Here is a 111,418-nt window from a genome sequence, read left to right as displayed (position 1 = left end):
AGCAGCTTGAGCGGCACGTCCTGGCGGACGCCGCCGACGCGGAACCAGTTCGAGTGCATGCGCGCACCGGAGGCACGCTCCAGGAAGTTCATGCAGTCTTCGCGGATCTCGAACATCCACAGGTTCGGCGTCATCGCGCCGACGTCCATCACGTGCGAACCGAGGTTCAGCATGTGATTGCAGATGCGGGTCAGCTCGGCGAAGAACACGCGGAGATACTGGCCGCGCAGCGGAACCTCGAGGTCGAGCAGCTTCTCGACCGCCAGCACATAGCTGTATTCCATGCCCAGCGGCGAGCAATAGTCGAGCCGGTCGAAGTACGGCAGCGCCTGGGTGTAGGTCTTGTACTCGATCAGCTTCTCGGTGCCGCGGTGGAGCAGGCCGATGTGCGGATCGATACGTTCGATGATCTCGCCGTCCAGCTCGGTCACCAGACGCAGCACGCCGTGCGCCGCCGGGTGCTGCGGGCCGAAGTTGATCGTGTAGTTCGCAATCTCGGTGTCACCCTTTTCCGGCTTGCCGCCGTCGATGACGCCTTCGATCTCGTCGAGATATTCAGCCATTACGCTTCACCCTCCGGCGCCTTCTTGGCGCGCGGCTTGCGGGGTTTCTTGACCACGTCCGGATCGGCGGGCGCCGGGCCGGCCTCGGGACCGGACTTGCCCGCGCCGGTGTCGGCGGTGCTGTCGCTGGTCTTGGGCTTGGTCACCTTCGCCTTGGCCGGCTTGGCATCGGGCGCAGGCTTCAGCGTCTCGTCCGCGGTCAGCGGAGTCGGCGCACCCTTGGCCTCGGGCTGCGGCGCGGGGGCCGGAGCCGGTGCGGGCGCAGGGGCCGGTGCAGGCGCGGGAGCCGCCGGAGCAGCCGCCTTCTCGTCGCCTGGCAGCACGTACTTCGCGCCTTCCCAAGGGCTCATGAAGTCGAAGTTGCGGAAGTCCTGGGCCAGCGTGACGGGCTCATAGACCACGCGCTTCGCTTCTTCCGAATAGCGCAGCTCGACATAGCCCGTCAGCGGGAAGTCCTTGCGCTGCGGATGGCCGACGAAGCCATAGTCCGTCAGGATGCGGCGCAGGTCGGTGTTGCCCTCGAACAGCACGCCGTACATGTCGTACACTTCGCGCTCGAGCCAGCCCGCGACCGGCCAGACGCCGGTGACGCTGGGGACGGGCTTCTCCTCGTCGGTGGTCACCTTCACCTTGATGCGGTGGTTCCGCGTCAGGCTGAGCAGGCAATAGACCACCTCGAACCGCTCCTCGCGGTCGAGATAGTCGACACCGGCGATCTCCATGAGCTGCTGGTACTCGAGGCCCGGCGTGTCGCGCAGAAGCTTGAGCCCCTCGACCACGCGGGCGCGGTCGAGCACCAGGTTCACTTCGCCGACGCTGTCCTCCGAGAAGAGCAGGATGCCGCCGAGCGCGGCCTTGGCTGCGTCGATCACGCCTTCGTTCGAAGCGAAACGGGGCGCAGAGGTCTTCACCGCGCTCATCGCTCGATCGTCCCGACGCGGCGGATCTTACGCTGGAGCTGCATCACGCCGTAGAGCAGCGCCTCGGCGGTCGGCGGGCAGCCCGGGACATAGATGTCGACCGGCACGATCCGGTCGCAGCCGCGCACGACGCTGTAGCTGTAATGGTAATAGCCGCCGCCATTGGCGCAGCTGCCCATCGAGATGACGTATTTCGGCTCCGACATCTGGTCATAGACCTTGCGGAGCGCGGGGGCCATCTTGTTGCACAGCGTGCCGGCGACGATCATCACGTCCGACTGGCGCGGAGACGCGCGCGGCGCGGCGCCGAAACGCTCCATGTCGTAGCGCGGCATGTTGACGTGGATCATCTCGACCGCGCAGCACGCCAGGCCGAAGGTCATCCACCACAGCGAGCCGGTGCGGGCCCACTGGAACAGCTCCTCGGTCGAGGTGACCAGGAAGCCCTTGTCGCCGATCTCGGCATTGATGTCGTTCAGGAAGCCGACGTCGGGCAGGGTTCCCGGCGGCGGCGCACCGATCAGGCCGCTGCCCGGCAAGGGCGACGACTGGGTGAGTTCTACTCCCATTCGAGCGCTCCCTTCTTCCAGGCGTAAACAAGGCCGAGCAACAGCTCGCCGATAAAGACCATCATCGAGATCCAGGCGGTCCAGCTGGCGGCAGCGGTGCCCATCTTGAACACCGAGACGGCCCAGGGGTACAGGAACGCCGCTTCGAGATCGAAGACGATGAACAGGATGGCGACGAGGTAGAAACGCACGTCGAACTGGCTGCGCGAATCCTCGAACGCGGGGAAGCCGCACTCATATTCGCTGAGCTTGGCTTCCGTCGGCTTGTGCGATCCCGTCAGCCGGCTGACCAGCATGGGCAGGAACACGAAGGCGCTGGAAAGCGCGAGGGCGACCCCGAGGAACAACAGGATCGGCAGATATTGTGACAGGTCGACCAATGGCCTTCTCTTCTCGCGGATGCGGAATCTGACGGGGGCTTTAGGACGATGAAAGGAGTGCGGCAAGGGCGGAAACCCTTGAGAATCATTCGCAATAATTTGGCGTTTACCGCGCCGGGATCGCAACGATCGGCGTGGGCCGCTGCGCGCCGGAAATACGTCCCGCCTTGTCAGGCAGATGGGCGCCCCATTGGGAGTCGCCGACGATCAGGATCCGCTTGCCGGCACGGGCGATCTGGGTGGAATCGACGATCGCCCCGCCCTGCGCCGCAACCTCCGGCTCCGCGATCTTCCCGTCCAGGATCCGGAATCGCCAGACCTTGCCCGGCACATTGGCATTGCGCACGCCGAGGAAAGAGTCGCCGTCCGCGACGAGCCCGTCGACTCCGCGCAGCCGGTTGCCGTCGGCAAGCAGGACCGGCGTCTCGGCGCCGCTGGCCAGGTCGATGCTGATCAGCCCGAGTCCATAGTCCGCGACGAGCAGCTTCCTGCCCTGGTCGTAGACTGCGCTGCCCTGCGCACTCCCCTTCTCGCGCGGCGCGATCACCGGCGTAAGAGCGGCACACTTGCCCTGGCAGCGATAGACTGCGCCGTTCTTGCTGTCGCTGACGAAGACCCGGTCCTGCCACACCGAGACATCGCCCGGCGTGAAGGCACTCCCGGGCGCGAGCCGGGCACGCACCCTGCCCTTGCGGTCCATCGCGAGCAGCGCGGCGCCGCTGCAGTCGGGAATCCTAAGATCGGCGGGGCAATTGGCCGCGACCCACAGCCATTTGCGGCCCGGATCCCAGGCGATGCCGAGCGGCGCGCCATCTCCCTTGGGGAGCGTGTGTGCGGTAAACCGCCCATTCCGGTGCGCGACGATGCTGCGATTCAGCACGCTGCTCACCCAGATCGTCTCGCCATCCGAGGCGACGCCCTCGATCAGGCGGTATTCGGCGGGGATGGTGAGGAAGGCGGCGGGCGGCGCGTCCTGGGCAAGCAGCCCGATCAGCGCCGCCGCGATCACCGCAGCGAGTTCGCGACGAGCTTGTGCAGCTTGGAGTGCAGCACGTCGTTGGCCGCGAGATACTGGTTGCGCTCGCGCGCCAGGTCCTGGCCGCGATAGTCGGTCACGAAGCCACCCGCTTCCTTGACCAGCAGCATGCCGGCGGCGACGTCCCAGGGCTTCAGGTCGCTTTCCCAGAAGCCGTCGAAGCGGCCCGCGGCGACCCAGGCGAGGTCGAGCGCGGCCGAGCCGAGGCGGCGGATGCCGGCGACTTCAGGCGCGACGGCGCCGAAGATGCGGCTCCACTCGGCGAAATTGCCATGGCCCATGAAGGGGATGCCCGTCGCGATCAGCGCCTCGTCGAGGTGCCGGCGCGCCGAGACGCGCAGGCGCTGGTCCTGCAGCCAGGCGCCGCGGCCCTTTTCCGACCAGAAGCTCTCGTCGGTCAGCGGCTGGTAGATATAGGCGTGCGTCACCTCGGGCTTGCCCTGGGCGCCGCGCGGATCCTCGACGGCGATCGAGATGCAGAAATGCGGGATGCCGTGGAGGAAGTTGCTGGTGCCGTCGAGCGGATCGATGATCCAGCGCGGCTTGTCGGGATCGCCGGCGATCTCACCGCGCTCCTCGACCAGGAAACCCCAGTCCGGACGCGCCTTCTGGAGCTCCTCGATCAGCGTGTCCTCGGCGCGCTTGTCGGCCAGGCTGACAAAGTCCGCCGGCCCCTTGCGGCTGACCTGGAGGTGCGAGACCTCGTTGAAGTCGCGACGCAGGCGCGGGCCGGCCTTGCGGCAGGCGCGCTCCATGACGGTGATGAGGCCGGAATGCGAAACCATATCTATACCTTCTAGCCCCCCTTCAGGGGAGGGGTTGGGGTGGGGCCCGTCCCCAATCCATGCCGCCGCGGGCAAAGCCCGCGCCGTCGGTCGAGCTGCGCTCGCCGGCCGGGCTGGCGGATCGGACGGATAGCGACGCTATCCGTCTCGTCCGCTCAGCCTCAGTCCGCGCGGCGGACGTAGGTCTGCTCGTACACGTCGACGACGATGCGGGTGCCCGAGGCGATGTGCGGCGGCACCAGGATGCGCACGCCATTGTCGAGCACGGCCGGCTTGTACGACGACGAGGCCGTCTGGCCCTTCACCACCGCGTCGGCCTCGACGATCGTCGCTTCGATCGTGTCGGGCAGCTGCACGCTGATCGGCTCTTCGTCATAGAGCTCCATCACCACGTCCATGCCGTCCTGCAGGAAGGCTGCCGCATCGCCGAGCAGGTCGCGCGGCAGCGTGGTCTGGTCGTAGGTTTCCTTGTCCATGAAGGTGAGCACGTCACCCTCGGCGAACAGGAACTGGAAGTCCTTGGTGTCGAGGCGCACGCGCTCGACCGTCTCCGCCGAGCGGAAACGGACGTTGTTCTTGCGGCCGTCGCGCAGGTTCTTGAGCTCGACCTGCATGTACGCACCGCCCTTGCCGGGCTGCGTGTGCTGGATCTTCACGGCACGCCAGATGCCGTTTTCATATTCGATGATGTTGCCGGGACGGATGTCCACGCCGCTGATCTTCATGGTCGAGACCTATGGAACTGAGAAAGAGCTGAGCCGGCGCCTTTAGCCGGGCGCGCCGAGTTGGGCAAGCCATGCTCCGCAGTGGAAGCCGGGGTCTCGTGCCGCACGCTGTCCCTTTGCGGTGCGAGATCCCGGCTTCCACCAGGATGACGGACTATCGCTCGGTATCCCGCAGCAGCGGATAGGGATTGATGTTCTGGCCCTGCCACCAGCCCTCGCCCGGCTGCATCAGCTTGATCTCGAAATGGAGATGCGGCGCGCCGCCCGAGGCGCTGCCGGTATTCCCCACCGTGGCGATCGGCTCGCCCTGGCGCACCACCGCCTTCTCCGCGACCAGATAGCTGTCGAGATGGGCATAATAGTGGATCGTGGCGCCGTCCCGGGTTCGGACATAGATGGTGTGCCCGCCATTCACGCTCTCGAATATCTTCTCGACCGTCCCCGACGCGGCCGCGAGCACCGGCGTGCCCTTGGCGGCCATGATGTCGATCGCGTGATGCTCGCGCGCGCCGTTGCCCCTGCTCTGCCCCCATGTATCGCTGAGCTGGCGGGCGCCGACGCCCTCCACGGGGATGATCAGCGGCACCGGGTCGCTGGTGCCGGCAAGCGGCGCGGCCTGGGGTTCGATCGCCGCCTGCTGGGGAAGCGCCGGCGCGGCGGGCTGCACCGTGATCCGCACCAGCGAGAGGAACCCCGCCGCAAGCAGCACCAGCAGCAGGCCCAGCCCCCAGCCGATTCGCTTCGCCCAGACCGGCATACGCCCTACTCCTGGAACACCGCCTCGGTGCCCGGCTTCACCATCAGCGCGAGCCGCGCGGCGTCCCAGTTGGTGAGGCGGATGCAGCCATGGCTCTCGGTGCGCCCGATCGTCTGCGGCTCGGGCGTGCCATGGATGCCGTAATGCTCCTTGGAGAGATCGAGCCACACCACCCCCACCGGGCCGTTCGGCCCCGGCGGCAGCATCGCCGGGTCACTGCCCTTCTTCGCGTCCCAGAACAGCTTGGGGTTATAGTGGAACTTCGGGTTGGTGTCCGCCCCGTTGATCTTCCAGGTGCCGATCGGCAGCGGATCATGCTCGCTGCCCATGGTCGCGCTGAACTGGGCGACCAGGCGGTTCTGCTTGTCGAACACCTTGAGCACCTTCTCGCTCTTGTCGACGACGACATGATCCGCCTCGGGCACCTTGGCCTCGACGTTCAGGTCGTTCAGCGTCTGGCGCCATTCGGGCTTGATGTCCGCCGGATAGTCGCGCGAGGCGGGCAGCGCATTGGGGAAGACGAACTCCGCGCCCGGCCGGATAGCGCCGCCGCCGGGATTGAGCTCCACCAGCACCTCGGGCGTGGTGTGGAACATCTCGGCCAGCTTCTCGAGCGGCCTGGTATAGGCGAGCGAAGGCAGCTTCGCCTGTTTCTCTGGATCCCTGGGGATCGGATTGACGTACGGCCCCTTCAGCGTGTCCGCGTCGAGGGTGAGCTTCCGCACCGGACGCAACGAGGCATAGGGCGCCAGCGCGCGCAGCGTGGCGGGGTCGAGCTTGCCGCTGGCCGGCATGCCGCGCGAAGTCTGGAACCCCTTGAGCGCCGCAGTCAGCGACTGGCCCTCGCGCCCGTCGAGGATGCCGGGCGAGAAACCCAGATGGTCGAGGATCACCTGCGCATGCAGGATCGAATAGTCGATCGGCGGCCTGGCGGAAGTTCCCCCCTGCCCGCTGGCAGCGGGACCGAGCGAGGCACAGGCGAGACAAGCCGCAAAACCGAGAAATTTCCGCACCGAATCAAGCTCCTGCAGATCATGTTCCGCAAGAACAACGGGTGGAACTCAGGGTTGGTTTCGCGCACACCAAATCCGTCATCCCGACGACAGTCGGGATCTCATGCGGCTCATTCCTGCCATCGCCTGAGATCCCGACTTTCGTCGGGATGACGCTTGGGTCAGGCCAACAGCTCGGTAAACGCCTTCACCGCCGCTTCCTCGTCCCCGCCCCACACGGCGCTGGACACCGCGAGGAAGTCCGCCCCCGCCTTGACCAGCGGCGCGGCGTTGTCCGGCGTGATCCCGCCGATCGCGACGCAGGGCAGTTCGAACAGCGCCGACCACCAGCTGAGGATCACCGGCTCGGGCCGATGGCGGGTTTCCTTGGTCGCGGTCGGGTAGAAGGCGCCGAACGCGACATAGTCCGCTCCCGCCTCGCCGGCTTCCATCGCCAGGTGGCGGCTGTCATGGCAGGTCACGCCGATCTGCACCTGCGGTCCCAGCACCGAGCGCGCCTCGCGCGGGTCGCCATCGTCCTGGCCCAGATGCACGCCATCGGCACCGAGCCGCTTGGCGAGACTCACATCGTCATTGACGATGAACGCCACATCCGCATCCGCGCAGATCTTCTGCAGCGGCTCGGCCAGACGCGCCGCCTCGTGCTGGTCCACGCCCTTCACGCGGAACTGAAAGGCAGCCACCGGCCCGGCGCCCAGCGCCCGCTTCAGCCGCTCCGGGAAGGCGCCGCTTACGTTGAGCGGCGAGATCAGGTAGAGCTGGCACGGCGGCCGGCGCATGTCGCGCACGAACTGGTCGGCGAAATTCGAGTCGAGCGGCGGCAGGCCATCATCATCAAGGTCGGTCATCCGGGCCGCCTTAGCCCAAGCCTCAGCCGCGCACCACTGCCAGCAGAAACCCGTCCCAGCCTTTGTCGCCGACGGTCTGGATCGCGGTGGCATCGAGGCGCAGCTCGGCCGCGACCGCATCGAACAGCGCCTGCGTGCCGATCACCCGCGGATCGGGATCGTCCGGATCGGTCACCGCGCCCTCGCGCACGACATTGTCGACGACGATCACGCTGCCGGGCCGGGTGAGCTTCAGCGCGCCCTCCAGATAAGCGACATTGCTCGGCTTGTCGGCGTCGATGAAGACGAGGTCGAACGGCCCCTCGCCCGCCGCGATCATCGCCACCAGGCTATCCACCGCCGGCCCGGTGCGCACTTCGCAGCGATCCGCCACGCCGGCATTGGCCAGGTTCGCCCGCGCCACCTCGGCGTGATGCGGCTCGAGCTCCAGCGTCACCAGCTGGCCATCCCTGGGCAGCGCCCGGGCGAGCCAAATGGTCGAATAACCACCCAGCGTGCCTACTTCGAGGATGCGCCGCGCGCCACACATCCGCGCGAACAGCTCGAGCATCCTGCCCTGCGCCGCCGATACGTCGATCGCCGGCAGCCCGCCCGCCGCATTGGCCGCCAGCGCGCCGTCAAGCGCAGGATCGGCGCCGATCAGCTTGCCGGTGATGTAGCCGTCCACCGCTGTCCAGCCCCGCGTCATGTCCGCTTCCTTCTGCCGATTGCCACGCGATCCTGGATGACCCAAAGTCACCCCGATGGGGAGAGGCATGCGCAAATTCGGCCGACGGTACGCTCTGGCGGGATCGCTGGTACTTGCCGCCTGCAGTGCTCCGGCATCACCGCCGAAGAAATATCCAATCCCAGTGCCCGCCGCCGAGCTGCGCCGGCTCTTGCTTGGACATTTTATCGATGAGCGCCCCAATTATCCTTGCGATGCAGGGCCGCTTACCTTCCCCACCGCCGACCGGTTCATCCAATATAGCCAGTTCGGCGCGTCAAGCAGCACAGGCACCTATCGGGTTCTCGATGGCGCGGTCGAACTACTCTACGAGAGCTCGGACGGCCCTGAAAGGGATCGCATCGAGGTCGTCCGGGACGCCAATGGTACGCTCCTCAGCACGAATTGGAGCGCCCTGCATCCGCTGACGCTTACACCAATCGATGCCGATACCTCCGCAATCAGTTGCGGGCCGATCCGACACAAGGACAAGCCCTAGCCGCCCAGCCCCACGCCCGTAACCGGCCGCGTCTCGACATGCGTCTCGAACCCGGCGATCAGCGGCCGCCCCTTGGCGATCGCCGCCTGCACGACGGGCAGCTTGAGCGAGTCGGCATGGTGCTGCTTCGTCTGCCAAATCTCGGTGATCCAGATGCCGTCGGCATCCTTCACGTCCTCGGCGATCAGATAGGCGATGCAGCCCGGCATGTCGCCGGTACCGCCGGAAAGCAGCGCGATCAGCTCGGCGCGCTTGCCCGGCTGGGCCTTGATCTTGCCGATCATGCCGTAGAGCTCGGCGTCTTCCATGCGGAATTCCTTGGCAAGGGCCGGCCCGCCCAGCATCGCGAGCGCGAGCCCTGCCAGTACGGGCCGGCGACCGGTCATTCTTCGTTCTTGTAGATGCGCACCAGCTTGTCGAGCATCGCCAGCGCCTCGTCGCGCGGGCGCTGGAAGGTGTTGCGGCCGATGATCGAGCCGTTGCCGCCGCCGTCGCGGATGTCGCGCGCATCCTGGTAGACCGCATCGGCACCCTTGGCCGCGCCGCCCGAGAAGACGACGATGCGGCGGCCGTTGAAGCAGCTCTTCACGACATGGCCGACGCGGGTCGACTGGGCCGACCAGTCGGTGCCCTCGTAAGCCTTCTTGGCCTCTTCCTGCTCGATATGGTCGCTGGGAAGCTTGACCTTGATGATGTGCGCGCCGAGCAGCGCCGCCATGTGTGCGGCATAGGCGCCGACGTCGAGGGCGAGTTCACCCGACTTGGGCAACTTGCCGCCGCGCGGATACGACCAGAGCACGGTGGCGATGCCGACAGACTTGGCCTCGGCCGACAGCTCCTTGATCTCCTCCATCATCTCGAACACGTCGTCCGAGCCCGGATAGATGGTGAAGCCGATCGCGGCGCAGCCCAGGCGCAGCGCGTCGTCCACGCCCGCGGTCACTGCCTGGTTGGCGCTGGTCGCCCAGCTGTTCGAGCTGTTGCACTTCAGGATGGTCGGGATCTGGCCGGCAAAGGTGTCGGCGCCCGCCTCGAGCATGCCAAGCGGCGCGGCATAGGCGCTCAGGCCCGCGTCGATCGCCAGCTGGTAGTGGTAATGGGGATCATAGGCGTCCGGGTTCACCGCGAAGCTGCGCGCCGGGCCATGCTCGAAGCCCTGGTCGACCGGAAGGATGATCAGCTTGCCCGTGCCGCCCAGCTTGCCCTGCATCAGGATGCGGGCGAGGTTGGCCTTCACGCCGGGATTGTCGGATTCATAGTTCGCGAGAATGGCTTTTACGGCCGGCGTGATCGACATCTTGTTCCCCTTGATCATCTGGTCTCGGGGAGCCCCTATCGTCCGGATTTGCAGGGGAAAAGCCTGACAACGCTGCCACCGGAGTCGCTTTTCTGCATGCGGCGACGAGCGGTTCCGATCCCGCGCTTGACGGCTGGCCGAAGCGGGGACAGCATCGCTGCGGCCGGAGGGGGAAAGTCATGGGGATTTCTGCGCTTTATCGGCGGCTTGCGCTTGTCGTGCTGCCGCTTTCGCTGCTCGGCGCCGCGCCGGCGCCCGTGCTCGCCCCAATGTTCGCCCAGATCAAGGTCGGCCAGCCCGCGCCGCCGTTCGTGCTGCGCCTGATCAAGGGCGGCAAGGTCTCGCTCGACGAGTTGCGCGGCAACGTCATCGTGCTCAACTTCTGGGCGACCTGGTGCGTGCCGTGCCGCACGGAGCTGCCGGCGCTCGACGCCTATTATGTGTTGCGCAAGGACGCCGGGCTGCGCGTGTTCGCCGTCACCACCGAGGATTCGCTCCAGCCCTTCCGGCTCAAGAAGCTGTTCGAGGCGATGCACATCGATCCGGTCCGCTCGATCAAGGGGCCCTATGACGTGCTCGACAACGGCGTGCCGACCAACATCGTGATCGATCGCAACGGCGTGGTGCGCTACGCCAAGGCCGGCGCCTTCGACACCCAGGCCCTCGACCAGCTGCTCGTGCCGCTGCTCAACGAGAAAGTGAAATAGCCCTGGGCGGGGGCGCCGCACGGCACCCCCGAAATCGGATCAGCGCGCCAGCGCCGCGACGCCGGGCAGTTCCTTGCCTTCCATCCACTCCAGAAAGGCGCCGCCCGCGGTCGAGACGAAGGTGAAGTCGCCCGAAACGCCGGCCTGGTTGAGCGCCGCCACCGTGTCGCCACCACCGGCGACCGAGACGAGCTGGCCTTCCTTGGTCAGCGCCGCCGCGGTCTTGGCGAGCGAAACCGTCGCCGTGTCGAACGGCGGCGTCTCGAACGCGCCGAGCGGACCGTTCCACACCAGGGTGCGGCAGGTCTTGAGCACGTCAGCCAGCGCTTCGGTCGCCGCCGGACCGATGTCGAGGATCATCTCGTCGGCCGCGACTTCGTGGACGTTGACGGTGCGCAGGCTCGGCGGATTGGCCGCGAATTCCTTCGCCACCACCACGTCGTACGGCAGGTGGACGGTGCAGTTCGCCTTGTCGGCCGCATCGAGGATCTCCTCGGCGGTGCCGGTCAGGTCATGCTCGCACAGCGACTTGCCCACATCGACGCCGCGCGCGGCGAGGAAGGTGTTGGCCATGCCGCCACCGATGATCAGGTGATCGACCTTGTCGACCAGGTGCTTGAGCACGTCGAGCTTGGTCGAGACCTTGGCGCCGCCGACCACCGCCGCGACCGGCTGCTGCGGCGTGCCCAGCGCCTTTTCCAGCGCATCGAGCTCGGCTTCCATCTGGCGTCCGGCGAATGCCGGCAGCTTGTGCGCCAGGCCCTCGGTCGAGGCATGGGCGCGGTGCGCGGCCGAGAAGGCGTCGTTGACATAGAGATCGCCCAGCGCGGCGAGCGCGGCGACGGTCTCGGGTGCGTTCTTCTCCTCGCCGGCGTCGAAGCGGGTGTTCTCGAGCAGGGCGATGTCGCCCTCGCCCATCGCGTCGATCGCTTCCGCCGCACCATCGGTGTCGATGAAGCGCACTTCGCGGCCGAGCACATGGCTGAACGGCTGCGTGACCAGCGACAGGCTCATCTCGGGGTTACGCTGCCCCTTGGGCCGCCCGAAATGCGCGAGGACCACGACCCTGGCGCCCTTGTCCGCCAGCTCGGCGACAGTCTGCACCGCGGCGCGCAGCCGGGTGTCGTCGGTCACGGCACCGTCGGCCATCGGCACGTTCAGGTCCTCGCGGACCAGCACGCGCTTGCCGGCGATGTCGCCCATGTCGTCGAGCGTCTTGAAGGGGCGGGTCATGTGGAACTCCTAAACAAATTCAACAGGCCACCCCTCCACCGATCATCCTGAGTAGCCATTGAGCTTGTCGAAATGGCGTATCGAAGGAGCCCTTCGATACGGGCTTCGACAAGCTCAGCCCTACTCAGGATAGTCGGATCAAGGTGGTCAGGGGCGTCAGCCCAGCTTCGCCATCGCGGTGGCCGTGTCCACCATGCGGTTCGAGAAGCCCCACTCATTGTCGTACCAGCTGACGACGCGCACCAGCTTGCCGTCGATCACCGCGGTCTCCAGGCTGTCGACGGTCGACGAGGCCGAGGTGTGGACGATGTCGATCGAGACCAGCGGCTCGTCCGAATACCAGAGGATGCCCTTGAGCGGACCGCTCTCCGACGCCGCCTTCAGCACCGAATTGACTTCCTCGACGGTCGTGTCGCGCTTCGGGGTGAAGGTCAGATCGACAAGGCTGCCGTCCGGAACCGGAACGCGGATCGCCGAGCCGTCCAGCTTGCCCTTCAGCTCGGGCAGCACCTCGGCCACGGCGCGGGCGGCACCGGTGGTGGTCGGGATGATGCTCATCGCCGCGGCGCGCGCACGACGCAGGTCCGGGTGGATCTGGTCGAGGATCTTCTGGTCGTTGGTATAGGCGTGGACCGTGGTCATCAGGCCGCGCTCGATGCCGATCGCGTCGTTGAGGACCTTGGCGACCGGCGCCAGGCAGTTGGTGGTGCACGACGCGTTCGAGACGATCGTGTGGCCGGCCTCGAGCTTGTCGTTGTTGACGCCGAACACGACGGTCAGGTCGACATTCTTGCCCGGAGCCGAGATCAGCACCTTCTTGGCGCCGGCATCGATGTGCTTCTGGGCCGAGGCACGGTCGGTGAAGAAGCCGGTGCACTCCAGCACCAGCTCCACGCCATTGGCGGCGTGCGGCAGGTTGGCGGGATCACGCTCCTTGGTCACCTTGATGCGCTTGCCGTCGATGACCAGGTCATCGCCCTCAGCGGTGACGGTGCCCGGATATTTGCCGTGCACGCTGTCGCGTGAGAACAGCCAGGCGTTCGACTTGGCGTCCGCGAGATCGTTGATCGTGACCAGCTCGAGCCCGCTGTCGGGGCGCTCGAGGATCGCGCGCGCCACCAGTCGACCGATGCGCCCGAACCCGTTGATCGCAACCTTCGTCATGCCTGTTCTCCGTTCAACTTCTCGATGATCTGCGGAACGATGGCTCCCGCAGTGAGCCCGAAATGCTCGTAGAGCTTCAAATAGGGACCCGAGGCGCCAAATCCATCGACGCCAAAGTTTAGTCCATCCAAGCCAGTGTATCGCTCCCAGCCGAGCGTGGTGCCGGCCTCGATCGAGACCTTGAGCGCATGCGCCGGCAGCAGGTCGCGCTTGTACTGCGCGTCCTGCGCGTCGAAGCGCTCCCAGCACGGCATCGAGACGACGTCGGCGCCGATGCCCTGGGCTTCCAGCTCGTCGCGCACCGCAACGGCGATCTCGACTTCCGAGCCGCTGGCGAGCAGCACCACCTGGCGCGGCGCCTCGGCTTCGCGAATGGCGTAGCCGCCGCGCGCCGAGCGGTTCTCGCCCGCTTCGAGGCGCAGCTGCGGCAGGTTCTGGCGGCTGAGCGCGAGCAGGCCGGGGCCGTCCGCCTTCTGCAGCGCCAGTTCCCAGCACTCCGCGGTCTCGACCACGTCGCACGGGCGATAGACGTCGAGATTGGGGATCAGGCGCAGGCTGGTCAGATGCTCCACCGGCTGGTGGGTCGGGCCGTCTTCGCCCAGGCCGATCGAGTCGTGCGTCATCACATAGATCACGCGCGCCTGCTGCAGCGCCGAGAGGCGGATCGCCGCGCGGGCATAGTCCGCGAACACCAGGAAGGTGCCGCCATAGGGGATCACGCCGCCATGCAGCGCCATGCCGTTCATCGCCGCCGACATGCCGAACTCGCGGATGCCGTAATAGACGTAGCGGCTGGCGTAATTGTCGGCGGTGAACGCACCCAGACCCTTGGTCAGGGTGTTGTTCGAACCGGTCAGGTCGGCCGAGCCGCCGACGGTGTCGGGGATCTGCGCGTTGATCGCCTCGAGCGCCATCTCGCTCGCCTTGCGGGTCGCGACCTTCTGCGGCGCCTCGATCAGGCCCTGGATATGGTCCTGCATCGAGAACCAGGCCGGCAGCTCGCCGCGCATCCGGCGCTCGAACTCGGCGCGGTCCTCATGCGCCTCCAGGCGCTTCTTCCATTCGGCATGCGGCGCGGCACCACGCTTGCCGGCCTCGAGCCAGGTCTCGCGGATGTCGCCCGGGATCTCGAAGGCCGGGTGGTTCCAGCCCAGCGCGGCGCGGGCGGCGGCGACTTCGTCGGCACCCAGCGGCGAACCATGGACCTTGGACGAGCCCTGCTTGTTCGGCGCACCCTTGCCGATGATCGTGTGGCACTGAACGAGCGACGGCAGATCGCTGGCGAGCGCCTCGTCGATCGCGCGGGCGATGTCGGCCTGGTCATGGCCGTCGCACGCGACGACCTGCCAGCCCGAGGCGCGGTAGCGCGCGGGGATGTCCTCGCTCGACGAGAGCGAGACGGCGCCGTCGATCGTGATCTTGTTGTCGTCCCACAGCACGATCAGCTTGCCGAGCTTCAGATGCCCGGCCAGGCCGACCGCCTCGTGGTTGATGCCTTCCATCAGGCAGCCGTCGCCGGCGATCACCCAGGTGCGGTGGTCGACCAGGTCGTCGCCATAGACGGCGTTCAGGTGACGCTCGGCAGCGGCGAAGCCCACCGCCATCGCGAAGCCCTGGCCGAGCGGGCCGGTGGTGCACTCGACACCCGCCAGCTCGAAATTCTCGGGGTGGCCGGCGCAGGGGCTGCCGATCTGGCGGAAGTCCTGGATGTCCTTCAGCGTCGGGCGGGCATAGCCGGTCAGATGCAGCAGCGAATATTGCAGCATCGAACCATGGCCGGCCGACAGGATGAAGCGATCGCGGTCCGCCCATTTGGGATCGGTGGGATCGAACTTCAGATAGTTCTGGAACAGCACGGTGGCGACGTCGGCCATGCCCATCGGCATGCCCGGATGCCCCGAATTGGCCGCCTCCACGGCGTCCATCGACAATGCCCGGATGGCATTGGCGCAGTCGGTGAAGCTTGCGGTCACTTGAGAGTCCCCATGATGCTGGCGCGGACGCCTTTGGTGCCCTTGCGGGCCCACGTCAACCGGCTCGCGCCCGGACTCGAACCGGCGCTGCAATGATCCGCTCTGTCGAAGCCGCCATGAAACCGGTGCCATTCGGGGGTTGATAGCTTCGGTGGGGGTGCGTAACGCTTGGATATGGCAAGTACGCCCGCCGATCGTATCGAACTGGCCCTCGTCCGCATCGAGAAGGCCGCAGCCGCGCGGGCCTATGCCCATGACCGCATCACCCAGCGCCACGCCAAGCTGCGCGCGCGCATCGAGGGCGCGGTGTCGTCGCTCGACGCGCTGATCGCCCGCGAAGCCAAGGGTGAGGAAGACTGATGGCCGATATCGATATCAGCGTCGCCGGCCGCAGCTATTCGGTCGCCGCGCGCGAAGGCGACGAGACGCACATCCGCCACCTGGAATCGATCCTCCAGAGGCATGCGGACACCGCCCTGCGCGCCTCGGGCGGGCTCAATGCCGAGCGCACCCTGGTCTATCTCGCGCTGATCCTCGCCGACCTGCTCGACGAGACCGAGCGCAACCCGCCGGAAGGCGTCTCGCCGGTCCTGCTGGAACGCATCGCCGACCGGCTGGAAGCCGTGGCCGCTGCGCTCGAAGAGGATGCCGCGGAGGCTTGAGCCAAGCCGTCATCCCGGCGAAAGCCGGGATCTCAGGCGAAGGCGCAGGAAAGGAGCCGCACGAGATCCCGGCGTTCGCCGGGATGACGGAGTGGTTGCGAACCTCCGCCCAACCTCCTACATCCACCAACGGCGGGCACTGCCCGGTACGAGCCATAGCAATTATCCCTGAGGCTATTCATCATCCATGGGGGCTGTCCCTGTGCGGATCCTGGTCCGCGGCACATGGTCCCCACCTGACGTAACGGGCGTCAGAGGATATTTCTGGCAAACGGCCATGGCGGTCCCGCCACCGCTCCCCTAAAAGCATCGCATGATCGACAAGCTTGCCCTCCGGGCGCAGCTCCGTGCCGAGCGCGACGCCTTCGCCATCGAAGCGAGCGAGGCGATCCTCGCGCCCGAAGCGTTCGTCGAGCGGCTGCGGCCCGAGATGATCGTCGCCACCTATGTCGCGATCGGCAGCGAGGCCGATCCCACCCAGCTCGCCGCCGCCGCGGCCGAGAAGGGCTGCGCCCTCGCCCTCCCCTTCGTCGTCGATCGCGCCGCGCCGATCCGCTTCCTCGCCTGGCAGATGGGCGAGCCGCTGGTCGATGGGCCGTTCAGCCTGCGCCAGCCGCACGAGAACAGCCCAGAGGTGGCGCCCGACGTGATCCTCACCCCGCTGGTCGGCTTCGACGCGCGGCTCAACCGGCTCGGCCAGGGCGCCGCCCATTACGACCGCGCCTTTGCCCGCTATCCCGATGCCTGGCGCGTCGGCGTCGCCTGGGCGATGCAGCAAGTGCCGGCGATCCCGTCGGAAATCTGGGACGTGCCGCTCCAGGCGGTGATCACCGAGGAGGGCATGACATGGCACGCGGAAGCGTAGCGCCGAGCTGGCGCAAGCCGGCGGGCGCGCTGGCCATCGTCGCCTGGATCTTCGTCTGGATCGTCCTGGTCGCCAGCTTCTCGCGCTGGATCGGGCAGCTGCACGTCCTCGCCCAGCTGCCGATCTATGTCGTCACCGGCATCGTCTGGATCCTGCCCCTGGGCGGCGCCCTGCGCTGGATGGAAACCGGCCGCTGGCGCCGCGCCTGAGGGGCGCTGCTCAATAGGTCATGCCGTAATAGCCATAGAGGCGCTCGCCATATTCGCGGTCATAGGCCGGCCGGTCGCTGCCTTCCTCGTCATAGCTCGGCGCGCCTTCCAGCTGCTCCTTGGTCAGGTCGACCACATAGCCGCCCTTGTCGGTGTCGTAGGTGAGTTTCTGCCAGGGCAGCGGATAGTGCCGGTTGCCCAGCCCGAACAGACCGCCGAACGACAGCACCGCATATTCGGCCTGGCCCGATACCTTGTCGACCATGAAGCGGTGGACCGTGCCCAGCCGCTCGCCTTCCCGGTTGTAGACTGCCGTGCCCTCGACTCGATCGGAGGCAATCATGTCATGCGTTTCGCGCGTCTCGAGTTCCATCGCCGTCGCTCCTCAAATGCCCCGGGGGATCAACGAGCCGGGCACCGGCGATGTCCTTGGATTTGCGGCGAAGCGAGGCCGGCAAGGGCCGCCGCTTTTTGACTGCGTAGGAAAGATAGGATGCCGTCGACGCAACAAAGTTGCGAGATGCGGCGCGCCTCCGGCAGGCATGCTGGATCCGGCACCGCGAAAACCCGCCTTTGGCGTGTACTTCGTGTCCTTTGCCGCGTCGGTACGGCCAGCGATGTAGGAGATGCCCACGCAGTGCGTGGCGCGAGTGACGGGGCTCGAACCCGCGACCTCCGGCGTGACAGGCCGGCGCTCTAACCAACTGAGCTACACCCGCATTACGCGTTTCGAGAACCAACCAGCCCCGGATGACATCCTCCGGTCGGGCCGCCCATGGGGCGCCTTCCCGTGCGATGATCTGGGGAATGGCGCGAGTGACGGGGCTCGAACCCGCGACCTCCGGCGTGACAGGCCGGCGCTCTAACCAACTGAGCTACACCCGCTCTCTCGAAGCGAGGAGGCGGGCACTAGACGCGACTTTTGGGGGTGTCAACCGGATTGGTCGCGACTTTTTCGCCGGAGCGGTCGATTATCCACAGGATCGTTCACCAAGGTCCCGTGTTCGAACAGGAAACCGGCGATGTCCGGCTTGCCCGCGGCGTTGACCACGGTCTGGATGATGATCAGCAGCGGCACCGCCAGCAGCGCGCCGGTGGTGCCCCACACCCAGCCCCAGAAGCTCAGCGAGATCAGGATCATGATCGGGCTGATCGTCAGCCGGTGTCCGACCACCAGCGGCGTGACGACGTTGGCCTCCACCAGGTGGCAGGCGATCATCACGATCGGCGGCACGAAGGCCCAGCCCAGGTCCGGAAAGGTCATCAGCCCGCCCATGGCGAGCAGCAGCGCGGCGAAGACCGGCCCGAAATAGGGGATGTAGTTGAGCAGCGTGACGATGCCGCCCCACATCAGCGGGGTCGGCATGCCGATCGCCCAGAGCACACCCGCGACGATCAGTCCCAAGGTCAGGTTGATCAGCGTGATCGTGCCCAGGTAGGCCGAGGTGTCGTCCACCACGTCCTGGATCACCCGCGCGGTCGCCATCGCCCCGCCGAAGCTCGACCGGCTGGTGATCGCGTTGCGCCGCAGCCGGGTCCAGCCCGAGAGGAAGAAATAGATGACCAGGATGGCGAAGAACATCTCGAGCAGCGCCGACGGTGCCGAGGTAGCGAACAGGTCGATCAGCGAGCGCGGCGGCGTCGCGGCCATCACCTCGGGCTGCTTCATCGGCGCCGAGGCGAAGTTCATCACCGTCTTGTTCACGAAGCTGTCGAGGTTCGCGTAGAACTCGATCAGCGGCTTCAGATTTTCCTGGATCTGCGGGATCTTGGCGGGAAGGTCGCGGATCCACTGCCAGGCCGGCACCACGATCGAGGCCAGCGCGACGTTCGCCGCGATCAGGAACAGCAGCACGCAGATGAACGCCGCAATCGGCGCCGGCAGCCGGTGCCGCTCCAGCCATTCGAGCAGCGGCACCAGGGCAATGGCGATCACCAGCGCGGTGGTCAGCGGCAGGAAGAAAACCGCCCCCGCCTGCAGCGCGAAGGGCAGCGCGAGCAGCAGGCCCACACCTGCGATCAGCGTCGTCGCGGCCATCAGCCGGTCGCGCTTCTGGCCGTCGCCCATATTCTCCTGGCCGACCAGAGGCCCCCGCGCCGCGCCCGAGGGCACGCCGTCGTCCATGGGTTCGCCACCGATGCTGTCGGGTCGATCGTTCACTTCTGCCCTTCCCTTGCGCTTCGGTAACCCTAGCGTGGATTGCAACGGATGTAATCCCGGCTAGCTTGGGATTATGGGCGAGAACATCCTAGTCCTCGACGAGGGCACCACTTCCACCCGCGCGATGCTCTTCGCGCCCTCGGGCAAATGCCTGGGCAGCCACAGCGCCGAGCTCACCCAGCATTATCCCGGCCCCGGCCTGGTCGAGCATGATGCGAACGAGATCTGGCGCCGCACCCTGGAATGCGCCCATGCCATGGTCCGCGAGGCTGGCGGGCCCGAGCATATCGCCGCGATCGGCATCACCAACCAGCGCGAGACGATCGTCTTCTGGGACAAGACGACAGGGGAGCCCCTCGCCCCCGCCATCGTCTGGCAGGACCGGCGCAGCGCCGCCCTGTGCCGCGCCTGGCGCGACGCCGGCGAGGAGCCGGGCGTCCAGGCCCGCACCGGCCTGCTGCTCGATCCCTATTTCTCGGGCACCAAGATCGCCTGGGCGATGCGCAACTGGCCGCAGCTCAAGGGCGTCGGCGACCGGCTGGCGATCGGCACGGTGGAGAGCTGGCTGGTGTGGAAGCTCACCGGCGGCCTCCATGTCACCGACGCCACCAACGCCTCGCGCACCCTGCTGATGGGCCTCGGCTCAGGCGGCTGGAGCGACGGGCTGCTCGACATGTTCTCCGCGCCTCGCGAAGCCCTGCCCGAGATCGTCGACTGCGCGGGGAAGTTCGGCACGACGAAGCTGTTCGGCGGCGAGATCCCGATCTGCGGCCTCGCCGGCGACCAGCAGGCCGCAACGATCGGCCAGGCCTGCCTGGAGAAGGGTGACACCAAGGCGACCTATGGCACCGGCGCCTTCGTCCTCACCAATGCCGGCAGCGCCCCGCCCTCGTCCAAGAACCGCCTGCTCGCCACCGTGTTGTGGCAGCTGAACGGCCGGCGCACCTATGCGATCGAAGGCTCGGTGTTCGTCGCCGGCAGCCTCGTCCAGTGGCTGCGCGACTCCGTGAAGCTGATCGAGACCGCGCAGGAGACCGAGGGCCTGGCCCGCTCCGTGAAGGACAATGGCGGCGTCTACCTCGTCCCCGCTTTGTCCGGCCTCGGCGCGCCCTGGTGGGAACCCGAGGCGCGCGCCGCGATCTCCGGCCTCAGCTTCGCCGCCACCCGCGCCCATATCGTCCGCGCCGCGCTGGAGGCGATGGCGCACCAGAGCCATGACCTGAAGACTGCCTTCGCCGCCGACGGCGCCGACTGGTCGCGCCTCCGCGTGGACGGCGGCATGGTCACCAACGACTGGATCGCCCAGGACCTCGCCGACATCCTCGCCATCCCCGTCGACCGCCCCGACTTCGCCGAGACGACGGCACTCGGCGCCGCGATGCTGGCCGGAATCGGCTGCGGCATGTTCAACGGGTTGGAGGAAGCATCCAGGATGCGCGGCGCGGGGCTGACGTTCGAACCGAAGCTGGAAGCCGAAAAACGCGAGTCACGCCTCACCGGCTGGCAACACGCCATCACGGGCGTGCGAGCGCATTGAGACGCGCCCGGCTCAGCTAGAAATCATAACTGAAGCTGGGCCCTACCTGCACATCGGTGAACCGGTTGTCCGCCCGGTTCGAGAAGCGGCGGATCAGGGTCGCGCTGATATCGAAGGTAAATCCGTCCGGCAGCGAAAGCTCCGGGACAAACGTCACCTTGGTCTGCGAGAGCAGGTCCTCGCGACCGCTGTTTCCGCCCTTCCGGAATTCGGAGAGCGAGAATTGCTGCGCGAAGGTCAGCGTCCCGTCCTTGGTCGCGAGCGCAGTCCATTTCATGTTGAGGTCCGCAAACCAGCGCCGCTGCTTCGATTGGGTCGATGTACGGAACTCACCCGTCAGCGCGAGCGAGAAATTGTCCGATATCTTCGGCTTGAAACTCATCACATAGCGCTGAAGCGCATAGTTGAACGTCTCGAAGCCGGCGCCCGAGAACACAACGCGCTCCTTGAAACCCAGCGAGAACTTGCCGACACCGGCGAAGTCCCTGCTCAGGATTACCCCGCCATCGAGGCGGGTTTCGTCCAGTTCGTCCGGATCGTACGAATACAGGTCGGCGTCCGCGGCGCCACTGACCGTCAGGTCCCAACGCGGGAATATCCCCGGACGCGAATATTCGGCGGAGAAGGACGGATCGCCATAAAGCGCATCTGCCGAGCCTCCGGGCGCCCCGGCGGGATTGACGTCGAGCAGGACCGGACTGCCAACGTTGAAGGCCCAGCTTGGCTTTGCCGGCTCCTCCTCCCCTTCCTCCGCCAGGAGGGCTGCGAACAGCTGTTCCCGCGGAAGCGGAGACGGCGCCGGCGTCCGTTGAGGCGGGCGCGTGGCGCGGCGCGATTCCGACAGGTCTCCGCGATCAGTCCGGTCGGCGCGTTGCGCAAGGGCGGGCTGCGTCAGCAGCACGCACAAGACCGACATTGCCAGACAATTTCTTCTCATCCGCGCTCCCCCTTTGCGCATCCGATCCGGTTTCCGGAGAAGAATTTGCCACCCGCTGCTCGCGCTCGAAACGCTTGCACGCCGCTATGCGCGCGGCATGCTTCGAACTTGAGCTACGGAACTCGGAAATATCCCCCCGATCGCTGCGCCCGCCGGCCTGTGCCCAGGCAGGAACTGCGGTCCCCACCATTATCAGGGTCAAAATGGTTCGTTTCAACATCTATTCTGTCCAATTCGGTGATGGATTCTCGACTCCGGGATCAACGTATAAAGGGCCAGGAATGAACCAGTACTGACCGGATTTCAGGGGCAACATGGCAGCGCGGAGCCATTCGCATTTCGGGTGGTGCTGAATTCTTGATTTCACCCGGTTACCCAAGAAACATCTTCGTCTATTCCTCCACCGACCTGCGCAGCAGCGTCTCATTGACCTAAAATGGGATCACCCCTTTCTCCCATTGCGCCACCCCCCTGCCGCGCGACCGCGCGCGAAAGCCGCGTCGGCAAGCGATTGCAACATCTCCAGGCGGGGGATGTTGGAAGCGAAGGGGTCGAACCGCCAATTCACCGATCTGCTGCCAGCCAGTTCGGCCAGCCGCACCGACATCGCTGCGGGATCGGGCGGAGCGGAATCGCCGACCCGCTACATGCAGCGCGCGTCGACCGGCGGAAAAGCAGGCGCCGATTGGGTCCGCACCAGCTCCGGCGGGACCAGGGAAGCAGCCGTTACGCCAGGGAACGCCCCGCGATCGATATCCCATGGTCTCCCTTTCGGATGCGGAGCCTAGCGCAGCCCGCTTCCCCGGCCAGCGAAAATGCGGCTCAGGCCGCCGTCGCCCCCACGAACAGCGCGCGCAGGTCCTTCTTCAGGATCTTGCCATTGGCGTTCCTCGGCAGCGTATCCGCGGCGAAGCGCACCTGCACCGGTACCTTGAACCCCGCCAGCCGCTCGCGGACGAAGTCCTGCAGTTCCGCCTCGGTCGCGCTCGTGCCCTGCGCCAGGTGGACCACCGCCACCGGCTCCTCGCCCAGCGTCTTGTGCGGCACCCCGATCAGCGCCGCGTCCATCACCCCGGGGAAGGCGTAGAGCACGTCCTCGACTTCGCTCGAATAGATGTTCTCGCCGCCGCGGATGATGATGTCCTTGGCGCGATCGACGATGTAGAGGAACCCTTCCTCGTCGAGCCTGGCCAGGTCGCCGGTGCGCACCCAGCCCTCGACGAAGGTCTCCGCCGTCGCCTCGGGCTTGTTCCAATAGCCCTTCACGATCATCGGCCCCTTGGCCCAGAGCTCACCCACCTCGCCGACGGGCAACTCGCGATCACCCTCGACGGTCATGATCTTGAGGTCCGCGGTCGCCACGGGCTGGCCGGCGCTGGTCGGCCGGGTCAGGTAATCCTCGCCGCTATGCTGGGTCACCGTCGCCATCGTCTCGGTCATCCCCCAGCCATTGCCGGGCAGCGCGCCGAACTCCTCATGGATGCGCTTGACCAGCTCGGGCGCCGAGGGGGCGCCACCATAGGAGACCACTTCCAGGCTGGAGAGGTCGTAGTTGCCGCGCTCGGGATGCTCGAGCAGCTGCCAGGCAATGGTCGGCACGCCGCCGGTGGCGTTGACCTTCTCGCGCTGGATGATCTCCATCGCCTTCACCGGGTCCCAGCGGCGCATGAACACGATCGTCTGGCCGCTGGCGATCCCGCCCATCAGCGCGGCGCTGCACGCCGTGACGTGGAACAGCGGGATGACCAGCAGGCCCACCTTGTGCGGGATCGCCGCCGGCGGGATCTCGCCCCGGCGCAGCATCGCCCGCCCGGCGCTATAGCCGCTCGACAGGATGTTGGTGCAGATGTTGCGGTGCGTGCCCAGCGCGCCCTTGGGATTGCCGGTGGTGCCGCTGGTGTAGAAGATCGTCGCGTCGTCCTCGGGCGCCACCGCCACCTGCGGGAAGGGAATGTCGGGCAGGCTCGCCCAGTCGCTCCGCATGCCGATCAGCACCTCGAGCCGGCTGACCTTGCCGCCCAGCTCCTCGTCGCAGCGGCTCACCACCACGCGCTCCAGGTCGGGCAACGCGTCATAGCATTGCTTCAGCCGTGCATGCCGCTCGGCATCGACGAACAGCACCTTGGAGCCCGAATCCTTCAGCCCATATTCGAGCTCGCCGCCGGTCCACCAGGCATTGAGCGGCACGATGATCGCGCCCAGGCTCGTCGCGGCGAAGAAGATCGTCGGCCATTCGGGCAGGTTGCGCATCGCCAGCGCGACGCGGTCGCCCTTCTGCACCCCCATCTCCGCCAGCTTCTGCGCCAGATGGACGACGGCACGGTAATTCGCGTCATAGGTGACGCGCTCGTCCTCATAGATGGTGAAGACGCGGTCGCCATAAAGCCGGGCAAGCTGCGCCAGCACGCCCAGCGTCGGCGGGGCGTTCTTCCACACCCGGGTCGGCACCCCGCGAATTTCGATCTCCTCCATCTCGAAACGCGATCCGGGCGCGGTGAGCGCCCCCTTCACCTGCTCCAGCGACATGGCGGGCCATTTGGGGTCGAGCGGCACGATGGGTTCGGGGGCCAAGGCGATTCTCTCCAGCTTGTGCGGTTTATGTTTCTAGAATGTTGGGTTTGGCATCGGATGCCGTACCGTAAACAACGTTAGTGTTGATTCATCGCGCGCTCAAGGCAATAGGGGGAGCGCGTCCCGTAGAAGATGCGAGTCACCGGTTTCGAATGAGAGGTATGCCAGCCGCATGAAGATTGCCAAGCCCGAAAGTCAGGGTTTCGATGCGGCGCGGCTGGCCCGGATCGATCCGTATCTGAAGACCCGCTACCTCGACTCGGGCAAGCTGCCCCATGCCCAGCTGCTGATCGCCCGGAATGGCGAGATCGTGCATTTCTCGCACCAGGGTGCCGCCCGCGAGGGCGGCGCGCCGGTCGACGAGACCACGATCTTCCGCATCGCCTCCATGACCAAGCCGGTCACCAGCCTCGCCTTCATGATGCTGCTCGAAGAGGGCAAGCTCGCGCTCGACACCCCGGTCCACCACATCCTGCCCGAGCTGAAGGGGCTCGGCGTGTTCAAGGCCGGCGGCGTGGGCGTGCCGTTCCAGACCATTCCTACCGACGAGCCGATGCGGATGGTGGACCTGCTCCGCCACACTTCGGGCCTGACCTACAGCTTCCAGAACCGCACCAACATCGATGCCGCCTATCGCGAGGGCAGGATCGAGAACTGGCACGGCAACCTCACCCTCGACGAATTCGTCGCCGCGCTCGGCAAGATCCCGCTCGAATTCTCGCCGGGCACCGAATGGAACTACTCGGTCTCCACCGACGTGCTCGGCGCCGTGGTCGAGCGCGTCTCGGGCCAGGGCCTCGGCGACTTTTTCGAGCAGCGCATCTTCATGCCCCTCGGCATGCACGACACCGGCTTCACCGTCCCCGCCGACAAGACCGATCGCCTCGCCGATTGCTGGTCGCTGGTCCAGGGCAAGGGCCGGGTGATGTACGATCGCGGCGCCGAGAGCGCCTGGTCGCGCGAGCCGCGCCTCGTCTCGGGCGGCGGCGGCCTGGTGTCGACCGCGCTCGACTATCACCGCTTCTGCACCTTCTTCCTGAACAAGGGCGAGCTGGGCGGCACCCGGCTGGTCAGTCGCAAGACGGTCGACCTGATGACCGCCAACCACCTGCCCGGCGGCTCGGACCTCGCAACCATGTCCCAGTCGCTGTTCAGCGAGACCACCAATGCCGGCACCGGCTTCGGCCTTGGATTCGCGATCACCATGGATCCCGCCCGCTCGATGATGCCGGGCTCCCCGGGCGAATATTATTGGGGCGGCATGTTCTCGACCGCCTTCTTCATCGATCCCGTCGAGCGCATCTCGATGGTCTTTATGACGCAATTCTCGCCGTCCATGCTCTACCCGATCCGGCGCGAGTTGAAGACGCTGATCTATTCGGCATTGGCGGACTGATGAGGCTGGGGGACATGAATTGGTTCGCGCAGAGGCGCAGAGGACGCAGAGCAGGTTGTACGCCGCGCAAGCGGCAGGCCATCTGCGCGCGCTCCGCTTTTGCTGCCGCTGACGCGACGCAATTCTGTGGCCTCCTCACCCTCTCTGCGTCCTCCGCGCCTCTGCGCGAACCAAATCTTCTTCGTGTCTTCGCGCCTTCGCGTGAATCAAACTCACTCGCTCCACGCCCACGCGTGAACCGATAAACTGGAGACAAACATGACCTCCCCCATCACCACCACCCGCCAGGGCGACGTCCTGGTCATCACCTCGGACAATCCGCCGGTGAATGCGCTCGGCGCCGCGGTCCGCCAGGGAATCCAGGCGGGCATCGAGGAAGCCAAGAACGACGACAGCATCAAGGCCGTCGTGATCACCTGCGCGGGCAAGACCTTCTTCGCCGGCGCCGACATCACCGAGTTCGGCAAGCCGATGCAGGAGCCCTCGCTCCCCGTGCTGGTCGACGCGATCGAAGCGCTCGACAAGCCTGTGATCTCGGCCGTCCACGGCACCGCGCTCGGCGGCGGCTGCGAAGTCGCGCTCGCCTCGCACTATCGCATCGCGGTTCCCTCGGCGAAGTTCGGCCTGCCCGAAGTCAAGCTCGGCATCCTGCCCGGCGCCGGCGGTACCCAGCGCATGCCGCGCGTCGCGGGCATCGAAGTCGCGCTTGAAATGGCGACCAAAGGCGATCCGATCTCGGCCGAGCAGGCCAAGGCCGCCGGCCTGGTCGATCGCCTCGCGACCGAGGGCAACCTCGTCGCCGACGCCGTCGCCTTCGCGAACGAAGTGATCGGCCAGCCGGTCTCGCGCTCGTCCGAGCGTCCGGTCACCGTCGACCCTGCGGTGTTCGAATCCTTCCGCGCCAAGAACGCCAAGCGTTTCCGCGGCATGGACGCACCGAACACGATCCTCGACCTGATCGAGCAGACCGCCGGCAAGCCCTATGCCGAGGGTGTCCAGGCCGAGCGCATGGGCTTCATGAAGCTGATCATGGGCACCCAGTCCGCCGCGCTCCGCCACATCTTCTTCGCCGAGCGCAAGGCCGCGAAGATCGACGGCATCGCCGAGGACATTGCGCTGCGCGACATCAAGCGCGTCGGCGTGATCGGCGCCGGCACGATGGGTGGCGGCATCTCGATGAACTTCCTGTCGGCCGGCGTGCCGGTGACCATCGTCGAGATGGCACAGGAAGCACTCGATCGCGGCACCGGCGTGATCCGCAAGAATTACGAGGCGACCGCCGCCAAGGGCCGCATGACCGCCGAGCAGGTGGAAGGCGCGATGGGCCTGCTCAACACGACGCTCGATTTCGACGCGCTCGGCGAGTGCGACCTGATCATCGAGGCGGTCTATGAGAATATGGACGTCAAGAAGGACATCTTCGGCAAGCTGGACAAGATCGCCAAGCCGGGCGCCATCCTCGCCTCGAACACCAGCTATCTGAACATCGACGAGATCGCCGCAGCCACCTCGCGTCCGCAGGACGTGCTCGGCCTGCACTTCTTCTCGCCGGCCAACGTGATGAAGCTGCTCGAGATCGTCCGCGGCGCCAAGACCGCCGACGACGTGCTCGCCACCGCCATGGCAATCTCGAAGAAGATCAAGAAGGTCGCCGTCATCGCCGGCGTCTGCTACGGCTTCATCGGCAACCGCATGCTGATGCCGCGCCAGGTCGAGGCCAACAAGATGCTGCTCGAAGGCGCCACGCCCGAGCAGATCGACAAGGTCCATGTCGCCTTCGGCATGCCGATGGGTCCGTTCCAGATGGCCGATCTCGCCGGTGTCGACATCGGCTGGCACCGCGACCCGAACCGGATCGAGAACATCCGCGACGCGCTCGCCGCCGAGGGCCGCTGGGGCCAGAAGAAGAGCGCAGGCTTCTACGACTATGACGAGAAGCGTCAGCCCTCGAACAGCCCGCGCGTCGCCGAGCTGATCGCCGAATGGCGCGAAAAGCTGAACGTGCCGAGCCACGAGATCACCGAGGAGGAGATCGTCGTCCGCACGCTCTACACCATGGTCAACGAAGGCGCGCTGATCCTCGCCGAGAAGATGGCGCAGCGTGCCTCCGACATCGATGTTGTCTGGGTGTACGGCTATGGCTGGCCCCCGTACCGCGGCGGCCCGATGTTCTGGGCCGACACCGAGGGCCTGGCGAAGATCGTCGCCGGCCTCGAGAAGTACGGCTTCGAAGTCGCCCCCCTGCTCCGCGAAAAGGCGGAAAAGGGCGAGAAGTTCAACAAGTAAGCCAACCTCCCTCTCCCCGCTCGCGGGGAGAGGGTCGGGGAGAGGGGCAGTCGCAACGCACGACGTCCCATCCCTTCCTTGGAAGAGGAGCCAGAAATGGTTCACGCGAAGACGCGAAGACGCGAAGATTTTCATTCGCGCGGAGGCGCAGAGGGCGCGGAGAAGGTTGCCCACCGCGCACGCGGTGGCTCAACTCTGAGCCTTGCCAAAATGCCTGCCGCTAGCGCGGCATACCGCCCTCACCGCTGGCGATCCTCCTCTGCGTCCTCCGCGCCTCTGCGCGAACAATCTCACCCTCTTCGCGTCTTAGCGCCTTTGCGTGCACCCAATCTCCTCCGCGCCTCCGCGCCTCCGCGTGAGAAAATCCAATGACCGAAGCACTTGACCAATTCCGCGCCGAAACCCGCGCCTGGCTGGAGGAAAACTGCCCGACCGAGATGCGCACCCCGCCCAAGTCGGAAAAGGAAACCACCTGGGGCGGCCGCAACCCGGAATATGCGCATCCCGACCAGAAGCTCTGGATGGACCGGATGGGCGCGCGCGGCTGGACGGTGCCCGACTGGCCCAAGGAGTATGGAGGAGGAGGTCTCTCCCCCGCGGAGACCAAGATCCTCCGCGAGGAGCTGAAGCGCATCAAGGCGCGCAACCCGCTCAACAGCTTCGGCATCTCGATGCTCGGCCCGGCGCTGCTCAAATACGGCACCGAGGAACAGAAGCTCGACCATCTCCCGAAGATTGCACGCGGCGAGATCCGCTGGTGCCAGGGCTATAGCGAGCCCAATGCCGGCTCCGATCTGGCGGGACTGCAAACTTCCGCGGATGATGCGGGCGATCATTTTGTCGTCAACGGCCAGAAGGTCTGGACCAGCTATGCCGACAAGGCCGACTGGATTTTCTGCCTCGTCCGCACCGACAAGACCGTCAAGCAGGCCGGCATCAGCTTCCTGCTGTTCGACATGGCCTCGCCGGGCGTCAGCACCAAGCCGATCCTGCTGATCAGCGGCAATTCGCCCTTCTGCGAAACCTTCTTCGACAATGTCGAGGTACCCAAGGCCAACCTGCTCGGCACGCTCAACAAGGGCTGGGATGTCGCCAAATACCTGCTCGGCCATGAGCGGGAGATGATCTCGGGCTTCGGCCTCGGCGGCGCCGGCAAGGACCCGCTGGTCGAAGCCGCCCGCGCCGGGGTCGATCCGATCCTGCGCGCCCAGATCGCGCTGTTCCAGGTGCGCTCCAAGGCGTTCGCGGCGATGTCCGAGAAGTTCATCGACGAATTGAAGGCCGGCCAGGCGCACCCTGCCCAGCCCTCGATGATGAAATATTACGGCACCGAGCTGAACAAGACCCGCCACGAGCTCCAGATGGCCGCCGGCGGCAGCGACGCGCTCGAATGGGAAAGCGAGGACTCGCACCAGGGCGCCGCAGCCCGGTCATGGCTCCGCACCAAGGCCAATTCGATCGAGGGCGGCACCAGCGAGATCCAGCTCAACATCATCGCCAAGCGGATTTTGGATTTGCCCTCCTGATCGTCATCCCGGCGAAAGCCGGGATCTCAGGCGGCAAGCAAACGACATTTGGCACGAGATCCCGGCTTTCGCCGGGATGACGGAGTGAGAAATGCCCCTCTACCTCAACGACGACCAGACCATGCTCCGCGACACCGCGAAGGACTTCGTCGCCGCGGAAGCCCCCGTCGCCCATATACGCGCCCTGCGCGACGCGAACGATCCCACCGGCTTCAGCCTTGAACTCTGGAAGCAGTTCGCTGAAATGGGCTTCACCGGCATCCTGATCCCGGAAGCCGACGGCGGCCTGGGTCTCGGCCATGTCGAGGCGGGCGTGGTGCTCGAGGAGATCGGCCGCAACCTGTCGCCCTCCCCCTTCCTCGCCACGGCGGTGGCGGCGGTCGAGGCATTGAAGGGCACCGGCCATGCCGCGCGCTGGTACCCCGGCATCCTCGCCGGCGACACCGTCGCAGCGCTGGCGATCGATGAGACGCCGAAGTTCACAGGCCAGGTTTCGCTCGCCGCCGAGCGCGCGGGCAACGGTTTTCGGCTCTCCGGCGCCAAGCGTTTCGTCGCGCACGCCCATGTCGCCGACCTGATGATCGTCGCCGCGCGAACTTCCGCGGCCGGAGCGTCCAGTTCGGGACTGACGCTCTTCGTAATCGATCCGAAAACCCCCGGAATCGAGGTACGTACCGAACGTCTGGCCGACTCCAGTTTGGCCTCGCATGTCACCTTTGCGGATGTCAGTGTCGATTCCGATACAGTTCTGGGCGAAGTCGATCAGGGTGACGGCCCCCTCGCCCGCCTGCTGGCGGCAGGCCGCACCGGTGCCTCGGCCGAGCTGGTCGGCGTAGGCGGCGGCGCGATGGACATGACGGTCAATTACCTCAAGGATCGCAAGCAGTTCGGCGTCGCGATCGGCAGCTTCCAGGCCCTGCAGCACCGCGCCGCGCACCTCTACAGCGAGATGGAGGTCGCACGCGCCGCCGTGCTCAAGGCGCAGCAGCTGCTCGACGCCGGGCAGGATGCGACCGAGGCCGTCGCCGTCGCCAAGGCGATGACCGGCCTTGCCACCACGCTCGCCGTGCAGGAAGGTGTCCAGATGCATGGCGGCATCGGCATGACCGACGAGTTCGACATCGGCTTCTTCATGAAGCGCGCCCGGGTGCTGGCGGAGATGTTCGGAGACACCAACTTCCACGCCAACGCCCTGGCGGAAGCGGCGGGTTATTGATGCGAACCGCGCGCACCTCTCTTTTCGTCATACCCGCGAAGGCGGGGATCCAGAGTCGCAAAGCGCGTCGCTCCGTTACCCTGGATCCCCGCCTTCGCGGGGATGACGGTGAGAATAATGGCTGACAACACCCCCCAGCGCGCCACCGAACCCCAGGCCCTGGTCGACCAGCTCACCGCCCTGCTCGACGTCGAATGCATCGACACCGATCTCTATCGCGGCCCCCGCCAGCCCGGCGGCGTCGGCCGCGTGTTCGGCGGCCAAGTCGTCGCCCAGGCGCTACAGGCCGCCCAACGCTCGGTCGAGGACGATAAGGTCGCCCACTCCCTCCACGCCTATTTCATGCGCCCCGGGGACGAGAACCACCCGATCATCTACCGGGTCGTGCGCGATTTCGACGGGCGCAGCTTCGCCAATCGCCGGGTCATCGCGATGCAGGGCGGCCAGCCGATCCTCAACATGACCGCAAGCTTCCAGCTCCCTGCCGAGGGCCTGCACCACCAGTTCGACATGCCCGAGGTGCCCGATCCCGACAGCCTGGTGTCGGAGCGCGACCTGCGCGAGGCGATCCGCGACGAGGTGCCGGAGAAGTTCCGCCGCTTCTTCCTGCGCGCGCGCCCGATCGAGATCCGCCCGGTCAACCCGCGCAACTGGTTCAAGCCGGTCGCCCAGGAGCCAGTCCAACACAGCTGGTTCCGCGTTGTGGCACCGCTGCCCGACGATCCCTCGCTCCACCGCGCGATGCTCACCTACGCCACCGACATGACCCTGCTCGGCACCTGCATGCTCCCGCACGGGGTCAGCTGGATGACCGGCGGCGTGCAGACCGCCAGCCTCGATCACGCGGTCTGGCTGCATGAGCCCTTCCGCTTCGACGAATGGCTGCTCTACACCACGGACAGCCCCTGGGCCGGCCATAGCCGCGGCTTCAACCGCGGCCGCATCTACAGCCGCGACGGCCGGCTGGTCGCCAGTGTCGCCCAGGAGGGGCTGGTCCGGGTCAAGGGCTAGGGCGCCTCGCTCTTCACCCGGCATGCCGGCGCATCGAACAGGAAATCGCCGCACGCGGTCAGGTCGGTGTTGGCCCTCCACCATTGTGCGGCGTCCGCCCGATGCTCGGCGAGCAGCCGGATCGCCTCCGCGCTCGGCACGCGATATCCGCTGATGCGGCGGCGCGCCCTGCCGAGCAGCAGCCTTCCGAGCAGGCTCGGCCGGCGCCCAAGGCTGAGCACGCCCACCACTTCGTGCATGCCGCCATTCGGTCCCGGCGACAGCGGCAGCGCCATGCCGATCCAAGCCTCGCGCACCCAGAGCGGTGCCTCGCCGGCGGGCGTGGCGACAATCTCGACGGTCCCGGAGCTCAACGCTTGCGGACCACATAGCTGGCGGGGAGGAACAGGAAGACGTTGGTCTCTTCGGCGCGCGCCCATTCCACCGGCCGGTCGAGCCCGCTCACGTCCACGCCGCTGGTCCCGCCGAACTTGCCCGAAGCCATCGCCGCATCGGCTGCGATCAGCTCGATGATCGCGGCGCGGTACTGGTCCGGATTGACCACGCTCAGCGTGAGCCTGCCGTCCGCCCGGATCACCGTTCGCCCTGCCTTGGGCACCGACTTGAAGAAGGCCGCGATCCGATCCGCCGCCACCTTCTCCGGCGTCCCCGGTGCAAGCTTCAGCTTGACCAGGAACTCGGCGCGATCGGTATCGGGGCGCCCGTCCCCGCTGAAATAGAGATTCTCGTAATTGGCGAGCGTCAGCGGCTGCAGCACATAGTCGCCCGTCGCAAGCTCGAAGCCTTGCTTCGCGGCAGCAGCGATCATCGCGCGGATCGTCTCCTTCAGGTCCGCCCGGCGCTTCTCCCTGTCACGCTCGTCGCCCGCGACGTGGACCGATTGCACGCCGTAATCGGCGGTGCGCTTCAGCGCGACGACCGGCCGCGAGGTGGCGACGATGCCGCCATAATAGCCTGCGTCGCCGCCCCGCCGCGACCCGGTCACGATCACTTCCTGCGCCAGCGCCGGCGCGGCGATGCCGAGCAGTCCCGCTCCAATCGCCAGGATCTTGAGGATCTTGTTCATCGCTCTCTTCCGATCAGTTGCGCGGCTGCACGGTGGCGGCGGAGGGCAGGAACAGTTGCACCTCGGTCAGCCCGGCCCGCTTCCACTGCACCGGCCGATCGAGCCCGGTGACCTCAACGCCATAGCCTGCCCCGAAGCGCGCGCTGGTCGCCGCCGTGTCCTTCGCCACCAGGTCGATGATCGCGCCGCGATATTGCTCGGGGTTCACCACGCTCAGCGTCAGCTCGCTATAGGGCTTGATCTCCGCTCGTCCCACGGCGGGCACCGACTTCATGAACCGCTCGATCTTGGCCAGCGCCGCCTTGGCATCGATGCCCGGCGCCAGCGGCACCTTGACCAGGAACTTGACCAGTTCGCCGTCGAACTCGTCGTCATCGTCGATGAACACCAGTTCCTTGTAGTTGCCGGTAGTCAGCGGCTCGACCACCAGCTCACCGGTCGCCAGCAAGGTGCCCGCGCCGGCGGAAAGATCGATCGCCTTGCGCGTCATCGCCAGCACTTCCTCGCGGGCGGCCTCCTCACCGACCGTATCGCTGACGATGACGACCTGCTGCACGGCAAAGTCCGCGGTGCGCCGCAATGTCTGCACCGCCGCCGGCACAGGGATGGGCTTCACCGTCTTGTTGTCATCATCGTCATCGGGATTGAGCCTGCGCAGGCCGGTGACGATGATCTCGCCGGCCCCGCCGCCATCGTCCTCCTGGGCCATCGCCGGCGTCGCCACAGCGACGAGCAGCCCGGCCAGGATCGCGCCACGCACTATGCCCCGCATGCAGTTCCCCTCTCCTGCTTTGCATGGAAGCTGGCCTGCGTGCAGACTCGAGTCAATCGCGCTTCGATCCGCTTCGGGAGGGTCGCCGCGTCCTAGAAGGCCGGCTTGCCGAATTCCTGCCGCGTCACCGGATGGCTGGACGACAGCCCGCCATCCACCACCCAGGCCTGGCCGTTGACATAGCTCGCCGCGTCGGAAGCGAGGAACAATGCCACCCGGGCGATCTCCTCGGGCTGGCCGGCACGGCGCAGCGGGTTGAGCCGGCCGAGCTTGTCCTCCTTGCCGTTCTCACGGGCATAGGTGAAGGCACGCTCGGTCATGCCGGTCTCGATCAGCCCCGGGCAGATCGCGTTCACCCGCACACCCGATCCCGCGAACTGCTGCGCCGCGGTCTGGACGAGATTGATCACCCCCGCCTTGCTCGCCGAATAGGCCGGCCCGCCAGCGCCCGAGCGCAGCCCCGCCACGCTCGCGGTGCAGATAATGGCCCCGCCACCCCGCTCGACGATCCGCGGCCCCGCATGCTTGATCGCCAGCGCCGGCCCGATCAGGTTCACGCGCAGCACCTCCGCCCAGAGCTCGGTCGGCGTATCGAAGATGCCCGTGGCACCGCCCGAGATGCCGGCATTGGCGTAGAAGATGTCGAGCCCGCCGAAGCGCTCGACTGCGGTGGCGACCAGCCGCTCGACACCGCCCTCATCGCCCGCATCCATCCGCACCGCGAGCATGGCCTCATAGCCGGCGACGGTCTCCTCCACCGCCTCGCTCAGGTCCGCCGCGACCACCATCGCGCCGGCTTCCGCGAACGCCCGCGCCGTCGCCCGCCCGATCCCCGAACCGGCGCCGGTGACGATTGCTGTCTTGCCTGCGAACTGCATCGAAATCCCTTCCACGTGCTCCTGCGAAAGCAGGAGCTCAGGGCCACAAACGTCGCCCCCTCCACAACTCTGGGCTCCTGCTTTCGCAGGAGCACCAGCTAGATCGTCACCCCGCCATCGATCACCATCGCCTGCCCGGTCATGAACGCGCTCGCCCGGCTGGCGAGATACACCACCGCGCCCGCAATCTCCTCCGGCTCGCCGATCCGACGCAGCGGTGTGGTCGAATTGGTCGCCTTGGCACGCTCGGGATCCTCCCACAGCGCCCGCGCGAAATCAGTCCTGATCAGACCCGGCGCGATGCAGTTGACCCGCACATTGTCGGGCCCGAACTCCACCGCATAGTTGCGCGCGAGCTGCAGGTCGGCCGCCTTGGAGACGTTGTACGCCCCGATCACCGGTGATCCGCGCAAGCCTCCGATCGAAGAGATGATCACGATCGAGCCCTCGCGGCGCTCGCGCATCTCGGGTGCGACCATCTGGATCAGCCAGTGGTTGGACAGGATGTTGTTGTCGAGGATCTTGCGGAACTGGTCGTCGGCGATCCCCTCGAGCGGCCCGTAATAGGGATTGGAGGCGGCGTTGCAGATCAGCACGTCCACCCGGCTAAACACCCGCCGCGTTTCCTCGACCAGATGCCGCAGCGCTTCCTTGTCCGAGATGCTCGCCGCCACCGCCAGCGCGGTACCCGCCCCATGCTTCGCGTTGATCTCGGCCGCGACCTCGTCGCACGCGTCCTGCTTGCGGCTGGAGATCACCACCTTGGCGCCCGCATCCGCCAGCGCCTCGGCCGAAGCCTTGCCAATCCCCCGCGAGGAACCGGTGACGATCGCCACCTTGCCGGTCAGGTCGAATGGTCCCGTCATATCCGTCATCCCTAATCAGTTCTCCGGCGAAAGCCGGAGCCCAGGGTTTCTCCGCCGTCTCGCTTGTGACCCTGGGCCCCGGCTTGCCCCGGGGAACAGGAGGCCTAAGCCCCCGCCTCCCGCGCGAAGTGCCAAGCCTGCGCGACCAGCCCAGGCAGCCGCTCCACCGTCGCCGCGGCGTTGGCGGACGACGCATTGCCGTCGAGCATCCGCTTCTTGATCCCCTGCACGATCCCCGCCAGCCGGAAGAGATTATAGGCGAAGTACCAGTTGAGATCGGGCACTCCGTCCCGCTCGGTCGCCGCGCAGTAGCGCGCCACGACATCCTCGATCGTCGGGATGCCCGTCTCCGGCCCGGTGAGCCCCTTGACCCCCGAACGCCCTTCCGGCTCGGTCGCCCAGCTCATCAGGAAATAGGAGAAGTCGGCCAGCGGATCGCCGAGCGTCGACAGCTCCCAGTCGAGCACCGCCAGCACGCGCGGCTCGGCGGGCGCGAAGATCATGTTGTCGATGCGGAAATCGCCGTGCACGATGCTGGTCCGCGTCTGCTCGGGCACGGTGCGCGGCAGGAATTCGATCAGCCGCTCCATCTCGGGCAGCGGGTCGGTCTCGCTCATCCGATACTGCTTGGTCCAGCGCTCGACCTGGCGGGCGAAATAATTGCCCGGCTTACCATAACTGCCCAGCCCCACCGCCTCATAATCCACCGCATGCAGCGCCGCGAGCGTATCGACGATCGCATGATAATGCGCCGTCCGCTCGGCCGCGCTGAGGTCCGGCAGCGATCCGTCCCAAAGCGTCCGCCCCTTGACCATCTCCATGATGTAGAAGGGCGAGCCCAGCACTTCGGCGTCTTCGCAAAGCCCATAGGGCCTGGCGACCGGGAAGCCGGTCGGGTGCAACGCCGCGATCAGCGCATATTCGCGCTCCACCGCATGCGCCGAAGGCAGGATCGGCCCGAACGGCTTGCGACGCAGCACGTATGATCCCGATCCCGCATCGATCCGATAGGTCGGGTTGCTCTGCCCGCCCGGGAACTTGGTCACCGCGATCGGCCCGGCAAAGCCCGCCACATTCGCCGCTAGCCAGTCCGCCAGCTTCGCTTCGTCCAGGTCGCTCATGCGAATTCGATCACCGAGCGCACGCTGTCGCCCTTGCGCAGCTTGTCGAGTGCATCGTTCACATCCTCCAGCCTGATCCGCTCGGCGACCATCGTGTCGAGGTCGAGCAGCCCGTCGAGATACATCTGCACCAGCCGCGGCATGTCGATCGGGAAACGGGTGCTGCCCAGCAGCGAGCCCTGGATCTTCTTGCCGGTCAGGAAGGTCGGCCCCGGCAGGCTGACATTGCCGCCCGGCGCGATCATCCCCAGGATTGTCGCGGTGCCGCCGCGGCGGAGGATGTTCCAGGCGAGCTCGGCGGTGTTCGGCCGCCCGACCGCCTCGATCGCATAATGGACGCCGCCGCCGGTCAGCTTGAGCACGTCCTTGGCCAGCCCCTCGGCCATCGCATCCAGCGCATGGGTGGCACCGAGCTTCAGCGCCAGCTCGCGCTTCTCCGGCACCGGGTCGATCGCCAGGATCGTCCCCGCCCCCGCAATCTCGGCGGCATTGATCGCGGCGAGCCCGATCCCGCCCGCACCGATCACCGCAACGCTCTCCCCGGGGCGCACCCGGCTGTCGTTGAAGATCGCCCCGGCGCCGGTGATCACCGCACAACCGAGCAAGGCGGCACGGTCGAGCGGCATCTCCTTCGAGATCGCCACACAGGCGTTCTCGTGCACCAGCATCTGCTCGGCAAAGGCGGAGAGGTTGAGGAACGGCGCCAGCCCCGTCCCGTCCTCCAGCGACAGCCGCGGCTCGGCACCATTGGGACGTCGGGTCGAGGGATCGATGCACAGCGACGGCCGCCCGGTCACGCACATCTCGCAGCTGCCGCAGAACACGGTGAAGAAGGTGATGACATGGTCGCCCACCTTCAGATGGGCGACGTCCGATCCCACCGCCTCGATCACCCCCGCCGCCTCATGCCCCGGCACCGTCGGCACCGGATGCGGGAAGGCGCCGTCGACGAAATGCAGGTCCGACCGGCACACCCCCACCGCCGCGGTGCGGATCAGCACCTCGCGCGGCCCGGGCTTCGATACGCGAACCTCGGTGATCTCGAGCGGCTTGCCCGCTTCGTAGAGAACGGCTGCTTTCATCACTCTCCCCTCCTAGTGCTCCTGCGAAAGCAGGAGCCCAGAGTTACAGACGACACACCACGCGGCCCTGGGCTCCTGCTTTCGCAGGAGCAGGGGGTCAGCGCGAAACCCCGACACCCCCGCTGCTCGTCCGGTCCGCCTTGAAGTCCGCGTACTTCCCGAACTCGTTCCGCGCGATCGCCCGGGCATGCACCTCGTCCGGACCGTCCGCGAGCCGCAGCGTGCGGATGCCCGCCCAGTCATGCGCCAGGTGGAAATCACCCGACACGCCCGCGCCGCCATGCGCCTGGATCGCGTCGTCGATGATCTGCAGCGCCATTTGCGGCGCCTGCACCTTGATCATGGCGATTTCGAGCTGGGCGGCCTTGTTGCCCGCCTTGTCCATCATGTCCGCCGCCTTCAGGCAGAGCAGCCGCGTCATCTCGATATCGATGCGCGCGCGGGCGATGCGCTGCTCCCACACCGAATGGTCCGAAAGCCGCTTGCCGAACGCCACGCGCGACACAAGCCGCTTCGACATCGCCTCGATCGCCTCTTCGGCAACCCCAATCGTCCGCATGCAATGGTGGATGCGGCCCGGCCCGAGCCGACCCTGCGCGATCTCGAACCCCCGGCCTTCGCCAAGCAGCATGTTCTCGACCGGCACGCGGACATTCTCGAGTACCACTTCGCCGTGACCGTGCGGCGCATGATCATACCCGAAAACCGAAAGCATCCGCTCGATCTTCACGCCAGGCGCGTCCATCGGCACCAGGATCATGCTCTGCTGTGCATGTTTCGCAGCGCCCGTATCGGTCTTGCCCATCACAATCGAGACCGCGCAACGCGGGTCGCCCACGCCACTGCTCCACCATTTCCGCCCGTTGATCACATAATGATCGCCGTCGCGCACCATGCTGGTCTGGATATTGGTCGCATCGGACGAGGCCACCGCCGGCTCGGTCATAAGGAACGCCGAGCGGATCTCGCCCTGCATCAGCGGCCTGAGCCACTGGTCCTTCTGCGCTCGCGTGCCGTAGCGGTGGAGCACTTCCATGTTGCCTGTGTCGGGCGCCGAGCAGTTGAAGCACTCCGACGCCCAGCCGAGCCGTCCCATCTCCTCGGCGCACAGCGCATATTCTAGATTGGTGAGCTGGGTGCCCTGGAACTCGAAACTGTCGTCGACATAGGCCTGGCCCGAATGGGGCGGCATGAAGAAGTTCCACAGCCCCGCAGCCTTGGCCTCGGCCTTCACTTCCTCGATCACCGGCAGCACCTTCCAGCGATCGCCCTGCTTCTGCTGGGCGTGATAGTCGCCGTCGCGGGGCCGGATCCTGGTGTCGATAAAGGCCTTCACGCGGTCGCGGAAATAGGTCTCGCGCTCGCTCAGCGTGAAATCCATGGCGCATCCTCTCCGTTTTCTGCTTCACGGATCGGCGTAGAGCATACCGGATATTCGGTAAAGTCGGGCCGGCGCGAAAATCGGCACAACCTCGATTCAAAAAACCGCTTTGGCTAGCCGTCAAATCCGCTAGACTGGTTGCAATGAATGCACCGGGGAAACTAGAAACCGCAAGCGCGACGAAACGCTTCCAGGCCAAGCGGGATGCGATCCTCGCCGCGGCTGCCGACGCGATCAACGAACAGAGCGCCAAGGGGATGACCTTTGCCGACGTGGCGCGCCGCGTCGGCCTCAACACCACGTCGGTCACCTATTATTTCAAGCGCAAGGAAGACCTTGCCGCCGCCGCCTTCGAGCAGACGCTCGACCGGCTGGAGGCGATGCTGGACGATGCCGGCAACGAGCCGACGCCCGAGGCCCGGGTCGGGCGCTATCTCAACATCAACATGGAGCGGCTCGCCCGCATCCGCCGCGGCGAGGAGCGCGACTTCGCGATCCTGTCGGACCTGCGCGCCATGGAAGACCCGATCAAGCGCGAGCTGCTCGATCGCTGGCGCGGCGTGTTCCGCAAGACCCGTGCGCTCTGGGGCACCCCGGCCAGCCGCGCCGAGACCGATCTCCACGGCGCGCGCGCGCACGTGCTGCTCGAGAACACCTTCTGGCTCACCGCCTGGCTGCCCCGCTACGAGGTGGACGAATATCCCCGCGTCGAGGCGCGCCTCATGGACGTGTTCCGCACCGGCATCGCCGCGCCCGGCCAGGCCTGGACCCCGCACATGCTCGACCTCGAGCATGACGAGCCCGAGCCCGGCCGCGAGGCCTTCCTCCTCGCCGCCACGCGGCTGATCAACGAGCTCGGCTATCGCGGCGCCTCGGTCCAGAAGATCGCCAGCGAGCTCAACGTCACCAAGGGCAGCTTCTACCACCATCTCGATGCCAAGGACGACCTGGTCATCGCCTGCTACAAGCGCAGCTTCGACATCATCGCCGATGCCCAGCGCCTGGCCGAGACTGCCGGCGGAACCCATTGGGAGCAGCTCGAGAGCACGATCGCGACGCTGCTCGACTATCAGTTCAGCGAACGCGGCCCCTTGCTGCGCACCACCGCGCTGTCCGGCCTGCCGCCCCAGGTCCGCTCGACGATGATCGACCGCTCGAACCGCATCGCCCGCCGCTTCGCCGGCCTGCTGTCCGACGGCATCGCCCAGGGCTCGATCCGCGCGATCGACCCGCTGGTCGCCTCGCAGACGCTGATGGCGCTGCAGAACGCCGCCTTCGACATGCGCAAATGGGCCAGCACCATGCCGCGCGACAAGGCCGTGGCCTATTACGCCTCGACGATCGCCTTCGGCCTGTTCGACGATCGGGTGCTGGCAGGCTAGAGCGCCTCCGCCAGCTCCCCCGCCGCCTGCAACCGCTCGATATCCTGCCGCGGCGGCGCACCGAACAGGCGGCGATATTCGCGGCTGAACTGCGACGGGCTGTCATAGCCGACCGCGAACCCCGCCGAGCCCGCGCTCGCTCCCTCGGCCATCATCAGCCGGCGCGCTTCCTGCAGGCGGAGCTGCTTCTGATATTCGAGCGGCGTCATCCGGGTCACCGCCTTGAAATGCGCGTGCAGCGACGAGGGGCTCATCCCCGCCGCATCGGCGATGTCCTCGATCCGCAGCTGCCGGTCGAACCCGCTCCGGATCCGCGCGATCGCCCGGCTGATCTGGCCGAGATGGCTGTCGCCCTTCGCCATCCGCCGCAGCGTCCCGCCATGCGGCCCGGTAAGCAATCGGTACAATATCTCCCGCTCGACCAGCGGCGCCAGCGCGGCGATGCTCTCGGGCCTGTCGAGCAGCTTGACCAGCCGGCAGGCGGCATCGATCAGGTCGGCATCCCCCGGATAGACCGCCAGCGCGGGCAAGTCGCGCTGCGGCCCGGCCTCGCCTTCCGCGATCATCAGGTCGGCCAGCGCCGGCAGGTCGAGATCGATCTTGCAGCACAGATAGGGCGCGTCCGGACTCGCCTCGAGTACAAGCCCGACCAGCGGCAGGTCCACCGACACCAGCAGATAGCGCGACGCATCATACACCACGTCATGATCGCCGAGCGACACGCGCTTCGATCCCTGGGCGATCAGGCAAAGCGACGCCTCATAGACCGAAGGGATAGGCAGGCTCGGCTGGTCTGCCCGGATCAGCGACAGCCGACGGATCGCGGTCCCCGAAATCCCGGTTTCCGGCGTATGCCGTTCGATCAGCGTGGCGAGTGCGGCAATGTCGTGCATGCTGCCTGCTTCCATCATGCGAGAGAAGCACGCAAGCGCCTCCATCCACATTTGGAGGATCGTGCAATCCCTTCGGCCAATCGCTCTACCGCCCGAACCCTTTGCCGCCCCAAATCCTGTCTCGTCATTCCAGACGAGAAGGAACGAACCATGACGGGACTTAGCGACAAGGTCATCCTCATCACCGGCGCCTCCAGCGGCATCGGCGAAGCCACGGTCCGCGAGCTGGCGGCCACCGGTGCGAAGCTGTTCATCGGCGCCCGCCGCGGCGACCGACTCCAGACGCTGGCCGAGGAACTCGGCCCCAACATCGCCTGGCGCGAGCTCGACGTCACCGATGCAGCAAACTTCAAGGCCTTTGCCGACGCAGCCGAAGCGAAGTTCGGCCGGGTCGACGTGCTGATCAACAATGCCGGCGTGATGCCGCTCTCCCCGCTCGCCGCGCTCAAGACCGACGAGTGGAAGCGGATGATCGACGTCAACATCCACGGCGTGCTCAACGGCATCGCCACGGTGCTGCCGCGCTTCGTCGCCCAGCAGAACGGCCATGTCGTCAACGTCGCTTCGGTCGGCGCGCACCTCGTCCTGCCGACCGCAGCGGTCTATTGCGGCACCAAATACGCGGTCTGGGCGATCACCGAGGGCCTGCGCCAGGAGCATGACGACATCCGCGCGACGATCATCTCGCCGGGCGTCACCGCCACCGAGCTGGGCGACGACATCAGCGATCCCCAGGTCGCCGCCGCGCTCAAGGACTGGCGCCAGAAGTCGCTGACCCCGGACGCGATCGCCCGCGCGATCCGCTATGCGCTGGAGCAGCCCGACGGCGTGGACGTCAACGAAGTGATCGTCCGCCCCACCGCGGCCAACATGTAGGCCGCAATGCCGGGTCTTCGCGCGGCGAAGGCCCGGCATCGGCACACCATTGATCTCCCGGAACAATTCCGCTACTGGCGCCCGCCGGTAACCCCAAGCTCAGAAAAGGAGTGAGCCCATGCAGACCATTACCGCTCTCATCGCCACTTCCATTTTCCGAGTTCGGGAACATCGTACATGGGCAAGCCCCTTGCAGGTGACTTTGGTCGCCTGACCCTTATTCGCGGCCATCGCGCCGCGGCATCTTTCAATAGCTGCATCCGCCGCCTGCCGTCTTTCCTCGTCACCGGGGAGGTCGCGCCATGACCACGGCAAGCATCCACATCATCGCCTCGCCCGAAAGCTGGATCGAGCAGCTTGCGATCGACCAACTCCACCAGACCGCTGCGCTGCCCGGCATCGAAGCGGTCGTCGGCCTGCCCGATCTCCATGCGGGACGCGGCATCGCGGTCGGCGCGGCCTTCTGGTCGCGCACCCTGGTCTATCCGCATCTGGTCGGCAGCGACATCGGTTGCGGCATGAGCCTGTGGCGCACCAGCGTCACGCTGCGCAAATTCCGTCCGGACAATGCGGTACGCAAGCTTCACGGCCTGGAAGAGCCCTGGGAAGGCGACGCTCCCACGCGCCTTGGCGAGATGGGCCTCCCGCCCCTGGCCGGTGAAGCGCTGGGCACGATCGGCGGCGGCAACCACTTCGCGGAGCTGCTGCGCTTCGAGCAGGTGTTCGACGCCGACCTGTTCGAGGAACTCGGCCTCGACGCGCAGAGGGTTCACCTGATGGTCCATAGCGGCTCGCGCGGGCTCGGCCAGGCGATCCTCGACAGGCACCGCGCCCGGCACAATGTCGATGGTCTCGCCGCTGGCACCGCCGATTGTGCCACCTATCTCGCCGAGCATGACGATGCGGTGCGCTGGGCGGAGCTCAATCGCGCGGTGATCGCGGAACGCTTCCTCGATCGCCTGGGCGGAGACGGCGAGCGTCTGCTCGACATCTGCCACAACAGCGTCACGCCGCATCGCGGTGGCTGGCTGCACCGCAAGAGCGCAGCTCCGGCGGACAAGGGACTGGTCGTCATCCCCGGATCGCGCGGCGACATGACCTATCTCGTGCGGCCTCGCCCCGGCGCGCCGGCCGACACCGCGCTCCATTCGCTGGCGCACGGTGCAGGCCGCAAATGGAGCCGGAGCGAGGCGCGCGACAAGCTCGCCCGCCGCTTCCGCATCCCCGATCTCGAACGCACCGCCCTCGGCGGCCGGGTGATCTGCGAGGATCGCGACCTGATCTTCGAGGAGGCGCCACAGGCTTACAAGGACATCCACCAGGTCGTGCACGACCTGGAGCAGCACGGCCTGGTCGATCTTGTCGCCACGCTCCGCCCCCTGGTCACCTACAAGACGAGGCGCGCATGACCGATATCCTTCTCCATTTGTCCTCGGGCCAGGGACCCCGCGAATGCGAATGGGTGGTTGAGCGGCTCGTCCACGCCTGGGCACAGGAAGGCCGGGCGGCGGGCCTCGCCTGCGAACCAGTCGAGCCTGTGGATGGCCCCACGGCATCGGTGCTGCTGCGGGTCTCCGGCAAAGGTGCGCAAGCCTTTGTCGATGCCCGCACCGGCACGATCCGGTGGATCGGCACCAGCCCGTTCCGTCCGCTGCACAAGCGCCGCAACTGGTTCGTCGGCGCCTCGCGCGCACCCTTGCCCGAGGACGTGCCCGACCTTCGCGATACGGACATCCGCTACCAGACGATGCGCGCGTCGGGGCCCGGCGGGCAGCATGTCAACAAGACCGACAGCGCCGTGCGCGCCACACACTTGCCGACGGGCCTGACGGCCTTCTCGCAGGACCAGCGCTCGCAACATGCCAACCGCAACATCGCCCGGCTCAAGCTGGCGCTGCTGCTCCAGGGACGACGCGAACGGCGCGCAGCCGCGGGCGAGCGCGAACTATGGGACCAGAACCACGCCCTCGAACGCGGCAACGCGGTCCGGACCTACCGGGGAGAGAAATTCTCCCCGGGCTAGGCCGGCTTACGCACCAGTTTCTTCGGCCTGGGCCGCTTGAACCAGAAGGTCCACACCGCCAGGCTGCCGAGCAGCATCATCGTCAACCCCGAGGCGGTGAGCAGCAGCCGGTAGAGCAACCCGCCCACCTTGGCCGCGTGCACCGGATAGGCGCCGTTGAATATCTGCGCACCCCTGGGCAGGGCCAGCGCGTCGATCGATCCCAGCACATGCCCGTCTGCGGCGTCGAACCATACATTCGAGCGGCCGTTGGGCAACCACTCCCCGGCACGCTTCATCCGCACCAGGATCGGGTCGCCGGCCTTGCGCGGCAGCGAGAGGATGCGGATCTGCGCGTCAGGGAAACGGGCATGCGCCGCCAGCACGATCGCCCGCCAGTCCGGGCGCTGGGCAAGCGGCCCGCTCTTCACCTTGGGCGGCTTCATCGCCGCGGCATCGGCCGAAGGCGAGGAGAAAGGCGCGGTGATGATCGCCGCGAACGGCTTGAAGATCATCATCGTCCCCGTAACCGCCGAGAGCAGCAGCAACGGCGCCATCACGATGCCCAGGTCGCGGTGCTGCATCACGATCATCGGCCGGCTCATTCGCTTGGGCCAGATCCGGAACTTGAACGTCTTGCGCGTGCGCCACCACAGGATCGATCCGGTGATCACGAACAGGATCGCCGCCAGCCCGGCGATGCCGATCACCGTCTCCCCGGTATCGCCGGTGAAGAGGTGATGGTGCAGGTCGAAGATCCATTGCTCGGGCCGGCTCCACTGGCTGTCCCAGCGCGTCACCACATTGCCCGCCTGGTCGGCATAGGCGCCGGCGCCCTTGGCCATGCGGACCTGGTTGAGGCCGAACCGGTCACTGGCATAGGTGATGCCCTGCGCCTTGGGCTCGGACGCCATCAGCTTGGCGGTGGTCTCCGCGATCGCGTTCGGGTTCGCCACGCGCACGTCCGCGGCATGAGGAAGCGTCAGCGACAGCCAGCTCTCCTCATGGACAAGGATCGCGCCGGTCAGCCCCATGATCGCCAGCACCAGCCCCAGCACGCCGCCGGTCCAGCGGTGGGCCAGGTCGAGCCATCCCATCACCCCGCGCTGCATCAGAAACGATAGTCCCAGCTCAGCGTGAAGGTACGCCCGCGACCGGCATAGAAGACCGTGTTGTCGTTCGGCAGGCGGGTGTCCGACGCGTAGTCGATGTACATCCTGTCGAACAGGTTGGCGACGCTCAGGCTCAGGCCGCCCAGCTTCGTCTGGTAGCGGACATAGGCGTCGGTCAGCGCATAGCCGCCAAAGTCGTTCATGAAGAGCTTCTGCGGGTGCAGCGGGTTGGCGTCGTCGATCGTCCGCGCCTTGCCGTCGAAATGGCGCGACAGATAGAATTGCGTCTGCACGCGCGCGCTGAACGGCCCGCTGGCATAGTCCACCGCAAGGTTGACGCGGTCCGGCGAGATGTTGGTGCCGTCCAGATCGGTATCGACCTTGCCGTCTGGCACCGTGTCGGCGTCGTAGCGGCCGTTGAGCGTCGCATAGCCAATGCTGGCCTTCAGCCCCGGCACCGGCAGCTTCACGCCCAGATTGACCTCGAGGCCCTGGATCTCCACCCGCTGGCGCTGCACGTCGAAGATGCCGGCGGCGCGCGCGATAAGCAGCTGGCCCTTGTCGCTCGACGACCAGAAATAGGTGACCGATCCGTCGAGCGGCCCGCGCTTCACTTCCACGCCGATCTCGCGGTTGTTCGAGACGATCGGCGAGATGTCGAGATAATTGTCCAGGTCGACGCCCGTCACCTTGATCGCGCGGGTGATGCGGCCGATGTCGGGAACGGTGAAGCCCTCGGCATAGCTGGCATAGGCGCGGATACCAGCCACCGGCTCGACGATCACGCCGCCGTTGAACAGCAGGTCCTCGAACTTCGGCTTGCCGCCGGCCACCGCGACGCCGCCATAAGTCGCCTTGTTCGGCGCGACATAGGTGGTCGAGGCGAGCGTGTGGTAATCGTCGATCTTGATCGCGACATTCTCGTAGCGCAGGCCGCCGGCGAGGCGCAGCTTGCCATCGAACAGCTTGAGGTTGGCTTGGGCGAACGGCGCCAGACTGCGGAAGTCGCTGGGCGGCACCCAGATGCGGTTGGTGGCGATCAGCCGCTGCTCGGTCTTGTCGACTAGCGCATCGAAGCCGATCGTCGCGGTCAGCGCCTCGAAGCCCGGCACCGCGCGCTCGTAGCTCAGCTTGGCGCCGAGCTTGCGCGAGCGGTTCTCGGACTGGTCGAACAGCCTCTCGGTCGGGTCGATCGTCGGGTCCTGGAAGGTCGCGATCGGCGCGATCTCACCGCCGAACGTGTCGTGCGTGCGGTTGAAGAAGATCTGGCCGACGAAATTGCCGCCGCCCAGCGCGGTGTCGGTATAGGTCAGCGCCACACTCTCGGTGCGGCTCGCCGCAGCCTTGCCCGGCGCGTCGCCACGCACCGCGCTGGTCGGCAGGCCCGTCGCGCGGTTGCCCGTCACTGCAATATAGTCGCCATCACCCTTCAGCTCGAAGCGGCTGGCAATCAGGTCGATCCGCCCGGTTTCGCCCACTTGATAGCCAAGTCGCGAGAACAGCGAGACGGTCTTGGAGTCCTGGGTCTCGCCCTGGGTAAGGTTGAGGCCGACGCGGCGCCCGTCGCCGTCATAGAAGACACCGCGCTTCTCGAACGCCGCGCCGAAGGTCGCATCGAACCGGCCCGACTTCCACTGGACCAGTCCGGCAGCCTTGCCGCCCAGCCCGTCCTTGCTGAAATCATTGTCGGCGCTGCCCTGCAGCAGCACGCGGCCGCTGATGCCTTCCTGCTTCGGCGCGCCCACCGTCACTTGGTTGACGATGCCGCCGGTGCCGCCGATCCCCTGCAGCGCGTTCGAGCCATAGATCAGCTCGACCCGGTCGACGAAGAAGCCGTCGATGGTGAAGCCGTCGCGGCTGCCGTCGCGCATCGGGGTCGATTGCGGGATGCCGTTGATCGCGTAGAGCGGCGAGCGCCCACGCAGGCTCTCGCCTGCGCCCGACAGCTTCTGGCGGGTCGGGGAGAAGGACGGGGTGAGGTTCGCCACCGCATCGGTAACCGAGCCAGAAATCGCGATCTGCTGGTCGAGCCGCTGCTTGTCGATCACGTCGATGGTCAGCGGCAGCGCGTTGGGCGGCAGCACTGTGCGCGCGGCGGTGACGACGATCGCCTCGTCGCCCTCGCCATCCTTTTGCGGCTCGGCCTGCTGGGCACGCGCAACCTGCGGCATCGCCACGGTGAGCGTCAGAAACGGCAGGGAAAGCAGCGAAAGTCGCGCACGCACGGACATGATGTTGGGAACCCCCGAATTGGCGCCGCTCTCAGGCGGAGCGGCTTGATCGGGGTGCGGCTAGCAGCGCGGGGCTACTAATGCAAGTTAGTCGCAATAACTGTTCAGCGCAGCACCGCGAGCGCATCGACCAGGTGCACATCGTGCATCTGGTTCAGATAGGCCTCGTAATAGCCCTTGTGCGAGGCGCCGACGATGGCGAGTAGCCGCGTGCCCGGTGCGCGACCGATCACGTCGCGGATGTTCGCCACCATGCGCAGGTTGCGCGTCTCCCAATAGGCCAGATAGGCCCGGCCATAGCGCTGGGGCGAAGGCTCGAGGAACGCCGCGCCGAAATCGGATCGATAGGTCCGCATCGGCTGCCCGGGCGCGTTATAGGCCCGGTACATGTCGAGCAGCCCGTCCGGCTGAGCGAGACCAGCGGCCAGCGTCTTGTCTTCCTCCTCCCGTGCTGCCGTGTCGGGATTGTCCCATGCCTTCATCACGGCCTCGCCAGCAGCCTTGGCGTCCGCACCATCCTCGCGGTCCGCCGAATGGTCGTCGACGCTCCACACCCGTTCCAGGCCCAGCCGAGCGGCGAGCGGCGCGGCGATCATGTTGGTCTCGTTCCGCCGTCCTTTGATCTTGTCCAGCATCGCGACCAATTCGGCATTCAGCCCCTCGCCGGCGCGCCGTTCCGCCGGATCGAGCCGCAACCATTGCACCAGCGCCGAGGCGTTCTCGCCCGCCGCAAGGAACAGTGCCGCGAGATGCCGCCGCTGCGCCGGGCTCGGCGTAGCCGGCCACCCCGCGAGCACCCGCTCCGCCTCGGCATTGGCCGCCGGCACGTCGAGCCCAGTCGCCTGCGCGGCAACCCTGGTGTCGTAGCAATAGTCCTTGATCGTCGAGGCGTAGCGCGCCGGATAGCGACGCAGGCTGTCGCACTGCAGGCCGGACAGATCCTCGGTGGCGATCGCCGTCGGCCGCCACGCCTCAAGTCGGGCGAGCAGCGGCACCACCATCTCCGGGCGAAGCTCTTTCAGCCCGCTCAGATGAGCCGTGCCCAGCACCAGCACTTCGTTCGGCTTGCCTGCAGGCGGTCCCTTGAGCTGGTCGGGATGGAAGGCCGGGCGATAATCCTGCGCCTGGGCAAGCGGAATGCCGATGCCCACGAACGCCATCGTGAAGGCGACAAGATATCGGCCATTCGATGCTGCCATGAAGATTCCCGGGGTGGTTCGCTTTCTGGTAATCTCATTGTGTTGCTCGTGCAACACACTTCCCGAGATCGCGGATCTACGCGGTGGCTAGAAGAGGTCGCTTATATCAGGAAAATCTTCCGGCTCGAACGCATCATCGGGAGCCTGTCTGCCTGCGAGGCGCACAGCTACCCGCGTATCCAGCATTGCGCGAAGCCCTTCGAGGGAGGCGGGGTCCGTGGCCTGTATCCGCATATCGCCGAACCAGCAGATGCCGAAATCCTCGTAGAGGATGTCGATCGGATAAGCCTCGATATCCCAGAGATCCATGTGGCGGCTGCCGAGTACCGCGCTGGCCGGAATGACCTGCAAGCCTTCCCGGTGGTAGAGAAAGACCATGCTGCAAGGCGTGAAGCTTACCATTTTCTCGCACTGGTCGAGCAAACGGCGATGCTCCTGGTTGGACAGCAGTTTCCCCGGCTCGAGCCGCTTGGCTTGAGCAAGAAAGCCCTTTCTCACCGATTCCGTCGATGTTTCGATGTCTATCGTCATCACGATATCGGCGCCAAAGACAGGCTCCTCCTTCGTTTTCGTCAGGCTCCTCGCGCTGAGACGTCCGCGGCCAGGTGCCACGTCGACCTGCCAGGCGATGCTGCCGGTCTGGAAATCGTGAAGGGTCTCCTTCAATCGCCCGCAAAGCTGATCGGAAAAAGGCTCCTCATGAACGAGGTCGCCATCGCGATAGTCATGACAGGCCCGCATGGTTGCCCCGGCCAGCTTCCTGGCAAAAGCCTGCGCTTCCCCCCTTTTCACATCGCCTTCCAATATGCCCGATGGTTGCAACGCTCGGTCGAGCGCTATCACTCTGCCTTGGGCGCCGCAAACCGCAACCCGCCCCGCGCCTCTACCGTGATCGGCCCGCGCGGCTTCGCCGGCAGCGCCGTCTTCAGCCGCCCGAACACCCGCCGCGCATCGCCCGGCCGGCGCAGCTGGATGCAGAGATTGGTCTCGCCTTCCCGCCCCCAGCGCTGCACCTCCACGGCGCGCACGCCGCGGTCACGCTTGAGCAGCGCCTGCACCCGGTCGAACGCCGCGCGGTCGATCCCCATCGCATAGCTGGCGAACTCGACGCGCACCGCGCATCCCGGCGTGCCCGCACCCTGCGCGAAAGCAGATGCCGGCACGGCCAACGCGACAAGGCCAAGGACGGGCAGCACGAACATACGCATGGGCATCTCCAGACTTCGATGCCCCTTTCTCCCGCCGCTGCCCTGAACGCCGTCTGAAAGCGAAACGGGCCCGCGGATTTCTCCGCGGACCCGTCCCACACCCTTCCCCGGGGATTCAGAAGCGCGAGCGCAGCGTGATGCCATAGGTCCGCGGCTCGGCCAGATAGGCCGAGAAGATCTGCGAACCGCCCGGATAGCCCGCCGTCGGCGTGGTGCTCACCGCCTGGAACGGCGAGCTGAAGCCGACCTGCATGTAATTGGCCTTGGTCGCATTCTGAACCCAGAACTCGAGCGCCCAGAGCTGGTCTTCGCTGCCGATGCCGATGCGGCCATTGACCACCACGAAGCTGTCCTGCGCCTTTTGCGGGAACAGGTCCGAGCCGGTGTTGTAGTTGTCGGCCACGCGGGTATCGACATAGAGCAGACCGCGCAGCTTGCCGCCAAGCGACGGGGTCCAGGCCGCCGATCCGGTCGCCACCAGTTCGGGCGCGTTCGACAGCAGCTGGCCCGGCAGCAGCCGGAGTGCCGGATCGAGCGGCGCGCCGCTCTTCGAGCCCACCAGATTGTTGGCGTACTTGGTCTTGGCGTAGGTCAGGCCGAAGTTGAAGTTCAGGTCGCGCACCGGCGACAGGCCCATCTCGACTTCGAAGCCGGTCGACACCACGCCCGGCTTGGTCTGGCCCGCCGGGCAGACGCCGGTCGCCGCGCTCAGGTCGCGGTCGCCGCCGCCCAGGCTCGACTTGCAGCCATTGATGTTCTGGACGAGGTACACCGTGCCGTTGAAGGTGTTCAGCTGGAAGTTGCTGAATTCCTGGCGGAAGCCGGCGACGTTCAGGTTGAAGCCCTTGGTCGAGTACTTCATGCCCGCCTCATAGGCGTTCACCGTCTCCTCGTCGAACTGCAGCACATCGGCATAATAGCCGGCATTGGCGGTGCTGATCGGGAAGATCGGCAGCGGCTGGGCGGCGCTCGGGTTCTTGAAGGCCGAGCGGTCGAGGTTGAAGCCGCCCGCCTTGTAGCCGCGCGAGTAGCTCGCATAGATCATCACGTCGTCGCTCGGCTTGTAGGACAGGATCGCCGTGCCGGTGAACTTGTCCTCCTTGCGCGTGTCGTTGAGCGTCAGCGCGTTGAGCGCCGAGGACGATCCGCCCTGGCAGCTCAGCGTGATGATGCCGCCGGCGAGCGGCGCCAGCGCGGGCACTCCCATGAAGGGCAGCAGCGCCGCCTGCTGGGCCGGGCAGACCGTGTTGGTATTGTTGAAGTTGGCGTTCAACTTCTTGGTTTCGTTGGTGTAGCGCAGGCCCAGCGTCAGATCGAGGCCCTTGGCCACGTGGAAGATGTTGTGCGTGAAGAAGGCGAAGTTCGAGCTGGTCTGGTCGAAGTTCGCCGTGTCGTCGCCGACGTTGCGCACCGTATCGAGCCGCTGCAGCCCGCCGACCATCGCCGCACCCGCCGCGCCGAGCGGCCCGGCCGCGTTGCTCAGCACCGCCGTGCCGGTCGCCGACAGGCAGCCGACATTGTTCGGATTGTAGAAGGCACTGAACGAGCCATAGACCACGCGGCACGCGGCGAAGCGGCCATAGTCGTTGCCGAACTTGAGCTCGCTGGCGGTGTCGAGATCCTCATGCGCGTAATAGCCGCCGACCAGCCAGTCGAGCTTGCCGTCGAGCGCGTCGCCATGGAAGCGCAGTTCCTGGGTGAAGGTCTTGAAGCTGCGACCGCTCTTCGGGCCGAAATAGAGGATGTCGGCCAGGCCGTAATCGGCGTCCGCCGCCTGGGTGTTGTCATAGTCGCGATAGGCGGTGATCGAGGTCAGCTCGACGCCGCCCAGGTTCCAGTTGATCTCGCCCGAGATGCCCCAGTCCTTGGTCTTGCCGGTATAGGAGCGGTTGGCGCTGGTCGCGATGCGCCGCGAATAGGCGTCGTTATAGGCCGGGAAATATTGCGCGAAGGTGGTGCCCGTGATGCCGGTCAGCACCGTCGCCACCGGCGTGCCCGGCGCGATCAGCCCGGGATTGGTCGGCGACAGATAGGCATTGGCCTGCGAGACGTCGGCAGTCGCATAGACCGCGGCGCAGCAATCCTCCTTGCGGTGGCTATAGTCGGCGATCAGGCGGACCGACAGGTCCGAGCTCGGCTGGAACAGCAGCTGGCCGCGCACCAGGTAGCGGTCGCGATTGTTGATGTCCCGCCCGGTGTTGACGTCGTGGTAGAAGCCGTCGCGCTTCGAATAGAGCCCGTCGAGTCGGAACGCGACCTGCTCGGAAAGCGGGCCGGTCACCGCGCCCTGCAGGCGCCAGGCATCGTAATTGCCATAGGTCGCCTCGGCCATGCCGCCAAAGGTGAATTCGGGCCCCTTGGTGGTGACGCTCAGCATGCCGGCCGAGGCGTTGCGCCCGCCCAGCGTGCCCTGCGGGCCGCGCAGCACTTCGATCCGCTCGATCTCGCCCAGATCGTTGAGGCCAAGGCCGGTGCGCGAGCGATAGACGCCGTCGATGAAGGTCGCGACCGAGCTCTCCAGGCCCGGATTGTCGCCCACCGTGCCGACGCCGCGGATACGGGCCGAGGTGTTGGCGTCGCTGCCGGTCGAGGAGACGAGCAGCGACGGCGCGACCTGGTTGAGCGCGCGGATGTCGTTGGCGCCGGTGCGCTCGAGCTGGGTGGCGGTCACCGCCGAGACGGCGAGCGGGACGTCGGCCAGCACCTGGGCGCGGCCCTGTGCGGTGACGACGATCTCGTTGGGATCGCTCGGGCCCTGATCCTGGGCAGTTGCGTCCGCCGGCGGTGTCTGGGTGTCCTGCGCGAAGGCAGGGGCCGCCAGCGCAATCGAAAGCGCAGGCACAGCAACGCACGACAAAAGGCGTAACCGCATCATCATCATCTCTCCCACCACGGGCCAGAGCACTTTGCCGGCTCCATACCCTATCCTCGAATACTGACAGGTCCCTGAGGGACGTCAAGCAGAACAAAGGTTGCAAAAGGGGACTAAACTAGCAGTGTTGCGCAAATGTCATATGTTGCTGGCGCGTGTCGAAGCCCCTCAGCCGAATCGATCTTCGAAAAATTCCATCATCTGCGTAAATTTCTTGGGCGCGGCGGAAGTATCGAGGCGCGATAGCCGAACCGACACCTTGCCCCCCTCCCGTCATCCCGGCGAAAGCCGGATCTCAGGCGATGGCGCGATAACCATTCCCCCTCCCTGCAAGGGAGGGGCCAGGGGTGGGTTAGAAAAGAACGGGCTCGATGCCCGGTCTTTTCTTCCTACCCACCGGCTAGCCGGGCTCGCTGCGCTCGTAACCCACCCCCAACCCCTCCCTTGCAGGGAGGGGAGTTCAGCTCCTCAATACCCGTTCAACCGCGCAAACCGCTCCCGGTGCCAGGCCGCGTTCCCCCATTGCGCCTCCAGCACCCGCGCCCGCTTCAGGTAGAAGCCGGCATCATGCTCGTCGGTCATGCCGATGCCGCCGTGCAGCTGGATCATCTCGCGGCTGACCAGGTGGAGCGTCTCGTTCGCCACTGCCTTGGCCAGGCTGACTTCCTGCGCGACATTGGCCCGGCCGCTGTCGATCGCCTCCAGCGCGCCTTCCACTGCCGAGCGGCACAGCTCGAGCTCGGTGAACATCCTGGCCATGCGGTGCTGCAGCGCCTGGAAGCTTGCCAGCACCTGACCGAACTGGACCCGCGTCTTGAGATAGTCGTTGGTCTGGGCGAAGGCGCTCTCCGCCATGCCGAGCATCTCCGCCGAAGCCGCCGCAGCAGCACGGTCCGCGATATGGCCGATCAGCTCGGCCCCGCCGCCCAGCGCCTCTGCCGGGGCATTGTCGAAGCTCACCTGGGCATGGCTGCGGCCGTCGGTCAGGTGGCGCGGCGATCGCGTCACCCCGGCATCGCCGGAGACCAGATAAAGCCCGTCGGTCGCCGCGACGGCGAACAGCTGCGCGCTGTCGCCCTCGGGCACGAAGGCCTTCACGCCGCTCAGCTTGCCACCCGATACGGTCGTCGCGATCTTCGAAGGATCGAAGCGCGGCCCCTCGTCGATCGCGAGCGTCGCGATCACTTCCCCCGCCGCGATCCGGGGCAGCCATTCGGCCTTTTGCGCGTCCGAGCCACCTATCAGGATAGCGCTGGTCGCCGCCGCGGTGCTGGCCAGCGGGGTCGCGACTAGGTTGCGGCCGAGCTGTTCCAGCACCAGCCCCAGCGAGACATAGCCCATCCCTGCCCCGCCCTGTGTCTCGGGCACCAGCACACCGGTCCAGCCCATCTCGGCCTGCGCCGCCCAGGTCGCGGCGTCATAGCCCGCAGCCGGCGCCGCATCGCGCATCTTGCGGAAGGCGCTGACCGGCGCCTTGTTATCCGCCCACTCCCGCGCCATGTCGCGCAGCATCGTCTGTTCTTCGGTCAGGATTGCCACAGAAAACTCCCTCTCTCCGCTTGCGGGGAGAGGGTCGGGGAGAGGAGCAAAATGCCCGCGCTCTCCCCCTCCCCAGCCCTCTCCCCGCAAGCGGGGAGAGGGAGATGATTATTGATGATCCAGCATCCCCAGGATGCGCTTGGCGATCACGTTGTTCTGGATCTCGGTCGACCCTCCATAGATCGACACCGCCTTGCCGAAGAGCCAGGTGCGCACGTCCTTGAGCGCGTCCTCCTCGAAGCCCTCGCCCTCCCAGCCAAGGCCCGCGAACCCGCGGATCTCGATCAGCAGCTCGGAGCGCTCCTGCATGATCCGCGCGCCGACATTCTTCATGATCGAGGTCGCCGCGCTCGGCCCCTGGTTGGACTTGGCCTCCAGCGCGGTGCGGCGCAGCGTCAGCATGAAGCTGCGCAGGTCCATCTCGTGCCGGGCGATCCGGCTGCGGAGGTCCGAGTCCGCGATCCGCCCCTCGCTGTCGACGCCGACATATTTCTTGGCGATCTGGCCAAGCGACGCGCCCGAGAACATCCGCCCCGCGGTCGACCCGCCGCCCGACAGGCTCGAGCGCTCGTGTTGGAGTAGCCGCTTGCCGATCGTCCAGCCTTCGCCTTCCTGGCCCACGCGGTTGCTCTTGGGTACCTTCACATCGGTGAAGAAGGTCTCGCAAAAGGGCGAACTGCCAGAGATCAGCTGGATCGGCCGCACTTCCACGCCCGGCGCATCCATGTCGCAGAGCACAAAGGTGATCCCCTCATGCTTCTTCGACTTGTCGGTGCGGACCAGCATGAAGCATTTGTCCGCCCATTGCCCGCCGCTGGTCCAGGTCTTCTGGCCGTTGACGACATAATGGTCGCCATGGTCCTCGGCGAAGGTCTGCAGCGAAGCGAGGTCCGACCCCGCGCCCGGCTCCGAATAGCCCTGGCACCAGCGCACCGTCCCCTTGGCGATCGCCGGGATATGCTCGCGCTTCTGCTCCTCGGTGCCATATTCCAGCAGCGTCGGACCGAACATCATCACGCCCATGCCGCCGATCGGGTTCCAAGCGCCGGCGCGCTGCATCTCTTCCTGCAGCACCCGCGCCTCGGCCCGGCTGAGCCCGCCGCCGCCATATTCCTTCGGCCAGGTCGGCACGCCCCAGCCCTTGTCGCCCATCGCCTGCTGCCAGGCATCCTCCTCGGGCGAGTTGGTGTGCGGCCCCTCGACCGCGGACATCGCATTGTCCTTGCCCTTCAGGCTGGACGGGAAATTGGACGCAATCCATTCGCGGGCTTCAGCGCGGAACGTATCCAGGGGATTCGCCGAGGCGTCGATATCGGGGGCCGTGGCCATCGCTCTCTCCGGTGTTCTTGTTGGTTTCGAATTTGCGGTACGGAATGACAGGCGTCAAGCCACCTCATTCGGCATCCGGCCCCCAATCCTCGCCCCGCCCCCAAACCGTCATCCCGGCGAAAGCCGGGATCTCAGGCGATGGCGCGGGACGCGGGTAAAGAGCCGCGCGAGATCCCGGCTTTCGCCGGGATGACGGGAAAGCGGCTGTCCCTCTCCTCCACCTCTGCTAAGACGCATCCCAAGAGGGGATAAGAATGAAATTCGAACATCGCGCGGTGCCGATCGTGCTGATCGCCGTGCTCATCGACGTGATCGGCTTCGGCATCGTCATGCCGGTGCTGCCGGCGCTGGTCACCGAGCTCGGCCATGTCGGGCTGGACGAGGCCACCCGCATCGCCGGCTGGATGCTCGCCGCCTTCGCCATCGCCGGCTTCTTCGCCGGGCCGGTGCTCGGCAATCTCGGCGACCGCTATGGCCGCCGCCCGGTCCTCATTCTCTCGATGATCGCCTTCGCCATCGACTATGCGCTGATGGCCGCCGCGCCCAGCCTGTTGTGGCTGTTCGCCGGGCGCGTCATCGCCGGCATCGCGGGCGCCACCTTCGGCCCCGCGAGCGCGGTGATCGCCGACGTCACCCCGCCCGAGAAGCGCAGCGCGGTGTTCGGGATGATCGGCGCGGCGTTCGGCGTCGGCTTCATCCTCGGCCCGGCGCTGGGCGGGATCAGCGCAGGACTCGGCCTGCGCGCGCCCTTCCTGATCGCCGCGATCTGCGCCGCGCTGAACGCCGTCGTGATGTTCTTCCTGCTGCCCGAGACGCTGGCGAAGGAGAACCGCCGCCCGTTCCGCTGGTCCGACGCGCACATCATCGGTGCCTTCCGCCCGCTCTTCCATGCCGGCAATGCCGGGCCGCTGCTGCTCGCCTGGTTCTTCTGGCAGCTCGCCGGCACCGTCTATCCCTCGACCTGGTCCTTCTGGGCCGCGATCCGCTTCGGCTGGGACGCCACCGCGATCGGCTGGTCGCTCGCCTATGTCGGCTTCCTCACCGTGCTGGTCCAGGCGCTGCTCACCGGCCGGGTGATCAAGCGCTTCGGCGAGCGCGGCGCCGCGCTGATCGCGCTGAGCTGCGCGTCCTTCACCCTGCTGTCCTATGCCTTCATCCAGCAGGGCTGGCAGGTCTATGCCTTCTTCCTGGTCGGCGCGTTCGGCGCCTTCGCCTATCCGGCGCTCAACGGCACGCTGTCGAACATGGTCGACGCCTCGCACCAGGGCGCGTTGCAGGGCGGCGTGTCGAGCATGAACAATGTCGCGGCGATCCTAGGGCCGCTGATCGCCACCCAGGCGCTGGCGGCCGGCTCGCACCACGGCTTCGACGGCGCCGCCTTCCTCGTCGCCGGCACGCTGATGGCACTGGCCGCGCTGATCATCGCGCTGTTCGTCCATATGCGCCGCTCGTCCGAACCCGCGCCCGAGTGATTTTTCGAAAATTGCGTATGGCGTTCGCGGCGGCGCTCTTCTAGCCTGTCCGCAACAGGGAGGGGTTATGCGTACCGACGAGATGCTGGCGAGCGAATTCGCCACCCTGTCCGATCTGATCCGCGGCCATGCCGGGGAGCGGCCCGACAAGCCGGCGATGATCTTCGAGGACCGCGCGATCTCCTATGCCGGGCTCGACGCGCTGCTCGACCGCCTCGCCACCGCGCTCCAGCGCGAAGGCGTGGGCAAGGGCGACGCGGTCGCGATCCTCGCCTCCTCCTCGATCGAATATGGCGCCGCCTTCCTGGCCGCGCTGCGCGCCGGCGGCGTCCCCGCCCCGCTCCAGCCCTCGGCCACCGCCGAGCAGCTCGCCGCGATGATCGCCGACAGCGGTGCGAAGATACTGTTCCTCGACGAGGCCGGCGCGAAGGCGCTCGGCGACGTGCAGGTTTCCGCCATGCTCGTACGCCTGGAGACGCTCGACGGCTTCCTCGCCCCCGAAGGATCGAAGCCAGAGCCGGTCGAGGTCTGCCCCGACGATCCCTTCAACATCATCTATTCCTCCGGCACCACGGGCACACCCAAGGGCATCGTCCAGCCCCAGTCGATGCGCTGGATCCACATCGCCCGCGCACCCGGCGGCTTCGGCAGCGCGGTGACGATGATCGCCACCCCGCTCTATTCGAACACCACCCTGGTCAGCTTCATCCCGACCATCGCCTGGGGCGGCACTGCCGTGCTGCTCGGCAAGTTCGACGCACATGCTTTCGTCAGCCAGGCGGCGAAGCACCGCGCCACCCACGCGATGCTCGTGCCCGTCCAGTATCAGCGGATCATGGCGCTGCCCGATTTCGACAGCTTCGACCTGTCGAGCTTCGCGCTCAAGACCTGCACCAGCGCGCCCTTCTCGCCGGCGTTGAAGGCAGACGTCCTCGCCCGCTGGCCCGGGCTGCTGGTCGAATATTACGGCATGACCGAGGGCGGCGGCACCACGGCCCTGGTCTGCAACATGCACCCGGCCAAGCTCCACACCGTCGGCACCCCGCTGCCCGGCCAGGACATCCGCCTGATCGACGAGGAGGGCAACGAAGTGCCCCAGGGGGAGATGGGCGAGGTCGTCGGCCGCTCGGGCGCGATGATGACCGGCTATCACGGCCGCGCCGAGGCCACGGCGGCGGCGACCTGGCACGATGCCGAGGGCAACCGCTATATCCGCCACGGCGATGTCGGCCGGTTCGACGAGGACGGCTTCCTGATCCTGATGGACCGCAAGAAGGACCTGATCATCTCGGGCGGGTTCAACATCTACCCCTCGGACCTCGAGGCGGTGCTGATCGGGCATGACGGCGTCACCGATTGCGCCGTGGTCGGCATCCCCTCCGAGCAATGGGGCGAGACGCCGATCGGCTTCTACACCGGCCCCGGCGAACCGGCGGAAATCCTCGCCTGGTTCAACGCCCGGGTCGGCAAGACCCAGCGCCTCGCCGATCTGGTCCGGGTCGACGAGCTGCCCCGCAGCGCGATCGGCAAGATCCTCAAGCGCGAGCTGCGCGACCAATACGCCGCCGCATGACCCCGCTCGCCTCGATCCTCGCAGCCGCCACCCGCACCGAGACCGGCTTCACCGCCACTGTCCCGACCGACTGGATGCAGGGCCGCACGGCCTATGGCGGCCTCTCCGCCGCGCTCGCGCTCCAGGCGGCGCTGGAGGTGGAGCTCGACCTGCCCCCGCTCCGCTCGGCCCAGGTCGCGTTCATCGGCCCGCTCGCCGGCGAGGTGACGGTCACCGCGACCAAGCTCCGCCGCGGCCGCAACGCCGCCTTCATCCAGTCCGACGTCATATCCGAGGCCGGGCTCGGCATGCGCGCCACCTTCGTGTTCATGGCCCCGCTCGCCTCGGCGCTCGACCATGACACCGCCCCGCGCGCCACCCAGGCGCCGCCCGCCCCCGATGCCGCGCTCTACACCGGCCCCGAGGATTTCTTCACCGGCAACTTCAACTTCCATGACCGGAAGGACGGTCTCGGCCCCGCCGAATGGCTCCGCTGGGCGCGTCTGCGCGACCCCGCTGGCCTCCACCCGTTCGTCGAGCTGATGGCGATCGGCGACGCGCTCCCTCCGGCGGCGTTCAAGCTGCTCGATGAGCGCCGCACCCCGCTCAGCTCGCTCAACTGGCAGATCAACTTCCAGACCGCGGAGCCTTCCACCACCGATGGCTGGTGGCTGCTCCACGCCCATGCCGACACCGCGCATCACGGCTATTCCACCCAGCGCATGGCGATCTGGAACGCGGCAGGCGAGCCGATCGCCGAGGCCATGCAGGGCGTCGCCATCTTCGGCTGACACAATTTGCGACAGTTTCCCCGCGGCCTGACAAACCATTGCGACAGCCCCGGGCGAAAAGCCGAACCCTGACGGGGGCCATGAACCTCCGCGACCAAGGAGTTCAGCCCCGATGAAGAAGTTCCTCCTCGCTGCCGCCTTCGCCGCGACCCTGACTGCGGTTCCGGCCCTGGCCCAGGATGCCCCGCGCGGCGGCGGCATGTTCGGCCGCCTCGACGCCAACAAGGACGGCGTCATCACCAAGGAAGAATATGACGCCGACGTCGCCGCGCGCTTCGCCCGGCTCGATACCGACAAGGACGGCAAGGTCAGCCAGGCCGAGCGCGACGCCGCGGGCCGCGGCGGCGGCATGGGCATGCGGAACATGACCGGCGACGTCACCCTCGCCGACATGCAGGCCCAGGCCCAGCGCCGCTTCGACCGGCTCGACGCCAATCACGACGGCAAGATCGACCAGGCCGAGATCCAGGCGATGATGGACCGCATGCGCGATCGCCAGGCTTCCCCGCCGGCCGACGGCAACAACTAAGTCGGCCGCTTCGGCCCGGGCGGGCTCTTGCCTCCTCGCCCGCCCGGGCACCCCTTCCCCTTGCCTTGCGCTGCGCCCATGACCTACGAACCCGACATGTCGGATACGCCGCACCTCCTGCTCGTCGAGGACGAGCGCTCGATCCGCGAGCCGCTCGCCCAGTATCTCACCAAGCAGGGGTTCCGGATCACCCAGGCCGGCGATGCCGAGGGCGCACGCGCCCGCATGGCCGCCTATGCGATCGATCTGGTGGTGCTCGACATCATGATGCCCGGAGAGGACGGCCTGTCGCTCTGCCGCCATATCCGCGAGACCGGCGACACCCCGGTGATCCTGCTCACCGCGCGCGGCGAGGAGACCGACCGGATCGTCGGGCTCGAGATGGGCGCCGACGACTATGTCGTGAAGCCCTTCTCCCCGCGCGAGCTCGCCGCCCGGATCAAGGTGGTGCTGCGCCGCCTCCAGGCCGGCGGCACCCGCCAGCACGCGCCGGACGCCGGCAGCTTCGCCTTTGCCGGCTGGGTGCTCAAGACCGGCGAGCGCGCGCTGGTCGATCGCGAGGGCGTCTCGGTCCCGCTCTCCACCGGCGAGTACAATCTCCTCCACGCCCTGGTCACCCGCCCCCGCGCGGTGCTGACCCGCGACCAGCTGCTCGACCTGACCCAGGGCCGCGAAGCCGCCGCCTTCGACCGCGCGATCGACAACCAGGTCAGCCGCTTGCGCAAGAAGATCGAAGTCGATGCGAAGAACCCCGCGATCATCAAGACGGTATGGGGCGGCGGGTACACGCTGGCGGCGGAAGTGACGCGGCTGTGAACGTAGGAATGGCCCATCTCAATCCTCCCCCGCCAGGGGGAGGTGGCAGCCGCAGGCTGACGGAGGGGGCGGACTCCAGGCAGATGTTATTGCCCACCTTCCCCTCCGACGCGCTTCGCGCGCCACCTCCCCCTTGCGGGGGAGGATTGATGGAATGACTCGCCTCTTCCCCCGCTCCCTCCCCGGCCAGATCGCCCTCCTCGTCGCAGTGGCGCTGTTCGTCGCGCAGGCGATCAATTTCGGCCTGCTGGTCCGCGAGCGCCAGGGTGCCCGTTTCGCCCAGGTGATCGTCCCCTCGGTCACCCGGCTGATCGACGCGGCCGAGCGGCTCGGCACCCCTATCAACCCGCGCCCGGACACTCCCGCCGCCATGGATCGCCGTGAGGGCCGCGACGGCCGCGATCGCCGCCAGGGCCGCGGCGGCCGGGTCGACTTCGTTCCCGCCAACCCGATCCCGGCCGAGCTCGGCCGCCGCGCCGATATCGAGCGCGACCTGCGCCGCGGGCTCACCGATGGCGGCGTGCAGGTCGGCCAGGTGATCGCGGTGATCCGTCCGATCGACGCCAACCGCCCGCTGCTCAAGCGCATGGATCCCGCCCGCGCCGATCGCCTGCGCCGCCTCGGCGCCGAGCTGATGGTCGGGGTTGAGCTGCCCGGCAAGGGCTGGCTGTCGCTCAGTTCGGCCTGGCCCCGCACCGAGCGAGCGCTGATCTGGCAGCTGCTCGCCCAGACGCTGATCCTCTACATCGTCGTGCTCGTGCCCGTGCTCTGGGCCGGCCACCGAATCGCCCGCCCCTTGCGCAAGCTCGCCACCGCCGCGCGCGACTTCCACCCCGGCGACGATGCCGATCCGGTCGAGGAGGCCGGCCCCAGCGACGTCCGCGCGGTGATCGCCGCCTACAATTCGCTCAGCACCCGCGTCACCGCGATGCTCGACGAGAAGGACCGCATGCTCGGCGCGATCGGCCACGACCTGCGCACGCCGCTCGCAGCCCTCCGCGTCCGCATCGAATCGGTCGAGGACGACGAGGACCGTGCGCGCATGGCGGACACGATCGACGAGATGAACCACACGCTCGACGATATCCTCAGCCTGGCGCGGCTGGGGCGCCCGAGTGAACCGCCCACCGATGTCGACCTGTCGGCGCTGATCGACGCGGTGGTCGAGGATTTCCGCGATCTCGACCAGGACGTGACCTTCGAGGAAGCGCCGCGCCTGCGCATGCATCTGCGCCCCTCGCTGATGCGCCGCGCGGTGCGCAACCTGATCGAGAACGCGATCAAATATGGCGGCGCCACCGAAGTGCGCCTCCGTTCCGATGACCGCAGCGTCCGCATCGAAGTGTGCGATCGCGGCCCCGGCATCCCGCCGGAGAAGCTCGAGAAGGTCTTCGATCCCTTCACCCGTCTGGAAGAGTCCCGCAACCGCGAGACCGGCGGCGCCGGCCTCGGCCTCGCCCTCGCCCGCGCCATCGTCCGCGACGCCAGCGGCGAGATCACCCTCGCCAACCGCGAAGGCGGCGGACTGGTCGCGACGATCACCCTGCCGCGTACTTAGCCACAAGCCGTCATCCCGGCGAAAGCCGGGATCTCAGGCGAAGGCGCGGAACAAGAGCCGCACGAGATCCCGGCTTTCGCCGGGATGACGGAATTGCTCCAGTTCCCCCACGCATCACTGCGCCACGAACCCCTTCCCCGTCAGCGTCATCGCCGTGAAATCCAGCCCCATCGGCGCCACCGTCCGGCGGACCAGCGCCGCAACCTGTGCCTTTTCGGACGGCGCCTTGGCCTGGTCGATCGCCGCCTCGACCAGCATCGCCTGGAGCAGCAGCCCCTCGGCGAGCCGCTGCTTGTCGGCATCGTCCAGCTTGGCCTGCCCCGGCAGCAGCGCCACCACCTGGTTCCGCACGGCAGTGCAAACAACCGGGTCCGGATCGGCGCTCTTCCCCTGCGATGCGTTCCACATCACGATCCACCACAGCGCATAGGCATCGGCGAGATTGTCGGTGCGCAGCTTCACCGGTGCCAGCAGCTGCCCCATCCGCTCGATGATGTCGCCCTGCGCCATCAGTTGCTCGAGCGAGCGCGCGCCGGCGGGATCCCCCTTGCGCGCCTTGATCAGCATCGCGTCCAGGCTGGCCTTTCTTACGTCTGCGGACGGCCTGTACGCGAAAGCGGAGACAGGCACCGCAATGCGCCGCGCCCGAGGGGGTAGCGCCCGGGTCGTCGCCCCGCCGCGTCGCTTCTCGAGATCGGCCAGATGCATGCCCAAAATGTCGGTTCGCGCGATCGACGGGGTGACGATCGTCCAGCCCCAGCCATCGACAACCTGCGCCCGGGCGGGCGTGGCGCCCAGCAGCGTGACACCGAGCGCCAGGCCCATGATATGCTTCATCCGCACGCTCCCGACGCCGATATTGGCACAGGGCTATCGGCGCGCGGAAAGCCGGCAAGGTCGCGGCGACGGACGGTGCGCATTTTCCGCCGTCCCGCGCCCGGATCCGCAAACGAAAAAGGCCGGGGCTTCCACCCCGGCCTTTCGCATCCAGATCGGTGTAGAAACCGCGGCGTTTTAGCCGACGATCTCTTCCGGCTTGAAGAAGAAGGCGATCTCGATCGCGGCATTCTCTTCCGAGTCCGAACCATGGACCGAGTTCGCCTCGATCGATTCGGCCAGCTCCTTGCGGATCGTGCCGGGCTCGGCGTTCGCCGGGTTGGTGGCGCCCATGATGTCGCGGTTCGCCTGGACGGCGTTCTCGCCCTCGAGCACCTGCACGACGACGGGGCCCGAGATCATGAACTCGACCAGGTCGTTGAAGAAGGGGCGCTCGCGGTGGACGCCGTAGAAGCCCTCGGCCTGCTCGCGGCTCATCTGGATGCGCTTGGAAGCGACGACGCGCAGGCCGGCCTCCTCGAGCATCTTGGTGACGGCGCCGGTGATGTTGCGGCGGGTGGCATCGGGCTTGATGATCGAAAAGGTCCGGGTCGCGGCCATGGCCGTGCGGCTCCTGTTTTTGAGGGTGTGGAAAAGTCGCGGCTCCCTAGTCCGCGGATGCGCAGGATGCAAGCGTCCCGGATTTCCTACAGGAAGATGTTCTGCTATTGTTCTTGCAGGAGCTCTTTGAACCGTGAAGACGATGCGACGACGTGCGAGCCATGAGGCTGCGCGAGCGCGGTCCCCTGTCCGTCACCCCGGCCTTGTGCCGGGGTCCACCGCGCCGCGAGTCATGTCTTCACTTCTCTTGCCCAATGCGTGCGGAGAAGTGGATCCCGGCACAAGGCCGGGATGACGACGTCCTTGCGGACGGTGCCAACATTCGGACGCAACCTGTCCGCAAACGCAACACTTCCAGCGAGAGGAAGTGGTGCAGGAAACGGAACGAACCGCCGGTTTGACAACCACTTCCCCGCGTAACCCCAGCCAACTTCCGCGTCCGAAGCGTCCGCTCAGGCCGCCTTTTCCCAGCGCCCCTGCTCGTTCTGCTTCCAATAGTTGCGCTCCACCCCCTCGCGGCCCGCCAGCCCCTTCCAGGCGGCCCGCGCCTCGGCGATGCGATCCTCGTCGAAGAAGTGGAAGGCCCGGTCGAAGCCCAGCGCCTCGTCGCGCCACACCCCGTCGGCCAGCGCGATGTTCTTCGCGCCATTGGCCGGCGCCGCGCCCGCCTCGCCGGCGATCAGGATCGGCTGGCGGTCGTCGTCGGGCCCGCCGGCCTGGCCGTGCGGCAGGAAGCTTTCCGGGCTATAGGTCCAGAGCAGCTGGTCGAGCTTCGCCCGCTGGCTCGCCTCCCCGGCGACGATCAGCAGCCGCCCGCCGGTCTCGACCACGCGTTCGGCGATCCGCGGCAGCGCGCGTTCCAGGGGGAGCTGGGTGAGGTGGTAGAAATCGACCTGCATGGCTCCTGTTAGCGCTTCCGTGCGTTCGGGCCAACGCACGTGACGTTGCGGTGGCGCAACCGCTGCGATAGGGCGGGAACGGCCGCGTGCACGGGAGTGAGAAACAAAGGTGGGAATCGAAGTGACGCGCAAGGCCTTGCTGCTGTCGGCCGCGCTCGGCCTGTGCCTGGCAGCGGAGGCGCGTGCGCAGACACAGACGGAACCGACTCAGGACGCGCCTGCGGCTGCGCCGGCCCCCTCGGCCGTGCCCGATCTCCAGACCCCGCCGGTCGCCCCGCCGCCGCCCTCGCCGACCGCGCTGCCCGAGGGTGAGGACCAGATCCAGTTCACCGCCGACCAGCTCGACTATGACAATGAGCAGGACGTGGTCACCGCCACCGGCGACGTCCGCCTCTATCGCCGCAGCGAGCGGCTGCGTGCGGACAAGGTGGTGTGGAACCGCAAGTCGGGCCAGGTAGTGGCCGAGGGCAATGTCGTCCTGGTCAATCCGCAGGGCGACAGCGCCTATGGCGACAAGATCGAACTTACCGACAGCCTTAAGGACGGCGTCGTCCAGAACATGCTGGTCGTGCTCGACGCCGGCGGCCGCGTCGCCGCCCAGCGCGGCGAACGGCATGAGGACGGCAGCTTCACAGTCGAGAACGCCGCCTACACGCCCTGCTCGGTCAGCGATTCGGAAGGCTGCCCGAAGGAGCCGAGCTGGAAGATCACCGCGACCCGCGTGGTCTATGAGCCAACTAAGAGGCGGCTACGCTACACCGGCGCGCGCGTCTCGGTGTTCGGCTTCGCGACGATCCCGCTGCCGGTCTTCTCGCACCCGGTCGGCGGGGAGAGCGCCAGCGGCATTCTGGCGCCCGACCTGCGCTACAACCGCGCCAACGGCGTACAGTTCGCGCTGCCCTATTATTTCAGCCTGGCGCCCAATCGCGACCTGACGATCACCCCGCGCATCTACTCCGGCGTGCTGCCCGTGCTGCAGGGCGAGTATCGCGAGCTCAATTCGCTGGGCGCCTTCCGCGTCACGGCCTATGGCACCTATAGCCGCCGCGCCGACGACCTGACGGTGCCGGTCACCCCGGCGACGTCGAAGAACGACTTCCGCGGCTATGTCGATGCGGTCGGCAATTTCCAGCTCGACCCGGCCTGGAGCGCCAGCGCCTCGTTCCGCCTCACCACCGACCGCACCTTCCTGCGGCGCTACGACATCTCGCGCGACGACAGACTGCGTAACAACATTCGCGTGGAACGCATTGATCCGGATAGCTATTTCTCGATCAACGCCTGGGTTGTGCAGACGCTGCGCGTCGGCGAGCGCCAGGGCCTCCAGCCCTATGCCCTGCCCGAGATCGACTATCGCCGCCGCATGGACGACGGGCTGATCGGCGGACGGTTCGAGTTCCAGCTCAACACGCTGGCGATCGGCCGGTCCGACGGGCAGGATTCGCAGCGCGCCTTCGCCAGCGCCCGCTGGGACCTGCGCCGCCTGACCAACTGGGGCCAGGAGATCACCTTCACCGCCTATGCCCGCGGCGACCTCTACAACGCCTCGGACACGATGCTGACCAGCATCGCCAGCTATCGCGGCGAGGACGGCTTCCACACCCGCGGCATCGCCGCTGGCGCGGTCGACGTGAAATGGCCGCTGGTCGGCTCGCTGTTCGGCGGCACGCAGCGGATCACGCCGCGTTTCCAGATGGTTGCCTCGCCCAAGATCGCCAATCTCGAGGTGCCGAACGAAGACGCGCGGGCCGTGGACCTCGAGGATTCGAACCTCTTCGCGCTCAACCGCTTCCCCGGCTATGACCGGTTCGAGGATTCGACCCGCTTCACCTGGGGCCTCGACTACGCGCTCTATCTGCCGGGCTTCTCGATCGACGCGAATGTCGGCCAGAGCTACCGCATCTCGTCGCGACCGACCCTGTTCCCCGACGGCACGGGCCTGAACGACCGGGTTTCCGACATCGTCGGCCGCACCGTGATCCGCTTCCGCGACTTCGTCAGCTTCACCCACCGCTACCGGCTCGACAAGGACAGCCTCGCCTTCCGCCGCAACGAAGTCGACATGACGCTCGGCTCGCGCTCGACCTATGCCCAGATCGGCTATCTGCGCCTCAACCGCAACATCAACGCCTCGCTCGAGGACCTGCAGGACCGCGAGGAGCTTCGCCTCGGCGCCCGCATCCAGATCGCCCGCTTCTGGTCGCTCTCCGGCTCCACGCTGGTCGACCTGACCGACCGCAAGGAGGATCCGACCTCGCTTGCCGACGGGTTCGAGCCGGTGCGCCACCGCCTGGGCATCACCTATGAGGACGATTGCCTCCGCCTGGGCCTGACCTGGAAGCGCGACTACGCCACCACCGGCGACGCGTCGCGCGGCAATTCCTATTTGTTGTCGCTGGCGTTCAAGAACCTGGGGCGCTAGGCTCCGGGCGAGGGGAACCGCCGGCAGTAAGCCTAAGTTCAGGCACAATTGGCCATTATGCGCCACTTTCCGGCAGATTTGAGGGTACGGAATCACGTGAACATTGGTGTTAGCAAGGCGATCCGCGCAGGCCGCTTGTCCGTTCTGGCGCTCGCGATCTCCAGCCTGGCGTCGGGGGCCATGGCGCAGACGGTGTCGGACGCGCCGCCCGCCCCGCAGCAGCCGCAGCAGCCCTCGCAGGAAGACGCCGCCGCAGCGCTTGCCGCGCAGCTCGATCTGCCGCGCGATATCAAGCTGTTCGGCAAGGCCGATCCCAATATCCGCAAGCCCACCGCGATCGTGAACGACGCGGTGCTGACCGGCACCGACGTCGACCAGCGGCTCAACCTGATCATCGCGCTCAACAAGCTCAACCTGAAGCCGGAGGAGCGCGACCAGTATCGCCTGATGATCCTGCGCCAGCTGATCGACGAGACGCTGCAGATCCAGGAAGCCAAGGCCAACGAGATCACCGTCGATCCCAAGGAGATCGATTCCAGCTTCGGCGCCGTCGCGCGTCGCCTGCAGAAGACGCCCGAGCAGATGCGCGCCTTCCTGCGCCAGGCGGGCGCTTCCGAGCGCACGATGCGCAAGCAGATCGAGGGCGAAGTCGCCTGGAGCCGCCTGCTCCGCCGCAAGGTCGACGTCAATGTGAGCGACGAGGAGGCCAACGCCATCCTCGCGCGCCTCAAGGCCGCACAGGGCAGCGAGGAATATCACGTCTACGAGATCTACATGAACGCGACGGACGACCGGAAGCAGGAAGTCTATGCCGGCATGCAGCGCATCATCCAGCAGATGAAGGAAGGCGCGCCCTTCGACTATCTCGCCAAGACCTATTCGGAGAGTTCGACCAAGGGCCAGGGCGGCGATCTCGGCTGGATCCGTCTCGCCCCGGGCATCCTGCCCGACGAGATGGCCAAGGCCGTGGAGGAAATGCAGACCGGGCAGGTGGCCGGCCCGATCCCGCTCACGACCGGCTTCTCGATCGTCTACCTCGCCGACAAGCGCAAGATCGGCATGGCCGATCCGCGCGGCGCCAAGCTCTCGCTGCGCCAGATCACGATCAACTTCCCCAAGGGCACGACCGAGGCGCAGGCCTCGGCCCGCGCCAGCCAGTTCTCCCAGGCGACCCAGGCGATCAAGGGCTGCGGCGACGCGTCCAACGTCGCTGCCGCCCAGAACGCGGAAGTCGTCGAGAAGGACGGCGTGGTGATCGGAGACCTGCCGGCCGCGCTGCAGCAGATCATCCTGCCGCTCCAGGTCGGTCAGGTGACCCAGCCCTTCGGCACGATCGAGGACGGCGTGCGCGTGCTGGTGGTTTGCGGCCGCGACGATCCGCCCCCTCCGGGCCAGCCCTCGATCGAACAGATCCAGGACCAGGTCGCCGAGCAGCGCACCAACCTGCGCGCCCAGCGCATGCTCCGCGACCTGCGGCGCGACGCGCTGATCGAATATCGCTGAGGTGATCCGGCCGCTCGCCATATCCATGGGCGATTCGGCCGGTGTCGGCCCCGAGATCACTGCCAAGGCATGGAAGGCGCGCGAACTGCATTCGCTCGCGCCCTTCTTCGCCATTGGCTGCCCCGACGCGGTGGAACGGGTCTGGGACGGCCCCATCGCCCGCATCACCAATCCCGACCAGGCGGAAGCCGCCTTTGCCGAGGCGCTGCCGGTTCTTGCGGTGGGCGATACCTGCCAGGTGACGCCGGGCAGCCCCGACGAGGCCAGCGCCAAGGCGGCGCTGCAGTCACTCGAGCTGGCCGTGGGCCTGGCCAATGCCGGTGCTGCCGGCGGCGTGGTGACCGGGCCGGTCTCCAAGGTGCAGCTTTACAAGATCGGCTTCACTCATCCCGGGCAGACCGAGTTCGTCGCCGAGCGCTGCGGCATCTCGCCCGAGAACGCCGTGATGATGCTCGCCGGCCCGACGCTGCGGGTGGTGCCGATCACGGTGCACGTCTCGATCGCCAGCGTGCCGGGCCTGCTGACCACCGAGCTGATCCTCGCCAAGGCGCGGGTGACGGCGCGCGGCCTGCTGCGCAACTTCGGCATCGAGCGCCCTCGCCTCGCCTTTGCCGGGCTCAACCCGCATGCCGGGGAGAGTGGCCAGATCGGGCGCGAGGAGATCGATGTCCTCCAGCCCGCCATCGCCCTGCTCCGCGAGGAAGGCATCGACGCAGTCGGCCCCTTCGCCGCCGACGCGATGTTCTACCCGCGGGCCCGTGCCGGTTATGACGCGGCGCTCTGCCCGACGCACGACCAGGCGCTGATCCCGATCAAGACGCTCCATTTCGACGAAGGCGTGAACATCACCCTCGGCCTGCCCATCGTCCGCACCTCGCCCGACCATGGCACCGCCTTCGGCATCGCCGGCAAGGACGAGGCCAATCCCGGCGCGATGATCGCCGCGATCAAGATGGCGGCCAGCGCTGCCCAGCGCAGGGCCGAAGCCGCGGCGTGAGCAGCCTTCCGCCTCTCCGGGACGTCATCAGCAAATATGGTCTCAGCGCGAGCAAGGCGCTGGGCCAGAATTTCCTGTTCGACCACCAGCTGCTCGCCCGCATCGCCAAGGTGCCGGGCCAGATCGACGGCGCCGAGGTGTTCGAGGTCGGCCCCGGCCCGGGCGGCCTGACCCGCGCGCTGCTCCAGGGCGGCGCCAGCGTCACCGCGGTGGAGCGCGACCGGCGCTGCATCCCGGCACTGGAGGAGCTGGGCGGCTTCTTCCCCGGCAAGCTCCGCGTCATCGAGGGAGATGCGCTGGAAGTCGATGCGCCGGCGCTGTTCCAGGGCAAGCCGCACGTCGTCGCCAACCTGCCCTACAATGTCGGAACCGCGCTGCTGGTCGGCTGGCTCTCGGCCGAATGGGAGCCGTGGTGGGCGAGCCTGACATTGATGTTCCAGAAGGAAGTCGCCGAGCGGATCGTCGCTGAGGCCGGCAGCGAGCATTATGGCCGGCTTGCCGTGCTGTCGCAGTGGCGCTCGACCCCGAAGATCGCGATGAATGTCCACCGTTCGGCCTTCACCCCGCCGCCCAAGGTGATGTCCGCGGTCGTCCACATCGTCCCCGCCGAGGCGCCCGAGGGCGTGCGGCTGAAGACGCTGGAAACCCTCACCGCCGCCGCCTTCGGCCAGCGCCGCAAGATGCTGCGCCAGAGCCTGAAGGGCGTGCCGGGCGCGATCGAGGCGATGGAGACGCTCGGCATCGACTCCGCCCGGCGCGCCGAGACGGTGAGCGTTGCCGAGTTCGTCGCGCTCGCCCGAACGCTGGGCTGACGTCAAAGTACACGAAGTACACGCCAAAGACGCGTTTTCGCGCGCCATGCCGATTGTCAAAGAGCGGCCCGGCTTCCGCCGAGCGCCCTACCCAATCAGACGAAATCCTATTTTACAAGCCGGTCAGGGCTTGGCCGTCGGGGTCGCGCTGGGCGCCGGAGCCGGGCCGGCCTGGGCAGTGGTGACCGGCGGCCCCTTGGCGATCACCGCCGAGAGCTGGGTCGCGTCGCCGCAGCCCTTGGCGCAGAGCTTCTCGATCTTGCCGAGATTCTCCTTGGCCCGCTCCATCGCACCCTTGGCGACCATCGCCTCGCCCTGGCCGCGCAGCGCGGCGGTGTCGTTGGGCTCAAGGCTCAGGGCCTCGCGGTAGAGGCGGATCGCCTTGCCGGGCAGGTTGTTCTTCCGGGCAAGGTCGGCGAGGACGAGATAGGCGTCGCGGTTGCGCGGATCGACCACCAGCGCGCTCTCCAGCGCATCGCCGGCACCCTGGAGGTTGCCGGCAGCCAGGGCGGCCCGCCCCTGCTTGACCAGCTCGACCGAGCGCGGATCGATCTGATCGTCCGCACGCTGTGCCATCAGCGAGGTGGAAACCGAGAGCAGCAGCAACGCACCAGCCGCCCCAATCGCAGTGAACCGCATCACATTCTCCGAAATCTTGCCGGTCGCTATCATGGCCGACGCATCCTCGCGACAAAAAAGCCGTCGGTCGAGTCCCTTAGCGGGGTGAAGCGAAGGCCCGGCCCGCGCGGACTGCCCGCGCCAAGCGCCAGCGGCTCGGCTTCCCAGCCGGGATGGCGGGCAAGGAACGCCTCGGCCTGCCCCGCCCCTTCGGCGTCGAGCAGCGAGCAGACGACATGGACCAGCACGCCGCCCGGACGGACGAGATCGGCGGCGATGTCGAGCAAGGCCGACTGCATCCCGACATAGCGATCGAGCCGCTGCGGGTTGAGCCGCCAGCGCGCCTCGGGGTTGCGGCGCCAGGTGCCGGTGCCCGAACAGGGGGCATCGACCAGCACGACATCGGCGCGGCCAGCCTGGTCGGCGAGCATGCTCACCTCCTGGTTGGGGTTGAGCAGCCGCGTCTCGACGATACCCACTCCTGCCCGCTCGGCGCGCGGCATCAGGCGGGAGAGCCGGGGGCGATCGATGTCGCAGGCGAGGATCGAGCCGTGATTTGCCATTGCCGCCGCCAGCGCCAGCGTCTTGCCGCCGCCGCCGGCGCACAGGTCGATGACATGCTGGCCACGCTCGACGCCCGCCGCGAGGCTGACGAACTGGCTGCCAGCGTCCTGCACTTCGAACTGGCCGTCCTTATAGGCGGGAAGCTGCTCGACCGGGCTGTCCGAAGGGACGCGCAGGCCAGCGGGCAGGCAGGGCAAGGACACGGCGGCGCCGATCTCGGCCTGGATCACCGCGGGATCTGCCTTGAGCGTGTTGACCCGCAGATCGAGCGGCGCCCGCTCGAGCAAGGCGGCCTGCTCATCGGCATCGAGGCCGGAGGCGACAAAGGCCTCGGCCAGCCAGCGCGGCAGCACGCCGGCTTCGGCGACGGGCTCGCCGGGCTGGATCGGCGCGGGGCCATAGGGCGAGCCGTCGAAGAGCTCAGCCAGCTCGGCGCGGCGCTCGACCAGCGCCAGCATCGCGGCGCGACCGCTCTCCGGGCGCTCGCCGAGCATGCGGATCGCGTCATAGACCAGCGCGCGGATCGCGCGGCGATCCTTGGAACCGGCATAGCGGCGCTCGGCGAACCATTTGGCGATGATGGTGTCGGCCGATCCGCCCTGGTCGCGGGCGGCGGCGGTGATCCTGTCGAGCAGGTCGATCGCGGCCTGGAGACGGGCTGCGGGGTTCATGATGCACCTACAGCGCGGGGCGAAAAATGTTGAATCCCTTGAATCACCACGCGGGTGCGCGGGAGGTCGAGAGGCAGGGAAATCGCGCTCGGCATGGCCGGAGCAGAAGCAGAAGATTTCCTATTTTGGTAGCGGAAACTGGCGTGCCCCCGGGGGTGCCTAGCCACCTTCGCATTTCCCTTTTCAGTTCCCCGGCGAAGGCCGGGGCCCAGTTGCGATGCCGTTCGAGAGGTTCGGCTGTCCCAACCATGTGTGCCGAGACTGGGCCCCGGCCTTCGCCGGGGAACTGTTTGGGTGCGCATTTGAACCGCGTGCGGGGCGTCGGGAATGGACAAGCTCGCCGCTTCCCGCCACTGACGCGCCCATCCTCCAACGCAAAGGCAAAGCACATGGCGTTCACGGCGAAGATCCTGCTTCTCGGCTCGGGCGAGCTTGGCCGCGAGTTCGTGATCTCGGCCAAGCGGCTCGGCGCCCATGTGATCGCCTGCGACGCCTATGAGGGGGCTCCCGCCATGCAGGTGGCGGACGGGTTCGAGGTATTCTCGATGCTCGACGGCGAACTGCTGCGTGCCGCGGTGGAGAAGCACCAGCCCGACTATGTCGTGCCCGAAGTGGAGGCGATCCGCACCGAGGTGCTGGCCGAGCTGGAGGCCGAGGGCTTCACCATCGTTCCCTCAGCGCGCGCGACGCAGATGACGATGAACCGCGACGGGATCCGCGAGGTCGCCGCGGTCGAGCTGGGCCTGCGCACGTCGCGATATCGGTACGCCGAGAGCCTGGAGGAGGTGCTGGCAGGCGCCGAGCACACCGGCCTGCCCTGCGTGATCAAGCCGGTCATGTCCTCGTCGGGCAAGGGCCAGAGCACGGTGCGCGAGGCGAGCGCGCTGGAGGCGGCCTGGGACTATGCCGTCGCCAACATGCGCGGCGACCGCAAGCGGGTGATCGTCGAGGAGTTCGTCGACTTCGATTACGAGATCACCCTGCTGACGATCCGGACCCGGGACGGCGTGCTGTTCTGCCCGCCGATCGGCCACCGCCAGGAGCGCGGCGACTATCAGGAAAGCTGGCAGCCGGCGGCCATGTCGGCCCAGGCGATCGCGGATGCGCAGGACATGGCACGCAAGGTCGTGGACGATCTGGGCGGATACGGCATCTTCGGGGTCGAGTTCTTCGTGAAGGGCGAGGAAGTGATCTTCTCCGAGCTTTCCCCGCGCCCGCACGACACCGGCATGGTCACGCTGATCTCGCAGAACCTCAGCGAGTTCGACCTGCACGCCCGGGCGGTGATGGGGCTGCCGATCCCGTCGATCGCACTGCGCGGGCCCTCGGCGAGCGCGGTGATCCTGGCCGACCGGGCTTCGGAGACCTTGTCCTATGAAGGGCTGGCCGAGGCGCTCGCGACCGAAGGCGGCGAAGTGGATGTGCGGATCTTCGGCAAGCCCAACTCGCGGCCGTACCGGCGGATGGGCGTGGCGCTGGCTTTGGCGGGGGATACCGATGCGGCGCGACAGGTTGCGGCCGAGGCGGCGGGGAAGGTGCGGATCGGGTATGGGGATTAATTACACCGAGGTGCCCGCCCTCACACCATCTCGATCATGCTCTCGCTAATTTCGGCCCTAACCCAGTTCAGTAGAACCAGGTTGCGGATAGCACTTGCAACGGCTTCGCGCTTTTCATCTGCCTGCCAGGATGGTTTCCAATCCAGCACATAGTCCAGAATGTCCTGCTCCGTGATCGATTGGCCAGGCCTGCGAGCCTTGATCCACTGGCATGCATAGATGATCGTCGCGACTTCCTCTGCCTGCTCGGTGCTCTTGATACGACTGAAAAGATCGACTGTTTTGTCGATCTTCTTGCCATAAATCTCGATCTCGGAAGCGAGCTTTCGGCGATCCTTTTCATATTGTGCGCTCACCCGGAAGGCGATCATCTTTCCGAGCTGCGCCTCCTGGAGCCAGTTCCGATTGGCGAAATCGTGAAGCGCGAGCTTCATGTCACCGGAGAAGGGCCCATAGCTTCCCTTGCCGAACTCGAAGCCCGTCGGCACTCCCATTTCGGTAAGAACATAGGCGATCTTCTGAAAGATCGTTCGGCCAACCGGATTGGCATAGGGTTGCGCCTGAAGCTCACGCAGCACTTCAAGCAGGGCAATCCAGCTCGGATTCGGTTTCTGATACTTCAGCCCACGGCCCGTAAGGCTAAGCTGGGAAGGCCCCGCCAGAAACTCATTCGTCAGCTCGTTCCTAGGGGTGCCATAAGGCGCATAAACCTCGATATCGATGGGCAACGCATGCAATTTGGCATGGATCAGCGGACCAACTTCCGACCAGGCCAGACCGCCATTGCCGCAACCGAGCGGCGGAAGCGCCAAGCTATCGATCCCCCATTCGACGGCGTGCGCCGCCAGATAATCGAGCCCACGCTCAATATCCACGAACCGAGAGGGCGAGCGCCAATGGCCCTTGGTAGGAAAATTTACGATCCGTGCGCCGGTTTCATCCTCGTACAGATAGGGCTCGCCCAAGCGCACTTCCTTGCGCTCACAGCGATCCACATAGTCCTTCATCATTCCAGGAAAGCGCTTCTTGAATTCCAGCGCTACACCTTTGCCCATAATCCCAACGCAATTGACGGTGTTCACCAGCGTCTGAGCATTGCTGGTGAAGATATCTCCGATCACGGCTTTGAGCATATGGTTCGCTATCACAGATTCGACCGGAAGAACAGAACGGGATCGACATATCCCGGAAACTCCGGCGCAGCGGCGCGCAACCGAGTCAACGCGGATGCATCGATCACATACGCGCCCACCACCAACGCCGGCGGCACGCGATGCGGCACCAGCACCTCGGCACATTTGCGAGACTTATGCTGATAATAACGCCGTGGGTCGTCTGGATGGGTCCAGCTCTCGGAGAGCACGTCGTCAAAATTGATATGCGCCCACTGAGAGGGGTGGAGGAAACGCGCATAGTCGCTCGCGGCATTGCTGTCCGTAATGACAACTCCCGGTATGGCCATCGCTTCAAGCGAAATACGCAGCACGCAGAGCGATCCAGCCTCACCTAACCGCTTGTAAAGCATCGGGTTACGAGCGTGAAAATACAGATTGGCATATTGGTGAAGCCGCATACCCTGCGGGATGCGCTTCTGATCCCGCCGATCCTGAACTGGCTGCATCGCCACCGACGCATGCTGGAGCTGCGCCGCGTCCTCATAGGAAAGAATACCGTGCGCCAGCACCGAAGCGAGGTTCGCGATCGGCATGATGCAATGCAGTTCGGAAACGCGCGGATCCATGCCCCAATGATTCGATCACGAAACCAAGGACGTCAAGGAGCTGGACCTGCCAACTCTACTTGGCAAACCGCCCCACCAGCTTCCCCGCCAGCATCAGCGCCACAACCGCCACAACCGCCCCGATCAGCATGTCCGACAGGTAATGCGTCCCCTCTACCGGCGTCGCCAGCAGCATCGCCAGGGTGAGGGAGGTCAGCGGCCAGCGCAGGTTTCCGCAGCGCCATGCGGTGGCGATGTAGACCACGCCCGAGGCGGTGTGGAAGCTCGGGGCCGAGACCAGGCCGCGCAGCTCGTTGAGGTTTACCTGGCCGATCTGGTGCGCGCGGAGCGCCGGGATGAGCTGTTCCTGCCAGATCGCGCTGGTCGGCATATAGGGGATCGGGCCTTTCCACAGATAGGTCAGCGGGCCGACAGCGGGCATGAACAGGTAGAGGGTCAGGGTGAGGATCGCAGCCAGCCAGAAGCTCGCGAGAAATCGGTGCGCCTCGCCCCGCTGGCCGCGGATCGCGAAGGCGATGAGGAGCGCGGCGGGGATCACATAGATGCACTGATAGGCGGCGACGCCAAGCCGCTGGAGGCCGGGATGCGCGGCGACCGTCTCGTACCAGGCGAGCCAGTGGAAATGCAGCGCCTCGTCGATCCGCTGGAGCGGCGCGTCGGCAAAACCGTGCGACAGTGCCGCCAGCGGATAGGTGGCCACCGCGCCGGTGAGCGCCATCGCCATGAACAACCCGACATTCTCGGTGAGATCGGCCAGCCCGGGCGCCCAGCGCCGGCTGCTGCGGGACAGAGCAGGCCGGACGGCGAAGAGCAGCAGCAGGGCCGCGAAATAGACCAGGTTTGCCGGCAGCAGCGGATCGATGCGCAGCCCGGCCTTCCACATCAGCGCCGCGCAGATCGCGATGCTCAGGCCGATCGCACTCCATAGCAGCGCGGGCCGGAAGCCGGCGGAAGGTCCGGCGGATCGGCTGGACGCTGCATCGGGAAGCGGCGGGAAAATGGCGGAGCCCGGCACGAGCCGGGCGCGAACGAAACTTGGCACCGGGCGAAGCGTAGCGAATTGCCCAAGGCTTGCAATCGGATAGAGAGTGGTCGCCCGTCCCGCCCCGGGGCTCAGGCGGCCTGCCCGTTCCAGCCCTTTCGCAGCTCGCAGACCTGAGCGATGTGGTCGTTGACGTGCTTCATCATCACGTTCGCGCTCAGGCGGTATTCGGGCCAGTTCTCGAGGACGTGGCGCCGGGCCCAGCGCAGGCAGAAATCGTCATAGTCGCGCTGGAGCTGGATGCAGTCGATCTTCAGCGCCCGGGCGTCACGGCACGCTTCCTCCGACCCGACGCCCTGCTGGGCGGGCTCGTAAATCTCTTCATGGACGAAGCGCTGATAGGCTGCGAGTGCCTCGACCATCTCGCGGCGGAGATGGCGCAGCGCATCGAGATCGGCGTCCCTGACGGAATCGGTGATCTGGGTGCGGGCCGTGGCCATGATCTCGATCAGGCGATCATGATGCCGGGTGAGGATATCGAGACGCCGGGACATCGTTACGCGGTAGCGCGAATTGCTTTCCAGACGCCTACCATACCATCCGGTCGCCGCACCCGGGCGCGGGGATGCCCTTCCCCAACTAGCCAAAATGCGCTCCGAACGCGCTCCGTACCTGCTGATCCGCGGTGGTGTCGTAGATCGCCATTACAACGCGCTCGAAACACCCCGCGAACTCGCCGGTCAGCAGGCCGGAGAACATCGCGGCGATGACGGCGGGATCGTTGCGGAACACGCCGCAGCCCCAGGCGCCGAGCACCAGCGCCTTGTGGCCCTTGCGATGCGCGATCCAGAGCAGCTTTCGGGCTCGTTCGCGATTGACCGCATCGATCGCGCCGGCACGCTCGGGCTCGTTCTGCCGCACGGCCCCGGCATTGACCGCGGGCGCAGTGAGGAAGCTCACCGCATAGGGCCGGGCGAGCAGACCGCCATCGTCGCGGCGGAACACCGGGACGGCGGGCGAATAGATCATCCAGTCCGAATAGAGGCAGCTCGTTCCGGCGCGATTATGCTCGTAGAACGCGAACCGGGCGTTGAGGCTGGGATAGAGCGCCGAGGCCCGGGCCAGCGATTCCTCCTGCGCCTGCGAGCCGCTGAGGAAACCTCCCCCCGGGTTCCTGGCCGAGGCGAAATTGAGGACGAACGGATCGGCGACACCCTCCCCGGCCAGGCGCTCGGCCGCTTCGAGCGTGGTCTCTCCGGTCAGCTCGAAGACCGGACCGGTGCCATCCGGGGCCGACGCGAACTGCTCCGGGAAGTCGGTGTCGCGATAGAGCTCGGTACCTGCCACCGCGCGATCCACCGCGTCGCGGATCGACACGTGGGTTCCGTCCGCGGCGGCATAGTCACCGCGATCGAGGATGCGCAGCGTCTCCTCGGCGAGAGCGACCCGCTGCGCCCGGTTCATCAGCGCGTCGGGTAGTTCGGCGCCTCGCGGGTGATCGTCACGTCATGGACATGGCTCTCGCGCAGGCCGGCATTGGTGATGCGGACGAAGCGGGCCTTCTTCTGGAACTCGTCGATGGTCGCGGCACCGACATAGCCCATCGACGCCTTCACGCCACCGACCAGCTGGTGGATCACGTCCTTGGCCGGGCCCTTGAACGCCACCTGGCCCTCGATGCCCTCGGGGACGAGCTTGAGCTGGTCCTTGACGTCCTGCTGGAAATAGCGGTCCGCCGAGCCGCGCGCCATCGCGCCGACCGAGCCCATGCCGCGGTACGACTTGTAGGCGCGGCCCTGGTACAGGAAGGTCTCGCCCGGGGCTTCCTCGGTGCCGGCGAGCAGCGAACCGATCATCGCAGTCGAGGCGCCGGCGGCAATCGCCTTGGCGACGTCGCCCGAAGTGCGGATGCCGCCGTCGGCGACCACCGGCACGTCATGCTTGGCGGCTTCGCTGGCGGCTTCCATCACCGCGGTGAGCTGCGGCACACCGACGCCGGCGACGACGCGGGTGGTGCAGATCGAGCCCGGGCCGATGCCGACCTTGATGCCGTCCGCGCCCGCATTGATCAGCGCCTTGGCGGCCTCGGCGGTGGCGATGTTGCCGGCGATCACCTGGACGCGGTTGGAGAGCTTCTTCACCCGCTCGACGGCGCGGCTGACCTCGACATTGTGGCCATGCGCGGTGTCGATCACGATCAGGTCGACCTCGGCATCGACCAGCGCCTCGGTGCGCGCGAAGCCCTTGTCGCCCACGGTGGTGGCGGCGGCGACGCAGAGGCGGCCGGCAGCGTCCTTGGTCGCGTTCGGGTAGTTCACCGCCTTCTCGATGTCCTTCACCGTGATCAGGCCGACGCAGCGATAGGCATCGTCGACGACCAGCAGCTTCTCGATACGGCGCGAATGGAGCAGGCGGCGCGCCTCCTCCGAGCTGACGCCGGCGCGGACAGTGGCGAGGTTGTCATGCGTCATCAGCTCGGCGACCGGCTGGTCGAGCCGCTCGGCGAAGCGGACGTCGCGGTTGGTGAGGATGCCGGCGAGCTTGCCCGAAGCCTCGACGATCGGGATGCCGCTGATCCGGTGCTGGGCCATCAGCGCGCGCGCCTCGGCCAGCGTGCCGGTGGGCGCCATGGTGATCGGATTGACGACCATGCCGCTCTCGAAGCGCTTCACGGCACGCACCGCCTCGACCTGCTCCTCGATGTCGAGATTGCGGTGGAGGACGCCGATGCCGCCGAGCTGCGCCATGACGATCGCCATGTCGGCTTCGGTGACGGTGTCCATCGCCGAGGAGAGGATCGGAATGTTGAGCGAAAGGCCGCGGGTTACCCGCGTGCGGGTGTCGGCCATGCTCGGCAGGACTTCGGATTCCCCCGGATAGAGGAGAACGTCATCGAAGGTGAGGCCGAGAGGGATGTCCATGGGGTGCGCCAATGTCCTGATTCGGAAGTTGGCGGCCCATGTAACCGCGAGGGTCGGAAAGCGCTAGGGGGTCGGCGCTTTCGGATGTCATGCAAAGCAGCGCCTGCTCGATCGCGATCTGCTCGCGGATGCTGCGGGCGAGCGTCACCGAGGCCCGGCAATAGCCCGGCCAGTCGGCCGCGACCTCGCGCGGGCCCCAGGTGCCGACATGCACGGTATATTCGATGCGCTTCTCGATATTGGACTGGCGGAGCGCCGCCAGCTGCTCGGCGAACACGCCGGTCGCCTGGCGCGAGAGCTCCTCGCACAGCGCATCGACCTTGTTGCGGCGCTCGCCATTGACCTTGGAGATGTAGAGGCGGACGCGCGAAAGGCGAAGCTGGTCGAGTTCTGGCTCCGCGATCAGCGCCTCGATCTCGTCGAGTGCGGCAGTCAGGTCGCGGTGCAGGATGGGGAGTCCGGGCATGTTCCTATCATAGGATAGGCCGGACCTAAGGGGTCGCCCTTAGGCTCCGAAATGTTCCGTAACGGGGCTATCGGCAGCGCGGGCGAGCACCGCGCGGGCCTGATCGACGTGCATCGTCTCGATCATCCGGCCCTCGTAACGCTCGGCACCGCCGGTCGCCGCGGCGATCAGGGCGCGGGCCTCGGCGAGTTCCTGTTCGGTGGGACCGAAGGCGCGGGCGGCGATCTCGATCTGGTTGGGGTGGATCAGCGACTTGCCGTCATAGCCGAGCGCCCTGCCCTCGCGGCATTCGGCGGCCAAGCCTTCGGGATCGTCGAGCCGGTTGAACACGCCGTCCAGCGCCCAGACCGCATTGGCGCGGGCGGCAAGGACGATGGTCTGGAGCGCCACGCTCATCTGTGCGCGGCCGCTCGACGGCGGCAGGCGGAGCGAGGCGGCAAGGTCGTTGGTGCCGGCGATCAGGCCGGAGACACCCGGTACCGCGGCGATCTCGGCGGCGGCGAGCACCCCGAGCGGGGTCTCGATCATCGCCAGCAGCGGCTTGCCGAGCGCCTTCGCGACCTGGGCGACATCGGCGGCGCTCTCGGCCTTGGGCAGCACGGCGAAGTCGGCGCGCGAGGTGGCGACGGCGGCGACGTCCTCCAGATGCTCGCCCGACTCGATCCCGTTCAGCCGGATCGCGGCGAGACGCGGGCCGAAGCCCTGGGCCACGGCCTCCACCGCGGCGATGCGGGCAGTCGCCTTGTCGGCGTCCTTCACCGCGTCTTCCAGGTCGAGGATCACCAGGTCGGCGGAGAGTCCTCGCGCCTTCTCGATCGCACGCGGATTGGAAGCCGGCAGGAACAGGGCGGTGCGCGGTGCGAGACGGGCTGTGGTCATGGCCCTTCTCTATGCTAGCAAGAAGCAAATCGTGAAGGGGGAGTCGGAATGCTCGTACTCAATGTTTTCCTGGGCGCGGTGGCCGTGGTCGTCGTGCTCTACCTCTTCTCCAGCGTGACGATCGTCCGCCAGGGCTATCAATACACGATCGAGCATTTCGGCCGCTTCACCACCGTCGCCGGACCGGGCTTCAACTTCTACCCCGCCTTCTTCTACCGGGTCGGCCGCCGGGTGAACATGATGGAGCAGGTGATCGACATCCCCGGCCAGGAGATCATCACCAAGGACAATGCGATGATCTCCACCGACGGCGTGGTGTTCTTCCAGGTCCTCGACGCGGCCAAGGCGGCCTATGAAGTGAGCGACCTCTATATCGCGCTGCTCCAGCTCACCACGACCAACCTGCGCACCGTGATGGGCTCGATGGACCTGGACGAGACGCTGTCGAAGCGCGACGAGATCAACGCGCGGCTGCTCTCGGTGGTCGATCACGCGACGACGCCCTGGGGCGTGAAGATCACGCGTGTCGAGATCAAGGACATCCGCCCGCCGGCCGACATCGTCAACGCGATGGGTCGCCAGATGAAGGCCGAGCGCGAAAAGCGCGCCAACATCCTCGAGGCCGAGGGCACACGTGCTTCGGAGATCCTGCGTGCCGAGGGCCAGAAGCAGTCGAAGATCCTCGAGGCCGAGGGCCGCCGCGAAGCCGCCTTCCGCGACGCCGAGGCGCGCGAGCGCTCGGCCGAGGCGGAAGCCAAGGCGACGCAGCTGGTGTCGGACGCGATCGAGGCGGGATCGAGCCAGTCGCTCAACTACTTCATCGCCCAGAAATATGTCGAGGCGGTCGGCAAGTTCGCCACTTCGCCCAATGCCAAGACGATCCTGTTCCCGGTCGAGGCGACGCAGCTGATCGGCACGCTGGGCGGCATCGGCGAATTGGCCAAGGAAGCACTGGGCAATGGCGGCAATGGCGGCGCGCCGCGTCCGCCGGCGCCCCCTGCCCCGCCGCGCCCGCGGCCGTTCGAACCCAAGGAGGGGTGAGATGGACTTCAACCAATTGCTCGCCATGCCGGGGCTCGCCTGGCTGATCCTTGCCGCGGTGCTGGCGATCGCCGAGCTGCTGGCGCCGGGCATCTTCCTGGTGTTCATCGCCGCCGGCGCGGCAGTGACCGGGGTGGTCACGCTGCTGGTGCCGGCGTTCGACCTGGTGTTCGAGGTGTTCCTGTTCGCGGCGGCGTCTGCTGCGGCTGTGGCGGTCGGGCGGCGCTGGTATCGCCAGAACCCGGTGCCGAGCGCGGACCCGCTGCTCAACGACCGCGTCGCCCGGCTGATCGGCCAGGTGGTCACCGTGGTCGAGCCGATCACCGCCGGCCGGGGCCGGGTGAAGGTGGGCGACGGCGAATGGCCGGCCAGCGGCCCCGACACCCCCGCCGGCGCGCATGTCCGCATCACCGGCGCACGCGGCGGCTCGCTCGACGTCGAGCCCGCCTGATGTTTCTTTCTTCGTCATCCCCGCGAAGGCGGGGATCCAGGGTTACAAGCGACACCGCTCTTGGCTCTGGATCCCCGCCTTCGCGGGGATGACGATTACTCCGAGGATTTCACATGGACACCACTCGCCGTCAGTTGCTGCTCGGCGCGGGCTCGACGCTCGCGCTTGCCGGCGCCCCCGCCGCGGCCCGCGCGCTGCTCGCGCAGAATGACGCGCCCGCCCAGGCGCTGATCGACCGGGTCGCCGAGCAGATGCTGCGCGACTATCCGGAGACGTCGACCACGCTCGGCATCGACAAGGACAAGCGGGCGAACCTGAAGCACCAGCTGATGGACCGCTCGCTAAAGGGCCAGGCGAAGATCGCCGCCAACCTGAAGCAGGCGCTGGCCGACATCGCCAGGCTCGACCTGAACGCGCTGAGCCCGGCGATGCGCACCCATATCGACGTGATCCAGGCGAGCTTCTCCAACGCGCTGAAGGGCTTCGCCTTCGGCTATGGCGATGTTCCGACCGGCGGCTGGCGCAACACGCCCTATGTGGTGGTGCAGAATGTCGGCGCGTTCCTCGACACGCCGCGCATGCTCGACAGCGACCACCAGATCGCGACGCCGGAGGATGGCGAGGCCTATCTCGACCGGCTGGAAAGCTATGCCGAGCAGGTGGACGGCGAGACCGAGCGGCTGAAGATCGCGGCGCGCAAGGGCGTGATCGCCCCCGACTTCCTGCTCGACAAGTGCCTGAAGCAGATCAAGCTCGCCCGAAGCGGCAATCCGGCCGGCTGGGGCGTGGTGACCTCGGTCGCCAACCGCACCGCCGGGATGAACGGCGATTTCGGCGAACGCGCCTGGCTGCTCGCCAAGGACAAGCTCAGCCCTGCGCTGGACCGGCAGATCGCCGAGCTGGAAAAGCACCGTGCCCGCGCGACCAGCGATGCCGGCGTGTGGAAGTTCAAGGACGGCGACGCCTATTACGCCTGGGCGCTGAGCGCGGGCACCACGACGACGATGACCCCCGACGAGGTCCACAAGATGGGCCTCGACCAGCTGGCGAAGATCCAGTCCGAGATGGATGCCATCCTCAAGAAGGAAGGCTATTCGCAAGGCTCGGTCGGCGCGCGGATGGAGGCGCTGGCGAAGGACCCGCGCTTCGCCTTCCCGGAGAGCGACGCGGGCCGCGCCGAGATCATCAAGTTCATGCAGGACCGCATCGCCGATATCCGCGGGCGGATGCCGCAGGCATTCCACACGCTGGTGAAGGGCAATGTCGAGGTGCGCCGCCTGCCGCTGGAAGAAGAGCCGGGCGCGCCGGGCGCCTATGGCGGTGCCGGATCGATCGACGGCACGGTGCCGGGCAAGGTCTGGCTGAACCTGCGCACCACCAGCCTGCACACCCGCTTCAGCGTGCCCGACCTCGCCTATCACGAAGGCATTCCGGGCCATGTCTGGCAGGGCGAATATGCCAACAGGATGCCGCTGATCCGCAGCATACTGGCGTTCAACGCCTATTCGGAAGGCTGGGCGCTCTATGCCGAGCAGCTGGCCGACGAGTTGGGCGTCTATGCCGAGAACCCGGCGGAGAAGCTCGGCTATCTCCAGTCGCTGGGCTTCCGCGCCTGCCGGCTGGTGGTCGATACCGGCCTCCACGCCAAGCGCTGGACGCGCCAGCAGGCGATCGAGTGGTTCGTCACCGCCAACGGCTCCTCGGTCGAGGAAGTCTCGGGCGAGGTCGACCGCTATTGCTCCTGGCCGGGCCAGGCCTGTGGCTACAAGGTGGGGCATAGCGAGATCAACCGGCTGCGCGACCACGCCAGGGCAGCGCTGGGCGACCGCTATGACTTCCGCGCGTTCAACGACGCGGTGGTGCTGGGCGGCAATGTGCCGATGACCGTGCTGGGGCATGTGATCGAGCGGCATATCGCGGAGCGCAAGGCGTGATCCTGCGGCGCTGGCGCGGCGTGATCCGCACCGCGGAGCGCGATGCCTATCGCGACTATATCGCGGCGACCGGCGGCACCGACTATACCGCGACGCCGGGCAATCTCGGATTCCAGATGCTGTTCCGCGACCTGGGCGACGGCACCACCGAAGTGACGACGCTGAGCTGGTGGAAGAGCCTGGACGAGATTCGCGGCTTTGCCGGGGACGATATCGCGATCGCGCGCTATTATCCCGAGGACGATCGCTACCTGCTCGAGCGGCCGCTGCACGTCGAGCATCACGATGTGGTGGCGGACAGCATCCTCTCGTCCGAATGATCTGGCGCCCGCGTTACGCACTGGCCGCGGCCTTGCTGTTCGCAGTGGAGGTGGCGATCGCGCTATTCGTACGGGATCGCTTCGTCCGGCCCTATCTCGGCGACGTGCTGGCGGTGATGCTGGTCTATTGCGGGCTGCGCGCAGTGCTGCCGCTTCGGGTGCTGCCGGCGGCGGCGCTGGCCTTCGCGATCGGGGCGGTGATCGAGTTCGGCCAGGCGATCCATGTGCTCGACCTGCTCGGCGTGCATGATCGGGTGGCGCGCGTGGTGCTGGGCGGCAGCTTCGAGTGGCTCGATTTCGTCGCCTATGCGGCGGGGGCTGTGGCGGTGCTGGCGATAGAGCGCTTCTTGTTCCCCTCCCTGGAAGGGAGGGGTTAGGGGTGGGTCCTTGCGCGCGATACGTCGAGGCAGAGACCTCGACGACCGTGTCGCCAGGACGCCACCCACCCCCTGCCCCTCCCTTATAGGGAGGGGAGTTTCACTCAGCTCTTCCCGCCGAGCAGGCCCGACGCCAGCCCGCCGATCTGGCCGAGCACGCCTTCGCCGTCGCCCTTGAGCAGGTTGGCGAAATGGCCGAGCGCGCCTTCGCCGCCGATATGGCCGATGATCTCCTGGAGCTTGTCCACCGGCAGGCCGGTCGCCGAGGACGCGCCTTCGGCGGTGTCGACGTCCATCGGGTGGAACTTGGCGAGCGCCTGCACGGCCTGCTCGACATGCTCGGGCGAGAGACCGACCTTGGCCGCGAGATTGGCGATGTCCGCGTTCTGCGTGACCTGGCCGAGGATACCGTCGAGAATGCTCATGATCTGCTCCTGTTACGATGGGTTCGGAACGGGAGCGTATCTAGCACATCCGCATGGCTCAGCCCAACGGCAACGGTGCCCGGTCCGGCGGAACGAAGCCCCGGCGCGCCGGGACGGAGAAGAGCAGCTCGCGGCTGTAGAAACCGAGCGGCCAGTCGCGCCGGCCCATGGGCGAGGCGAGCAATGCGTTGACGCGCTCGGCCAGTCCGGTCTCGGCGGCCTGCGACAGGAACAGGCGCACGCCGGCGACATAGGCGCGGGTGATCGTGTCGTGATAGCCGCCCTGGTCGTCGTTCACCCCGCCGACGCTCTCGTTGAAGCGGGAGATCAGGCCGGCGATCTCGGCGTCGACATCCACATCGGGCCGCTCGGCGAGCAGATAGAGGCAGGCGGCGAGATGCGCCTCGTGGGTCCACTCCTCCCTGGCGAGCGAACAGGCGAGCAGGCCTTCGCCGAGATGGACGATCTCGGCGTCGGTAGCGAACAGTCTTGGCGAGAACTCGGTCATCGATCGGGCTCCTGTCGCCCGATCGATGACCGGGCGGTTTATGCGTGTGTGGTTACTTGCGGTGCGGCCTCGCGGACGCCTTGATCCACATGATCGGCGAATTGGGCAAAGTTCTCGACAAACTGGTCGACCAGGCGGCCGGCAGTGGCGTCATAGTCCGCCTTGTTGTTCCAGGTCGCCCGCGGATCGAGGATCGCGCTGTCGACGCCATTGACCGCGACGGGGACCATGAAGCCGAAATTCGGATCCTTGCGGAACTCGGCCTGGGCCAGGCTGCCGTCGAGCGCGGCGTTGAGCAGCGCGCGGGTCACCTTGATCGGCATGCGCTTGATCCCAGGATCGGTGGCGCGGCCGCCGCTCCAGCCGGTGTTGACCAGCCAGCAATCCACCCCGCCCTTGGCGATCCGCTCCTTGAGGAGGTTGCCATACACCGCCGGGTGGCGCGGCATGAAGGCGGCGCCGAAGCAGGTGGAGAAGGTCGCCTCAGGCTCGGTCACGCCGATCTCGGTGCCGGCCACCTTGGCGGTGTAGCCCGAGAGGAAGTGGTACATCGCCTGGTCCGGCGTCAGCTTCGCGATCGGCGGCATCACCCCGAAAGCGTCCGCGGTCAGGAAGATGATGTTGCGCGGGACTGGCCCGAGGTTGCGCTCCGAGGTGTTGGGGATGAAGTCGATCGGATAGGCACCGCGGCTGTTCTCGGCGAGGCTATTGTCCGCCAGGTCGAGCGTGCGGCTCGCCTCGTCCATCACGACATTCTCGAGCACCGTGCCGAAACGCTTCGTCGTCGCGAAGATCTCCGGCTCGGCTTCGGCCGAGAGGTTGATCATCTTGGCGTAGCAGCCGCCCTCGAAGTTGAAGACGGCGGTGTCCGACCAGCCATGCTCGTCATCGCCGATCAGCGTGCGCGACGCATCGGCCGACAGCGTGGTCTTGCCGGTGCCTGACAGGCCGAAGAACACCGCGGTGTCGCCGTCCGGACCAATGTTCGCCGAGCAATGCATCGGCATGATGCCGTCCTGCGGGAGGAGATAATTGAGCAGCCCGAAGACGCTCTTCTTCATCTCGCCGGCATAGGCGGTGCCGCCGATCAGGATCAGCTTCTCGGTGAAGCTGACCGCGATCACCGTCTCGCTGCGGCAGCCATGGCGCTCGGGATCGGCGCGGAAGCTCGGCAGGTCGATGATCGTGTATTCGGGTACGAAGCCGGGGAGCTCGGTCCCCTCGGGGCGGACGAGCATCGTGCGGATGAACAGATTGTGCCAGGCCAGCTCGTTGATCACGCGCACATTGACGCGGTGCTCGGGCTGCGAGCCGCCATAGAGGTCCTGGACGAACAGCGTGTCGCGGTTCGCCAGCTCGGCGAGGAAATCGGTCTTGAGCGCCGCGAAATGCGCCGGGCTGATCTCCTTGTTGACCTTGCCCCACCAGACGCTGTCCTCGGTCGTCGCGTCGCGGACGATGAACTTGTCCTTGGCGCTACGGCCGGTGTGCTTGCCGGTGGTGACGACCAGCGGGCCATCCTTGGCCAGCTCGCCCTCGCCGCGGGTCACGGCCTGCTCGACGAGCTGGGCGGTTTCGAGGTTCCAGAAAATATCGGCGCCCGTCCCGATGCCCATCGCATCGAGACCATGGCGCGGCATGCGCTCGGTCAAATTAGCCTCCGTCTCCACACACCCTTTGGGGTGTCCTTGCCCGGGCTGTTCTCGCCCAGTGCAATATTATTGCGCGGCCATAGGCCCGCGCCCGAAACAGGGTCAACCCGAGTAAACGTTGTCAGCCGATTGAGCGGCAAAGAAGTTTCGGTTACGCCGTCCAATCAATGGTTCCGAGTGCCCCAAACGCATGACCGCTACGATCGCGCTGGTCGATGACGACCGCAATATCCTGACCTCCGTCTCGATCGCCCTGCAGACCGAGGGTTTCCTGACGCGAGTCTATTCCGATGGCGAGAGCGCGCTGAAGGCGCTGATCGACAATCCGCCCGACCTGGCGGTGCTCGACATCAAGATGCCGAAGATGGACGGGCTCGAACTGCTGCGGAAGCTGCGCGAGAAGAGCACGATCCCGGTGATCTTCCTGACCAGCAAGGACGACGAGCTGGACGAGGCGCTGGGCCTTGCGATGGGCGCGGACGATTATATCGCCAAGCCGTTCTCGCAGCGCCTGCTGATCGCCCGCATCCGCGCGATCCTGCGCCGTACCGAGGCGGCCCAGCCGAGCGCGGAAGGTGGTGAGGAAGTCACCGCCGAGGCGCTGGAGCGCGGCCGGCTGACCATGGACCCGGCGCGCCACCGCGTGACCTGGAACGGAACCAACGTGACGCTTACCGTCACCGAGTTCCTGATCCTCGAGACGCTGGCGCAGCGCCCGGGGATCGTGAAGACCCGCAACCAGCTGATGGATGCCGCCTATCAGGACGACATCTATGTCGACGACCGAACGATCGACAGCCACATCAAGCGCGTCCGCCGCAAATTCCGGCAAGTCGATTCGGAATTCGATGCTATCGAGACGCTCTATGGCGCGGGCTACCGGTTCTCGGACGAGTAAGGACGAGCGCGACCTCGCGCTCAAATGGTCCAATCGCGTCAGCCTGACGCCGCGAATCCTCGCGGTGAACATCGTCGCGCTCGCCTTGCTGGGCGGCGGCTTCTCCTATCTCGACTCGTTCCGCAGCCGGATCGTTGACAGCCGGGTGGAGCAGGCGAGCCGCGAGGTGCGGCTGATCGCCCAGGCGCTCGCCTCGACCAAGGACGAGAAGCGCCGCGACCTGCTGGTGCTGAGCCTGGCGCGTGACACCGGCACGCGGATCCGGCTGTTCGACGAGAAGGGCAAGCTGCTCGCCGACAGCAAGGTGCTCGGGCTGCGCAACGTGGTGCTGCGCGATCCGGACAAGGATCCCTGGGGGATCGAAGCGGCGCGCATCCTTGATGCGGTGATCGACACGGTGGCGGGCGCCGACCGCGCCCCGCTCTACCGCGAGCGGGCCGCCGACCAGGGGCTCGACTGGCCCGATGTGCGTACCGCCGTCTCGGCGCATGGCACGCCGGCGACGGTGTGGCGGGCGCCCGACCGCACCCCGGTGATCACCGCCGCCGCGCCGATCACCGAGCTGGGCGTGGTGATGACCACGGTCAACGCCCGCGACATCACCCAGACGGTGCGCGCCGAGCGCTTCCGGCTGGGCATGGTGCTGCTGTTCGTCTCGGTCTTCTCGATCCTGCTCTCGCTGTTCCTGGCGCGGACGATCGTGCGGCCGCTGCGCCTGCTCGCCCGCGCGGCGATCCGGGTACGGCTGGGGCGCGCCCGCGAAGTGGTGGTCCCCCGCCTGCCCGACCGCAGCGACGAGATCGGCCTGCTCGCACGCGCGCTTTCCGACATGACCCAGGCGCTGCGCGCACGGATCGACGCGACCGAGGCCTTTGCGGCGGACGTGACCCACGAGCTCAAGAACCCCCTCGCCTCACTCCGCTCCGCCGTCGATGGGATGGCAGCGGTGAAGAAGAAGGAACATCGCGACCAGCTGCTCGAGATCGTCCGCGACGACGTGTTGCGGCTCGACCGGCTGATCACCGACATCTCCGAGGCCTCGCGGCTCGACGCGCAGCTCAGCCGCGCCACCTTCGAGCCGGTCGATATCGGGGCGATGATCCAGGCGCTGCTCGACCAGCGCGAGGCGCGCGGCATTTCGAACGGCATCCGCATCGCCTTCGATCGCAGCGCCCATGTCGAGCTCACCGTGCTCGGCGAAGGCGCGCGGCTGGAGCGGGTGTTCGAGAACCTTATCGAGAACGCCATCTCCTTCTCGCCGCCCAAGGGGCTGATCGCGATCTCGGCGGCCAGCGACGAGGAATATCTGACGATCCGCGTCGAGGACGAAGGTCCCGGCGTGCCCGAGGAGGCGCGCGACAACATCTTCCGCCGCTTCCACTCGGTGCGGCCGCAGGACGAGGCGTTCGGCCAGCACTCCGGCCTGGGGCTTGCCATCGCCCGCACGATCGTTGAGGGCCACCAGGGGAGCATTTCAGTCGAATCGCGGGAGGATCGATTGAGCGGGGCACGATTCGTCGTTCGTCTGCCACTGGCGGGACGTAACTAAATGGCCGAGCTGTCTTCGGAATCCATCCTGGCCGCCTGTGTGGCGATCGATGGGAAGGGTGTGTTGATCGAGGCGCGCGACGATGCGCAGCGCACCGACCTGCTGCTCCGGCTGCTCGATCGCGGCGCGACCCTGGTGGTCGATGCGCGCACCGTCTGCGTCCGTCGCGGCAAGACGCTGTGCGCCACGGTGCCGGTGGGCACCGGCGGGCGGGTCGATATCCGCGGCATCGGGCCGGTGGAGATGCCGAACCTTGACGAGGCACCCGTGGCGCTGGCCGTGGTGGTGCTGGACGACGCGCCGCGCCTGCCCGAGGACCGCCGCACGCGCCGCATCGCGGGTGTCGAGATCCCGGTGCTCGCGCTCGGCCCCGGCGAGCCCGCCGCTCCCATCAAGGTCGAATATGCGCTAAAGGCCTTCGCACGATGAGCAAGGCGCGGCCCAAGCAGATTCTGCTCGTCACCGGCATGTCCGGCGCGGGCAAGTCTACGGTCCTTCGAACGCTGGAGGACCTGGGCTGGGAGGTCGTCGACAACCTGCCGCTGCTGCTGCTCAACCGCCTGCTCGACACCGCGCCCTCCGAGGGGCTGGACGTGGACGACGACCGCCCTCTGGCGATCGGCATCGGCACCCAGACGCGCGGCTTCGACCCCGAAAGCATCGTGCGGCGCATCAAGAAGCTGCGCGAGGATCATGGCCACGACGTCGGCACGCTGTTCCTCGAATGCTCGGGCGCCGAGCTGGAGCGGCGCTATTCGGAGACGCGCCGCCGCCACCCGCTCGCCCAGGATCGTCCGGCATGGGACGGGATCGCCCATGAGCGCGAGCTGCTCATGCCGCTGCGCCGCTGGGCGAATCGGCTGATCGACACGACGGACCTGAGCTCGAACGAACTGGCCCAGCAGATTCGCGCGACCTTCTCGGGCGAGGGCCTGGGCGAGACGGTGATCTCGGTCGTCTCCTTCGGCTTCGCCCGCGGCCTGCCGCGCGACGCGGACCTGGTGTTCGACATGCGCTTCCTGCGCAACCCGCACTGGGTGCCGGAACTGCGGCCGGGGACCGGCAAGGACGCCGATGTCTCCGCCTACATCGCCGCCGACCCCGCCTATCCCGAGGCGATGGCGCAGATCGAGTCGCTGCTGCTGCTGCTGCTCCCGCGCTATCAGGCGGAGGGGAAGGCCTATGTTACGATAGCGTTCGGATGCACCGGAGGCCGCCACCGGTCGGTTCATGTCGCCGAACGGATGGCCGCCCGGTTGCGCGACGCGGGTTTTTCGCCCACGGTGGCGCATCGTGATACCAAGACCGCGCCGCAGGACTCGCTGGAGGGGGCCCCGGTGACCACGGCAGGGGGCGGAGTTTGAGATGATCGGTTTGGTGCTCGTGACGCACGGACGACTCGCAGAGGAGTTCGTAGTCGCGATGGAGCATGTAGTGGGCAACCAGGAGCAGATCGCCTCGATCTGCATCGGGCCCGAGGACGATATGGAAGGTCGCCGCGCGGACATCGCCGAGGCGATCAAGGGCGTCGATTCGGGCCGCGGGGTGATCGTGCTGAGCGATCTGTTCGGCGGCACGCCGTCGAATCTCGCCATTTCGCTGATGGAGGCAGGCCGGGTCGAAGTGATCGCGGGCATCAACCTGCCGATGCTGATCCGCCTGGGCAGCGCGCGCAAGACGATGAAGGTCACCGAGGCGGTGGCCGCCGCCCGGGACGCGGGCCGGAAATACATCACCGTAGCATCCGAAGTATTGGGAGAGGCTGCCGCTTGAGTCGCACGATCCGAAACGTCACGATCTCGAACAAGCGCGGCCTGCACGCGCGTGCCAGCATGGCCTTCGTGACGCTCGCCACCGCCCAGCCGGTCGAACTCACCGTCGAGAAGGACGGCAACACCGCCTCGGGCACGTCGATCCTCGACCTGATGATGCTCGGCGCCGCCAAGGGCGACACCATCTCGATCAGCGCGGAAGGCGCCGGCGCGGACGGCGCGGTGCAGGCACTGGTCGAGCTGGTCGAGGCGCGGTTCAACGAGGAGTGATCCCTGCGCTCCTGCGGAAGCAGGCGCCCAGGATTGCAAGCTCCGTCGCCCGTGACCCTAGGCCTCCTGCTTTCGCAGGAGCACGAGAGAAGCTAGGGGAACTGATGCCTCGCGAAATCACTGCCTTTTCCAATCCGCTCATCAAGCGCGTCCGCAACCTGCGCGACAAGAAGCATCGCCGCGAGGAAGGCCTGTTCCTCGCCGAGGGGCTGCGCATCCTGACCGAGGCGCACGAGGCCGGGCGGGTGCCGGAATATCTGTTCTACGCCAGGGACATGGCCGGCCATGCGCTGGTCCGCGCGCTGGTCGACGCGACCGAGGCCGAGGGCGGCTGGGCGGTCGAGACCAATGCCGACATCCTCTCCAAGCTCTCGGGCAAGGACAATCCGGGCGCCGTCGTCGGCGTCTATCCCGACTTCGCCGTCACCCTGGCCGATCTCGACCGGAGCAGCGCGGGCATCTGGCTGGTCGCCGAGCGGCTGCGCGATCCGGGCAATCTCGGCACCATCCTGCGCACTGCCGATGCCGTCGGCGCGGGCGGGCTGATCCTGATCGACGACTGTGTCGATCCCTTCTCGGTCGAGGCCGTACGTGCCAGCATGGGCGCGCTGTTCACCGTGCCGGTGGCGCGATCGAGTTGGGGCGACTTCCTCGTCTGGCTGCGCAAGGGGCCGGGCCAGCTGGTCGGGCTCAGCCTCGACACCGAGCATGACTATCGCGCGCCGCTCTACGAGGCACCGACCTTCCTGCTGACCGGCAACGAGGCGCAGGGCATGCCGGGCTTCATGGCCGAGGCCTGCGACCTGCTGGTCAAGATCCCGATGCTCGGCAAGGCGGACAGCCTCAACGCGGCGATCGCCACCGCCGTGATGGCCTATGAGGTGCTCGGCCAGCAGCGAAGCTGAACGCCAGCTAATCGTTACGGCCATGGACCGTTCAGGCCGTCCCACGCATTGTGTTCCGCATAGAGGGAGTGAACCAATGCGACTTTCGACCATCGCCGCCGCCAGCCTGATCGCGCTGACCGTCCTGCCCGCCGCGGCGCAGGCCCAGGCGGATTATCGCGCCAGCGGCACCGAGCCGTTCTGGAGCCTGACCATCGGCGCGCGGACGATGCGCTTCGAGGCGCCGGGCCGCCAGCCGGTGAGCGTGCCGACGCCCAAGGTGATCCACGGCTTTGCCGGCGAGATCTGGCAGACGCGCCGGATCAACGTGAACACCAACCATCGCCCGTGCAGCGACGGGATGAGCGACCGCAGCTATCCCGACACGGTAACCGTCACCGTCGATGGCCGCACCTATCAGGGCTGCGGCGGCGAGCCGCGTGCCGAGGCCGGCAGCGGCCTGATCGACGGCAACTGGCAGATCAGCGCGCTCAATGGCCGTCCGGTGGTGCGGGGCACCCGCCCCTCGGTTTCGTTCGACAAGGGCCGCGTCTCGGGCAATGCCGGCTGCAACCGCTTCACCGGCAGCTACAGCTTCACCCGCGGCCGGCTGACCACCGGCGGGGTGGCGAGCACCCGGATGGCCTGTGTCGACCGTGCCCGGAACCTGCAGGAGCAGGCGATCCTGGGCCTGCTCGGCGAGCGGCTGACCATCTCGTGGGGCTGCCGCGGCGGCCGGCTGGTGCTGAGCAACGCCCGCGGCCGCACCATGACGCTGGTCCGCGGCCGGCCCTGACCGGGACTCTCGGCTCGCGGGGGGGGGGCGAGGCCATCGCCGCGCGCGAAGTCCGACCGTCATCCCGGCGAACGCCGGGATCTCAGGCGATGGCGGGAAAAAGAGCCGCACGAGACCCCGGCTTTCGCCGGGGTGACGGATAATGGCCGGGACAACGGCCATTGCGTCACGCGCTTACTCGGCTCCGATCCTATCTTTCCAACCGTGCAAAGAGCGGCCCGGTCACAGAACCCGGCCCCGATAGCGAAGCAGGCGAAATCCTACATTGCAAGGATGCCGCAACGGCCTAGCCCGTCTTCTTCTTCGCCTTCTGCTCCTCGATATATTGCAGCTCGTCCTTCACCCGCTGGTCGTTGGGCGAGACTTCCAGGCATTTGCGGAACAGCGCCGCGGCCTCGTCGAGCCGGCCCATCTCGATCATGTCATAGGCCATGCCGAACCAGGCGCGGCGCAGCGACTTGTTCCGCCGGTCGCCTTCCTGGCGCAGCGCCGAATCCGCGGCGCGGGCGTAGAAGTCATAGGAACGCTGCCAGTTCTTCTGCGCCTGATAGGCATAGCCGAGCTCGGACAGGTAATGCGGATGGAAGGGCGCCAGCGCCACCGAGCGCTCGAGGAAGGGCACCGCCGCATCGAGCTGCTTCAGGTCGATCAGCGCGAAGCCCTTGGCCCACAAGGCGATGCACCAGCCGCCTTCCGCCAGCGTGTAATCCTTGCCCGCGACCCCTGGATAGGCCTTGGTCTCGGCCGGCTCGACATCGCACAAAGGCTTGGGCTTGCCGGCATAGCGGCGCTCATAGTCGGCGAGCAGCGGGTTGAGCTTGTCCACCGCCAGTTGCGGCTGGCCGCCCTGGATCAGCTGGACGATCTCGCCGAGCCTGGCGTCGTTCGTCGATTCCTGAGCGATAGCGGTGCCTAGCGGAGCCGCGGCAAGCAGGAGCGCAAGAACAAGCTTCATCGAATTCCCCTCCATCCGATTCGGACCCGAAACCTAGCGGCAAACGCCCCGGCCGCCATAGCGCAGGTTATTCCGCCGCTTCCGCCTCCGGCTCGCCGGCATGGCTGGCGAGCAGCTCGACCGGGGGCACCGCCTCGATCTCGCGCGCGCCGGTCTCGACGTTCAGCTCCTTGAGCTTGCGGGCCGAGACCAAAGCGCGGGTCTCGAGGCTGGAGGCGAAGGTGTTGAAGTTCTTGACCGCGGTGTTGAGCCCCGAGCCGACCACGCGCAGATCGCCCAGCGCCTTGGCGAGCCGGTCGTACAGCTCCTTGCCGAGCTCGCCGATCTGTCGGGCTTCCTTGGCCAGCTTCTCCTGGCGCCACACCGCCGCGACGGTGCGCGCGATCGCGATCAGGTTGGTCGGAGTGGCGAGCAGCACGCGTTTCTCGAAGGCGAAGTCCCACAGGGTCGGGTCATGCTCAAGCGCCGCCGAGAGGAAATGCTCACCGGGGACAAACATGATCACATAGTCGGGGGCTTCAGCGAACTGGCTCCAATAGGCCTTGTTCCCCAACCCGTTGACGTGGGAGCGCATCGAGGCAGCGTGTAGTTCGAGTCCACGCTGGCGCTCGACTTCGTCCACCGCGCCGAACGCGTCCTGATAGGCATTGAGCGAGACCTTGGCGTCGATCACCAGCGCGCGGCCGCCGGGCACATGGACGATCGCATCGGGCCGCAGCCGCCCGCCATCCTCGCCGGCGACGTTCACCTCGGTATCGAAATCGGTGTGCTCGGAGAGGCCACAAGTCTCCAGCACGTTGCGCAGCTGCTGCTCGCCCCAGCGGCCGCGCGCCTTGGGCGCGTTGCGCAGCGAATTGACCAGCTTGGCCGCCTCGGCGCTCACTCGCTCCTGGCCGATCCGCATCTGCTCGATCTGGCCCTTGAGATCGCCAAAGGCATCGCGCCGCTCGGCCTCGACCTTGGCGACGCCTTCCTCATAGCGCTGGAGCCGCTCGTTGACCGGCTGGAGCAGGGCCTTGAGGTTCTGGCCCGAAGTCTGCTCGGATTCCTTGAACCGCTCCTCGGCACGCTTGAGAAAGGCTTCCTGCGTCTCGGTGAGCATCATTTGGGAGAGTTCGCGGAACTGGCCCGCCATCGCCTCGCGCGCGCCCTTGAACTCCGCGAACCTTTCCTCGAACGCCTCCGCCTTGGTGCGCAACTCGGTCACCAGGAGGCGGGCATGGTCACGCTCGTCGCGCACAAGCTCGACCTGGGCGCGCAGCGCCTCGGCATGGCTGGCGCGCTCCTCGGCCGCCGCCAGATCAGTGATCGCCGCCTTGAACTGCGCCTCGCGCGCATCGCGCTCGGCCCGCATCTGCGCCGCCGGGCGACCGCCAAGGAACATGCCCAGGCCGAGCCCTATGACGAGCGCGGCGACCGCAACCCCTAGCGCCAGCAAATCCAACACGAGCCTCCCGGAAGTTCACTAAGTTCACGACATGCACGCGCGGGAGACGCCCGATCGGGCAGGTGCCCCGCGCGAGGACATCAATGACCCGGGAACATAACTCGAACGATCCGTGTAGGACAGGGTTAATTTAGGGTCCGGTTCCGACCCATCTTCACTTGTCTGCATATATCCGATCCCCGACCATGGCGCACCGCCCGAAATCGGGGGAATCGAGGGTCGCGCGTTCGCATTCGTCCCATCGCAACCAGCGAAAAAGGAACACGCACATGGCCCTCACCTACCATCTGACCCGTGGATGCCTGAACAACGTCGATGACGCCGCCGGCCGCTTCCAGATCGAAGGCGGCAAGCTCAGCGACGCCAAGAAGCAGCCCGTCGGCACCTATTCGATCGTGCGGCGGATCAGTTGCGGCACCGAGGCGTTCAACACCGCCCAGGTCTGGATCACGCTGTTCTTCGGCAAGCTTCCGGACACGAAGATCCCGCCCGAGAACATCACGCTGCACGGCTCGCACGACTTCAACAGCGGCGACGGCGTGGGCAGCGTCAGCGCTGCCTCGAGCAGCTTCGCCGCCCAGATCGGCAAGCAGTACAAGTCCGCGTCGTCGAGCGGAACGATCGTGATCGGCTGACGCGGCACCCAAGGGGCCGCGCGCCGGAGATCAGGCCGCGGCCCTGCGGGCCTTGTTGAGCTTCTTGAGGATCATGTCACGCTTCAGGCGCGAGAGATGGTCGATGAAGACGATGCCCTGCAGGTGATCCATCTCATGCTGGATGCAGGTGGCGAGCAGCCCTTCGAACAGCTCGTCATGCGCCGCGCCATTCTCGTCGAGCCAGCGCACGCGGCAGCGCGCGGGGCGCTCGACATCGGCGAACTGCTCGGGGATCGACAGGCAGCCTTCGGTATAGACCGACTGCTCCTCGGCCGGATCGAGGATTTCGGGGTTGATGAAGACGCGCGGCTCGCGGATCGGCTTGCCGTCCTCGTCCTCATTCTCCTGGAGGTCCATGACGATCAGGCGCTTGGGCACGCCGACCTGGATCGCGGCGAGGCCGATGCCGGGCGCGTCGTACATCGTGTCGAACATGTCCGCGATCAGGTCGCGCAGCTCGTCGGTCACCTCCGCGACGGGTTCGGAGATGAGACGCAGACGCGGATCGGGTACTTCGACGATAGGTAGAATGGCCATGCGGGTAATTTAGGCCAGCGGGGCGTCGGAATCAATTCCTCCCCTCCCTGGAAGGGAGGGGTCGGGGGTGGGTCGATGCCCGCGATACATTGAGGTGCGGGGTGAACCGACAGTATCGCCAGGCCTCCACCCACCCCTAGCCCCTCCCTTCCAGGGAGGGGGACAGGTCACGCTACCGGCCGTCTCGCCCGCAGCGCCTGGGCGAGCGTGCCTTCGTCGAGATAGTCGAGCTCGCCGCCCACCGGCAGGCCGTGGGCGAGCTGGGTGACGCGGACGGGATAGGTCTCGATCCGCTCGGCGATGTAATGGGCGGTGGTCTGGCCCTCGAGCGTGGCGTTCATCGCCAGCACCACTTCGTCGATCCCGCCCGCGGCGATGCGGGCGACCAGCCGGTCGATGCGCAGGTCCTCGGGCCGCACGCCCTCCAGCGCCGACAGGCGGCCGCCGAGGACGTGGAAACGCCCGGGGAACAGGCGCGAGCGATCGAGCGCCCAGAGGTCGGCCACTTCCTCGACCACGCAGAGCGAGCGCACGTCGCGGCGCGGATCGGCGCAGATCTGGCAGGGGTCGCTGGTGTCGACATTGCCGCAGGTGCCGCAGGTGGCGAGGTTGCGGCTGACCGCGCCCAGTGCGGCGAGCAGCGGGTCGAGCGCGGTCTCGCGCTTCTTGAGCAGATGGAGCACCGCGCGGCGCGCCGAACGCGGGCCGAGGCCGGGCAATCGCGACAGGGCCTGGGTGAGCGCTTCGATCTCGGGAGATGCCATGGGAAGGGAGATAAGCGAGGCGGAACGGAAAGAAAACACCCTGCCCCTTGCCCTCATCCCGCCTTCTATTCCGTCATCCCCGCGAAGGCGGGGATCCAGGGCAACGGAGCGACGTCCTTCACGACTCTGGAACCCCGCCTTCGCGGGGATGACGGCAGGATGTTGGAGGGCTAAAGCCCCCCCATGCGAGTGATATTCATGGGAACGCCCGAATTCGCCGTGCCGGTGCTCGACGCGCTGGTGGCGGCCGGGCACGACGTCGTGGCGGCGTACAGCCAGCCGCCCCGGGCAGGCGGACGGCGCGGCAAGGCGCTCACCCCCTCCCCGGTGCAGGCCCGTGCCGAGGCGCTGGGGATCGCGGTGCGCACGCCGCTTTCCTTCCGCAAGGACCCCGAGGCGCTGCCGGCGTTCCAGGCGCTGGAGGCGGATGTGGCAGTGGTCGCGGCGTACGGCCTGATCCTGCCCCAGGCGGTGCTCGATGCACCGAAGCATGGCTGCCTCAACGTGCACGGCTCGCTGCTGCCGCGCTGGCGGGGCGCCGCGCCGGTCCAGCGGGCGATCCTGGCCGGCGACGAAGAGACGGGCGTCGGCATCATGCAGATGGAAGCCGGGCTCGATACCGGGCCGGTGCGGCTGGAGGCGCGGGTTCCGATCGGCCCTTCCGATACCAGCGGCGTGCTTTCCCAGCGGCTCTCGCTGCTCGGCGCGAAGTTGATGGTGGAGGTGCTCGGCGACCTGGCTGGCTATCCCCCGCAGGTGCAGCCCGAGGAAGGCGTGACCTATGCCGCCAAGATCGACAAGGCCGAGGCGCGGATCGACTGGAGCGTCGGGGCGCACCAGGTCGATCGCCAGGTCCGCGCCTTCAATCCCGCGCCCGGGGCATGGTTCGAGCATGAAGGCGAGCGCATCAAGATACTGACCGCCCATGTCCGGAGCGCGTCCGACAATCCGGGCGACGTGCACTACCGCACCACGCCGGGGCTCGTGCTCGACGCGCAGCTGACCATCGGCTGCGGCGACGGCGCCCTCCGGCCGGAGACCGTGCAGCGGGCGGGACGTGGCGTCATGACGGTGACCGAGCTGCTGCGGGGCTTTCCGATCCCGCCGGGAATCCGGCTTTGACGCGGTTCGCGCTGACGGTGGAGTTTGACGGCCGGCCCTTCATGGGCTGGCAGCGGCAGGACCATGGCCCGAGCGTCCAGCAGGCGATCGAGGACGCCGCCTTTGCGGTGACCGGCGAGCGCACCTCGGTGCAGGCGGCGGGGCGCACCGATGCGGGCGTCCACGGCCTGGGCATGCGGGCGCATATCGATATCGAAAAGCCGATCAGCGCCTTCCGGCTGATGGAAGCCCTGAACGCACGCGTGCGGCCCAACCCGGTGGCGATCCTCGATTGCGTCGAGGTCTCGGACGACTGGCATGCACGTTTCTCGTGTGTTGCACGCCATTATGAATATCGAATCTCAACAAGGCGGGCGCCGCTTACCTGGGAGAAGGGCCTGGCCTGGCGGGTGATCCCGCCGCTCGATGCGGGGCTGATGGCCGAGGGCGCGGCACGGCTGGTGGGGCGGCACGACTTCACCACCTTCCGCTCGGCGCATTGCCAGGCGGACAGCCCGCTGCGCACGCTCGACCGGCTCGAGGTGGTGGCGGACGACGAGCGGATCAGCGTGTTCGCCTCGGCGCGCTCGTTCCTGCATCATCAGGTGCGCTCGATGGTCGGCTGCATCGTGCTGGTCGGCCAGGGACGCTGGACACCCGACGACATGACCGCGGCGCTGGAAGCCCGCGACCGCGCGGCGCTGGGGTTGAACGCGCCGTCGGACGGGCTGTTCTTCCTGCGGGCGGATTATCCCGCTAGCGGCTGAACCGCGCCGCCAGCTCGACATGGGTCGACCAGCGGAACTGGCCGACCGGCTGGATCCAGTCGAGGCGATAGCCGCCCTGGCATAGAATCTCCGCATCCCGCGCGAAAGTATTGGGATTGCAGGAAACATGCGCCACCAGCGGCGTCCGCGCCCTGGCGATCTCGGCGGCCTGCTCGCGGGCGCCGGCGCGGGGTGGGTCGATCACTGCGGCTTCGAACTTGTCGAGGTCGCCAGCCGTCACCGGGCGGCGGAACAGGTCGCGGTGGTCGGCGAAGACCATGCGCCGTGCATTGCCCGCGGCGGCCTTGAGCGACAGGATCGAGTCCCGCGCCGCCTCGGCCGCATAGACCTTGGCGTTGGGGAAGGCGAAGGTGAAGGTGCCAAGGCCCGCGAAGAGATCGGCGACGGTGCCGGCATCTCCGACGATCTCGCGCACGGCAGCGACCAGCGCGGCCTCACCCTCCGGCGTCGCCTGAAGGAAATTGCCCTGGGGGAACGGCACAGGCACGCCGCCGAGCGTAATCGTCACCGGATCGGGCTCCCAGCGCGCCGTCGGCCCGAGGCCCTCGTCGATCGAGAAGCGGGCGAGCTGATGGCGGTGCGCGAAGGCGGTGATCGCCTCGGCGGCGGCGAGGCCCTCGGCCTCCAGCCCGTCGAGAAGGACGTCGATGCCCTGGTCGGCCCTGGCGAGATGGACGTTGATCCGGCGCGAGGTCGGCAGCAGCGCGGCGAGCAGGCCGCGGAGCGGCGCCAGTAGCGCGAACAGCGCGGGATCGAGGACGTGGCATTCCTGCAGGTCGATCAGCGTGTGGCTGCCCTGGCCGGTGAAACCGAGCAGCACCTGGCGGCCGCGGCGCTCGGTATGGAGCGTGGCGCGGCGGCGGGTCCTGGGCGGCGAGAGCAAGGGCGGGCGGATCTCGGTCTCGAGCTTGTGCTGGGCGAGCGCACCGGCGATCCGGTCAACGATGAAGGCGCTCCAGCTGGCATCGTCGAGATGCTGGAGCTGGCAGCCGCCGCATTCGGGGAAATGCCGGCAGGGCGGTTCCTGGTGATGCGGGCCGCGGGTGATCGCGCCGTGCGCATCGACCTGGTCGCCGGGGGCGGTGAAGGGGATGTAGCGGCCATCGTCGGTGATGCCCTCACCGCGGCCGGCGACCTTCAGGACGGTGCTCAGAGACATTCGGAGATCGCTTGGGGAAGATGCATCGGCAGCGCATCGGCGATGAAGGCCGGTCCTGCAAGAGCGGCGGCGCGGGCGTGGAGCCAGACCGCTGTTTCCGCGGCATTTTTATTGCCCGAGGCGACCTGGGCGGCGAGCGTGCCCGCGAGCACGTCGCCGGTGCCGGCGGTGGAGAGCCAGGACGAGGCCTGGGCCAGCACGCGGACCTCGCCGCGAGGGCTGGCGATCACCGTATCGGCACCCTTGTGGATCACCGTCGCACGGGTTTCCGATGCCGCTGCAAGGGTTTGGGCGATCTTGTCACCATCGCCTTCGAACATCCGCCCGAACTCGCCGGCATGCGGCGTGAGCCAGGTGGCGGCATTGCGGCGCTGGAGCCAGGCGGTGGCGGACTTGCCGAGCAGGGTCAGCGCATCGCCGTCGAGGATGAGAGGAAGATCGGCGCCGAGCGCGGCCTTGAGCAGCCCCTCGGCGCGGCGATCCCGGCCCAGGCCGGGGCCGATGACGACAGCCCCGATACGGTTCTCGGTTAGGAAATCCGCCAGATCGTCGCCATTCGCGATCCTGTGGCGCACCAAGGCGTCGGGTCCGCCGCTGCTGTCACCGGCGCAGGCGAGAATCGTGTAGCCCGCGCCGCCTGCCATCGCGGCATGGGCTGCGAGGCGCGCGGCACCGGGCATGTCGCCCTCGACCACCACGACCAGCCCACGGCTATACTTGTGCGCGCGCGGCCCCGGGGCGGCGAGCTTCGGGCGCGCGACGGTCCGCCAGTTGGTATCGACGGGGATATCGATATCGGCGAGCAGGACATGGCCGCAACGCTCGAGCCCGGCGCCGAGGACATGGGCGGGCTTGAGCGCGCCGAGCGCCAGCGTCGCGCTGATGCCGCGGGGGACGCCGAGATCGGCGCCGCTGTCGGTGGCGAGGCCCGAAGGCAGGTCGATCGCGAGGCTGAAGCGGGCGCCATGGACCAGCTCGGCGAAGACCGGGGCGATGCCGCGTTCCAGCGGGCGGGTCAGGCCGGTGCCGAACAGGCCGTCGATCAGCACCGGGCGCGGCCGGGCGCGGTAGAGCGAGTCCACCTCCCCGCCCCAGCGCTCCAGCATCGTGCGGGCCGCGGGGGTGCCCGGCTCGCCCGAGGCGGCGATGGCGACGTCATGGCCGGCTGCCTTCAACAGGCGCGCGGCGACATAGGCGTCCCCGCCATTGTTGCCCGGGCCGGCGAGGACGAGGATCGGAGCGCCAGGCGCGAAACGCGCCGCCTCGCGCGCCACGGCGGCGCCGGCGCGCTCCATCACGTCGAGCTGGGGTTCACGGCGGAACACCGCCTCCTCGGCGGCGCGCATCTGGGCAGCGGTGACGATCGGTGCGCCGGGCGGGATCATTTGCCCGGTTTGGCCCCGCGCACGGTCGCAGGCAAGCGGTAGCGCGCGCCACCGATCGCGACTTCGATCTGATCGGGTGCGAGGATCGTCACCTCGGCCTTCTCGGCGCCGTCCGCCGCGATCACCCCGCGACCGTCGGTGGTGACGAGCAGGCGGCGGAAACCGCCGTCCGGATGGCGCAGGGTGAGGAACAGGCCGTCCTGCGACTGGGTGCGGTCGATCGTGCAGGCAAAGGCGAAGGTCTCGGCGCCGGGCGGGGCGCATTCGATGCGGCCCTCGGCCTTCTCCATCTTCTCGGCGTGGATTTCGTTGCGGGCCTCGGCGGCCTTGTCGCGGACCTGGGTGTTGCAGGCGGTGAGGAGGAGTAACGATGCGAGCGCATAAACTCCCCTCCCTGGAAGGGAGGGGTCGGGGGTGAGTCGATGACCGCGATACGGCAAGCGCATCGCTTCTGGCCTCAGTATCGCCAGGCCTCCACCCACCCCTAGCCCCTCCCTTTCAGGGAGGGGAATTTCTGATCAGATATCCGCAAAGACATGGGTTTCGGCGCTGGCTCCGGGGTGCGTTACAGCCCCCTTATAAGCCGGACCGACATTTTGCGAGAAGCGCCAGAGCGCGCCCGACTGATAGTCGTTCATCCGCGGCTGCCACTTCGCCCGACGCTCCGCCAGCACGTCCTCAGGCACGTTGAGATCGACGGTGCCGGCCTCGGCATCGATGCTGATCTCGTCGCCGTCCTCGACCAGCGCGATCGGGCCGCCCTCGGCCGCCTCGGGACCGACATGGCCGATGCAGAAGCCGCGCGTGCCGCCCGAGAAGCGGCCGTCGGTGATCAGCGCGACCTTCTCGCCCAGGCCCTGGCCATAGAGCGCGGCGGTGGTCGACAGCATCTCGCGCATGCCCGGGCCGCCCTTGGGCCCTTCATAGCGGATGACGACGACCGTCCCCTCCTTGATCGCATTGGCCTCGACCGCGGCGAAGGCATCCTCCTCGCGCTCGAACACCTTGGCGGTGCCGGTGAACTGGAGGCGGTGCATGCCCGCCACCTTCACGATCGCGCCCTCGGGCGCCAGCGAGCCGCGCAGGCCGACCACGCCGCCGGTGGGTGTGATCGGGGTCTTGGCGTCGTAGATGACCTTCTGGTCGGGGTTCCAGGTAACCTCGTCGATATTCTCGCCGAGCGTCTTACCGGTCACCGTCATGCAATCGAGGTGGAGCAGCCCGGTCTGGGCCAGGGACTTCATCAGCATGTAGATGCCGCCGGCTTCGTGCATGTCCTTCGCGACATAGCGGCCGCCGGGCTTGAGATCGGCCATGTAGGGCGTGGTCTTGAAGATCTCGGCAACGTCGAACAGGTCAAAATCGATGCCGCACTCATTGGCCATGGCGGGCAGGTGCAGCGCGCCATTGGTCGAGCCGCCGGTCGCCGCGACGATGCGCGCGGCGTTCTCGAAGGCTTCGCGGGTGCAGATGTCGCGCGGGCGGATCTGCTTCTCGATCAGCGTCATTACCTGACGGCCCGCGGCAATCGCGATCTCTTCACGCGACTTGTACGGCGCCGGCGCCATGTTGCTGTTCGGCAAGGACAAACCGATCGCCTCGGCAACACAGGCCATGGTGTTGGCGGTATACTGGCCGCCGCATGCGCCGTGGCCCGGGCAGGCCGCCTTCTCGATCGCAGTGACTTCCGAGAGCGGGCATTTGCCGGCGGCATAGCGGCCGACGACCTCGAACACGTCGATGACGGTCAGGTCGCGTTCCTGGTAGCGGCCCGGCAGGATCGAGCCGCCATAGACGAAGATCGACGGCACGTTGAGGCGGAGCATCGCCATCATCATGCCCGGCAGCGACTTGTCGCAGCCGGCGAAGGTGACGAGCGCGTCGTAGCAATGGCCGCGCACCGAGAGCTCGACCGAGTCGGCGATGACCTCGCGGCTGACCAGCGAGGACTTCATGCCCTGGTGCCCCATGGCGATGCCGTCGGTCACGGTGATCGTGTTGAAGCGGCGCGGCATGCCTCCGGCTTCGTTCACGCCGGTGCGGCACCAGTCGGCCTGCTGGTCGAGCGTGGTGTTGCACGGCGCGCTGTCATTGCCCGCCGAGGCGATGCCGACGAACGGCCGGGCGATCTCCTCCTCGGTGAGGCCCATGGCGTAATAATAGCTGCGGTGCGGGGCACTCTCGACGCCGACGGAAACGTAGCGGCTGGGGAGCTTGGACTTGTCGAATCGGTTGGTCATGACGCGCAAGCCTATGTCGCGGAGAGGGGGTTTTGCGCAAGACTATTGCGCAAACTTTTTGTGGCGCCTGCGAAAGCCCATCCACTCCCCTCCCTGCAAGGGAGGGGTCGGGGGTGGGTTGCGAGCGCAGCGAGCTTCTGCCAGCCGACCGCAGAAACAGGAAAGGCCGGGCATCGAGCCCGGCCTTTCCTAACCCACCCCTAGCCCCTCCCTTGCAGGGAGGGGAATCTAGAGAAGATGCCCGGCCAGATTCGCCAGCACCCCGGCCCATTCCCCTGCCCCCGCATCCTCCCGGATCAGGTCGTTGCGGATCTCGATCGCGACCGAGGGGATGCCCTGCCCCTCGGCATGTCGGTTGAGCGTCGCGTTCAACAGCCGGCCCGAATAGGGCTCGTTGTCGCCGGTGACGTAGCCGCGGTCCCGGAAGAACTGCACCGTCGGATGCGCGGCGCGGGTGTCGCGGTTGTAGAGGACGCCGACCTGCCAGGGGCGGGCGGTGCCGCCATGCTCGAGGCAGGGCGTGAAGCTGTGGATCGAGAGGATCAGCTTCGGGCGCTGGGCGCGGATGCGGTTCCGCAGCACGCGGTGATAGGGCGCGTGGAAGCGGGCGATGCGCGCGGGCTTGTCGATGCTCTCGTTGCCGGGGATCAGATGGCCGTCGCTCCGGTGCGGGATCAGGCCGATATGATCGGGCTCGCGGTGGAGATCGATCACCAGCCGCGAGACGGTGGCGAGGATCGCGGGGCAATCGAGCCTGGCGGCCAGCGCGCGGGTGACGGCGGCGGCGCCGATGTCGATCGCGATATGGTTGTCGAGCAGTTCGGGCGCGATGCCGAGGTCGATATCGGCGGGCACCGCGTTGGAGGCGTGGTCGCAGAGCAGGAGCACGTCCTGTGCGCCACCCTCCAGGATCTCGGCGGCGCTCACCAGGCCGGGTTCCGGCGGGCGCGGAAGGCGGCGAGGCCCTCGGCGAACTCGGCGCCGCCGAACGCGTCCTCGAAGCCCTGGTCGGTCTGCTCGCCGCGCAGGGTGCGCTTGAGCAGTTGGACGGCCTGGGGGGCGTTGCCGGCGATGGCATTGGCCATGGCGGTGGCGGTGTCGATCGCCCTGGCGGTCTTCAGCTCGACCAGGCCGATCTTGTGGACTTCGTCGGGGCGGAGCTTGTCGCCGGTGAAGAGGAGCAGCGAGGCCATGCCCTTCCCGACCTGCGCCTCCAGCCGGGCGACATCCTCGCGGGGATAGCCGAGGCCGAGCCGCGCCGGGGTGACAGCGAATTCGGAGAGCTTGCCGGCGATGCGGATATCGGCGGCGAGGATCAGCGCCACCGCGGCGCCGAAGCAGCCGCCGTCGACCGCGGCGATCACCGGCATGGGCAGCGCGGCGATCGCCTCGATCCCTTCGCGCATCGCCTCGCGGAATTTGGTGCGGAGCGCCGGATCGGCCTGGAGCTGCTCGAACTCGCGGACATCGGCGCCGGCGGAGAAGATGCCGGGCACGTCGGAGCGGAGGATCACGGCGCGGGCATCGCCGACCTCGCGCGCGGCGGCGGCGAGTGCCTGCCAGGCCGCGGTGGGAAGCGCGTTCTTCGCCTCGGGCCGGGCGAGCGCGATGGTGGCGACATTGCCGGTGCGGGTGAGATGGATCATGGCGCGGATCGGCCCGAATGGCGGCGCGCTGTCAAGGGGTGGATGGGGCGGGACTTGGAGACTCTCCGCGCCCGCGCCACCGACAGACGTTCTGCTCCCGGCAGTCGATCCGCTGGGGGTGGTATGCGCGCGAAACTCACAAAGGCGGGTTTGCGAGGGTGGTTAATGGCCTCTCTTTCCCCGGCGAAGGCCGGGTCCCAGTCTAAGCGTGCGCGGCGAAGACGCGCCAAGGCGCGTGACTTTCAAGTCTGGGCCCCGGCCTTCGCCGGGGTAAAGGAGAGGGAAATCAGGTGAGCCGGCTGGGCAGTACCCACCAGCCATTGGCCGCCAATACCTCCGCCGCAGCATCCCGGTTCACATCATCGTCGAACAGCGCGAAGCAGGTCGCGCCGGAGCCGGACATGCGGGTCAGCCCGGCGCCCGGTTGCGCGGCGAGCAACGCCAGCACCTCGCCGATCACCGGGGCGATGGCGCGGGCCGGCGGTTCGAGGTCGTTGCGACCCTGGCGCGGGTCGGCCGGCAGCGGACCGCGATCGACGTCGTCCCAGCGGCGGAACACCTCGGCGGTGGAGACCGCCACGCCCGGGTTGACCAGCAGCACCGGCGTGCCGGGCAGGCCGGCGACCGGCTCGAGCTGCTCGCCCCTGCCCTTGCCGATCGCGGTGCGGCCGAACAGGCAGGCTGGCACGTCCGAGCCCAGCGCGTCGGCGATGGCGAACATGTCCTCGATCGCGACACCGTGCAGCCGGCCCAGCGCGCGCAGCGTCGCCGCCGCGTCGGCCGAGCCGCCGCCGATGCCCGAGGCGACCGGCAGGTGCTTGTCGAGCGTGATCGCATGGGCGCCGTGGCCGAACTGCTCCCGGAACGCACGGGCGGCGCGGGTGACGAGATTGTCGCCCTCCCCGCGCAGCACCCCGGCGAAGGGACCGGCCAGAGTGAAGCTGTCAGCATCGGCCGGCTCGACCTGGACGATGTCGCCATGCTCGACGAAGGCGAACAGCGTCTCCAGCTCGTGATAGCCGTCGGGGCGGCGCGCGCGGACGTGCAGCGCCAGGTTGAGCTTGGCCCTGGCAATCTCGGTGACCATCAGTTCAACCCGTTCGCCAGCTTGGCCTGGAGCCGCGTGGCATCGGCGGGGCCGGCGCTCACTTCGGCGGCACGCCAGGCGTAGCGTGCCTCGAACCGGCGGCCGAGCTTCCAATAGGTGTCGCCGAGATGCTCGTTGGGCCGCGAGCCGCCGGGATCGGCGCGGACCGCCTGCTCGAGCAGGGGCAGCGCCCGGGTGAACTGGCCATCGGCATAGTAAGCACGGCCGAGCGAGTCGGTGATCGCGGGATCATTGGGCTTGAGCTTGCGCGCGCGCTCGAGCAGCGCCTGGGCGGCGGGGAGATCGACGCCGCGCTCGACCTGGGCATTGCCGAGCCAGGTCAGCGCCTCGGGCTCTTCCGGGGCGAGCTGGACCGCGCGCTGGAGAACGGGCAGCGCCTCTTCCCAGCGGCCGGCACGATCGAGCGCGGCGCCGCGGAGATAGTAGAATTCCCAGCCGCTCTCGTCGCCGGCGCGGACCTGGGCATGGGCATAGGCTTCGGCAGCATCGGCATAGCTGCCGGTCTGGAAGAGCAGCTCGCCATAGGTGCGGATCTCCTGCGGGCTGGCCTTTTCGGCAGCGGCGAGCGCCTTCGCATCGGCCAGCGCCTCGGGGAGGCGGCCAGCCTTGCGCAGCGCGGCGACCCGACCGGCGGCGGCACCGCGGACGAAGGGGCCGTCGGTGCGGATCTCCGCGAGCGTGCGCAGCGCGAGATCGGTGGCGTCGCTGCGCGACAGGGCGTCGGCGAGGAGCAGCCGGGCGCGGTCCTCCTGCGGATCGAGCAGCAGCGCGGCGCGGGTGAGCAGGATCGAGAGCGGCGCCAGCTCCTCGCCGCCCAGATCGGCAGCGAGGCTGAGAAAGGCATGGGCGGCGCCGAAGGCGGCATCGGGTCGGCCGCCCTTCGCCTCGCGCTTGCGCCAGGCCTTGCTCGCCCCGGCGAGGTCGCCGAGGAGCTGCTCGGCCTTGTCGGTGCGGCCGGTGCGGAGCAGCGCGATGCCGGCATCGATGCGCGCGTCCGGCGCATCGTCGGTGCCGCCGAACGCGGCGAGCGAGAACAGGCCCTGGTCGGTCTTGCCCGCGGCGATCAGCAGCAGCGCCCGGTGACGGCCGGTGAAGCGCGAGGCGAGCGCGTTGCCGCGCGCAGTGTCGAGCAGGGGCAGCGGATCCTCGCCGCGATCGAGCGCGAGCCAGGCGCCGAGCACGGGCACCATGAAATCGAGCTGCGCCTTGGACATGCGCTCCAGCGCCTTTTCGGCACCGAGCCGGTCCCTGCCCTTCAGCGCGACGGCGAAGGCGAGCAGATCGGTGTCGGGCGGGGCGATGCGCGCGGCGACCAGCGAGGCGGCGGCGCGGGTGGCGAGCGCATAGTCGCCCGCCGCCAGCCCCTGGCGATAGGCGCGCATCGCCAGCACCTGGTCGCCGGGCACCGCGGTGAGCGCACGGGCATAGCCGGCCGCGGCACGGTCAGGCTCCCCCGCCGCATCGGCGGCGCGGGCGCGGGCATAATCGCGCAGGTCGAGCGGAGGCTCGGCCCGTTGCTGCGCCGCTGCCGGCAGGGCCAGCAGCAGCATAGCCATCAGGGCGGCACCGGCCCGCACCCCCACCCGGCCACCCAACGGCAGTATCATATGGGTGGCCGGGTGGAGGTGCGGGCCGGTGCGGCGTTCGGCGTCAGCCGAACCGAACAGCCAACTACATGTTCGGATAATTGGGGCCGCCGCCCCCTTCGGGGACCACCCAGTTGATGTTCTGGGTAGGATCCTTGATGTCGCACGTCTTGCAGTGGACGCAATTCTGCGCGTTGATCTGGAAGCGCAGATCGTCGCCTTCGCCGACAACTTCGTAGACACCCGCGGGACAGTAGCGCTGCGCCGGCTCGGCGTACACCGGAAGATTGTAGTTAATCGGGATTTCCGGGTCCTTGAGCGTCAGATGGACCGGCTGGTCCTCCTCGTGATTGGTATTCGAGATGAACACCGAGGAGAGACGATCGAAGGTCAGCACGCCGTCGGGCTTGGGATAGTCGATCTTCGGCGCGACCGATGCGTGCCACAGCCCTTCATTGTCGGGCTTGTGCTTCATGGTGAAGGGCCAGCGCAGGCCGATCAGCTCGCTCCACATCGCGGCGCCGGCGAGCAAAGTGCCCCAGGTGTCGCCGAACTTCTTGACCAAAGGCGCCACGTTGCGGACGCCGCGCAGCTCCTTGTAGACCCAGCTCTTCTCGTACGCCTCGGGATAGGCGGCCAGCTCGTCCGCCTCGCGGCCCGCGCCGACCGCGGCGAACGCCGCCTCGGCCGCCATCATGCCGCTCTTCATCGAAGTGTGGGTGCCCTTGATCCGCGGCACGTTGAGGAAGCCCGCCGCGTCGCCGATCAGCGCGGCACCGGGCGCGACCAGCTTGGGCACCGACTGCCAGCCGCCGTCGGAGATGGCGCGGGCGCCATAGGAGACGCGCTTGGCGCCCTTCAGGATCGCCGCGATCTCCGGATGCGTCTTCCAGCGCTGCATCTCCTGAAAGGGCGAGAGATAAGGATTCTTGTAGTTGAGCCAGGTGACGAAGCCGAGCGCGACCTGCCCGTCGGCCTGATGATAGAGGAAGCCGCCGCCATTGGCGCCGTCGGTCAGCGGCCAGCCCTGGGTGTGGATCACGCGGCCGGGCACGTGATTGGCGGGATCGATGTCCCACAGCTCCTTGATGCCGATGCCGTAGATCTGCGGCTGGCTGTCCTTGTCGAGCTCGAAGTTGCGGATCAGCTGCTTGGTCAGATGTCCGCGGCAGCCCTCGGCGAAGAAGGTGTATTTGGCATGCAGCTCGAGCCCGGGCTGGTAATCGCCCTTGTGCTCGCCGTCGCGCGCCACGCCCATATCGCCCGTGGCGACACCCTTCACGCTGCCATTGTCGTTGTAGAGGATCTCGGCCGCGGCGAAGCCCGGAAAGATCTCGACGCCCAGCTCCTCGGCCTTGCCGGCCAGCCAGCGGCAGAGATTGCCCAGCGAGCCGGTATAGGTGCCCTTGTTGTGCAGGAACGGCGGGGTGATGAACTCGGGGAAGCCCGACTTGCCCTTCGCGCTCAGCACCCAGTGGTGGTTCTCGGTCACCGGCGTGCTCGCCAGCGGACAGCCATCCTCGCGCCACGTCGGCAGCAGCTCGTCGAGCGCTTTGGGATCGATCACCGCGCCGGAAAGGATATGCGCGCCGACCTCGGAGCCCTTCTCCAGGATGCACACCGAAAGCTCGCTGCCCGCTTCGCTGGCCAGCTGCTTCAGCCGGATCGCCGCCGAAAGGCCCGCGGGGCCCGCGCCGACGATCACGACGTCATAGGGCATCGACTCCCGTTCGCTCATCATCGCATCCTTCATAGTCTTGGCCTGAAACGCGCCGCACCGCTTGTCGTCGCATGCTGGCAACGTCCTGTCCCTTGGTCGATGAAGGCAGATTGACCCGCCCGTCAAGCCGTGACTCTGTGCAGTGGTGGGAGGCGAATACACAGCGGATTGGGGGCGTACCCTCGCGAGCGCACTCGAATGGTGGCGCGATGCGGGTGTCGAAACCCTTCAGGAGGATGAGGCTCGCGACTGGCTCGCGCGGCCGGCGCCCGTGCAGGTGGCGCAGGCTGCCGTAACGTCGCCCCAGCCCGAGGTCCTGCCGGACACGCTTGCCGCCTTCACCGCCTGGCGCACCGGCGAGACCGTGCCCGAAGCCGGCTGGATGACCCCCAGGATCGCCCCGAGCGGCCCAGCCAACGCCCAGATCGTCGTGCTGACCGACATGCCGGAAAGCGACGACCAGAGCGAGATTCTCGCCGACAGCGCCGCCGGAAAGCTGTTCGCGCGCATGCTGACCGCCGCGGGGATCGCGCGTGATTCGGTCTATTTCCTGCCGCTCGCCGTCGCCCGCCCGCTCGCCGGCCGGATCCCGCCCGACCAGGAGGGCCGGCTGATCGAGATCACCAAGCATCACCTCAAGCTGCTCCAGCCGGCTAAGCTGTTGATTTTGGGACAAACGGCGAGCCGTGTCCTGGCTGAGACGAATGACGGCGGCGCGGCAAATGGTTTAGTCGATGTTAACCACTTCGGTGGCAAAACCGCAGCCGTAGCGAGCCTGCACCCGCGCTTCCTGTTGGAGCGCCCGGCCGCCAAGAGCGAAGCCTGGAAGCACCTGCTGCAGTTGACCCGGGGGACCCTGTGACCATGCGTATCCTGCTTGCCGCCGCGTTGATCGCGTC

111 protein-coding genes and 2 tRNA genes (2 of these 113 only partly in view) are annotated in these 111,418 nt (G+C 67.3%); 45 read left to right on the top strand and 68 right to left on the bottom strand.

From position 1 onward, the window contains the following. From ACEN8G_RS08990 to ACEN8G_RS08940, 11 genes are all read right to left on the bottom strand, one after another. Window positions 1-563, bottom strand: the start of a protein-coding gene (locus ACEN8G_RS08990; RefSeq protein WP_413414646.1) for an NADH-quinone oxidoreductase subunit D. The gene continues 673 nt to the left of window position 1, outside the view; the window shows 563 of its 1,236 coding nt (coding positions 1-563); it begins with the start codon at window positions 561-563; its stop codon lies beyond the left edge, outside the window. Then, window positions 563-1,474 carry an NADH-quinone oxidoreductase subunit C gene (locus tag ACEN8G_RS08985; protein WP_413414674.1) on the bottom strand — a complete coding sequence of 304 codons (912 nt, stop codon included), beginning with the start codon at window positions 1,472-1,474 and terminating at the stop codon, window positions 563-565. Before ACEN8G_RS08985 ends, ACEN8G_RS08990 begins: the two co-directional genes overlap by 1 nt. A 5-nt stretch (window positions 1,475-1,479) precedes the next feature. After that, entirely contained in the window at window positions 1,480-2,052 is a 573-nt protein-coding gene (locus ACEN8G_RS08980) for a NuoB/complex I 20 kDa subunit family protein (RefSeq protein ID WP_183995643.1), read from the bottom strand. After that, entirely contained in the window at window positions 2,043-2,432 is a 390-nt protein-coding gene (gene ndhC / locus ACEN8G_RS08975) for an NADH-quinone oxidoreductase subunit A (RefSeq protein ID WP_413414645.1), read from the bottom strand. Before ndhC ends, ACEN8G_RS08980 begins: the two co-directional genes overlap by 10 nt. A gap of 106 nt (window positions 2,433-2,538) precedes the next feature. Continuing rightward, window positions 2,539-3,441 carry a hypothetical protein gene (locus ACEN8G_RS08970; protein ID WP_413414644.1) on the bottom strand — a complete coding sequence of 301 codons (903 nt, stop codon included), beginning with the start codon at window positions 3,439-3,441 and terminating at the stop codon, window positions 2,539-2,541. After that, on the bottom strand, window positions 3,438-4,253 hold the full coding sequence (locus ACEN8G_RS08965; protein ID WP_413414643.1) for an inositol monophosphatase family protein: 816 nt from the start codon (window positions 4,251-4,253) through the stop codon (window positions 3,438-3,440). Before ACEN8G_RS08965 ends, ACEN8G_RS08970 begins: the two co-directional genes overlap by 4 nt. A gap of 161 nt (window positions 4,254-4,414) precedes the next feature. Then, window positions 4,415-4,978, bottom strand: a complete 564-nt coding sequence (efp, locus tag ACEN8G_RS08960; RefSeq protein WP_183995637.1) for an elongation factor P — start codon at window positions 4,976-4,978, stop codon at window positions 4,415-4,417. A gap of 154 nt (window positions 4,979-5,132) precedes the next feature. After that, window positions 5,133-5,735, bottom strand: coding sequence for a M23 family metallopeptidase (locus ACEN8G_RS08955; RefSeq protein ID WP_413414641.1), 603 nt, complete (start codon window positions 5,733-5,735; stop codon window positions 5,133-5,135). A gap of 5 nt (window positions 5,736-5,740) precedes the next feature. Then, complete coding sequence (locus ACEN8G_RS08950; RefSeq protein ID WP_413414640.1) at window positions 5,741-6,748, bottom strand: L,D-transpeptidase family protein; 1,008 nt, start codon at window positions 6,746-6,748, stop codon at window positions 5,741-5,743. Between the two features lie 161 nt (window positions 6,749-6,909). Then, window positions 6,910-7,596 (bottom strand): thiamine phosphate synthase, encoded by a 687-nt coding sequence (thiE, locus tag ACEN8G_RS08945; RefSeq protein WP_413414639.1) that lies wholly within the window; start codon window positions 7,594-7,596, stop codon window positions 6,910-6,912. A 22-nt stretch (window positions 7,597-7,618) separates the two neighbouring features. Continuing rightward, window positions 7,619-8,284 carry an O-methyltransferase gene (locus ACEN8G_RS08940; RefSeq protein ID WP_413414638.1) on the bottom strand — a complete coding sequence of 222 codons (666 nt, stop codon included), beginning with the start codon at window positions 8,282-8,284 and terminating at the stop codon, window positions 7,619-7,621. Window positions 8,285-8,351: 67 nt separating this feature from the next. Here ACEN8G_RS08940 and ACEN8G_RS08935 point away from each other — a divergent pair, with 67 nt between their 5' ends. Next, window positions 8,352-8,801 (top strand): hypothetical protein, encoded by a 450-nt coding sequence (locus ACEN8G_RS08935; protein ID WP_413414637.1) that lies wholly within the window; start codon window positions 8,352-8,354, stop codon window positions 8,799-8,801. Here the strand turns inward: ACEN8G_RS08935 and ACEN8G_RS08930 are convergent. After that, window positions 8,798-9,187, bottom strand: coding sequence for a putative quinol monooxygenase (locus ACEN8G_RS08930; RefSeq protein ID WP_413414636.1), 390 nt, complete (start codon window positions 9,185-9,187; stop codon window positions 8,798-8,800). The two genes, ACEN8G_RS08935 and ACEN8G_RS08930, sit on opposite strands and share 4 nt — an antisense overlap. Beyond that, complete coding sequence (locus tag ACEN8G_RS08925; RefSeq protein WP_413414673.1) at window positions 9,184-10,098, bottom strand: class I fructose-bisphosphate aldolase; 915 nt, start codon at window positions 10,096-10,098, stop codon at window positions 9,184-9,186. Before ACEN8G_RS08925 ends, ACEN8G_RS08930 begins: the two co-directional genes overlap by 4 nt. A 179-nt stretch (window positions 10,099-10,277) precedes the next feature. Between ACEN8G_RS08925 and ACEN8G_RS08920 the strand changes: the two genes are divergently transcribed. Next, window positions 10,278-10,805, top strand: a complete 528-nt coding sequence (locus ACEN8G_RS08920) for a TlpA family protein disulfide reductase (protein ID WP_413414634.1) — start codon at window positions 10,278-10,280, stop codon at window positions 10,803-10,805. A 39-nt stretch (window positions 10,806-10,844) separates the two neighbouring features. Here the strand turns inward: ACEN8G_RS08920 and ACEN8G_RS08915 are convergent, their stop codons facing one another. From ACEN8G_RS08915 to tkt, 3 genes are all read right to left on the bottom strand, one after another. Further along, window positions 10,845-12,038 carry a phosphoglycerate kinase gene (locus tag ACEN8G_RS08915; protein WP_413414633.1) on the bottom strand — a complete coding sequence of 398 codons (1,194 nt, stop codon included), beginning with the start codon at window positions 12,036-12,038 and terminating at the stop codon, window positions 10,845-10,847. 156 nt (window positions 12,039-12,194) lie between these two features. Next, window positions 12,195-13,202, bottom strand: a complete 1,008-nt coding sequence (gene gap / locus ACEN8G_RS08910; protein WP_413414632.1) for a type I glyceraldehyde-3-phosphate dehydrogenase — start codon at window positions 13,200-13,202, stop codon at window positions 12,195-12,197. Continuing rightward, entirely contained in the window at window positions 13,199-15,175 is a 1,977-nt protein-coding gene (gene tkt, locus ACEN8G_RS08905; RefSeq protein WP_413414631.1) for a transketolase, read from the bottom strand. Before tkt ends, gap begins: the two co-directional genes overlap by 4 nt. A 174-nt stretch (window positions 15,176-15,349) precedes the next feature. Here tkt and ACEN8G_RS08900 point away from each other — a divergent pair, with 174 nt between their 5' ends. From ACEN8G_RS08900 to ACEN8G_RS08885, 4 genes are all read left to right on the top strand, one after another. Beyond that, window positions 15,350-15,535 (top strand): hypothetical protein, encoded by a 186-nt coding sequence (locus ACEN8G_RS08900; protein WP_413414630.1) that lies wholly within the window; start codon window positions 15,350-15,352, stop codon window positions 15,533-15,535. Continuing rightward, window positions 15,535-15,837, top strand: a complete 303-nt coding sequence (locus tag ACEN8G_RS08895; protein ID WP_413414629.1) for a cell division protein ZapA — start codon at window positions 15,535-15,537, stop codon at window positions 15,835-15,837. The genes ACEN8G_RS08900 and ACEN8G_RS08895 overlap by 1 nt, the downstream gene beginning before the upstream one ends. Before the next feature lie 313 nt (window positions 15,838-16,150). After that, a complete protein-coding gene (locus tag ACEN8G_RS08890; RefSeq protein WP_413414628.1) occupies window positions 16,151-16,702 on the top strand; it encodes a 5-formyltetrahydrofolate cyclo-ligase in 552 nt (183 codons plus the stop codon). After that, window positions 16,684-16,911 carry a DUF2842 domain-containing protein gene (locus tag ACEN8G_RS08885; protein ID WP_413414627.1) on the top strand — a complete coding sequence of 76 codons (228 nt, stop codon included), beginning with the start codon at window positions 16,684-16,686 and terminating at the stop codon, window positions 16,909-16,911. Before ACEN8G_RS08890 ends, ACEN8G_RS08885 begins: the two co-directional genes overlap by 19 nt. Before the next feature lie 10 nt (window positions 16,912-16,921). On the opposite strand, the gene ACEN8G_RS08880 is transcribed toward ACEN8G_RS08885, so the two are convergent. From ACEN8G_RS08880 to ACEN8G_RS08865, 4 genes are all read right to left on the bottom strand, one after another. Next, the gene (locus ACEN8G_RS08880) at window positions 16,922-17,284 is read right to left on the bottom strand and encodes a PRC-barrel domain-containing protein (protein WP_373422985.1); all 363 of its coding nucleotides are present in this window, start codon (window positions 17,282-17,284) and stop codon (window positions 16,922-16,924) included. 269 nt (window positions 17,285-17,553) lie between these two features. Next, window positions 17,554-17,630 (bottom strand) — tRNA-Asp (locus ACEN8G_RS08875). Window positions 17,631-17,719: 89 nt separating this feature from the next. After that, window positions 17,720-17,796 (bottom strand) — tRNA-Asp (locus ACEN8G_RS08870). A 46-nt stretch (window positions 17,797-17,842) separates the two neighbouring features. After that, complete coding sequence (locus ACEN8G_RS08865) at window positions 17,843-19,036, bottom strand: AI-2E family transporter (protein ID WP_413414672.1); 1,194 nt, start codon at window positions 19,034-19,036, stop codon at window positions 17,843-17,845. A 109-nt stretch (window positions 19,037-19,145) separates the two neighbouring features. On the opposite strand from ACEN8G_RS08865, the gene ACEN8G_RS08860 reads away from it, so the two are divergent. After that, entirely contained in the window at window positions 19,146-20,609 is a 1,464-nt protein-coding gene (locus ACEN8G_RS08860; RefSeq protein WP_413414626.1) for a glycerol kinase, read from the top strand. 16 nt (window positions 20,610-20,625) lie between these two features. Here the strand turns inward: ACEN8G_RS08860 and ACEN8G_RS08855 are convergent, their stop codons facing one another. Together ACEN8G_RS08855 and ACEN8G_RS08850 are read right to left on the bottom strand one after the other, a co-directional pair. Beyond that, window positions 20,626-21,510, bottom strand: a complete 885-nt coding sequence (locus tag ACEN8G_RS08855; protein ID WP_413414625.1) for a hypothetical protein — start codon at window positions 21,508-21,510, stop codon at window positions 20,626-20,628. Window positions 21,511-22,368: 858 nt separating this feature from the next. Then, window positions 22,369-24,072 (bottom strand): class I adenylate-forming enzyme family protein, encoded by a 1,704-nt coding sequence (locus tag ACEN8G_RS08850; RefSeq protein ID WP_413414671.1) that lies wholly within the window; start codon window positions 24,070-24,072, stop codon window positions 22,369-22,371. 217 nt (window positions 24,073-24,289) lie between these two features. On the opposite strand from ACEN8G_RS08850, the gene ACEN8G_RS08845 reads away from it, so the two are divergent. The 5 genes from ACEN8G_RS08845 to ACEN8G_RS08825 all read left to right on the top strand — a co-directional run bounded on the left by ACEN8G_RS08845 (window position 24,290) and on the right by ACEN8G_RS08825 (window position 31,552). Then, window positions 24,290-25,513: a serine hydrolase domain-containing protein gene (locus ACEN8G_RS08845; RefSeq protein ID WP_413414624.1), complete on the top strand. Its 1,224-nt coding sequence runs from the start codon at window positions 24,290-24,292 to the stop codon at window positions 25,511-25,513. Between the two features lie 258 nt (window positions 25,514-25,771). Further along, window positions 25,772-27,799: a 3-hydroxyacyl-CoA dehydrogenase NAD-binding domain-containing protein gene (locus ACEN8G_RS08840; RefSeq protein WP_413414623.1), complete on the top strand. Its 2,028-nt coding sequence runs from the start codon at window positions 25,772-25,774 to the stop codon at window positions 27,797-27,799. A 368-nt stretch (window positions 27,800-28,167) separates the two neighbouring features. Next, entirely contained in the window at window positions 28,168-29,325 is a 1,158-nt protein-coding gene (locus tag ACEN8G_RS08835) for an acyl-CoA dehydrogenase family protein (protein ID WP_413414622.1), read from the top strand. Window positions 29,326-29,416: 91 nt separating this feature from the next. Continuing rightward, window positions 29,417-30,541, top strand: coding sequence for an acyl-CoA dehydrogenase family protein (locus tag ACEN8G_RS08830; RefSeq protein WP_413416176.1), 1,125 nt, complete (start codon window positions 29,417-29,419; stop codon window positions 30,539-30,541). A gap of 117 nt (window positions 30,542-30,658) precedes the next feature. Beyond that, window positions 30,659-31,552, top strand: a complete 894-nt coding sequence (locus tag ACEN8G_RS08825; RefSeq protein WP_413416175.1) for an acyl-CoA thioesterase — start codon at window positions 30,659-30,661, stop codon at window positions 31,550-31,552. On the opposite strand, the gene ACEN8G_RS08820 is transcribed toward ACEN8G_RS08825, so the two are convergent. The 8 genes from ACEN8G_RS08820 to ACEN8G_RS08785 all read right to left on the bottom strand — a co-directional run bounded on the left by ACEN8G_RS08820 (window position 31,549) and on the right by ACEN8G_RS08785 (window position 38,718). Then, window positions 31,549-31,905 carry a hypothetical protein gene (locus ACEN8G_RS08820; protein ID WP_413416174.1) on the bottom strand — a complete coding sequence of 119 codons (357 nt, stop codon included), beginning with the start codon at window positions 31,903-31,905 and terminating at the stop codon, window positions 31,549-31,551. The two genes, ACEN8G_RS08825 and ACEN8G_RS08820, sit on opposite strands and share 4 nt — an antisense overlap. Next, the gene (locus ACEN8G_RS08815; RefSeq protein WP_413416173.1) at window positions 31,902-32,618 is read right to left on the bottom strand and encodes a TonB-dependent receptor; all 717 of its coding nucleotides are present in this window, start codon (window positions 32,616-32,618) and stop codon (window positions 31,902-31,904) included. Before ACEN8G_RS08815 ends, ACEN8G_RS08820 begins: the two co-directional genes overlap by 4 nt. Before the next feature lie 13 nt (window positions 32,619-32,631). Next, window positions 32,632-33,390, bottom strand: coding sequence for a TonB-dependent receptor (locus tag ACEN8G_RS08810; protein WP_413416172.1), 759 nt, complete (start codon window positions 33,388-33,390; stop codon window positions 32,632-32,634). Window positions 33,391-33,482: 92 nt separating this feature from the next. Next, complete coding sequence (locus tag ACEN8G_RS08805) at window positions 33,483-34,268, bottom strand: SDR family NAD(P)-dependent oxidoreductase (RefSeq protein WP_413416171.1); 786 nt, start codon at window positions 34,266-34,268, stop codon at window positions 33,483-33,485. Between the two features lie 98 nt (window positions 34,269-34,366). After that, entirely contained in the window at window positions 34,367-35,134 is a 768-nt protein-coding gene (locus ACEN8G_RS08800; protein WP_413416170.1) for an SDR family oxidoreductase, read from the bottom strand. 104 nt (window positions 35,135-35,238) lie between these two features. Continuing rightward, window positions 35,239-36,255 carry a phosphotransferase family protein gene (locus ACEN8G_RS08795; protein ID WP_413416169.1) on the bottom strand — a complete coding sequence of 339 codons (1,017 nt, stop codon included), beginning with the start codon at window positions 36,253-36,255 and terminating at the stop codon, window positions 35,239-35,241. Next, window positions 36,252-37,337 (bottom strand): Zn-dependent alcohol dehydrogenase, encoded by a 1,086-nt coding sequence (locus ACEN8G_RS08790; RefSeq protein WP_413416168.1) that lies wholly within the window; start codon window positions 37,335-37,337, stop codon window positions 36,252-36,254. The genes ACEN8G_RS08795 and ACEN8G_RS08790 overlap by 4 nt, the downstream gene beginning before the upstream one ends. Window positions 37,338-37,434: 97 nt before the next feature. Beyond that, window positions 37,435-38,718, bottom strand: coding sequence for an acyl-CoA dehydrogenase family protein (locus ACEN8G_RS08785; protein ID WP_413416167.1), 1,284 nt, complete (start codon window positions 38,716-38,718; stop codon window positions 37,435-37,437). A gap of 143 nt (window positions 38,719-38,861) precedes the next feature. Here ACEN8G_RS08785 and ACEN8G_RS08780 point away from each other — a divergent pair, with 143 nt between their 5' ends. Beyond that, window positions 38,862-40,100, top strand: coding sequence for a TetR/AcrR family transcriptional regulator (locus tag ACEN8G_RS08780; RefSeq protein ID WP_413416166.1), 1,239 nt, complete (start codon window positions 38,862-38,864; stop codon window positions 40,098-40,100). Here the strand turns inward: ACEN8G_RS08780 and ACEN8G_RS08775 are convergent. Beyond that, window positions 40,097-40,993, bottom strand: a complete 897-nt coding sequence (locus ACEN8G_RS08775; protein ID WP_413416165.1) for an AraC family transcriptional regulator — start codon at window positions 40,991-40,993, stop codon at window positions 40,097-40,099. The genes ACEN8G_RS08780 and ACEN8G_RS08775 overlap by 4 nt on opposite strands. A 150-nt stretch (window positions 40,994-41,143) precedes the next feature. Here ACEN8G_RS08775 and ACEN8G_RS08770 point away from each other — a divergent pair, with 150 nt between their 5' ends. From ACEN8G_RS08770 to prfH, 3 genes are all read left to right on the top strand, one after another. Then, window positions 41,144-41,869 (top strand): SDR family oxidoreductase, encoded by a 726-nt coding sequence (locus tag ACEN8G_RS08770; RefSeq protein ID WP_413416164.1) that lies wholly within the window; start codon window positions 41,144-41,146, stop codon window positions 41,867-41,869. A gap of 302 nt (window positions 41,870-42,171) precedes the next feature. Continuing rightward, complete coding sequence (locus tag ACEN8G_RS08765) at window positions 42,172-43,278, top strand: RNA ligase RtcB family protein (protein WP_413416163.1); 1,107 nt, start codon at window positions 42,172-42,174, stop codon at window positions 43,276-43,278. Next, window positions 43,275-43,892, top strand: coding sequence for a peptide chain release factor H (prfH, locus tag ACEN8G_RS08760; protein ID WP_413416162.1), 618 nt, complete (start codon window positions 43,275-43,277; stop codon window positions 43,890-43,892). Before ACEN8G_RS08765 ends, prfH begins: the two co-directional genes overlap by 4 nt. Here prfH and ACEN8G_RS08755 read toward each other — a convergent pair. The 8 genes from ACEN8G_RS08755 to ACEN8G_RS08720 form a co-directional block, all read right to left on the bottom strand. Continuing rightward, entirely contained in the window at window positions 43,889-44,983 is a 1,095-nt protein-coding gene (locus ACEN8G_RS08755; RefSeq protein WP_413416161.1) for a PepSY-associated TM helix domain-containing protein, read from the bottom strand. The genes prfH and ACEN8G_RS08755 overlap by 4 nt on opposite strands. Beyond that, window positions 44,983-47,214 (bottom strand): TonB-dependent receptor, encoded by a 2,232-nt coding sequence (locus ACEN8G_RS08750; RefSeq protein ID WP_413416160.1) that lies wholly within the window; start codon window positions 47,212-47,214, stop codon window positions 44,983-44,985. Before ACEN8G_RS08750 ends, ACEN8G_RS08755 begins: the two co-directional genes overlap by 1 nt. Before the next feature lie 104 nt (window positions 47,215-47,318). Then, a complete protein-coding gene (locus ACEN8G_RS08745) occupies window positions 47,319-48,413 on the bottom strand; it encodes a DUF5694 domain-containing protein (protein WP_413416159.1) in 1,095 nt (364 codons plus the stop codon). A gap of 87 nt (window positions 48,414-48,500) precedes the next feature. Then, on the bottom strand, window positions 48,501-49,217 hold the full coding sequence (locus tag ACEN8G_RS08740; RefSeq protein ID WP_413740773.1) for a hypothetical protein: 717 nt from the start codon (window positions 49,215-49,217) through the stop codon (window positions 48,501-48,503). Between the two features lie 35 nt (window positions 49,218-49,252). Beyond that, window positions 49,253-49,621 (bottom strand): hypothetical protein, encoded by a 369-nt coding sequence (locus tag ACEN8G_RS08735; protein ID WP_413416157.1) that lies wholly within the window; start codon window positions 49,619-49,621, stop codon window positions 49,253-49,255. Between the two features lie 115 nt (window positions 49,622-49,736). Then, window positions 49,737-52,493: a TonB-dependent receptor gene (locus tag ACEN8G_RS08730; RefSeq protein ID WP_413416177.1), complete on the bottom strand. Its 2,757-nt coding sequence runs from the start codon at window positions 52,491-52,493 to the stop codon at window positions 49,737-49,739. Between the two features lie 468 nt (window positions 52,494-52,961). After that, window positions 52,962-54,032: an acyl-CoA dehydrogenase family protein gene (locus ACEN8G_RS08725; RefSeq protein ID WP_413419422.1), complete on the bottom strand. Its 1,071-nt coding sequence runs from the start codon at window positions 54,030-54,032 to the stop codon at window positions 52,962-52,964. Between the two features lie 108 nt (window positions 54,033-54,140). Continuing rightward, on the bottom strand, window positions 54,141-55,361 hold the full coding sequence (locus ACEN8G_RS08720; RefSeq protein ID WP_413416635.1) for an acyl-CoA dehydrogenase family protein: 1,221 nt from the start codon (window positions 55,359-55,361) through the stop codon (window positions 54,141-54,143). A 254-nt stretch (window positions 55,362-55,615) separates the two neighbouring features. Here ACEN8G_RS08720 and ACEN8G_RS08715 point away from each other — a divergent pair, with 254 nt between their 5' ends. The 6 genes from ACEN8G_RS08715 (at window position 55,616) to ACEN8G_RS08690 (ending at window position 62,079) form a co-directional block, all read left to right on the top strand. Then, window positions 55,616-56,833, top strand: coding sequence for a TCR/Tet family MFS transporter (locus ACEN8G_RS08715; RefSeq protein WP_413416637.1), 1,218 nt, complete (start codon window positions 55,616-55,618; stop codon window positions 56,831-56,833). A 67-nt stretch (window positions 56,834-56,900) separates the two neighbouring features. Next, window positions 56,901-58,406, top strand: a complete 1,506-nt coding sequence (locus ACEN8G_RS08710; protein WP_413416639.1) for a class I adenylate-forming enzyme family protein — start codon at window positions 56,901-56,903, stop codon at window positions 58,404-58,406. After that, a complete protein-coding gene (locus ACEN8G_RS08705; RefSeq protein WP_413416641.1) occupies window positions 58,403-59,176 on the top strand; it encodes a thioesterase family protein in 774 nt (257 codons plus the stop codon). Before ACEN8G_RS08710 ends, ACEN8G_RS08705 begins: the two co-directional genes overlap by 4 nt. 112 nt (window positions 59,177-59,288) lie before the next feature. Beyond that, complete coding sequence (locus tag ACEN8G_RS08700; RefSeq protein WP_413416643.1) at window positions 59,289-59,705, top strand: EF-hand domain-containing protein; 417 nt, start codon at window positions 59,289-59,291, stop codon at window positions 59,703-59,705. A gap of 96 nt (window positions 59,706-59,801) precedes the next feature. Beyond that, a complete protein-coding gene (locus ACEN8G_RS08695; protein WP_413416658.1) occupies window positions 59,802-60,521 on the top strand; it encodes a response regulator in 720 nt (239 codons plus the stop codon). A 154-nt stretch (window positions 60,522-60,675) separates the two neighbouring features. Continuing rightward, window positions 60,676-62,079 carry an ATP-binding protein gene (locus ACEN8G_RS08690; protein WP_413416645.1) on the top strand — a complete coding sequence of 468 codons (1,404 nt, stop codon included), beginning with the start codon at window positions 60,676-60,678 and terminating at the stop codon, window positions 62,077-62,079. Between the two features lie 114 nt (window positions 62,080-62,193). Here ACEN8G_RS08690 and ACEN8G_RS08685 read toward each other — a convergent pair whose 3' ends face one another. From ACEN8G_RS08685 to ACEN8G_RS08675, 3 genes are all read right to left on the bottom strand, one after another. Continuing rightward, window positions 62,194-62,916, bottom strand: coding sequence for a DUF6683 family protein (locus ACEN8G_RS08685; protein ID WP_413416646.1), 723 nt, complete (start codon window positions 62,914-62,916; stop codon window positions 62,194-62,196). A gap of 177 nt (window positions 62,917-63,093) precedes the next feature. Next, the gene (ndk, locus tag ACEN8G_RS08680) at window positions 63,094-63,516 is read right to left on the bottom strand and encodes a nucleoside-diphosphate kinase (RefSeq protein WP_116840910.1); all 423 of its coding nucleotides are present in this window, start codon (window positions 63,514-63,516) and stop codon (window positions 63,094-63,096) included. 452 nt (window positions 63,517-63,968) lie between these two features. Continuing rightward, complete coding sequence (locus ACEN8G_RS08675; RefSeq protein ID WP_307119335.1) at window positions 63,969-64,415, bottom strand: DNA polymerase III subunit chi; 447 nt, start codon at window positions 64,413-64,415, stop codon at window positions 63,969-63,971. A gap of 121 nt (window positions 64,416-64,536) precedes the next feature. Here ACEN8G_RS08675 and ACEN8G_RS08670 point away from each other — a divergent pair, with 121 nt between their 5' ends. From ACEN8G_RS08670 to rsmA, 4 genes are all read left to right on the top strand, one after another. Further along, window positions 64,537-66,837 (top strand): LPS-assembly protein LptD, encoded by a 2,301-nt coding sequence (locus ACEN8G_RS08670; protein WP_413416648.1) that lies wholly within the window; start codon window positions 64,537-64,539, stop codon window positions 66,835-66,837. A 180-nt stretch (window positions 66,838-67,017) separates the two neighbouring features. Continuing rightward, on the top strand, window positions 67,018-68,340 hold the full coding sequence (locus ACEN8G_RS08665) for a peptidylprolyl isomerase (protein WP_413416650.1): 1,323 nt from the start codon (window positions 67,018-67,020) through the stop codon (window positions 68,338-68,340). Between the two features lies 1 nt (window position 68,341). Further along, window positions 68,342-69,337, top strand: a complete 996-nt coding sequence (pdxA, locus tag ACEN8G_RS08660; RefSeq protein ID WP_413416652.1) for a 4-hydroxythreonine-4-phosphate dehydrogenase PdxA — start codon at window positions 68,342-68,344, stop codon at window positions 69,335-69,337. After that, on the top strand, window positions 69,334-70,149 hold the full coding sequence (gene rsmA, locus ACEN8G_RS08655) for a 16S rRNA (adenine(1518)-N(6)/adenine(1519)-N(6))-dimethyltransferase RsmA (RefSeq protein ID WP_413416654.1): 816 nt from the start codon (window positions 69,334-69,336) through the stop codon (window positions 70,147-70,149). The genes pdxA and rsmA overlap by 4 nt, the downstream gene beginning before the upstream one ends. 123 nt (window positions 70,150-70,272) lie before the next feature. Here rsmA and ACEN8G_RS08650 read toward each other — a convergent pair whose 3' ends face one another. Then, entirely contained in the window at window positions 70,273-70,788 is a 516-nt protein-coding gene (locus ACEN8G_RS08650; RefSeq protein WP_413740772.1) for a tetratricopeptide repeat protein, read from the bottom strand. Between the two features lie 29 nt (window positions 70,789-70,817). Beyond that, a complete protein-coding gene (locus ACEN8G_RS08645; RefSeq protein ID WP_413416656.1) occupies window positions 70,818-72,002 on the bottom strand; it encodes an RsmB/NOP family class I SAM-dependent RNA methyltransferase in 1,185 nt (394 codons plus the stop codon). Between the two features lie 389 nt (window positions 72,003-72,391). Between ACEN8G_RS08645 and purT the strand changes: the two genes are divergently transcribed. Then, a complete protein-coding gene (gene purT, locus ACEN8G_RS08640) occupies window positions 72,392-73,561 on the top strand; it encodes a formate-dependent phosphoribosylglycinamide formyltransferase (protein ID WP_413418067.1) in 1,170 nt (389 codons plus the stop codon). A 20-nt stretch (window positions 73,562-73,581) separates the two neighbouring features. Here purT and ACEN8G_RS08635 read toward each other — a convergent pair whose 3' ends face one another. The 8 genes from ACEN8G_RS08635 to ACEN8G_RS08600 all read right to left on the bottom strand — a co-directional run bounded on the left by ACEN8G_RS08635 (window position 73,582) and on the right by ACEN8G_RS08600 (window position 80,550). Next, window positions 73,582-74,694 carry a macro domain-containing protein gene (locus tag ACEN8G_RS08635; RefSeq protein ID WP_413418069.1) on the bottom strand — a complete coding sequence of 371 codons (1,113 nt, stop codon included), beginning with the start codon at window positions 74,692-74,694 and terminating at the stop codon, window positions 73,582-73,584. 11 nt (window positions 74,695-74,705) lie between these two features. Further along, entirely contained in the window at window positions 74,706-75,302 is a 597-nt protein-coding gene (locus ACEN8G_RS08630; protein ID WP_413418071.1) for a DUF4433 domain-containing protein, read from the bottom strand. Window positions 75,303-75,357: 55 nt separating this feature from the next. Then, window positions 75,358-76,344, bottom strand: a complete 987-nt coding sequence (locus ACEN8G_RS08625) for a phosphatase PAP2 family protein (RefSeq protein ID WP_413418073.1) — start codon at window positions 76,342-76,344, stop codon at window positions 75,358-75,360. Between the two features lie 71 nt (window positions 76,345-76,415). Continuing rightward, the gene (locus ACEN8G_RS08620) at window positions 76,416-76,838 is read right to left on the bottom strand and encodes a hypothetical protein (protein WP_413418075.1); all 423 of its coding nucleotides are present in this window, start codon (window positions 76,836-76,838) and stop codon (window positions 76,416-76,418) included. An 85-nt stretch (window positions 76,839-76,923) separates the two neighbouring features. Continuing rightward, on the bottom strand, window positions 76,924-77,748 hold the full coding sequence (locus ACEN8G_RS08615; protein WP_413418077.1) for a TIGR02452 family protein: 825 nt from the start codon (window positions 77,746-77,748) through the stop codon (window positions 76,924-76,926). Further along, a complete protein-coding gene (guaB, locus tag ACEN8G_RS08610; protein ID WP_413418079.1) occupies window positions 77,748-79,205 on the bottom strand; it encodes an IMP dehydrogenase in 1,458 nt (485 codons plus the stop codon). The genes ACEN8G_RS08615 and guaB overlap by 1 nt, the downstream gene beginning before the upstream one ends. Beyond that, complete coding sequence (locus ACEN8G_RS08605; RefSeq protein WP_413418081.1) at window positions 79,174-79,671, bottom strand: hypothetical protein; 498 nt, start codon at window positions 79,669-79,671, stop codon at window positions 79,174-79,176. The genes guaB and ACEN8G_RS08605 overlap by 32 nt, the downstream gene beginning before the upstream one ends. A 39-nt stretch (window positions 79,672-79,710) precedes the next feature. Next, entirely contained in the window at window positions 79,711-80,550 is an 840-nt protein-coding gene (locus ACEN8G_RS08600) for an HpcH/HpaI aldolase/citrate lyase family protein (RefSeq protein ID WP_413418083.1), read from the bottom strand. Between the two features lie 48 nt (window positions 80,551-80,598). On the opposite strand from ACEN8G_RS08600, the gene ACEN8G_RS08595 reads away from it, so the two are divergent. From ACEN8G_RS08595 to ACEN8G_RS08575, 5 genes are all read left to right on the top strand, one after another. Beyond that, window positions 80,599-81,591: an SPFH domain-containing protein gene (locus tag ACEN8G_RS08595; RefSeq protein ID WP_413418085.1), complete on the top strand. Its 993-nt coding sequence runs from the start codon at window positions 80,599-80,601 to the stop codon at window positions 81,589-81,591. A gap of 1 nt (window position 81,592) precedes the next feature. After that, a complete protein-coding gene (locus ACEN8G_RS08590; protein ID WP_413418087.1) occupies window positions 81,593-82,042 on the top strand; it encodes an NfeD family protein in 450 nt (149 codons plus the stop codon). A gap of 113 nt (window positions 82,043-82,155) precedes the next feature. After that, the gene (locus ACEN8G_RS08585) at window positions 82,156-83,976 is read left to right on the top strand and encodes a DUF885 domain-containing protein (RefSeq protein ID WP_413419313.1); all 1,821 of its coding nucleotides are present in this window, start codon (window positions 82,156-82,158) and stop codon (window positions 83,974-83,976) included. Then, window positions 83,973-84,296: a hypothetical protein gene (locus ACEN8G_RS08580; protein ID WP_413419315.1), complete on the top strand. Its 324-nt coding sequence runs from the start codon at window positions 83,973-83,975 to the stop codon at window positions 84,294-84,296. Before ACEN8G_RS08585 ends, ACEN8G_RS08580 begins: the two co-directional genes overlap by 4 nt. Window positions 84,297-84,328: 32 nt before the next feature. Continuing rightward, window positions 84,329-84,673 (top strand): DUF2809 domain-containing protein, encoded by a 345-nt coding sequence (locus ACEN8G_RS08575; RefSeq protein WP_413419317.1) that lies wholly within the window; start codon window positions 84,329-84,331, stop codon window positions 84,671-84,673. A gap of 104 nt (window positions 84,674-84,777) precedes the next feature. On the opposite strand, the gene ACEN8G_RS08570 is transcribed toward ACEN8G_RS08575, so the two are convergent. Genes ACEN8G_RS08570 through ACEN8G_RS08560 form a run of 3 tightly spaced genes read right to left on the bottom strand, consistent with a single transcriptional unit; the run spans window position 84,778 to window position 87,246 of the window. Beyond that, on the bottom strand, window positions 84,778-85,098 hold the full coding sequence (locus ACEN8G_RS08570) for a hypothetical protein (protein WP_413419428.1): 321 nt from the start codon (window positions 85,096-85,098) through the stop codon (window positions 84,778-84,780). A 58-nt stretch (window positions 85,099-85,156) separates the two neighbouring features. Next, complete coding sequence (locus tag ACEN8G_RS08565) at window positions 85,157-85,606, bottom strand: hypothetical protein (protein WP_413740771.1); 450 nt, start codon at window positions 85,604-85,606, stop codon at window positions 85,157-85,159. A gap of 38 nt (window positions 85,607-85,644) precedes the next feature. Next, entirely contained in the window at window positions 85,645-87,246 is a 1,602-nt protein-coding gene (locus tag ACEN8G_RS08560; RefSeq protein ID WP_413417850.1) for a phosphoenolpyruvate carboxykinase, read from the bottom strand. Between the two features lie 202 nt (window positions 87,247-87,448). Here ACEN8G_RS08560 and ACEN8G_RS08555 point away from each other — a divergent pair, with 202 nt between their 5' ends. The 8 genes from ACEN8G_RS08555 to ACEN8G_RS08520 all read left to right on the top strand — a co-directional run bounded on the left by ACEN8G_RS08555 (window position 87,449) and on the right by ACEN8G_RS08520 (window position 93,427). Further along, entirely contained in the window at window positions 87,449-88,156 is a 708-nt protein-coding gene (locus ACEN8G_RS08555; protein WP_184166614.1) for a response regulator transcription factor, read from the top strand. Next, window positions 88,125-89,705: a stimulus-sensing domain-containing protein gene (locus tag ACEN8G_RS08550; RefSeq protein WP_413417846.1), complete on the top strand. Its 1,581-nt coding sequence runs from the start codon at window positions 88,125-88,127 to the stop codon at window positions 89,703-89,705. Before ACEN8G_RS08555 ends, ACEN8G_RS08550 begins: the two co-directional genes overlap by 32 nt. Further along, a complete protein-coding gene (locus ACEN8G_RS08545; protein WP_413417844.1) occupies window positions 89,706-90,134 on the top strand; it encodes an aldolase in 429 nt (142 codons plus the stop codon). Then, window positions 90,131-91,069 carry an RNase adapter RapZ gene (gene rapZ, locus ACEN8G_RS08540; RefSeq protein ID WP_413417842.1) on the top strand — a complete coding sequence of 313 codons (939 nt, stop codon included), beginning with the start codon at window positions 90,131-90,133 and terminating at the stop codon, window positions 91,067-91,069. Before ACEN8G_RS08545 ends, rapZ begins: the two co-directional genes overlap by 4 nt. Before the next feature lies 1 nt (window position 91,070). Continuing rightward, window positions 91,071-91,478, top strand: coding sequence for a PTS sugar transporter subunit IIA (locus tag ACEN8G_RS08535; protein WP_413417840.1), 408 nt, complete (start codon window positions 91,071-91,073; stop codon window positions 91,476-91,478). Continuing rightward, on the top strand, window positions 91,475-91,747 hold the full coding sequence (locus tag ACEN8G_RS08530) for an HPr family phosphocarrier protein (protein WP_183995472.1): 273 nt from the start codon (window positions 91,475-91,477) through the stop codon (window positions 91,745-91,747). Before ACEN8G_RS08535 ends, ACEN8G_RS08530 begins: the two co-directional genes overlap by 4 nt. Window positions 91,748-91,851: 104 nt before the next feature. Next, entirely contained in the window at window positions 91,852-92,652 is an 801-nt protein-coding gene (locus ACEN8G_RS08525) for a TrmH family RNA methyltransferase (protein ID WP_413417837.1), read from the top strand. Between the two features lie 76 nt (window positions 92,653-92,728). Beyond that, window positions 92,729-93,427: an META domain-containing protein gene (locus tag ACEN8G_RS08520; RefSeq protein ID WP_413740770.1), complete on the top strand. Its 699-nt coding sequence runs from the start codon at window positions 92,729-92,731 to the stop codon at window positions 93,425-93,427. Window positions 93,428-93,713: 286 nt separating this feature from the next. Here ACEN8G_RS08520 and ACEN8G_RS08515 read toward each other — a convergent pair whose 3' ends face one another. Beyond that, window positions 93,714-94,382, bottom strand: coding sequence for a tetratricopeptide repeat protein (locus ACEN8G_RS08515; protein ID WP_413417833.1), 669 nt, complete (start codon window positions 94,380-94,382; stop codon window positions 93,714-93,716). Window positions 94,383-94,449: 67 nt separating this feature from the next. Continuing rightward, window positions 94,450-95,766: a DNA recombination protein RmuC gene (locus ACEN8G_RS08510; RefSeq protein ID WP_413417848.1), complete on the bottom strand. Its 1,317-nt coding sequence runs from the start codon at window positions 95,764-95,766 to the stop codon at window positions 94,450-94,452. 332 nt (window positions 95,767-96,098) lie between these two features. Between ACEN8G_RS08510 and ACEN8G_RS08505 the strand changes: the two genes are divergently transcribed. Further along, window positions 96,099-96,464 carry a hypothetical protein gene (locus ACEN8G_RS08505; RefSeq protein WP_413417831.1) on the top strand — a complete coding sequence of 122 codons (366 nt, stop codon included), beginning with the start codon at window positions 96,099-96,101 and terminating at the stop codon, window positions 96,462-96,464. A gap of 30 nt (window positions 96,465-96,494) precedes the next feature. On the opposite strand, the gene def is transcribed toward ACEN8G_RS08505, so the two are convergent. Further along, window positions 96,495-97,022 (bottom strand): peptide deformylase, encoded by a 528-nt coding sequence (gene def / locus ACEN8G_RS08500; protein WP_413417829.1) that lies wholly within the window; start codon window positions 97,020-97,022, stop codon window positions 96,495-96,497. Window positions 97,023-97,189: 167 nt separating this feature from the next. Further along, window positions 97,190-97,786, bottom strand: a complete 597-nt coding sequence (recR, locus tag ACEN8G_RS08495; RefSeq protein ID WP_307119366.1) for a recombination mediator RecR — start codon at window positions 97,784-97,786, stop codon at window positions 97,190-97,192. A 183-nt stretch (window positions 97,787-97,969) separates the two neighbouring features. Here recR and fmt point away from each other — a divergent pair, with 183 nt between their 5' ends. Then, window positions 97,970-98,908 (top strand): methionyl-tRNA formyltransferase, encoded by a 939-nt coding sequence (gene fmt / locus ACEN8G_RS08490; RefSeq protein WP_413418655.1) that lies wholly within the window; start codon window positions 97,970-97,972, stop codon window positions 98,906-98,908. Further along, a complete protein-coding gene (truA, locus tag ACEN8G_RS08485) occupies window positions 98,905-99,654 on the top strand; it encodes a tRNA pseudouridine(38-40) synthase TruA (RefSeq protein WP_413418653.1) in 750 nt (249 codons plus the stop codon). The genes fmt and truA overlap by 4 nt, the downstream gene beginning before the upstream one ends. Here truA and ACEN8G_RS08480 read toward each other — a convergent pair. The 9 genes from ACEN8G_RS08480 to ACEN8G_RS08440 form a co-directional block, all read right to left on the bottom strand. Beyond that, entirely contained in the window at window positions 99,644-100,834 is a 1,191-nt protein-coding gene (locus tag ACEN8G_RS08480) for a class I SAM-dependent RNA methyltransferase (protein WP_413418651.1), read from the bottom strand. The genes truA and ACEN8G_RS08480 overlap by 11 nt on opposite strands. Beyond that, window positions 100,825-102,219, bottom strand: a complete 1,395-nt coding sequence (locus ACEN8G_RS08475; RefSeq protein ID WP_413418649.1) for an NAD(P)H-hydrate dehydratase — start codon at window positions 102,217-102,219, stop codon at window positions 100,825-100,827. The genes ACEN8G_RS08480 and ACEN8G_RS08475 overlap by 10 nt, the downstream gene beginning before the upstream one ends. After that, window positions 102,216-102,665: a hypothetical protein gene (locus ACEN8G_RS08470; protein ID WP_413418647.1), complete on the bottom strand. Its 450-nt coding sequence runs from the start codon at window positions 102,663-102,665 to the stop codon at window positions 102,216-102,218. The genes ACEN8G_RS08475 and ACEN8G_RS08470 overlap by 4 nt, the downstream gene beginning before the upstream one ends. A 72-nt stretch (window positions 102,666-102,737) precedes the next feature. Next, window positions 102,738-104,459, bottom strand: coding sequence for a dihydroxy-acid dehydratase (gene ilvD, locus ACEN8G_RS08465; protein ID WP_413418645.1), 1,722 nt, complete (start codon window positions 104,457-104,459; stop codon window positions 102,738-102,740). Window positions 104,460-104,687: 228 nt separating this feature from the next. After that, window positions 104,688-105,386 carry an N-formylglutamate amidohydrolase gene (locus ACEN8G_RS08460; RefSeq protein ID WP_413419149.1) on the bottom strand — a complete coding sequence of 233 codons (699 nt, stop codon included), beginning with the start codon at window positions 105,384-105,386 and terminating at the stop codon, window positions 104,688-104,690. Continuing rightward, on the bottom strand, window positions 105,383-106,105 hold the full coding sequence (locus tag ACEN8G_RS08455; RefSeq protein ID WP_413419151.1) for an enoyl-CoA hydratase/isomerase family protein: 723 nt from the start codon (window positions 106,103-106,105) through the stop codon (window positions 105,383-105,385). Before ACEN8G_RS08455 ends, ACEN8G_RS08460 begins: the two co-directional genes overlap by 4 nt. Window positions 106,106-106,391: 286 nt before the next feature. Beyond that, a complete protein-coding gene (locus tag ACEN8G_RS08450) occupies window positions 106,392-107,192 on the bottom strand; it encodes a 4-(cytidine 5'-diphospho)-2-C-methyl-D-erythritol kinase (protein ID WP_413419153.1) in 801 nt (266 codons plus the stop codon). Beyond that, window positions 107,192-108,769 (bottom strand): tetratricopeptide repeat protein, encoded by a 1,578-nt coding sequence (locus ACEN8G_RS08445; protein ID WP_413419155.1) that lies wholly within the window; start codon window positions 108,767-108,769, stop codon window positions 107,192-107,194. The genes ACEN8G_RS08450 and ACEN8G_RS08445 overlap by 1 nt, the downstream gene beginning before the upstream one ends. Window positions 108,770-108,884: 115 nt before the next feature. Further along, a complete protein-coding gene (locus ACEN8G_RS08440) occupies window positions 108,885-110,537 on the bottom strand; it encodes an electron transfer flavoprotein-ubiquinone oxidoreductase (protein WP_413416569.1) in 1,653 nt (550 codons plus the stop codon). A gap of 127 nt (window positions 110,538-110,664) precedes the next feature. Here ACEN8G_RS08440 and ACEN8G_RS08435 point away from each other — a divergent pair, with 127 nt between their 5' ends. Together ACEN8G_RS08435 and ACEN8G_RS08430 are read left to right on the top strand one after the other, a co-directional pair. Then, complete coding sequence (locus tag ACEN8G_RS08435) at window positions 110,665-111,381, top strand: uracil-DNA glycosylase family protein (RefSeq protein WP_413416571.1); 717 nt, start codon at window positions 110,665-110,667, stop codon at window positions 111,379-111,381. A gap of 2 nt (window positions 111,382-111,383) precedes the next feature. Next, a protein-coding gene (locus ACEN8G_RS08430; RefSeq protein WP_413416591.1) for a transglycosylase SLT domain-containing protein crosses the window boundary here: on the top strand, window positions 111,384-111,418 show its 5' portion. The gene runs 1,768 nt beyond the window's last position; 35 of the gene's 1,803 nt are visible here — the first part of the coding sequence; the start codon lies at window positions 111,384-111,386; its stop codon lies off the right edge, out of view.

Source organism: Sphingomonas sp. Sphisp66, assembly GCF_047324325.1.
GTDB lineage: Bacteria > Pseudomonadota > Alphaproteobacteria > Sphingomonadales > Sphingomonadaceae > Sphingomonas.
This window is presented reverse-complemented; position numbering and strand designations above follow the sequence as displayed.

Coding starts and splice junctions, on each gene's coding strand:
- ACEN8G_RS08980 (WP_183995643.1), bottom strand. CDS start 2,052: ATGGGAGTAGAACTCACCCAGTCGTCGCCCTTGCCGGGCAGCGGCCTG.
- ACEN8G_RS08965 (WP_413414643.1), bottom strand. CDS start 4,253: ATGGTTTCGCATTCCGGCCTCATCACCGTCATGGAGCGCGCCTGCCGC.
- efp (WP_183995637.1), bottom strand. CDS start 4,978: ATGAAGATCAGCGGCGTGGACATCCGTCCCGGCAACATCATCGAATAT.
- ACEN8G_RS08955 (WP_413414641.1), bottom strand. CDS start 5,735: ATGCCGGTCTGGGCGAAGCGAATCGGCTGGGGGCTGGGCCTGCTGCTG.
- thiE (WP_413414639.1), bottom strand. CDS start 7,596: ATGACCGACCTTGATGATGATGGCCTGCCGCCGCTCGACTCGAATTTC.
- ACEN8G_RS08940 (WP_413414638.1), bottom strand. CDS start 8,284: ATGACGCGGGGCTGGACAGCGGTGGACGGCTACATCACCGGCAAGCTG.
- ACEN8G_RS08935 (WP_413414637.1), top strand. CDS start 8,352: ATGCGCAAATTCGGCCGACGGTACGCTCTGGCGGGATCGCTGGTACTT.
- ACEN8G_RS08930 (WP_413414636.1), bottom strand. CDS start 9,187: ATGACCGGTCGCCGGCCCGTACTGGCAGGGCTCGCGCTCGCGATGCTG.
- ACEN8G_RS08925 (WP_413414673.1), bottom strand. CDS start 10,098: ATGTCGATCACGCCGGCCGTAAAAGCCATTCTCGCGAACTATGAATCC.
- ACEN8G_RS08920 (WP_413414634.1), top strand. CDS start 10,278: ATGGGGATTTCTGCGCTTTATCGGCGGCTTGCGCTTGTCGTGCTGCCG.
- ACEN8G_RS08915 (WP_413414633.1), bottom strand. CDS start 12,038: ATGACCCGCCCCTTCAAGACGCTCGACGACATGGGCGACATCGCCGGC.
- gap (WP_413414632.1), bottom strand. CDS start 13,202: ATGACGAAGGTTGCGATCAACGGGTTCGGGCGCATCGGTCGACTGGTG.
- ACEN8G_RS08900 (WP_413414630.1), top strand. CDS start 15,350: ATGGCAAGTACGCCCGCCGATCGTATCGAACTGGCCCTCGTCCGCATC.
- ACEN8G_RS08895 (WP_413414629.1), top strand. CDS start 15,535: ATGGCCGATATCGATATCAGCGTCGCCGGCCGCAGCTATTCGGTCGCC.
- ACEN8G_RS08890 (WP_413414628.1), top strand. CDS start 16,151: ATGATCGACAAGCTTGCCCTCCGGGCGCAGCTCCGTGCCGAGCGCGAC.
- ACEN8G_RS08885 (WP_413414627.1), top strand. CDS start 16,684: ATGGCACGCGGAAGCGTAGCGCCGAGCTGGCGCAAGCCGGCGGGCGCG.
- ACEN8G_RS08880 (WP_373422985.1), bottom strand. CDS start 17,284: ATGGAACTCGAGACGCGCGAAACGCATGACATGATTGCCTCCGATCGA.
- ACEN8G_RS08865 (WP_413414672.1), bottom strand. CDS start 19,036: ATGGACGACGGCGTGCCCTCGGGCGCGGCGCGGGGGCCTCTGGTCGGC.
- ACEN8G_RS08860 (WP_413414626.1), top strand. CDS start 19,146: ATGGGCGAGAACATCCTAGTCCTCGACGAGGGCACCACTTCCACCCGC.
- ACEN8G_RS08850 (WP_413414671.1), bottom strand. CDS start 24,072: ATGTCGCTGGAGCAGGTGAAGGGGGCGCTCACCGCGCCCGGATCGCGT.
- ACEN8G_RS08845 (WP_413414624.1), top strand. CDS start 24,290: ATGAAGATTGCCAAGCCCGAAAGTCAGGGTTTCGATGCGGCGCGGCTG.
- ACEN8G_RS08840 (WP_413414623.1), top strand. CDS start 25,772: ATGACCTCCCCCATCACCACCACCCGCCAGGGCGACGTCCTGGTCATC.
- ACEN8G_RS08835 (WP_413414622.1), top strand. CDS start 28,168: ATGACCGAAGCACTTGACCAATTCCGCGCCGAAACCCGCGCCTGGCTG.
- ACEN8G_RS08830 (WP_413416176.1), top strand. CDS start 29,417: ATGCCCCTCTACCTCAACGACGACCAGACCATGCTCCGCGACACCGCG.
- ACEN8G_RS08825 (WP_413416175.1), top strand. CDS start 30,659: ATGGCTGACAACACCCCCCAGCGCGCCACCGAACCCCAGGCCCTGGTC.
- ACEN8G_RS08815 (WP_413416173.1), bottom strand. CDS start 32,618: ATGAACAAGATCCTCAAGATCCTGGCGATTGGAGCGGGACTGCTCGGC.
- ACEN8G_RS08810 (WP_413416172.1), bottom strand. CDS start 33,390: ATGCGGGGCATAGTGCGTGGCGCGATCCTGGCCGGGCTGCTCGTCGCT.
- ACEN8G_RS08805 (WP_413416171.1), bottom strand. CDS start 34,268: ATGCAGTTCGCAGGCAAGACAGCAATCGTCACCGGCGCCGGTTCGGGG.
- ACEN8G_RS08800 (WP_413416170.1), bottom strand. CDS start 35,134: ATGACGGGACCATTCGACCTGACCGGCAAGGTGGCGATCGTCACCGGT.
- ACEN8G_RS08795 (WP_413416169.1), bottom strand. CDS start 36,255: ATGAGCGACCTGGACGAAGCGAAGCTGGCGGACTGGCTAGCGGCGAAT.
- ACEN8G_RS08790 (WP_413416168.1), bottom strand. CDS start 37,337: ATGAAAGCAGCCGTTCTCTACGAAGCGGGCAAGCCGCTCGAGATCACC.
- ACEN8G_RS08785 (WP_413416167.1), bottom strand. CDS start 38,718: ATGGATTTCACGCTGAGCGAGCGCGAGACCTATTTCCGCGACCGCGTG.
- ACEN8G_RS08780 (WP_413416166.1), top strand. CDS start 38,862: ATGAATGCACCGGGGAAACTAGAAACCGCAAGCGCGACGAAACGCTTC.
- ACEN8G_RS08775 (WP_413416165.1), bottom strand. CDS start 40,993: ATGCACGACATTGCCGCACTCGCCACGCTGATCGAACGGCATACGCCG.
- ACEN8G_RS08770 (WP_413416164.1), top strand. CDS start 41,144: ATGACGGGACTTAGCGACAAGGTCATCCTCATCACCGGCGCCTCCAGC.
- ACEN8G_RS08765 (WP_413416163.1), top strand. CDS start 42,172: ATGACCACGGCAAGCATCCACATCATCGCCTCGCCCGAAAGCTGGATC.
- prfH (WP_413416162.1), top strand. CDS start 43,275: ATGACCGATATCCTTCTCCATTTGTCCTCGGGCCAGGGACCCCGCGAA.
- ACEN8G_RS08755 (WP_413416161.1), bottom strand. CDS start 44,983: ATGCAGCGCGGGGTGATGGGATGGCTCGACCTGGCCCACCGCTGGACC.
- ACEN8G_RS08750 (WP_413416160.1), bottom strand. CDS start 47,214: ATGTCCGTGCGTGCGCGACTTTCGCTGCTTTCCCTGCCGTTTCTGACG.
- ACEN8G_RS08745 (WP_413416159.1), bottom strand. CDS start 48,413: ATGGCAGCATCGAATGGCCGATATCTTGTCGCCTTCACGATGGCGTTC.
- ACEN8G_RS08735 (WP_413416157.1), bottom strand. CDS start 49,621: ATGCGTATGTTCGTGCTGCCCGTCCTTGGCCTTGTCGCGTTGGCCGTG.
- ACEN8G_RS08730 (WP_413416177.1), bottom strand. CDS start 52,493: ATGCGGTTACGCCTTTTGTCGTGCGTTGCTGTGCCTGCGCTTTCGATT.
- ACEN8G_RS08720 (WP_413416635.1), bottom strand. CDS start 55,361: ATGGCCACGGCCCCCGATATCGACGCCTCGGCGAATCCCCTGGATACG.
- ACEN8G_RS08715 (WP_413416637.1), top strand. CDS start 55,616: ATGAAATTCGAACATCGCGCGGTGCCGATCGTGCTGATCGCCGTGCTC.
- ACEN8G_RS08710 (WP_413416639.1), top strand. CDS start 56,901: ATGCGTACCGACGAGATGCTGGCGAGCGAATTCGCCACCCTGTCCGAT.
- ACEN8G_RS08705 (WP_413416641.1), top strand. CDS start 58,403: ATGACCCCGCTCGCCTCGATCCTCGCAGCCGCCACCCGCACCGAGACC.
- ACEN8G_RS08700 (WP_413416643.1), top strand. CDS start 59,289: ATGAAGAAGTTCCTCCTCGCTGCCGCCTTCGCCGCGACCCTGACTGCG.
- ACEN8G_RS08695 (WP_413416658.1), top strand. CDS start 59,802: ATGTCGGATACGCCGCACCTCCTGCTCGTCGAGGACGAGCGCTCGATC.
- ACEN8G_RS08690 (WP_413416645.1), top strand. CDS start 60,676: ATGACTCGCCTCTTCCCCCGCTCCCTCCCCGGCCAGATCGCCCTCCTC.
- ACEN8G_RS08685 (WP_413416646.1), bottom strand. CDS start 62,916: ATGAAGCATATCATGGGCCTGGCGCTCGGTGTCACGCTGCTGGGCGCC.
- ndk (WP_116840910.1), bottom strand. CDS start 63,516: ATGGCCGCGACCCGGACCTTTTCGATCATCAAGCCCGATGCCACCCGC.
- ACEN8G_RS08675 (WP_307119335.1), bottom strand. CDS start 64,415: ATGCAGGTCGATTTCTACCACCTCACCCAGCTCCCCCTGGAACGCGCG.
- ACEN8G_RS08665 (WP_413416650.1), top strand. CDS start 67,018: ATGGCGCAGACGGTGTCGGACGCGCCGCCCGCCCCGCAGCAGCCGCAG.
- ACEN8G_RS08650 (WP_413740772.1), bottom strand. CDS start 70,788: ATGCGGTTCACTGCGATTGGGGCGGCTGGTGCGTTGCTGCTGCTCTCG.
- ACEN8G_RS08645 (WP_413416656.1), bottom strand. CDS start 72,002: ATGAACCCCGCAGCCCGTCTCCAGGCCGCGATCGACCTGCTCGACAGG.
- purT (WP_413418067.1), top strand. CDS start 72,392: ATGGCGTTCACGGCGAAGATCCTGCTTCTCGGCTCGGGCGAGCTTGGC.
- ACEN8G_RS08635 (WP_413418069.1), bottom strand. CDS start 74,694: ATGCTCAAAGCCGTGATCGGAGATATCTTCACCAGCAATGCTCAGACG.
- ACEN8G_RS08630 (WP_413418071.1), bottom strand. CDS start 75,302: ATGGATCCGCGCGTTTCCGAACTGCATTGCATCATGCCGATCGCGAAC.
- ACEN8G_RS08620 (WP_413418075.1), bottom strand. CDS start 76,838: ATGTCCCGGCGTCTCGATATCCTCACCCGGCATCATGATCGCCTGATC.
- ACEN8G_RS08615 (WP_413418077.1), bottom strand. CDS start 77,748: ATGAACCGGGCGCAGCGGGTCGCTCTCGCCGAGGAGACGCTGCGCATC.
- guaB (WP_413418079.1), bottom strand. CDS start 79,205: ATGGACATCCCTCTCGGCCTCACCTTCGATGACGTTCTCCTCTATCCG.
- ACEN8G_RS08605 (WP_413418081.1), bottom strand. CDS start 79,671: ATGCCCGGACTCCCCATCCTGCACCGCGACCTGACTGCCGCACTCGAC.
- ACEN8G_RS08600 (WP_413418083.1), bottom strand. CDS start 80,550: ATGACCACAGCCCGTCTCGCACCGCGCACCGCCCTGTTCCTGCCGGCT.
- ACEN8G_RS08595 (WP_413418085.1), top strand. CDS start 80,599: ATGCTCGTACTCAATGTTTTCCTGGGCGCGGTGGCCGTGGTCGTCGTG.
- ACEN8G_RS08590 (WP_413418087.1), top strand. CDS start 81,593: ATGGACTTCAACCAATTGCTCGCCATGCCGGGGCTCGCCTGGCTGATC.
- ACEN8G_RS08585 (WP_413419313.1), top strand. CDS start 82,156: ATGGACACCACTCGCCGTCAGTTGCTGCTCGGCGCGGGCTCGACGCTC.
- ACEN8G_RS08570 (WP_413419428.1), bottom strand. CDS start 85,098: ATGAGCATTCTCGACGGTATCCTCGGCCAGGTCACGCAGAACGCGGAC.
- ACEN8G_RS08565 (WP_413740771.1), bottom strand. CDS start 85,606: ATGACCGAGTTCTCGCCAAGACTGTTCGCTACCGACGCCGAGATCGTC.
- ACEN8G_RS08560 (WP_413417850.1), bottom strand. CDS start 87,246: ATGCCGCGCCATGGTCTCGATGCGATGGGCATCGGGACGGGCGCCGAT.
- ACEN8G_RS08555 (WP_184166614.1), top strand. CDS start 87,449: ATGACCGCTACGATCGCGCTGGTCGATGACGACCGCAATATCCTGACC.
- ACEN8G_RS08550 (WP_413417846.1), top strand. CDS start 88,125: ATGGCGCGGGCTACCGGTTCTCGGACGAGTAAGGACGAGCGCGACCTC.
- ACEN8G_RS08545 (WP_413417844.1), top strand. CDS start 89,706: ATGGCCGAGCTGTCTTCGGAATCCATCCTGGCCGCCTGTGTGGCGATC.
- rapZ (WP_413417842.1), top strand. CDS start 90,131: ATGAGCAAGGCGCGGCCCAAGCAGATTCTGCTCGTCACCGGCATGTCC.
- ACEN8G_RS08535 (WP_413417840.1), top strand. CDS start 91,071: ATGATCGGTTTGGTGCTCGTGACGCACGGACGACTCGCAGAGGAGTTC.
- ACEN8G_RS08525 (WP_413417837.1), top strand. CDS start 91,852: ATGCCTCGCGAAATCACTGCCTTTTCCAATCCGCTCATCAAGCGCGTC.
- ACEN8G_RS08520 (WP_413740770.1), top strand. CDS start 92,729: ATGCGACTTTCGACCATCGCCGCCGCCAGCCTGATCGCGCTGACCGTC.
- ACEN8G_RS08515 (WP_413417833.1), bottom strand. CDS start 94,382: ATGAAGCTTGTTCTTGCGCTCCTGCTTGCCGCGGCTCCGCTAGGCACC.
- ACEN8G_RS08510 (WP_413417848.1), bottom strand. CDS start 95,766: ATGTTCCTTGGCGGTCGCCCGGCGGCGCAGATGCGGGCCGAGCGCGAT.
- ACEN8G_RS08505 (WP_413417831.1), top strand. CDS start 96,099: ATGGCCCTCACCTACCATCTGACCCGTGGATGCCTGAACAACGTCGAT.
- def (WP_413417829.1), bottom strand. CDS start 97,022: ATGGCCATTCTACCTATCGTCGAAGTACCCGATCCGCGTCTGCGTCTC.
- recR (WP_307119366.1), bottom strand. CDS start 97,786: ATGGCATCTCCCGAGATCGAAGCGCTCACCCAGGCCCTGTCGCGATTG.
- fmt (WP_413418655.1), top strand. CDS start 97,970: ATGCGAGTGATATTCATGGGAACGCCCGAATTCGCCGTGCCGGTGCTC.
- ACEN8G_RS08480 (WP_413418651.1), bottom strand. CDS start 100,834: ATGTCTCTGAGCACCGTCCTGAAGGTCGCCGGCCGCGGTGAGGGCATC.
- ACEN8G_RS08475 (WP_413418649.1), bottom strand. CDS start 102,219: ATGATCCCGCCCGGCGCACCGATCGTCACCGCTGCCCAGATGCGCGCC.
- ACEN8G_RS08470 (WP_413418647.1), bottom strand. CDS start 102,665: ATGCGCTTGCCGTATCGCGGTCATCGACTCACCCCCGACCCCTCCCTT.
- ilvD (WP_413418645.1), bottom strand. CDS start 104,459: ATGACCAACCGATTCGACAAGTCCAAGCTCCCCAGCCGCTACGTTTCC.
- ACEN8G_RS08455 (WP_413419151.1), bottom strand. CDS start 106,105: ATGATCCATCTCACCCGCACCGGCAATGTCGCCACCATCGCGCTCGCC.
- ACEN8G_RS08450 (WP_413419153.1), bottom strand. CDS start 107,192: ATGGTCACCGAGATTGCCAGGGCCAAGCTCAACCTGGCGCTGCACGTC.
- ACEN8G_RS08445 (WP_413419155.1), bottom strand. CDS start 108,769: ATGGCTATGCTGCTGCTGGCCCTGCCGGCAGCGGCGCAGCAACGGGCC.
- ACEN8G_RS08440 (WP_413416569.1), bottom strand. CDS start 110,537: ATGAGCGAACGGGAGTCGATGCCCTATGACGTCGTGATCGTCGGCGCG.